Raw genomic sequence first — 115,343 nt, 5'->3', positions numbered from 1 at the left:
CCATGTTTTGGTGCATGCCTTGTTGCTGCTGTTGGTTTTTATTCATCAGCTTCCTGTGAGCGGGGCGTTAATTACGTTTATTGCTGTTTCACACTTGGCGATTGATAGCCTAAAAATTTGGTGGGAAAAGAAATTTCGCAGTAACCCCACTGTATTGTTTGTTATCGACCAGCTTTTACATCTCGGGGTACTGTGGGCTGTGGTATGTTATACCTATAAACTGACCATAGATTGGTCGCAGGTGCTTCTAACAAACCGGATGCTGATTTACAGTATTGCTTTTCTGCTGGTTGCCGCTGTAAGCCCTATATTTCTGCGTTTACTGTTTAGTAAGTGGAGTACCGAGCTAGAGGTTCATACCAAACGAAAAGATAGTTTAATTGATGCCGGCATGTTAATTGGCATAATGGAGCGGTTGATTATTGTTTGGTTTATTCAGGTCGGATTTCTTTCTGGTATTGGTTTTCTGCTGGCAGCGAAGTCAATATTTCGCTTTGGCGATTTAAGCAATGCGAAGGATACCAAATTCACCGAATATATTTTGGTTGGTACCCTGGCAAGTTTTAGTATCGCCATTGGCATAGGCTATGCGTTGCGGTATGTGTTACGGTTGGTGTAGCAGGTTAAAAATGGTATCTTTTACCTATACTACCACTAATATTTGGGTAGCTTTAAGAGGTTGCCAGACTACGCTGGTATAGGCTAGGATAAATTTTAGTGCGGGCGTAGCATACATGTAGTCTTTTTTGTAATTTACATAGAATCATTATAAGGTATAAAGCTATGAGAGGTATTTTTATTATGCTAGGCATCTTACTCCTCAGTGGTAGTAGTGCATTAGCGCAACAGTTAAATCTAACCGATATTCGTCGCGACTTTAATAAGGGCGTTAAAGACGAAAAACTTTGCAAACAGTATTATACTATACTTAAAGAGGAGGCTAAAACTACATTGGAGAAAGGGTATGAAGGTGCTTTTCAGATGTTTATGGCTAAACATACAGGCAATCCGATAAAAAAAATGAGTTTCTTTAATGGGGGCAAAAAAGTCCTGGAGAGTCAAATTAAAGCCGATCCTAATAATGCGGAATTACGCTTTATACGTTTATGTATACAGGCACATATTCCATCGTATTTAGGGTATAAAGAAGAAATCCCGAAGGATAAAGATTTTTTGGTAAAGAATTTGTATAAAATTGAAGACGGAAAAACAAAAACTTTATTGTATAATTACCTGAAAGGAGCGAATATCTTTTCGGCCGATGAATTAAGTTTATTAGGGAGATAAAAAATGAAGAAAACAGTGTTTTTAGTAGCCTTATTTTTTGCGGGTATCACAGCAACATTTGCGCAGTTATCACGCGATTTAATGGCATTTAAGGAGTTGGAGGTAACGGATAAAATCCATGTTCAGTTGCATATGGCCCAGGAAAATAAAATTGTTATCGAGGGCGAGTTAGCCAATCAGATGGAATTGACACAGACAGGGGATATTTTACGTTTAAAAATGGGAGCAGGTTATCCGTTGCAGGGAAATAAAGTACAGGTAACGCTATACAGCACGGATGTTTCGAGTATAGTGGCTCGTAAAGGTGCCGATATAGCCTTAGAAAAGGGCCAGATAAAAATGGATGCTATTAACCTTTCGGCTTATGAAGGCGGGAAGATTGATGTCCATGTAGAGGGTAAAAATCTGGATGTTTTAATCAACACCGGAGGTTATATCGTGACCAAAGGAAGTACTATTGCCCAGAAAATAGAAATCGCTTTGGGGGGGTATTACTATGGAAAAGCACTGAAATCGGACGATGCTACAGCGACCATTAGCGCTGGTGGGCGTGCGGAGGTACATGCCTCTAAGCGTGTAAATATACAAACACGTGCCGGTGGTATAGTGGAGGTGTATGGCAATCCTGCCGACCGTAAACAGAAAAAACTTGCCGGCGGAAAGATTAACTATATAAAATAAGTGGTTATATAGCCTTTAATAGCGTGGAAATCTATTCGGACTGATGGGTTTCCACGATTTTTTTTCGTAAACGTTGTTTCGCTTTTTTAACCCCGTCTAGCGATATGCCCAGTAAATGGGATATACTTTGGTTGCTCAGTCCTAAGAAATTTAAAGTCAATAAACGCAGGTTACTCTCCGAAATATTAGGATATAACTTCCGCTGTTCTGAAAAGAAGCCCGGATGAAGTTTCTCAAATATACTCTTGAAACGCAACCAGCGTTCGTCGGTCATGATATGCGATTCCAGCATTTGATTCAGGCTGAGCTCCAATTGTGTCACATTATCCTGATCCTGAGATTTTGCTTTAACAAGTTTGTTTTGAAGATTCTGTATTAAGTTTTGGTGGTTGTTAATACGCGTAATAAAGTCTTCCATTGTTTTTTTTGCCATAGAAAGTTCCTTATCAACCTGTTGTTTTTCAATAATTAAGTTTAAACGTTCCTTCTCCATTTTTATGGATTTAATTTTAATCTTTTGACGGGAACGGCTTATTATTAGGATAAAAAGTAGAAAGATTAACATCAAAATTAAGCCTATGCTTAGGTCTAAAATACGGTCTTTTTTTCTTTTATCCTCGGCCATTTTAAAGGCGGTATCATAGCGCTCGGCTTCCCATTTCCAGGTAATTTGCTGCAGCCTTTCGGCATCCTTCTGCAGGCTTAGGGAATCGTTAAAAACCATATACTTCTTTAAGTATTCTACCGCGCTGGCGGTGTTTCCTTTTAACAGGGCCATTTCTAGCAGCATTTTATACATGGCCGTTTTATAGGGCAGGTAAAAAGGTTTAGCCTCCATTAACACCTGCGCCTGCAGGATACATTTTTCGGCCTCCGTAAAATTCCGCTGTTGGTAATATACCTGTGCCATATCCATCAAAACGCTCATGGCGCCTGTAAAGTCCTGGTACTTTAAGGAATAATCGGCATTTATTTTAAATAGCTCAAGTGCTTTTGTGGTGTCTTTCTGCAGCAGATAATTTTTAGCGATATATCCTTTAACAATACCTATCCACACCGTATCCCGAATAGCTTGTGCCATGGATAATGCCTTGTCAAAATATGCGTTTGCAGCATTGATATTCGAGTCTCGTAGATAATATACCCCTATGGAGTTGGTAATATCTACTGCTTTGCGATTTGTTTCACGCAGTAAATTAGCGCTATGTTTGTAATAATTTAAGGCTTTTTTCGAGTCGCCAATATAACCGTAAAAATTCGCTATATACTGTAAATGTGTTGCCGCATTTGGAAGATCTTGTATGGAAACGTCGGCTAATAAACGATCGGCTAAAAGAAAATGAGGCAAGGCATGTTGTATGTCTCGATAGGTGAAATAATAGGTTCCTTTGCGTATAGCAACAACAATTTTCCAAAGAATATTATTTTGAGCCTGCGCTATATCTTCTGCTTTTTGAAAATATAAATCGCTGCGGGGGTTAATTCGATCATAGTTAACTGATGCGGCATCTGCCATAAGTAAATGGTAACCAAAAGACAAAGCAGGATTCGTATGCTTCGACAGCGTACTTAAGTCTTTTGCTAAGCTGCTGGTATCTCTTTTTGTAGTTTTAAGCCAGTTTACATTCAATAGGGTATCTAGCTGGGCTTTACTGCTTTTAAGTTGTAAAATCTGTTGCGCAGGGGTTTGCCCGTGTAAAGGCATAGCCAAACAAAAGAAAAGGGGTATTAGTATTAAGTGGTTTAGTATAATTCTCATAAGTCAACTATACAATTATATGGATAATTGTTGTCTTATTAAATTATAAAAAAATATATACTAATAGTTAAATTTTTAACATGGATTCTTTAAGTATTTCTAAATTATTTTTCATCTCTAAGGGTTCCCAATTTCCGAAGCCCAAACGCATCGCTGTGATTTCTTGGTTCTGGTAAAATATATTTCTAGGGATAAAGAGATCTTGTTCCTGCGCATACTTCGCGACTTTTAAAAATTGGATATTCTCCTTAAAACGGACCCAAAATGCCAGTCCGCCTTTAGGTATTGTAAACTGAATAGTATCGTTAAATAACTTCTTCAATGTTACTGCGGTTTCATCTCTTCTATTTTTATAGGCCAAAATGGATTTTTTTAGATGCCTGTGAATATCTCCTTCCTCAATCATTTGTCCTAAAGCGTACTCGGTGACAATATCGCCATGCCGGTCAATAATGCCCAAGTACTTATTCATCTCCTGAATTAAGTTTTTCGGAGCAACAACGAAACTCGTTCGGAAGGTGGGGATTAACGATTTGCCAAAGGTTCCGGTATAGATTACCAAACCGTGGGAATCGGCGCTGGCTAAAGGTAAAATTGCCGTGTTTTCGTAATGAAAATCATAGTCGTAATCGTCTTCCAAGATAAAAAAACCATACTCTTTGGCGAGTTTTAATATTTCAATTCGCCTTTGAGCACTTAGGGTTACGGTGGTGGGGTAGTGGTGATGTGGCGTTAAATACAACATTCTAACCTTTTTTTGCTGCACCAGGTTGGTCAAACTGTGTACACAGATACCCTCTTCATCCATGGCTATAGTAGCTATTTTAGCACCTACCTGGGCAAAGGTCATGTTTATCGAAAAATTACTTAGGTTGCCGACTACAACACAATCTCCCGGACTTAAAACCACGCGTGCTATAAGGTATAAACTCATCTCCGAGCTGCGGCTTACCAATAGATTGTAGGCTGCAATATGCAGCCCTCTTGTAAGGTTGAGGTAATTGCTGAGCTGCTCTTTAAAATATAAACTCCCATGCTCCTGATAATTTGCCATTTTCCTCAAATTACTCTTTCGCTTTAAAGCGGACCCATAATGCTGGGAGAGGGCTTGCAGTTGGGTGATCCTGATGTCTGGTGTTCCATCTGTGAAGTAATAACTGCAGGGGTTTAGCTCAAAAGGACTGTCTAAAATATTGGACTGCGTAAATTCAAATCCCGTCTTTTCAGGGTAGGTTTTAATGGTCTGTAGGGATGTAATATGGCGGCTTTGCAGTTGTTTGATATCCTTTTGGAGGATAAACGTGCCCTTATTGGGAACAATTTCTAACCATCCTTGTGCCTCGAGTTCTTCAAATGCAGCTATTATTGTTTTTCTATGAACTTTTAAATCTTTACTTAATATTCTGGTGCCTGGCATGCGTGCGCCAATACTGAGATAGCCGCGTTGTATGGCATTTACAAACTGCTGGGCTAATTGTATGTAGATGGGGGTGCTGCTACTTTTATCAATGCAAATAAGCGAGGTAAAGGAGATTTCAACCGGACTACTCATATATTGTAAAGTGGACTATTAAAATGTTCCGGAAAGATAGGACTTTTGTGGGGCATAACAAAAAGAAATGATTTTATGATTAAAAATATACAGTATACTTTAGCGCTTATTTCCTTATGCCCTAACTTACTATGGGCTCAACAACGCGATACTACCGCTATTCATGAGGTGATAATCCATGAAAATAGATTACAGATTCCATTCAACAAAGCTACACGTAATGTGCAAATAATCGATAAGGCTGCTATAAGGCAGCTTCCTGTGCGCTCTGTTCCGGAGGTCTTAGCCTACGTGGCTGGTGTGGATATTCGCCAACGTGGTCCTTTTGGTACTCAGGCGGATGTAAGTATCGATGGTGGCTCTTTCGAGCAGACTTTGATCTTATTAAACGGGGTTAAGATTTCGGATGTGCAAACGGGGCATCTTTCGATGAATTTGCCTGTAAGCCTGGATGCCGTAGAGCGTATTGAGGTATTAAGAGGGCCGGCAGCGCGTGTTTATGGTGTCAATGCTTTAACAGGCGCCATAAATATTATTACCCATGCCTCGGATAAAACTTCGGCTACCGTAAGTCTGCAGTCGGGGTCTTCCTTTAAAAAGCGTAGCGACGAGGGCAAGTCGGGGATCTATGGTGGTTACGGTGCACAGGCAGTTTTGAACTTGCCCGCCGGAATCAGCAGGAATTTAATATCCTTGGGCACACAGCGCTCTAATGGTCAGCGTTACAATAGCAGTACCGAAGATTATAAAGCCTTTTATCAAGGTAAAATACAGCCCAACGACAGGCATGGTATAGACCTTATGGCGGGGTTTATACACAATGAATTTGGTGCCAATGGTTTTTATGCTGCTCCGGGCGATAAGGAGTCCTATGAAATTGTTAAAACAGGTTTGTTTTCTATAGGCTCGACCCACAAATTGGGGAATAATTTTCAGTTTAAACCGCGGGCCAGTTATCGGTTAAACAAAGACGACTATAGGTACTACCGCGACGATATTTCTAAGGCGCGCTCACAGCATGAAACACAGGTTTTTGCGCTGGAATTAAATTCGTCGTTACATACATCTATTGGTGATTTTGGATTCGGCTTGGAGACAAGGTCCGAAAAAATTGAAAGTACAAATATTGGCGATCATGATCGGTATAACCATGGTCTGTATGCGGAGTATAAAACGGAGCCTGTTCGTGATTTAGTCGTTAATATTGGTACCTATGTAAATTACAATACCCAATATGGCTGGCAGGTTTTTCCGGGCATAGATGCTGCTTATGCTTTTAACGACCATTGGCGTGCTTCGGTTAATATTGGAAGCAGCCAGCGTATTCCTTCCTTTACAGATTTATTCCTTAAGCAACCGGGAAATATTGGCAATGCAGCTTTAAAAAGTGAAAGGGCATGGCAGCTGGAAGGGGCCTTGAAATATCATCAGCAGGGTTTCTTCGTTCAAGGGGGGTATTTCAGGCGTAATATTACTGATTTTATCGATTGGGTACGACAGGATGTCACACCGGCACCTCCATATCAACCCTTCAATTTGGGGAGTAATCTGATGCAGGGACTTTCATTCTCTGCAGGGCAGGATGTTAAAATCGGATCGCGGTCTACGCTAAGGTATGACCTTAGCTACAACTACCTAAAACCGAAAGCCTTGGAGCTTCAGGAAGGTAAAGATTCGAAATATATATTGGAGAGCTTAAGACACCAGGCTTTAGCACGGGTAGCTTTACGATCGCAGAACTGGAATTTTACCGTCGGAAACCGATGGATTAAGCGGGAGTTGAATAATGCGTACCTTTTGACAGATGTTAAGGCCGAATATAACCTACTAAAAATAGGGATTTTTATCGATGTTAATAATATATTTAATGCGACATATAAAGAGGCTGGTGCGGTTTATTTGCCATCGCGATGGTATACTTTAGGGCTTAGGTATGCTTTTTTATAGACTGTAAACGAGGTTTTTACTAGGCGATAATTAATTTTTAAGCGAGTTTTACTTCGGTTAGGGCCTCCCAAATATGGGGGGCTTTGCCATTCTATGTCCGCTTAGTGGCTAAAATATTGGCTTATTATTTGTACTGTCCAGCTTATAAATCAGCCAAATTTAGAATCGTAATCGGGTATGTTAAAAAAAATTGTATTAAATCTAATAGTACTGTTTAGCATTTTAAGCTTAAGCAGTTGTTTTGAGGTTGTCGAAGATGTTGACCTTAAAAATGATGGCTCTGGAAGTATCAAGGCTACAATAAACCTAAGTAAAAGTAAAACAAAAGTCGCTTCATTAATGAAATTGGAGAAAGTGGAGGGGATGAAGGTACCGTCGCGACGTACCATAGAAACCGAGGTGCAAACTATTGTAAAGTTACTACAACAGACAGCAGGAATATCGAATGTGAAGTATACCTTAGATTTTAATAATTTTATAGGTAGCCTTTCTTGCGATTTTAAAGATATAGCGGCCTTAAATACCTTTACCAAGACTTTATCTACGCATTTTAAGAACAATTTTTATAGCTATTCTAGCTATAGTTATAATACGGCGACAAAAGTGTTATCGCGAAATTATGTGTACGCGGCGGAAGCCAAGAAAGAGTTAGACCGCTTAAAACCAGATAGCCAGAAGGCTTTTCAAGAGGCGGGTTTTACGAGTATTTACCGCTTTCAGGGGGTGGTTGACAAACAGACAAACCCTAATGGAAAGATTTCAGCCAATAAAAAGGCGGTAATGCTGCAGGTAAGTATCCTTGATCTGGTAAAGGGGAACGTTAGTTTAACAAATCAGATATCACTAGTCAAATAATCTTTATTAAATAATATATATGCAAATTAAAAATGTTTTTCTCGTAATGATTATGCTCCTTCAAATTATCGGAGCATACGCACAAGATCTTATCCGTAAGGTTCCTAAGGATGCTAATGTTGTGGTTACACTGAATAATAAGGCGTTGTTAGCACATGTGGGCATTAACGAGTTAAATGCGACTTTTTCTCGCTTGGGTTTTTTCAATAAGTTTAACAAAGAGGCAGAGACGGCAATCCATAAAGTTGAAGATATGGGACTGGACTTGGATGCTAAAGCTTATTTGTTTGTTCGGGGTTCGGATAGTATACAGTATTTTGGTGCTTTGCTCCCTTTGGCGAATAAAAAGCAATTTGAGCTTTTTTTGCCTAAAAATAAAGTGGTACAGTTTGTTAACGGACTTCCTACTTTGTATTCGTACGATAAAACATTGCGCCTAAGTTGGGATGACAAAACGGTTTATGTTTTAGCGGGTACTACAATGGCGAATTACTTTGATCGGGAGGATGTACGTTTGCGTTATAACCTGCAGCAGACTTACGATAGTGCTGCCGACGATGCGGTGGCGGCAGCCAGCGATTGGGAGGCTTATGATTTCGATGCGGATACTGTGGTTACGCCAGATACTACTGAAGCGGAGGAATGGTCGTATGATGCCGACGAGGATTATATCTACCATGACGATGACGATGACGACGACGCTTATGCTGTTGTGGATTCGGTGCTGGCTTTGGATCAATACGCGGATGATTACTACAGTCGTTATGATAGTATTACAAAGCACAACGATTCCATTAAAAATAAATTAGCGGAGTCTTGGATTAACCAGGAAATGGCATTGCTGATTGCCGGCAAGATACCAACGTTGTCGAATGCTGATGTGCCACCTTTATCAAAAAATACCTTAGCACATGTTTTTGCGAAAGATTTGTCGGCTTACTTTTCTTATTTTTATCCAGCAGATATTTTCAAAGCGGCACTAGGCTTACGACCGACTTTTAATTATGGTATTGATGGGATCGATGGTAGTATTGTTGTCGACGGAAATACCTTGAAATTTGTCGGCGCGGCAACCTTTGATAAGGAAATGGGAAGCCTGTATAAGGATATTTACAATAAGAAAATAAACCCTAAATTTTTGCCTTTCTTAGAAAAAGAATCTTTAGGCTTCTTAACGTTTAATTTAAATACCGAGGCGTATATCAAAAATATGCCCAAAATAATTGAGCATGTTTATGCCTCTTCGGAACCGAGGGATAAGGAAATATTTAGCTTGGCAAGCACTATGTTGGATGTAATGCTGGATGAAAAGGCTATAGCTAAGGTTTTTAAAGGCGACAATCTGCTGGTTTTAAATGGCGTATCTGCCGTGGATGTAACTTATACCGACTATGAGTATGATGATTCTTATAACTATACGGAGGTGGAGAAAACTAGGCAGGAAACGATACCTCAATTTTTATGGATGTTTTCTTCCGATGATACCCGGATCTTTCAGCAGTTAATACAAATTGGTATACGTGAAAATAAAGTCGAGGATGAGCAGGGTATCTATAAAATAAAGGAATCTACACGCGCGGGCGTGCAACTGTACATCTTGATGAAGAATGGAATTGTTTTTGTAGGTAATGATAGTAATAAACTGAAGGCTATACAGGGCAATCGCTTTCATGGTAAGGCGTATGGACCGTATGCAAAGCTTGCAAAGAAGAATGCCTTTGCAGCAGTCTTTAATACGGGAAAGGTGCCTGACTTAATGAAAGACCTTAATATTCCGGTTGAAAAGTCGATGGAAGAAACCGTACAGGAATTGGCGGAGTATGGGGATGTATACATGACCTCTTCGGGTGTAAAAAACAATCGTCTAACTGGCGAGTTTGGTATTACTTTCCCGAACAAAAAAGGTAATGCTTTAGCTTTTTTATTGGATGTAATCGACCGGTGGTCAATGAACGTTAACAATTGATGAAAATTTTTAAAAAGATTATATTAACACTTGTAGGGCTTATCGCAGTTATTGCGGTAAGCCTTTACTTATGGATGAAAATCCGTGCCGATGATAGTGAAAAGCTGCTTGTTTACTATGAAACGCCCGCTTTGGTTAAGGTAGATATCGACCGTATTTTGTTACGTATCGGGCTAAATGCTTTGGGTAACCCAGGTGTGTATTGGAAACAAGGGGAGCATGGCGTGAAGGATGAGGGTAGGAAGCTATCGGATTTGCACCTTCCTGCTCATCTGTATTTATTTCGCTTACCTAAAGACACGACTACCTGGTACAGTTATGTAAAGATTAAGGAAAAGAATAGGGACAAGTTATTGGCCGTATTACTGGAAAAATTAAAGCTCGATAGCAGCGCATTGATACAACATGACCAGCAATGGGAAATTGATGCGTCCCATACGCATAGACTCATTGTTAAAGGCAATGATACGGAAGTTTTGCTGTCGTTATCCTTGGATTCGGTGAACAAATCTGAGCGTATTGATGTTTTATGGTCGCTCCGCTCTAAGCTGCTTCAGCCGGTTAAAAATCTTTCCTATTATAACGAGGTTGATGCCGCAAAAGCAGATGTGTTCTTCTATAATTCCGTTAACAAAGACAAGGTCGCATTGGATTTTAAAAATGGTGCTATAGCGATAGATATGACATTGGCGCCGACTTTAGTGGCCTTATCCAGCAATCCGAAGGCAAGACCGTTGGCAGAAAAGAATTTGTTTACCTTTTATTGCAATGGCGATATAAGGCCTTTTTTGCAAAGCTATAGGTCTACACTTGCGGATTATAATATTCCCGTAGACACCTTAATGAAATATTATGGGGGGTATTTGGATATGCAAATGAAAGATGGCCATGTTCAACAGCAGGATACTGTAGTAACATACACGTATGATGAAAATTTTGAGCCTATACCGAAGATGGAGCTTCAAACGCAGAATGTGCCAAACGTAGCGTTTGTCTTTAAAGCATCGCCGCATTTGTTGAGCTATTTGCCAGAGCGGATGTTTTTTAAATTCAATACGTACCATCAGGATGATTTTATTATGATTACTACCGAAGAGGCTGCAGTAAAACAGGAATTTAAACTTCAGGAGAAGCCTAATGCCTTGTTCTTTAGTTATAATTCTTCTAGCACAGATAATGGTTTATTAGATTATATTCCATTTTTTGCTGAAATTGAGGGTATACAACTGGAAGGAAGGCTTGACGATAAGAAAAGAAACCATTATGTGGGCAATATTTCCATGGAGAATAAACGGATACATGCGCTGTACCAGATTCTAAACCTAAGGAATAAAAAGTTTTAGCTTATGTTACTGGGCTTTCCATACGGAATAGCCCATTTTTTAGGGCATATCTTTTTTACGGTTATCCAGCATAATTGGCTATTGGCTACATCAGACTCCCTAAACCTCTATACCCCTAAACCTCTATACCCCTAAACCTCTAAACCTCCAATCCCACAAATTTTCAGTTTCTTAGTTTTTCAGTTTCTCCAGTTTGGATTTTACCAATTTTAGAATCTTCACTTAGGCATGTGCTCTTCCGGCTTGTTCTACAGGTATTTCTGCGGCTGGCTGTAACAAAATTTAAATAAGGTGTACTAATACTGTATATTTATAAAACTGGTATTAATACATGAAATTATGACTTTAAAGATTAACCAATTAACGAAGACTTATAATAATGGCGTAAAGGCATTAGATCAGATAGATTTAGAAATTGGCGTTGGGATGTTTGGTCTGCTTGGTCCAAATGGTGCAGGCAAATCCTCCTTGATGCGTACGATTGCAACATTACAACAACCCGATACAGGAACCGTAATCTTTAATGGGATTAATACTTTCGAAAACCAAATGGACTTCCGTAAGGTGCTGGGATACCTGCCGCAAGAGTTTGGCGTGTACCCGAATCTGTCTGCAGCAGATCTGCTGTCCTACTTCGCCCAGCTCAAGGGAATATCCGCTGCAAATGATCGAAAGAAAATCGTAAACGAGGTTTTGGCCATAACCAACCTTTATGAGGTACGTAACCGAAATGTAAGCGGCTACTCGGGCGGTATGAAGCAGCGTTTCGGCATTGCTCAGCTGTTGTTAAATAACCCGAAACTTATTATTGTCGATGAGCCTACGGCAGGATTAGACCCGGCAGAACGCCATCGTTTTCTTAATGTTTTACGGGAGATTGGTACATCCAATACGGTCATTTTTTCTACACATATAGTCGATGATGTACGCGAGTTATGCCATGAGCTAGCCATTATTAATGGCGGGAGAGTACTTTTCCGCGGTACATCCACCGAAGGTGAGCAGGCCTTAGAAGGAAAAATATGGTCTACGGTGGTGCCTAGAGATAACTATGAAGCGCTATCGCTACAGCATAATGTTATCTTTGCCAACTATAATCCCGACAATACCTTAAATGTGCGGGTATATAGTGAAGCCTTTCCTGGTGAAGGTTTTGTGGCAGCAAAACCCCAATTAGAGGATGTATATTTTGTTTCATTAAAGAAAGACGCGGCCCATGTTTAAAGTAATTTTTAATGTAGAGGTCAAAAGATGGCTCAATACACCCACATTTTACATCTATTGTGTCGTATTTTTTGCGCTGTCATGTTTTACGATGGCCTCCGCCTTGGGGGTATTTGATGGGGTTAAGGCTACCTCATTTTCTCCGATTAAGATGAATTCTGCCATACAGATCAATGCCTTCTTAAACAGCCTGTCTACGTATGTTTATTTCCTCTTGCCGACCATTATTGGCGCTTCGGTATACCGGGATTATAAATACCAAATGCATAATATGCTGTTTTCATATCCCTTAACGAAGCGATCTTACCTGGCGGCAAAGTTTTTGAGTGCACTGAGTATTACCATCGCCATTGTAATAACCATCATTCTGGGTTTTATTGCTGCACAGTTTATTCCTACCATAAACCAGGAATTGTTAGGCCCAACAAAACCATGGGCCTACCTGCAGGCACTTATAATTTTAATTATTCCTAATCTTATTTTATTCGGAGCTATTGTCTTTGCGGTGGTAACCTACGCAAGGAATATTTACGTAGGTTTTATTGTTATTGTTATCCTTTTTGTATTGCAGACTGTCATTGCTTTGTTAACGCAGGATATGGACAATAGGTATTTTGCGGCTTTAGTAGATCCCTTTGGTATGGAGCCTTTAATGTATTACACCAAGTATTGGACTATACAGGAGCAGAATAACCGAAATCTGCCTTTTGAAGGTGTTATACTGTACAATAGGTTGTTATGGCTGGGCGTAGCCTCCCTAATCCTGGGGTATGTGTACAAAACCTTTAGCTTTAGTCAAGCAGGTGCCTCTTTATTCCGCAAAAAAATTGGCGAACGTGTGGTGAAGAATAACTTCGGAAGTATTATTCGCATTAATTTGCCTGCTGTAAAATTTGATTTCTCCTTTCTAGCCAGATTAAAGTTGGCCTGGAATATTTCGAACTATGATTTTAAAGCTATTGTAAGAAACTGGACTTTTATTGTGGTGCTTTTTATTACCGTATTAATGACCCTGCTGGTTACCTCGATAATGGGGCAGGTATATGGTACGGAAACCTACCCACTGACTTGGAAGATGCTCGATACCATTGGTTCTACTTATAGTTTCTTTTTACAGATTTTAATATTCTTATTTTCGGGGATATTGATTCAGCGTGCCCGCATTGACCGGATGAATTTGCTGATAGAAGCCACCTCTGTACCGAATTGGGTAATGTGGTTTTCGAAATTTTTGGCCTTGCTGAAAATGGTGTGTTTTGTGCTTTTTATTAGCATGTTATCGGCCATTGGCTACCAGATATATAAGGGATACTATCATTTTGAAATAGGTCTTTATATTCAGAATCTGTTTGGCTTTGGTTTGCTCCGGTATGTAGTTTTAATTCTATTTGCCCTATTTATACAATCGCTATTTACCAATAATGTTGCCGGCTTTATGCTGTGTTTATTTATTTTAATTGGCATGCCTTTGCTGGGTGAGATTGGCGTGGAGCAGAAAATTTTTAAATTTAATGCCGGTCCGAGCCTGGACTATTCCGATATGAATGGTTTCGGTGCCTTCCGGGATTTTGTGATTTATAAAATCTATTGGATACTATTTACGTTGGTGCTTAGCGTACTGGCACTTCTGTTATGGCGCAGAGGGATTGTATCTTCTGTAAAGGAAAGGTTATTGCTGGCTAAAAAGCGTTTTACACCGGTACTGTATATTCCATTATTTCTATTTTTAGCCGCATTCATATCCCTTGGAGCTGTTATTTATTACCACGATAATGTGTTAAATACCTACGTATCAGCACAACAGCAGGAGCAGCAACGCGTAGACTATGAATTAAAATATAAGCGTTACCAGGATATGGGGCAACCTCGTATTGTTGCTACAAAGGTAGACTTGGATTTGTACCCTACAGCCAGATCTTATCAGGCTTTGGTAGCTTATACCTTAAAAAATAAAACCCATAGCCCTATAGACACCATACTGGTGCAAACGAGTGAGGTGCTTCAGCATATTAAATTCGGTAAAGAGGCCAAACTTGTTGTTAAGGATACGGTTTTACATGTAAGTATTTATGCGTTGGCACAACCGTTGGCACCCGGCGACTCCTTGGCGATGTTAAGCTCCTTAAAGAGTAAAAGCAACACCTTTTTAGTCGATCGATCGGGGGTATTGGAAAATGGTACATTTTTTAACAACAGTATTTTTCCAAGTTTGGGTTACGATGACCGGGGTGAACTCGACAATAATATGATCCGAGCCAAGTATAATCTTCCCGCGAAGGAGCGCATGAAGGACCCTCGGGATAGCAGTGCACTGATGGACAATTATATTTCCAACGATGCGGATTGGATACGCTTTGAGACTACCATCAGCACCGATGAAGACCAGATTGCTATTGCTCCTGGATACCTTATTAAGGAGTGGTCTGAAAAGGGGCGCCGTTATTTCCACTATAAAATGGATCAGAAGATGCTGAATTTCTATTCTTTTATATCGGCACGTTTTGCCGTTAAAAAGGAAAAATGGGAGGGCCTAAACCTGGAGATTTATTACCATAAAGATCACGACTATAATTTAGATCGTATGATGACGGCGATAAAGAAATCCTTTGCCTATTATGGAAAAGAGTTTAGTCCCTATCAATTTTCACAGATCCGTATAATCGAGTTTCCAAAGGTTTACGGTTCCTTTGCGCAGGCTTTTGCGAATACCGTACCTTTTTCGGAAACCATAGGTTTTGTGGCTCAGGTAAATGACGAGGATCCGAATAGTGTGGATTACCCGTTTTCTGTTACCTCACACGAGTTGGCACACCAATGGTGGGCGCACCAAGTGATTGGCGCTAATGTTAAAGGAGCAACAATGCTTTCCGAGTCGTTGGCAGAATACAGCTCCTTGAAGGTGCTAGAAAAGACCTATGGAAAAGGACAGATGCGCAAATTCCTGAAAGAGGCCTTGGATAACTACCTTACTGGTAGAAAAATGGAAGCATTCAAAGAAAACCCATTGATGTACAATGAGAACCAGACGTATATACACTACAATAAAGGGTCTTTGGTTATGTATGCCATGAGCGACCTAATGGGGGAAAAAGAGTTCAATAATTTCCTGAAGGGTTATATACAGCAGGTAGGTTTTCAAGAGCCTCCTTATACGACAGCAATAGCTTTTGTAGATCTCCTAAAACAGCAGGTACCGGATTCTTTGCGATATGCTGTTCAGGATATGTATGAAACCATAACTTTATATGATAATGCGGTAAAAACGGTGTCGTCAAAAAAGATTAACGATAGCAAATACCAGGTAGATATCGAGTTTAATGTCGCGAAATACCGGGCCGATGAAAAGGGGATGAAAAGTTATACCGATGGTGCTGTAGATCCATTACGGTATACGTCAAAGACCGATACCCTGCAATCGCTGCCCCTGGCCGATTATATTGAAATAGGCATATTTGGCGAACCCGAGAAAGTTAAAGGGAAATATACGGTAGACAAGGTGCTGTTCCTTAAAAAGTATAAAGTAGATAAAATACATAATAAAGTAAGCATCTATGTCGATAAAAAACCTTTTGAAGTAGGCGTAGATCCCTACAACAAGTTAATCGATACCAATTCTGAAGATAACAGAAAAAGAATCTAACAACATCATCAACAACGACATCAACAAAAGCGCCTTAGCCATAAATTTTCTAAGGCGCTTTTATATGCTGCTGATGAAGCTTACAAAACCGAAAAATGTTTTAATGCATTCCATATTCCATCACTGTCCACATCATCGGTTACATAATCTGCAATGGCTTTAACCTCAGGGTTGGCATTTCCCATTGCAATGCCAAGGTTTACATGCTGCAACATGGTAATATCGTTGCCACCATCGCCAAAGGCCATGGTATGTGCCAGGTCTATCCCAAAATGTTTACAGAAGATATCGATACCCACCTTTTTACTTTGTCCTGCCGGGTTTACATCCGCAAAAAGGGGTGTCCAGCGTGAGGCGAGCGAGTTGGGCATAATACCAGCCATAAAATCTTTCTCTTCATCGGGACTGATAAAGATATTGGTCTGTAATATAGATGCCGGGTCTACGTTTTCGATATCCACAGGCTTCGGTACAGGAAGATTTAGGTGCGCATACATGCCGGCAATCTCGGGTGTTACATCATGAATGGTTATTTCCTGTTCCGACATTAAGGAAAAGCTTAAAGGCTGCTGTTTAGCATAGTTTAAAAGTGCTTTAATATCGCGCGGATCGATGGTTTTCTTTAACAATATATGTCCTTCCTGCGATACGCAGTAACCACCATTAAATGTTATGTAACCATCAAAATTTAAATATTTCACATGGTCTATACTAGTAATTGCACGGCCTGTGCTGAGGATAGTTTTTATGCCTTTTGCTTGCAGCTGTGCGATGGCTTCCTCGGTAGAGGGCGATACTTCATGGGTTTTAAAACTTAATAAGGTGCCATCAATATCAAAGAAGACAGCTTTAATGGTTGGACTCTGCATGATAATAAACTGTATTGGTGTGTAGCTCAAAAGTAAAAAGATAAACCACAAAAGTCAACTTAGACCTACTATTTCCTATCTTTGCCCCAAAATAATTATTCTACGATGTCGGTATTACCATCTTTTATAACAAAACTTCAGTTAAGTATTGAAAATAATGATTTCATAAAATTATCCTTAGGAAATTATAAAGGTCAGGAAGCTAACCTTAAGAATATATATATTAAACTGGTGCTGTTAAAAAGAGTGCCTAAACTTTCGTTTACTTTTCGGTATAAAACAAGAGATATCACCAAAAATTTTGAAATCGACACTGGAATTGCTCAGGTAACCGAGTATCTGTCTACGGGTTTTGGCGCAGCAACCTTGTTTACGACTGCAGAGAATTTAGTGGCTCAGCTAAATAAAAAAGGTGCTTGGTTTGTAAAATCCGAAAAACCCACAGCTACTAAGCTTGCGGGGCTTAGCCATGACCAGGTGAAGGAGCGTAAGGTGGTCGGTGTTAATAAGCGTTACCTGCAAGATTTACGCTTGATGGACGCTAACGGACAGGTGTATAATGCGGCGCAGGATAAATGGAAACAGATAAACCATTATATCGAACTCCTGAGCACAGCGCTGCAGGCTATTCCGGCAAAGGAGCAGCTGCAAGTTGTAGACATGGGGGCCGGGAAGGGGTATCTTACCTTTGCCCTTTACGATTTTTTAAACAATACCTTGCATAAAAATGCACAGGTGTTGGGTGTAGAGTACCGACAGGATTTGGTTGATCTGTGTAATACTATTGCAGAGAATGCTTCGTTTGCAAACTTAGGTTTTGTGCAGGGCACTATTGAGGACTATAAACCTGCAGGAGACTTGGATATTCTTATTGCCTTACACGCCTGCGATACGGCTACCGATGATGCGCTGTTTAAGGGAATTACCCATAATGCCGACCTTATCGTTGTTGCACCTTGCTGCCATAAGCAGGTTCGTCGCGAACTCGAGCGTATAAAGGCTGTTAATGACTTGGATTTTTTAACCAAACACGGCATTTTTATGGAGCGCCATGCGGAGATGCTTACCGACGGCATACGGTCTTTAATTTTAGAGTATTATGGGTACCAAACTAAGGTTATGCAGTTTGTATCGGATGCACATACGGCGAAAAACGTCATGATTCTGGCCGTTAAAAAACAAGTAGACCCTGTAAAACAGCGCGAAATTTTGGATAAAATTAAAGCGGTAAAAGCGTATTATGGTATAGAGTACCAACATTTGGAGCGTCTGTGTGGACTAGGAGGCTTGGTTTAGGACTCGTATAGCTCTAAGGGTAGGCCGTCGGGATCTTGAAAGAAAGTGAATTTTCTTTCTGTGATCTCGTCGATGCGTATGCCTTCGGTTTTTATGCCTTGATTTTCAAGTTTTACAATCCAGCTTTCGATATCTTCTACGGCAAAGGCAAGGTGTCGTAATCCCAAAGCCTCCGGAAAAGAGGGGCGTGGTACGTAGGCTGGAAAGGAAAATAGCTCGATAACGTAATGGTCGTTTAATGCCAGATCCAATTTATACGAGTCTCGGCCCTCCCGGTACGTTTCCTGAATAACCGATAAACCCAATATTTCGGTATAAAAATGCTTTGATCGTTGATAATCGCTAACAATAATAGCGATATGATGGATGCCCTTTAGTTTCATTTTCTGAGATTTGTAGTTTTAGATATGTATGGATCCGCTGTTTACGGTTTTTTGTGGTATATATATAGTTGAGCCTAAGGCTAGGTTGAGGTTTTCGATAAAATAGGCCGCCAATAAAGGTGTTTCTACATCTATTTTTTGATGGATGAAAAAGTTTAACTGCTGTAATCCTGCTTCTTTCCATTGCACAATCGTAGTAATCCATTCGTCCAAGCGTTTATAGTCGAGCGCATGGTTGGCACTCACAAATCGTACAAATGCTGTGGGGCTTGTAAGACGCATATGCAGCATATCACGACGACCGGGGGTATCTACAATCGTATTCGTCATCTTATTTTCTTCCAACAGTAGGAAGTAAGTTTCCGCAATCTCAGGCGTAAACCATTCTTGGTTACGCACCTCTACCGACAAGGGGTAACCTTTCGGGAATTTACGTAAAAACTCGGCAAGGCGGTCTATGTTTTTGGGTTTAAAGTTTTCTATCATCTGCAGAAAAGCCATTCCCAGTTTATCTTCAAACAGTACCGTAGCGTCTACAAAGGCCTCCACTTTTTCATCGGTACGCAAAAGCCTGCTGTAATGGCTTATCGACTGCGGAATTTTGGGGAAGAACTTAAAATCTGCCGGCGTTTTATCGCGCCAGGTCTCTACTTGCTGTTTCGAAGGGCTGCTATAAAATGTTGCATTGAGTTCGATAGCATTAAACTGCGTAGCATAGTAGGTAAGCTCATCTTTAGTTCCACGGGGGTAAAAACCTTTTAAATCCGCGCGCGTCCATTTGGCACAGCCTATAAAAATCGCTAAAGGCTCATCGTTTTTATACCTTTGCAGCAGTTGAATCGTACGGTCAGGGCTTGGAGGAATGGTAAAATCTATTTGTGATGGGTCTGTAACTTGTCCGAATTTCATGCTGTTAAAATAAAAAATTACTACCTTTTAAACATCCGCGATAGAGCGTCTTTGGAAGGCCCATAGAAATGGCCTTCCAAAGACGCTAATTTCAGCATTACACTAATCTTTTCCTAATGCCTTGTTAAATCTTTTTAATGTTTAATCGTAAGGAGTTGGCGATAACCGAAACAGAGCTTAAGCTCATGGCCGCAGCAGCCAGCATGGGCGACATTAATAGGCCAAAGGCAGGGTAGAGCAAACCCGCTGCAACGGGAATGCCGATAACATTATATAAAAATGCGAAAAGCAGGTTTTCCTTAATGTTACGCATCATCAGGCGACTAAGGTCGATGGCTTTTGATACCCCAGATAACTCGCCCTTAAGTAGGGTGATATCTGCGCTTTGGATGGCAACATCCGTTCCCGAGCCCATCGCAATACCAATATCGGCTTGCGTTAGCGCCGGAGCATCGTTGATACCATCACCAGCCATGGCGACCACCTTACCTTCCTGCTGCATGGCTTGTATAACCGCTAATTTATCCTGCGGTAACAAGCGAGCCTTAAAGCTATCTATACCCGTCTCCTGGGCTACAGCTTCGGCGGTTAGTTCATTATCCCCCGTAAGCATAACGACCTCCATTCCTAAACGCTGCACATGGGAAACGATAGCCTTGGCATTGGTTTTAACCCGATCTTTTATGGCTATATATCCCGCGTAGGCATCATCTACGGCAAGGTAAGACACCGACGACCCGGTCGACTGCAGTTTTTGGATTTCAGAAACGATATGCTCGGGTATATAAATATGGTGGTCTGCTAAGAGCGCTGCATTGCCCAATAACGCCTTCATATGGAAAACATTAGCCGAGACTCCCTTTCCGGTTATATTGGTGAAATTGGTAATATCAATGGTTGCTAAGGCCTCGGTTTTAGCCTGGTTTACCATGGCTTGCGCCAAGGGGTGGGAGCTATGTATGTTGATCGATGCAGCTAGCTGCAGCACATCCGCATCACTAAATTTATCTGTTCCTTTATACGCACTAACGACCGGTTTTCCTTCCGTTATAGTACCAGTTTTGTCGACAACAAGCACATTGGTTTTCTGCAAGGACTCCAACGCTTCTGCCTTTTTAATAAGTATACCATTTTTGGCCCCTTTCCCAATACTTACCATTACCGACATGGGCGTGGCAAGGCCGAGTGCACAAGGGCAGGCTACGATAAGCACGGCCAATGCATTGGTAATTGCGTAGGCCCAGTGGTTGTCGATTCCACTAAAAGCCCATAGTATAAAGGTCAGGGCAGCAATGGCCATTACTACCGGCACAAATATCCGCGATATACGGTCGGTGAGTTTTTGTATAGGGGCTTGGCTACGGCTAGCCTCATTGACAAGCTTTATAATTTGCGCTAGCACAGTTTCTGAACCGATATGCTGCGCCTCCATAACAAAACTTTGATTTCCATTGAGGGTGCCGCCAATTACGGCATCGCCCTGCTTTTTTTCGACAGGAATAGACTCTCCAGTAAGCATGGACTCGTCTATGGCCGAGCTCCCTTCGGTAATAACGCCATCAATCGGAACTTTATCGCCTGGGCGTACACGTAAGGTATAACCTTTCTGGATGTCGGACACAGCGATGCGCTCTTCCGTGCCATCGTGTAGCCAAATTGCCTCTGCCGGTGTCAATTTTATCAGTTCCTTAATGGCCGTATTGGTCTTTGAATGCGCCTTTGCCTCCATTAATTGACCCAGGATTACCAGGGTTATTATTACCACGACAGATTCAAAGTATAACGGTGCATGCCCATGGTCACTCCACATTTCTTCCGGCAATAGATGCGGAAACACTAAGGCTATAACACTGAAAATAAACGCTGCAGCCGTGCCTAACGCAATTAAGCTAAACATATTAAGATTCCAGGTTTTGAACGACGTCCAGCCCCTTTGAAAGAAAGTCCATCCGGTATAGAAAATAACGGGCAGCGTTAAGAGCAGCTGTATCCATCCGTTAATCTGATGCGGTATAAATTTACTCACCGGCTGTCCGGGCAGCATATCACCCATAGCCATAAAAAATATCGGCAAGGTAAAAATAAGACTTATCCTAAATTTATGCTTCCAGTCATTATATGCACTATCTTCCTCTTCGGTCTGCTGATTGGCCTGCAAATCCATACCGCAGATAGAGCATACGCCTGGTTTATCACTTTGTACCTCGGGGTGCATAGGGCAGGAGAATACTACCTTTAACGATGTTTCGGGGATTTTTTCCAGGTTCATACCACAAACGGGGCAGCTCCCAAATACGTCGTAAACTTTATCGCCTTCACACATCATGGGGCAGTAGTATTTTCCGGCATGGTTGGCATTTGCCAACAGCAGACTGCTATCCTGCTGCTGTTGATGCATAGGTTTATGCAGTCCCACTCCCTCCAGGGGGGAAAGGAACATATTACATACAGGGCATCGCCCTTTTGCTGTGTATATTTTATCCTGCCCTTCGCAATACATGGGGCAGATGTATTGATGGCTAGGCGAGTCGACAATATCGTCGACGGTTTTGGCTGCAGGCTGCTGTGGCGCCATTCCCTTTTCATGAACCTGATAATGACCGCCCAATTCATTAAGCTTTTGCTGTAGTATCGCTGTATCGACAGGCGCCTCACTGACAATTTCAGCTTGACCATTTGCGAGTGTAACTTGAGCCTGTAGTCCTTCAATTTCATTTAATTTTTTCTCCACATTTGTTCGGCAGCCGTTGCAGGTCATTCCCGTAACTTCATATATATGTTTATGCATACGATTCATTTATTATAGTATAGTAATGTATATACTACAAATTTCAGCTTTAAATGTTGATGAACGGTTATATAATTTTAAAGAATATTTATGTTTTTTTAACCAACTAAACCCGTAGATTACTATTTTATTTCGAATAAAAATTTATATATTGAGCGCTATAATTCGGGAGTAATGATGAAGGAGAAGTTTTTAAACTATTTGACTTTTGAGCGACGCTATTCGCCGCATACAATTAGGGCTTATAGTCTGGAAATACAGGTTTTCTTGGATTTTGTCCAAGCAGAGGAGATTGCATTTGAGGATATAGATTTTCGGTTTATGCGGTATTATTTCGCTACGGTGAAAGAAGGCGGTAAAGACCCGGCTTCGGTAAATCGCGGAATATCTGCAATACGTTCTTTCTTTAAATTCCTGCAACGTGAGAATTTTGTGGCCTCAAATCCGATGCGCCTTATTCAGGCGCTAAAAACGGGTAAAAAACTTCCTGTGGTCGTCGATAAAGTAAAGATGACAGGTCTCCTGGAACAGATGGAAGAGGTGGAGGATAGTTTTATTGGAAGTCGTGATTTTATTATTATGGAGCTGTTATTCGGCACGGGCATAAGGCTTTCCGAATTATTGCAGATAAAAGAGCGTGATATTGATTTTTACAGTAAAAAAATACGTATATTCGGAAAAAGAGGGAAAGAAAGATTTGTCCCTATACACTCAACCTTAATAGAAGAACTTAAAAAGTATTTAGCGAAAAAAAATTTAACACCCTTAGAAAACATTTCCGAATATTTGGTCGTTACTAAAGAAGGGAAAAAGGCGTATGCAAAATTGATTTATCGTGTAGTGAATAAGTATCTAAGTATGATAACTTCCCAACAGAAAAGAAGCCCTCATATTTTGAGACATAGCTTTGCTACTGCGTTATTGGACAATGGAGCGGATTTAAATGCTATTAAAGAATTATTAGGTCATGCCGGATTGGCGGCTACACAGGTGTACACCCATAATTCGGCTGAACGTTTAAAGTCAATTTATAAACAAGCACATCCAAAAGCTTAAAAAAGGAGGAAAAATGAACATTACAGTGCAATCGATTAAATTTGATGCGGATCAAAAATTGGTAGATTTTATCAAAAGAAAAACGGGCAAGCTTGAGCAGTTTTTAGATAATATTATTGAAGGATTTTGCTATTTGCGCTTGGAAAATGTAGACGATGAATTTAATAAAGTCGTTGAATTAAAATTCAATATTCCGGGAAGTCAACTGTTTGCAAAGTCGCAGGCGAAATCATTTGAAGAAGCCACAGATCTTGCTGTTGAATCGTTAAGGCGACAGATAAACAAGCATAAAACTAAAACACGTAATAACGGTAGTAACCATAAAGAAATCCTATCGACCGAAGGGGAGGATTTTTAAAGGAAATAGATAAGATAGAAAACAGCTTGGCGACAAGCTGTTTTTTTTTGTCTTTAAAAATTAAAGAATTTAAATATTTCAAGGGGTGAAGATGTACCTATTTTTTGTATTTATGGTTTTCAAGGCGATGGCATACCCCCGGTCTTAGCTGGAGGCGAAATATATTTTTTCATTTATTTGGATTAATTCTTAACAAGGTTTATATTTGTTGCATTAAGCATTTACTTTGATTAAGCATAAGTTTTAGCAGATGATTTGTCCATTAGCACAGGTAGAAGAAGTTTTTAAGACAGCCCAAGGATCGGTGTACCAGTGTAGCCGTAAAAACTGTTACTTTTTGGAATTTTTAGGTGGTACCACGGCTTTTAATGTGCGTGATTTCTTTAGGTTGAAAAAACATATCGATGCCATCGATGTGGAGCAAATGATTTGTGATGCATCCCGCACTGCTGATTTTGAAATTGTTATGCCTTTCCGCTCGGACCGTTGCTTTATTTTGGATGTGCAGGATATCCTAAACTTGCGCGAATTGTTGGCCGGAGCCAAATTTATGTTGGAATTGAATGGTCAGATTAATTCCATATTACGCCGTGGTGCTGTAATGGCATAGGGGCTATCTTGCTTTTTAATTATACTGATTCTAAACAGTTTACGTTTTTGTAGTCTAATTTAGACTGAATTTGTATTGCATATTTTTTATGTTTTAACTTAAGTTTCATTGTACCTTTGTTCAACGGCAAATGAGAAAAATAAGTTTGCTTTTGATTTTTTAACAAAGTAAGAAACTTTATAAAACGGCAATATGAAAGATCTATTGAAACTTAAAACATCTTTATCAGAAGATATCGAAAATATATTAAATGCACAGATTAAAGTTGAAGCACATTCTTCAGCATTGTACCTTGCTATGTCGGCTTGGTGTGATGATCAAGGCTTAGATAATGCGGCTTCATTTTTTGCAAAGCAATCGGATGAAGAGCGCGCACATATGTTAAAGATTTTTAACTACGTAAGCAGTCGTGGTGGAAAACCAATCTCCCCCGAGGTTACGAATATTCCGGTAGATTTTGAGTCTTTCCGTGGTGTTTTCGAACAAGCTTTAGTGCAAGAAATGTTCGTTACGGAACAATTTAATTCAATTGCCGACAAATGTATGTTGGCTAAAGATTACGTAACATTTAACTTCTTGGGATGGTTCTTAGAGGAGCAGGTTGAAGAGGAGTATGTTGCAAGACGTATCTTAGAATTGTTCGATGTAATCGGTGAAGAGGGTACTGGACGTTGGGAAATCGACAGACACTTGGTAAAAGTTACTTTCGCTGGCGAATAATTTCAGCGTAGCATTAGATAGAAAGGGGTTGTATTGTATTGTACAGCCCCTTTTTTTGTTTTTACTGCTGCGGGGTAGGCTGCTGTTAACCTGCTCCGACAGACTTATTGTCTCGAGTGGGATACGAAACGTAATAATTTATCGTTTTATAAAATATTGGGGGTAATTTCAAGTTTACCTAATAATAATTTTGTATATTAATCTCGTTGTTTATTTAAGCTAGATTTTGATATTTTTTGAGCATAAAATAAAGTCGATTGTATTGATTTTCGTATTCCAGTTCCTGGTAAATACTGTTTTTGCTCAGACAACTATTTGGGGTGCGGTGCAGGATAGCACTGGAAAGCCGCTAAAATCTGTGAGTATTCGTCTGGTTGTTGACCAGGATACCTTTTATCAAATTACCGATTTACAGGGCAAGTATAAGTTTCATCAAGGCAAAGTTGGTGATAATTCGCTTATATACAGTATGCTTGGGTACAAGACCGAACAGAAATCGGTACGTGTAGCGCAGGAGGAGGTTATAAAGGAGGTTCCGCTGTTGGTCATGGAGCCCTTTTCTACTGCTATTCCTTTTGTCCATGTTTTAAAGGTGGTGCCGATTGTAAAAATCGGGGATACCACGCAATTTAACTTTGATGCCTTTAAGTTTAGACCGAGGTCTTTACTCTGGGAGGCGCTGCGCCAATTGCCTGGATTCCAGGTGACACGGGATGGAACTGTTTCTTATAATGGTCAAGTTATTCGGAAGGTGAAGGTGGATAATAAGGATTTTTTTGGTGGTGATATGCTGACGGCGACACAGAATCTTCCGGCAGATTTTATTAAAAACCTGCAACTGTTGGATTATAAGGATGATGTGACGCAAGAAACGGGGATGTTGTCGACCTCGACTGAAAAGATTATTAATATAAATTTACGGGAGGATAGTAAAAAAATTCACTTCGGACAGGTAACGGGTGGGGGCGGAACAAATGATCGTTATCTGGGTAGCTTTGGTATGAATAGGTACGATAATGGTGCCCAATTGTCGGTTTCAGGCTCTCTGAATAATACGAACACCAACTTATACTCGTATGAAAATCAAGGTGGCGCAGTGCGCGAACGCCGGACGATGGAGTATGGCGATTACCAGGATCCAGTCGATGGTTTGAATACGGTAAGCTCTTTAGGGGCCTCCGTATCGGATAAACTCAGTAAGCGTACTTCATTTAATGCTTCCTATAATTATGTGCGTCGGGATAACCGCACGGATGGTAATTCCCGGTTAACATCCTCCTATATTGGCAATACGATTACCCGAAATGAAACGTATAAAACGCATAATCGGGATCAAGTGCATAAAGCTAAATTTGATACGGAAACACGTTTCAACAATAACGACTTGTTAAAGATAGGTGCCAATTTTACTTTAAGTAAGTCTATATCTTACAACGATAAATCTACGGAGGTAAATAACTACAAAGTAAAAAATAATGGGGGTTACAGGGATAGTATAGATCAATATCTGCCGAATGGTGAGCTGCAGGCGCTCTATTCCAAGCACTTTAATAAGAAGGGCCGTAGGCTGGTGGGCACATTTTGGTTTAGCGGGAATAGTTTGGAACGCGATGAGCGTGTGAAGGAGAAGTATGAAGAATTTAGTGCTTTAGATACGGTTATTGGTCAATTTGAGCAGCGGCAAAAGATTTATCAACGTAACCAAAATACCAGCACCAAAGCTTCGGTAAGTTATGTGGAACCATTCTTTGAAAATAGTTTTTTTGAATTTAGTTATGAGTTTGAACTCAATAAAATTAATTCAGCAAGGGAGGTGTACGAACGGCTTGGCAAGCTTCCGACCAGTGGTTTGGATTCCTTGTTGAATATGGAGTATAACTATATGTTTCGCAGTAATCGAACGTCGTTGACTTATCAATATGAGCCTAATAAGAAATTTAAGATGAATGCCGGTTTTGCCGTGCAGCCGGTGTTGCTACGCGGTAATCAGTTGAATATGGGGGTGGATTATACGTATGATAATATCAATTTGGTGCCAACAGCAAATATCTTGTATAAGTTTAGTAAAGAGATGGACTGGCAGCTGGGGTATAAGGGTAAAAATAACCAGCCTTACTTTAACCAGATTGCCCCGCTAGTCGACAATACAAATTCGAGAAATGTAATCGTTGGAAATCCGGAATTGAAGGCTGAATTTGCCCATTCCTTTACGACTACTTTCCGTAGGGTAATCAGTTCGACAATGCAGAATTTTGAAACGAGTTTTGCATTTAATATGATTGCTAATAAAATTGTGAGCGATAAAAGCTCGGCACCAAATTCTACAACGCAGACTACAACCTTTAAAAATGCCGATGGTTATTTCGATTGGCGCTGGCATTATGGTTTTAATACCCCCTTTATTCACGAGAGTATACAGTTGGACCTGATTGGCGATTTGGATTATTATAATAACCTGTCGTTTATCGATCAACGAAAGCGTACCACGACACAGCTGCTGTTTAACCAGTCGGCACAGTTTAGGTTTCAGCTTGGCGATTATTTAGAGTCTATTTTAAATGCCAACTATGTATTGAATAAAACGGAGTATTCTATTCCTTTCCGTACGAAATTTAATGTTGAAACGTTATTTTTAGGATTGGGAGCCAAGGGCTATGTTTCGGATAATTTTTCCTTAGGCTTTGATATGTCGCAGCGTTATAACAGTGGGTATGCCAATAGTTTTATGAATGTAAACCAGACGATTATGAACGGCTTTTTAGAGCTTACCTGCTTGCCGAATAAATCGTTGTTGCTGCGCTTGCAGGGCTATGATTTATTTAACCAGAATAAGGATATGGGTATCTATTCGGAATATATTGGAAACGATGTTTATGAGGCCCGGAACAATAGGTTAGGGCGTTATTTTATGTTGTCCTTGAATATGCGTTTACAAAATTTTCATAAAAAGAAGTGATGCGAGCTATAGTATTAGAAAAATTCGGTGGCCCCGAGGTATTGACTACGCAAGAGCGGCCGGTTCCTGTAATTACGGCAGGGCAGGTGTTGGTACGCGTTGTTGCGGCAGGTATAAATCGCCCGGATGTGTTACAGCGATTGGGTAAGTATCCTGCCCCTGCAGGTGCGGTACAGGATATTCTGGGTTTGGAGTTGTCGGGGGTTGTGGAGCAGTGTGGCGCTGCGGTGTTGGGTTTAAGACCGGGTGATAGGGTTATGGCGCTTGTAGCCGGAGGCGCCTATGCCGAATATGTAGCCGTAGATTTTGGCTCCTGTATCCTGCTTCCGGACAGCCTTTCTTTTGTCGATGCTGCCGGTATGCCGGAGACAATTTTTACGGTATGGCATAATGTATTCCAGCGGGGGAGGTTGCAGCATGGAGAGACCTTATTGGTACATGGTGGATCAGGAGGAATTGGCAGCACGGCGATACAACTGGCTAAATGTTGGGGCGCACGGGTGGTTACGACAATAGGATCTGCCGAAAAGCGTGATTTTGTATTGGCTTTAGGTGCTGATGTGGCTATAAATTATAAGGAAGAAGACTTCGAAACAGCATTGGAAGCGGAAAAGGTGGATGTTATTCTGGATAGTATTGGGGGGCATTATTTCGCTGGTAATATTCGCATCCTACGCGAGGAGGGGCGTTTGCTGATTATTAATGCTATGGCAGGAGCTACCGTGTCGTTAAATTTAATGCAGGTTATGCAAAAGCGCATTCACATAACGGGAAGTACGTTGCGGAACCGTTCGCTGGAATTTAAAGCGGCTCTTGCGCAAGAAATTGTACAGCATGTTATGCCTTTGCTGCAGTCGGGTCTTTACAAAACGCCAATACATAAGGTGTTTTCGTTTGACGATGTTGTGCAGGCGCATACCATGATGGACAGCCGTGATTTTACCGGTAAATTAATCTTGAAATTTTTATAAACTGTTAATGGTTATTTTTTAACAAGGGGATGCTGTTTCTAAATTGAACCGGTGTAGTTCCGATTTGTTTTTTAAACATCCTGTGAAAGCTTACGAAGTTGTTGAACCCGCAATCGAAACAAACCTCCTTTATGCTCATATCACTATACTTTAACTGTCGGCAGGCATTGCTAATTCGTATTTCGGATACAAATTCTATTAAGGTCTTGCCGGTACGTTGCTTGAAATAGCGGCAGAAGGAATTTTTGGTCATTTTGGCTTGTTTCGCCAGCTTATCCAATTCAATTTTCATTTTATAATTATTGCGGATATACTCCATAATATCATTCATCCGCTGTTCGTCGGTGTTGCTGTTTAGGGCAGAGTAGTTTGCACTGACGAGTTGTTTTACAGCTAAGCTGCTGAAGTTATGTAAGGCTTGTAGCAGGTATAGTAACCTATGGGTAGAATTGCTTGCCAAGAGTTCTTGAAAGAGCATGGCCAGCTTGGCACCCTTATGGTTTTTATGAAACAATCCTTTTTCTGCTTTCTGTATTAGATCCTTAAGCTGCTTAAGTTCTGGAAGAAAAAAGAAATCTTTACCGGCAAAATCTTTTTTAAAATGTATCACAATGCAATCTATAGGCAAGGCATTATCGCTGTTATGGACCTCATCAAACAACCAGTAATGGGGCATATTCGCTCCAATTAAAACGCTGTCGCCAGCCATAAACGGCTGTATACAATCGCCGATAAACAAGGTTCCAGATCCTTTATAGATATAAATAAACTCCAGGTGTTCGTGGCAGTGCCACGAATTATGGTTTAACGGGTATTCGTCTCTACGTACCTGGAAGCTTTGATAAATAGCGTTGTGATTAAGGGTAAGCTGTTTTAATTTCATGCTATACTAAAGTATATATTCTTACAAAAATAAGATATTTCCGCCATTATGTTAATATTGTTTATCTATTTGGTAAATACGTTTAGTTTTTAAAAAGGTAATTTTCTTTACTTAGTGCTTTACCAATTTACACCATTGATGATATGACACAAGGGAAGAAGTATACATTTGCCATTATTTTAATTACCTCCTTATTTTTCTTTTGGGGCTTTATCCATAATTTGGATCCCATTCTGATTAAACATTTACGTAGTGCCTTCAGTTTAAGTCACTTTCAAGCTTCCTTAGTCGATTCATCTGTTTTTGTAGCTTATTTTTTCCTGGCAATTCCTGCCGGATTGATTATGCAGCGTTATGGCTATAAAGCCGGCATTCTTGTGGGGTTAAGTTTATTTGCCTTGGGATGTTTCTTATTTATTCCTGCAGCAAATACCATCAGTTATCCTTTCTTTTTAGGGGCTTTGTTTGTGCTTTCCTGTGGCCTTACGATTTTAGAGACGGCAGCGAATCCTTATATCACTGTTTTGGGTGACCCTGCAAAAGCAACACAGAGGCTTAATTTTGCACAATCTTTCAACGGTTTGGCGGCCACTTTAGCCCCTTATTTAGGTGGATTATTGATATTAGGCGATGAGCCGATGTCGGCAGACCAGGTTGCTGCTTTAACAGAGGAGGCTCGATTAGCCTATATACAAGCCGAAACAGCCTTGGTAAAAGGGCCATATCTGGTGCTAGGGTTTATTATTTTATTTGTTGCCCTTTTATTTTTCTTCACCAAGTTGCCGGAAATTAAGGAAGAGGATGATGCTTCCGAAGCAGGTTCCGGGGGCTTTTTAGCAGCCCTAAAGCGGAAGCGTGTAAGCTGGGGCGTGGTGGCGCAGTTTTTTTATATTGGGGCGCAGATTTATGTGTTTAGCTTTCTGTTGGTCTTTGCCGAGGATGCCCTCCATATGTCGGGCAAAGACAGTAAATATTACGCGACATTGGCCGGGTTTTTATTTATGGCAGGTCGTTTTGTAGGTACATTCTTTATGCGGTATATCGCTCCTGCGCGGCTCTTGCTGCTGTACAGTATTATCGCAGCAATCCTTTGTTTGGTGGTCATCAATGGATCAGGCATGATTACCTTATATGCTTTGGTGGGGATGACATTTTTTATGTCTATTATGTTTCCAACGATATTTGCTTTAGGTATAGAAGGGGCCGGAAAGCATACAAAAACGGCATCATCTTTAATAATTATGTCTATTGTTGGTGGCGCTATTATTCCACCATTAGCAAGTCATATAACCGATTTATCGCATAATATACAGTTGTCATATCTCGTTGTATTGGTATGTTTTATAGTGGTGTTCCTCTTTGCGTGGAACAATAGATCTGTACCTGTGGAAGAAGTCGAAGAAGAAATTAATAATTAATGCATATGAGAAGATATGGTTTAGCCTTGGATTTACAGGATGATCCTGTTCTGATAGCCGAATATGAAGCCTACCACCGTGCGGTATGGCCGGAGATAAAAGCCGCTATCACAGCCTCTGGAATTGAACAAATGGAGATCTATCGTTTTGGAAACCGCTTGTTTATGCTGATGGATGTAAACGATACATTTAGTTTTGAGGCTAAGGCTGCATCGGATGCTAAAAACGACAAGGTGCAGGAGTGGGAGCAGCTGATGTGGAAGTACCAGCAAGCTTTACCGGGCGCTAAACCGGGTGAAAAATGGGTGATAATGGATAAGATTTTTGAGCTAATATAATGATAAGAGAGAAGTTAATGTTCGTGCAGATTCATCCAAAGGATAATGTTTTGGTTGCCTTGCGTGATCTGCCTAAAGGATTTGAAGTAAATTTTGCTGGTAAAACGTTTGCTTTGTTGCAAGATGTGGCTGCCAAACATAAGTTTACCATAGATGCCATGCCTAAAGATGCGGAAGTATTTATGTATGGTGTTCTGGTTGGAAAGGTGAATTTTGACCTACAGCAGGGGGCACTTATTGATGTGGATAATTTAAGACATGCTTCGGATGATTTTAAGCTGGGTACCCGTAAGCTGGCTTGGGAAAAACCTGATGTCTCGGCGTTTGCCGATAAAACATTTAATGGTTTTCACCGTTCCAATGGCGCTGTGGGTACGGCAAATCATTGGTTGGTGATACCCTTGGTATTCTGTGAAAATAGAAATGTGCTGACCTTAAAAGCAGCCTTGGAAGATAAGCTGGGTTATCAGGTGGAAAGTAAGGATTACTCGGATGAGGTAGATGAGCTGATTGCCAAATACCAATCCGGTGCTTCTATTGACGAGTTATTGTCTGTTGATCTTTCTTCGGCTAAAGCGAATAAAGCCAAACATCGTTTGTTCCCAAATGTCGACGGGGTAAAATTTTTAAACCACGATATGGGCTGCGGTGGTACACGTATGGACTCTGACGCCTTATGTGGTTTATTGGCGGGTTATATTACACACCCTAATGTGGCGGGTGCTACCATTTTAAGCTTGGGCTGCCAGCATGCACAGGCCTCCATATTGAAGGCTGAAATTGCAAAAAGAGATCCTAATTTTGATAAACCGTTGTATGTCTTTGAACAGCAGTTTGAAGGTACGGAACAGGAGTTGATGCAAAAGGCTATTAAGGCTACCTTTGCCGGTCTCGCTATTGCGAACAAACAGGAGCGTAAACCTGCGGGTTTAGCTAAACTGTGTATCGGTTTAGAGTGTGGTGGTTCGGACGGTTTTTCGGGTATTTCTGCGAACCCTGCCTTGGGTTATCTGTCTGATATTTTGGTAACCTTAGGTGGGTCCGTAATTTTGGCGGAGTTCCCCGAATTATGTGGTGTAGAACAGGAGATGAGTGATCGCTGTATCGATGAAGATACCGCCGAAAAGTTTATGCACCTCATGAAAATCTATAATGCCAAGGCCGAAGCGGATGGCTCTGGTTTTTATATGAACCCTTCTCCAGGAAATATTCGTGATGGGTTAATTACCGATGCGATAAAATCTGCGGGAGCAGCAAAAAAAGGAGGTACATCGCCGGTTGTGGCGGTTATCGATTATCCAGAGCTGGCAAATGGCCCTGGTCTAAATCTGTTATGTACGCCGGGCAATGATGTGGAAAGTACTACTGCGGAGGTTGCTGCCGGCGCTAATATTGTGTTGTTTACAACAGGCCTTGGAACGCCAACAGGAAATCCGATTACGCCGGTAATAAAGATCGCTACAAACACCAAAACATTCGAGAAAATGCCGGATATTATTGATATCAACTGCGGTACTATTATCGATGGTGAGGAGACGATTGAGGAGTCGGCACACCGCATTTTGGATTATGTATTGAAGGTGGCTAGTGGTGAAGAATTACCTAAAGCGGTAAAATTAGGTCAGGATGATTTTATCCCTTGGCGTAGAGGTGTATCTTTATAACAGTATAAATTAAAACTTAAACATTATATAAAATGGCTAAATTAGCTGGTAAAGTAGCGATTATAACAGGTGGAGGTAGCGGTATTGGAAAAGCTATGTCTGAATTGTTTGCCCAAGAAGGGGCTTTTGTTCATATCTTGGATCTTAATGCCGAAGGTGCTGAGGCTGTAGTAAAGGGTATTCAGGAAAATGGTGGCCGTGCGGCTGTTCATAGTTGCAGTGTAGCCGATCAGGCGCAGGTCGATCAGGTGGTGCAACAAATTGGAACAGTGGATATCTTAGTGAATAATGCCGGTATTGCGCATGTTGGTAACTTGGAAAACTGTACAACCGAAGATTTTGAGCGTGTTTTTAATGTTAATGTTAAAGGGGCTTATAATGTATTGCATGCTGTTGTTCCGGTAATGAAGGATAACGGTGGCGGTGCAATTTTAAACCTGGCTTCTATTGCTGCATTGGTGGGTATTACCGACCGGTTTGCCTATTCCATGAGTAAAGGTGCTATCTATGCCATGAGCCTTTCTGTTGCTCGTGATTACCTGAAAGATAATATCCGTTGTAATTCCATTTCACCCGCGCGCGTACATACTCCGTTTGTGGATGGTTTCATTGCTAAAAACTACCCTGGAAAGGAAACTGAAATGTTCGAGAAGCTTTCCAATTCGCAGCCTATAGGTAGAATGGCAAATCCATTAGAAATTGCTAAATTAGCCTTGTTCTTATGTTCAGACGATGCTGCTTTTATCACAGGGAACGATTACCCTATTGATGGTGGTTTTGTTAAATTAAATAACTAGATTTTTAGATAAACCAGAGAAGATAGGATTACGGATTCTATCTTTTTGAAGGTTTACTTTGTACTTTTTTTAATTAGTATTCATGAAATTAATACGTTTTGGTGACGCTGGAAAAGAAAAAATCGGTGTTCAGATCGAAGGAAAAAATTATGATGTTTCTGCCTTTGGTGGCGACTATAATGAGCAGTTTTTTGAAAATGATGGCTTAGCGCGCTTAGCAGACTTTGTAAAAGCGAATCGCGATAGCCTGCAAGAGGTACCTGCCGGAACACGCTTTGGCGCTCCTTTTACGCGCCCTTCGAAAATTGTATGTATTGGTTTAAATTATAAAGACCATGCCGAAGAGACGGGAGCGGCGACACCGACAGAGCCTGTAATTTTTATGAAGGCTACAACGGCATTGGTAGGGCCTAACGATACGGTTGTTATTCCTAAAAATTCTGTTAAAACAGACTGGGAGGTGGAGTTTGGTGTGGTTATCGGTAAGAAGGCTTCTTATGTTGACGAAGCAGATGCCTTAGATTATGTTGCGGGTTATGTTTTGCACAATGATGTTTCAGAACGTGAATTTCAAATCGAACGCGGTGGTACCTGGGATAAGGGTAAAGGTTGTGATACCTTCGCGCCTATGGGGCCTGTTTTAACGACCAAAGACGAGGTTGCTGATGTCAACAATGTAAGGTTATGGTTAAAGGTTAATGGGAAAACGTACCAGGATGGTAATACTAAAAACCTGATTTTCTCCATTCCTCATATTGTATCGTATGTGTCGCAGTTTATGACATTACTGCCTGGAGATGTGATATCTACAGGTACGCCTGCTGGGGTAGGTTTAGGCTTTAACCCGCCAATTTACTTGAAAGCTGGTGATGTTATTGAGTTAGGGGCCGACTTCTTAGGCGAGCAACGTCAGGAGGTTGTAGCCTATAAAAAATAGAAAATTATGCGTATAGATGCCCATCAACACTTCTGGTTATATGAGCCTGTAAAAGACGCCTGGATTACCGACGATATGCAGGTAATACAGCGTAACTTTTTGCCTAACGATATTTCAGGAACCTTGAAAAAGAACCATATCGATGGTGCTGTCGTGGTGCAAGCCGATCAGTCGGTGCAAGAAACGTCTTTTCTGGTCGAAATGGCGGAGGCCTATAAAATGGTGAAAGCGGTAGTGGGCTGGGTAGATTTACGTGCCGAAAATATAAACGAGCAGCTTGCAGAATTCGCTAAGCATCCAATTATAAAAGGTTTCAGGCATATAATTGAGGCGGAGACTGATGCCGATTTTTTAATCCGCCCTGATTTTCAGCGTGGCCTGGAAGCGTTGACCCAGTACAACTATACCTTCGACCTGTTGGTAAAACCTATACATTATGCCAGTACACTGGCCTGTGTAGCGGCAAATCCGAACCAGCAGTTTATGCTGGATCATATGGCGAAGCCTAACATTAAAACGCAAGATTTTAACGATTGGGCTTCCTTTATACGAGAGTTGGCGCGTTACCCGAATGTATACTGTAAAGTTTCGGGCTTGGTAACGGAAGCGGATTGGGAGAATTGGTCGGTAGCGGATTTTAAACCATACATCGATCATGCTGTATCTGCCTTTGGTTTAGACCGCGTTTGTTATGGCTCGGATTGGCCGGTAAGTTTATTGGCTGCGTCCTATGAAGATGTTTTGCATGTGGTAGCCCATAGTTTGCAAAACTATAGTCCTATAGCACTGGAAGGCTTTTGGGGTAATAATGCCGTACGTTTTTATCAAATTAAGTAGTAGAAGAGAGTGTAATGAATTTAAATTTAAAAGATAAAGTTGTTATCGTTACGGGTGCTGCTAAAGGTATCGGTAAGGCTATCGCAGTTGAACTTGCTAAAGAAGGGGCAATCCCGGTTATTGTCGGTAGAAAGCAGACGGATAACAAAATTGTGGAAGATGAAATTATTGCTTTAGGTGGCAAGGCATTTTCTGTTGAAGCCGAGCTTTCCAATCCAGCGGATTGCAAAAATGCTGTTGCTGAAACGTTAAAGGCTTTTGGCCGTATAGACGGCTTGGTGAACAATGCTGGGCACAACGATGGCGTTGGCCTTGCTTCGGGTAATTATGAGGCTTTTGTGGCCTCCTTGCACAAAAACTTAATACACTATTACCTGATGGCGCACCATGCCTTGGATGCCCTTAAGCTGGCCAAAGGGAGTATTGTAAATATCAGCTCTAAAACTGCTGAAACTGGACAGGGAAATACTTCGGCCTACGCGGCTTCCAACGGCGGTAGAAATGCGCTAACACGGGAGTGGGCCGTAGAATTACTGCCTTTTGGTATTCGTGTAAACGCGATTATCGTCGCCGAGTGTGCTACACCGCAGTACGATTCGTGGATTAGTACCTTGGATAATCCAGAGGAGACACTACGAAAAATTACGGATCGTATTCCGCTGGAGCATCGGATGACCACAGCTGAGGAGATAGCAAATACAACACTATTCTTGTTATCCAATAAGTCAAGCCATACCACAGGGCAGTTAATTCACGTGGATGGGGGCTATGTTCATCTCGATAGATCTCTTATTAAGGAGTAACTTAGTTTATCTCTGGGGGTAAGAAATGGGTAATTTGAGCCAGTAGGTAAACGAAGGCTTGGGTTACCCATTTTTTGGCTAAGCCGAAAAAGAATAGGAGAGTAAAGGCAATTTCATTTAATTACATTACCGTGTTATCGGTTGTATTAAATTTCAAAAGCCGTATGTATCTTTGCATATGGAAAAAATTCAAGAAACGAATGCTTTCATTCGTGAAGAGCGCGCAGCTTTATTACATCACGCTTTATATAAAAGAATAAATAGTATTTCTGACCTTAAAATATTTACTGAGGGGCATGTTTATGCCGTATGGGATTTTATGTCTTTATTAAAGGCATTGCAGATAAACCTAACCTGTACCCAGGTGCCATGGTTTGCGAGTCCGAACCCCGATGTAAGGTACTTAATAAACGAAATTGTTCTTGCCGAAGAGTCGGATGAATATTTCGATGGGCGCCGCTTAAGTCATTTCGAGATGTATTTGGATGCCATGCAACATATGGGTGCCGATGTGTCCGAGGTTTTAGGTTTTTTAAAAGAGGTGTCTGCAGGAAATTCAATTTTCGAGGTTATTGAAAAAAGTAGCTTAGATTACCGTATTAAAGACTTTTTAAGTTTTAGTTTTTCAGTTATTGCTACGGGAGAATTGCATAAAATTGCTTCTGCCTTTACCTTTGGCCGTGAAGATTTAATTCCAGATATGTTTACCTCCATCTTAACCGAGCTTAAAGCGAACTTTCCTGAAGCTGATTTGGATCGGTTTATCTACTACTTCCAGCGGCATATTGATCTTGATGGCGATGAGCATGGACCGCTGGCGATGAAAATGATCCATTATTTGGGTGGCGATGATGCTAAAAAGTGGCAGGAAATTCAGGAGGTTGCCAAAGAAGCTTTAGTCAAAAGAATAGCCCTTTGGGATGCCATTGAAGCACGTATAACCGGCAAATAAACATAAAAAAGCTGTAGACCTATTTACATTCTACAGCTTTTTTATATTTTTTACTTCTTAGTTCTTACTTTTTATTAAAATTTATAAACAACTCTTTTCCTGCCCTTGCCGGTATGCTGTTGAAACAAGGTGCCAGCGTTTGAAACGTAAAAAAAGGCGCGAATAGAGCGCTATACTCCGCTATCCCTCCAGCAAAAGGGGGGCCAGGCATATCGAAGTTTCTATTAAACAACAAACCTACAAGCTTACCGTTAGGAGCCAGCAGGTTGGCTGCCTGTTGCACATAATCCACTCTTTTTTCCGTCGGTATGGCGCAAAAGAAGGTCTGTTCCAAAAGCAAGTCATAGTGGGCATTATGCGTAAAGAAGTCTTCGCAAATAACCTTTATTTCCTTTATATGCTGATATTTATGCCGAATTTTTTCGGTTGCTGTCTCTGCAATATCAAGAACGGTAATATCGGTAAATCCCAGTGCAGCCAAAGCAGCAGCTTCATGCGCGTGGCCACATCCAGCGATTAGAATACGCGCTGCTTTATGTGGATATTGCTCCATATAGGAAACAATAGCGGGAGATGGTTTTCCAATATCCCACCCCGTGTTGTCCGACTGCCAGCGGTCTTCCCAATAATAACGGTCAAGTTGTTCCATGTCTCTTATGTTTATGCGCCTAGGGTCTTACTTTGGCAAACAAAGTCGGTGCGCGGAGCGCCCGCCTCTAACAACGCCTTATACCCGCCAGCAACTTCTGAAAAATTCCTATACCCGCGGGCCTGTAATATACTGGCTGCAATCATACTGCGGTACCCTCCGGCACAGTGTATATAAAAATGCTCCTTCGGGTCGATATCTGTTATCCAACTATTTATATAGGCTAATGGCTTGCTAAAAGCCTCTGCCACATGTTCCGCTTCATATTCGCCCTCCTTACGGACATCTATTACCTTGGGTGTGTTGCTCAGCTGGTCAACCAGCGTTGTTGCGGTAATTCGGTTTACCGTATCCATCTCTTTCCCTGCAAGAAGCCAACTTTCAAAACCTCCTTTCAGGTAACCTAAGACATGGTCAAAACCGACGCGACTTAACCGTGTTATCACCTCCTCCTCCTGGCCCGGATCGGTAACCAATAGAATGGGCTGATTTACATCGGCAATTAAGTTACCTACCCAGGGTGCAAAATCACCCTTAATACCGATGTTTATAGATTGCGGAATAAAGCCCTTCGCAAAATCCCCTGCATCGCGGGTGTCTAACAGTAAGGCATTTGTGCTTTCCGCACGTTGCGCAAAGGTTTCCGGATCGAGGCCAACAAGGCTTTGGTTTAACACCTTATCCAAGCTTTCGTAACCTTTTTTATTAAGCGCTACATTCATGCCAAAGTAGGCAGGTGGCGGCAGGAGGCCTTCGGTTACAGCTTGTATAAAGGCTTGTTTATTGGGCTGCTTTAAGGCATAATTAACTTGTTTTTGATTGCCCAAAGTATCCACCGTCTGCTGCATCATATTTTTTCCGCATGCCGAGCCGGCGCCATGTGCCGGATAAATGGTAAGGCTATCGGGTAGCGGAAGGATCTTGCCGTAAATACTATCGTACAAGAGGCCCGCTAAATCGTCCTGGCTCATGTTAGCCGCCTTTTGCGCCAAATCAGGCCTGCCCACATCACCTAAAAATAACGTGTCGCCGCTAAAGAGTGCCAGTTCCTTTCCTGCAGCATCGAAGAGCAAGTAGCAGCTGCTTTCCATGGTGTGCCCCGGCGTATGCAAGACTTTTAGCGTTACATCGCCTACTGTAAAGACTTGATGATCCTCCGCGATAATAGCAGCAAAGGCGGGTTGTGCTGTAGGTCCAAACACAATAGGAGCACCCGTTTTTTGACTTAAATCCAGATGCCCGCTCACAAAATCGGCGTGGAAATGGGTTTCAAAAATATACTTCAGCGTAACCTTATCCTGGTTTAAGCGATCGAGATAAGGTTTAGTTTCCCGGAGTGGGTCTATAATAGCAGCCTCTCCGTTTGAGCTTATATAATAGGCACCTTGCGCCAGACAACCTGTATAAATTTGTTCTATTTTCATCCTAATCCCTTCTTTTTAAACGAAATACCTTTGCTGTTGTTTATTATGTCGTATAACAAGAGCCCTTGTCAATGCTTGTTGCAGCAAATATACAAAGGTAAACAAAGGTATAAAGTAACTAAAGTTACACATAGCCTGGCACTAGTCCTAATTTCAGATTATCCTATAAAAGTAAAATTCGATAGATCTGAACTTGAAAAGCTGCGTATACACTTGAAAAGCTATTATATTTACAGCTAAAATAAACCATATGGAAAAGTTCAAGATAGAAGTGTGGAGCGATGTGATGTGCCCGTTTTGTTATATCGGGAAGCGTAAACTGGAAAAATCTTTAGCCCGTTTACCAAATAAAGATCAGATTGAGGTCGTTTGGAAAAGCTACCAGCTAAATCCGGAGTTGGTAACGAATCCGGATATTACTATCGACGATTATCTGGCCGAGCATAAAGGCATGCCTAAAGCGCAGGCAGCACAGCTAAGTGCGCAGGTTGGCGAGATGGCCAAAGAGGAGGGACTGACCTATAATATGGATAAAGCCGTTGTGGCGAACTCCTTCCGAGCGCATGTTTTTGCCCATTTAGCAAAACGCTATGGTAAACAGGATGAAGCGGAGGAGATTTTATTTAAAAGTTATTTTACCGATGGCTTAAACATCGATGATATAGCGGTATTAAGACAACTGGCCGTAACGATAGGTATAGATGCGGTGCAATTGGAGGAGGTGTTATTATCGGGAGAGCTCGATGATGAGGTGAAGATGGATATGCACGAAGCCCGACAGATCGGTGTTCGTGGTGTCCCATTTTTTGTGTACATTAGAAAATATGCCGTATCGGGTGCGCAACCTCAGGAGCTGTTTGAGCAAACGATACAGCAGGCCTTGGAAGATTGGTCGAAGGGAAACACCCTGCAGGAACTTAAAACAGATACGGACGCCGCATCCTGCGGGATCGAAGGTTGCGATTAGGCAGGTATTTAAATGTAGTACGCCATTGTCCTGCATTGGTTTTTAGTCTTTTAAATAGCCTAAACAAGCATCGCGTACAATTTCGGGATAAAAATCAATACAGCGATTAGTAACGCTGTTAGGGCAGCGATCAATACGCCCGCAGCAGCGAGGTCTTTGACCTTTTTAATCCCTGTATTGTGTTCCGGGCATGTATAATCGGCCAAAGCTTCGATGGCGCTGTTTAAAGCCTCGGCAGCAGATACAAAGCCAATACTCAGGATAATGGCGATCCACTCGTTTTGGCTTAGCTGTAGCATATAGCCAAGTGCCAGCACCACACAGGCGGCTACTGCGTGTATACGGGCATTATGTTCTTCGCGTAGCAGTATTTTGAGGCCATTAAAAGCATAAACTAAACTTTGCAGGCGCGCGGTTAAATTAAATCTTCTGGAACGCATGGTTTCATATTTAAGGGTAAGGCTTCTTACGTTTTATGTCCTATAAAACTATGGATTATTTTATTTTTGTAAAGCAGGCTTTCGATTTTACGCTACAGTGCAATTCAAATTCTATATTTATTGCAAATTAATTAAACAAAAACGCATTTCAGTAGTTTAATCTTTTAAACGATATTATTAACATTATTACCATGCATAAATTTTTAACCTTACCTTTTTATGTCAAGTTTGCGTGTACGCTAATAAGTATTATTGCATTAGTTTATATCGCTAAAATTGGGCAGACGATTATTGCTCCTTTAATACTAGGAAGTTTAATCGCTCTACTCTTACTCCCATTTGCACGTTTTATGGAAAACAAGTTACGTTTTCCGCGCACCTTGGCGGCAATTGTCGCTTTGCTGCTGTTTACCACATTAGTGATAGGCGTCTTTACCTTAATAGGATCGCAGTTAACGCACATGAAAGAAGATTGGCCTGCTTTTGAACAGCAGATCGTAAATGGCATTAAGCAGCTACAAAAATGGGTGGAAACGACCTTTCATATCAATTACAGTGAGCAGATGAATTATATTACCGATACAGCAACCAAATCCATAGGGCAGGGCACCGCCATATTAGGTATAGCGCTGTTGTCGGTATCATCGTTGTTTGTACTCTTGGTATTCACATTTTTGTATACATTTTTTATACTTATCTATCGCTCCCACATTGTGCGTTTTTTTCTGCTACTAAATAATCAGTCGCATCATAACGTAGTAATGGATATTGTGATGCAGATACAATATGTCGTTAAGCGTTACCTAATAGGTCTGGTTATACAAATGTTTATTGTCGCAGCATTAACTTTTATTGCTTTAAGTATTATAGGAATAAAATACAGCTTAATGCTAGCGATTATTACTGGGGTATTAAATGTGCTACCCTATATTGGTATTTTCACATCAATGCTGATTGTATCGATTATCGCATTTGCCACATCCTCGTTGACTCATGTATTATTTGTGGTCCTGGCCATGGTTTTAGTACACGTTGTCGATGGAAATTTTGTTGTACCTAAAATTGTAGGTTCTAAAGTGCAGATAAATTCGTTGTTTGCTATGCTGGCCATCATTGTGGGCGAGATGTTGTGGGGTATATCGGGGATGTTTTTGGCAATTCCAGTATTAGCGATCTGTAAAATAATCTTCGACCGAATTAAAGATCTTAAACCTTGGGGATACCTGTTGGGCGAAGAAGAGCAGGATAAAAAACAATTTATTTCGATATTGGAGATCCATAATGAAGACAAAAAATAGATCTATTTTCCTTACCTTGGCGCCATAAAATTATAGATTTTGCGACATGATTAAAAATTGTATTGTAGCCCTATTTTTGTTTTCTACAAGCATGAGCAGCAAGGCTCAGGAGCTTAAAGTTAGAGTTTTTCAAGATAATAAGGAGGTGGTAGCAGAAAATGATACCTATACATTAAGTAAAAAAACATTTGCCTTCCAAATTGAGAGCAAAGGTGCAGAAGGTTTTCTTGTCGGCGCTACAACAGATGAGGATGTATACAAATCCGCTCTTGGCGAAGCTGATTTAGAGGTAGCTTGGTTTGAAAATACGGGGATGGCCGAAAGCCTATTCAATGCGGAGAAGCGGATGTTTATTTGCAATGATGCCCCCAGCTATTGGTATTTTAGCTCCGCAAAAGATCACCGTATGGACCCAAATCCAAAAGGAGATGCCACAAATTGGGTAGGCCGACGTAGCATTCAAGGTTTTGATATTATTGAAGAAGATAGAGCCATCTCCGTAAAAGATCTTAGGAAGCCTCTGTTTCTGCTGTTTTATGCGCCAACATATGACGCGGACTACAACCTCATCGATAAGAAAATTCTATTTAAAGCGGTGTTAAACTGGAAATAAAAAAAATGAGGTGTCCAAAAAAGACACCTCATTTTTTTCTTAAAAGCTCCATACAGGATAGTAGCCTATTCCTTTATTCTTTGACCTTTGGTATCAATCTGATAGATATTTTCCATTTCCTCGTCTTCCGTTACGGTCGATTGGCCGTCTGCAAAAGAGCTGGCGAATGTAAATTTAAAAGGAATGACAGTTTTTCCTTTCTCGTCGATAAAGCCATATTTACCATCTTTATGCGCTAAAATTAGGTTACTATCATTCGATAAAGACAGCAACTCGAAACCACCGGCAACACGTTTGTTATCCGCTATGGTATACAAATCGTAGGTTATCCCATCTACCACGGTAAAGGAAAGCTTGTTATGTTCCGAGATCATTTCATACTGCGCTGGTACCACCACCTTTTGTTTGGTATCAATAATACCATACTTTCCGGCCTTAGAAAAAATAGCATAACCCTGGTTAAAGAAATTTAAGGACTCATATTTTGCGGGGATAAAAACTTTACCTTGCGCATCCAATAAACCATAATTTTCATTATCCGAGTATAAGTATTGTTTCGAGTTTTCGTCATAGCTTAAGAATTCAAACTTAAAAGGAATAACGACCTTCCCACTTTTATTTATAGCACCATACATTTGGTTCGTGTCGATGGCGACAGAAATATCATCGCTAAAATAGCCGATATGCGAATAGATTGGCAGCGTTAAGGCATTACCCTCTTCATCCTGCAAGCCATAAAGCTGACCACTGTCATCGCTGTATAAACTGCGGTCTTCGGCAACATTTAAATCGCCATAATCATCGTCGAATGTTGTTTCGGTATAGTCCGCCGGAATTTCGAAGGCACTATCCGGAAGATTGTCTTGTACAACCTTACTCGCAACAATACCATTACCATCTGTAGTGAGCTCCAATGCAGCCCCTGGAATACGCTTTAAAAATGAAAACTCTCCCCAATACAAGTTGGGCACCTCGGTAGTATACCAAATATGGATTTCCCGATCTGCCTCCACAGCGGCTGCATCCTCGTCGGTATCCTCGTCGCTTGGTATACTAATTTTGGCAAGTTTACACGTATACCCTGCGATTTTTTTGCTGCTGTTGGGTACAAAATCAACGGTTAAATTAGCCCATTCATCCTCCTCCGTACCATCGTATACCGTAGCATAGGTTTCGTCTGTAGGCATTAAAACATGGGCTGTTTGTTGGGCTCTATTTGCGATATAAATACCGTTAGACTCCTCTAAAGGTACCACACGAAACGCATTTTTATTGGTCCAAGCTTTTAAGAAAACAGCATTGTCTTTTGTGTTGGACGATAAAACCTGATATTCAATACGAAAGGTTTTCGTTGTTTGCGCATTTACAGTGGCACATAGCATCAGCAGGGCCACAAAAAAGAGTGCTAATTTATTCATCTTAGTAGTTTAATTATCTTTCACAAAGATGTGAATAGTTTCGTTACAATTACTCAATATTTTTGGCTATTTTTTTGGATTTTGTAGCCAAGAATTACTTGGGTAGAAACTTTAGTATTTTTATTAATAATTCGTATTCATCTATTAAAAGACGGTTAAAATATTTAAATAAATTTCTATTTTAGTTTCAAATAAACTCAACGATACGATGGCTTCAGGGATATTTACTATTTTGGATGATATTGCCGCATTAATGGATGATGTAGCAGTAGCCAGTAAAATAGCGACACAGAAAACAGCAGGCATACTGGGCGATGATCTCGCTGTAAATGCCGAAAAGGCAACAGGCTTTGTTTCCTCCCGGGAGCTCCCGGTTTTATGGGCTATAACCAAAGGATCCTTGCTGAATAAGGTTATTATAGTGCCGATAGCCCTATTTTTGAATATATTTTTCCCTGTAGCCATTAAGGTAATTTTGGTATTGGGAGGCGCCTATTTAGCCTACGAAGGCGTAGAAAAAATTGTAGAATACGTTTTCCATAGGAAGGAAAAAAAAACTACCGAGGTCACCGAAACATCAGCGCCACTTACCGCCGAGCTCGAAAAGAAAAAAGTGCAATCTGCTATTGCTACCGACTTTATTCTTTCCATAGAAATTGTAATAATCGCCTTGGGAACTGTTTTAAACAGTAGCCTCACCGTGCAGGTGCTCACCGTATCTATCGTTGCATTGCTGGCAACAATTGGGGTATATGGTATTGTAGCGCTTATTGTGCGAATGGATGATGCGGGTTTTAACTTAATAAAACACAGTAAAAATAAGGGCCCCTTAGCAAGTTTAGGACACCTGCTGGTAAAAGCCCTACCCCTCATTATACGGATTTTGGCTGTCGTAGGTACGGTAGCCCTAATACTCGTATCAGGCGATATTTTTGCACATAAGATTGATTTTCTGCATCATTACCTGGTATCCTGGCCCGAGACCTTACGACAAATAACCTTTGGATTGCTGGCAGGTACAATCTTAGTTGCGGCTATGGCTGTAGTAAAAAAAATAATACTGTGGTTTAAAAGAAAATAACGACGAAGATTGGAGAGTATAGGTTGTACTGATAATCTGATAATAGCGAGAGGAATACAACCGAAATATAGTATCTATTCGCGGCGGAAATGTAGGGGAGAATACGGCATTTTTCGGAGCCAATAACTTTTCCTGAACGGCAGATATGCGGTTTTTTACCGAATTCCCTTAGGGGGCTATCCCTGCCATGGGGTAAATTTTTTATCCGTTTAAACAGTAGGGTATGCAGGCCTGAAAATACACCCTGCATACCCTAATGGAAACTTAAAACTTAAAATTTAAAACTTAAAGCCTAAAACCCAAAGATTTTCGTAGAACCAGATAAACTGCGACGCTTTGTCAACACCTCTTCTGCCGGTAGTACGAATACTACTAAGGTCGGTAAAACCCGTTTTAAAACTACCTTGAATATACATCCACTTTAAGAAGTGGTATTGAACGCCCGCTTTTGCGGCAAAACCATACCCTGCAATATTCCAGAAGTGGTTCCGTCCAAGACCAAATAAGCGCACATCCGAACGAGGGATCAAAAGACCACCTTCCAAGCCAGTTTCCATGTTCACATAAGACTTACCGGTACGTGAGACCCAGATATCATCGTAACGTTCGATACCCACAGCTGCGAAATTATAACCGTCGGTATGTTCAAAAGAAAGGTTGCTTTCGTCCAAAGTTACATAATCACCATCTTTAAGCTGGCCGAAGACGCCCGAAGAAACTTGTGGGTCAGAAACCAACTCATTGGCATGGCCACGGAAGCGTACGGTCTGTGGTCTGTCGACTACATATTTCATATGATCCCAACCCAAGGAGATACTGTAATTATCTTTTATAAAATAACCAAAGTGGAAATTAAACTGTGGAATAGTGATTTCAGCAGGGTTAATATACGTCCATCCCAATTTAGTAGGTCTGTCCGAAGCTTTAACCTTTTCTAGGGTAAAATCATATCCCGGTCCTTGAAAACGGATATCACTTTTGGCATAGCTGGAGAAGTTATAACCCCAGTGTGCGAAGAACTTCCCTTTATTGCTCTGTAGGCGGTTATAGCGCGGGTTAAAAATACTCTTGGCCACACCATTGTTGCCGGCTGTTTCTGGTACGGCCGTTTCCTGAGCAAACAATGTGGTGCTCAAAGCCATTGCTCCTAAAAAGAGCGCAGATAGTTTACTGAACATATATACTTATAATGAAGAGAAAATAGTATGCACAACCAAATACATGCATAACAGAATTTGTGAAAATATTAATCTTTATTGTGTAGCTACGGTCTTAAAGCCTTGGGGCTACTGGCGTATAGCTAATGTATAAAGGAGCTGTCTTTTAACGAGACAGCTCCTTTAATAAATTATTGGATTTACAAATATTATTTAGCTTGATTTGCACGGATAATATTTAAGGCACCACCCGCTTTAAACCATTCGATTTGCTGCGCGTTGTAAGTGTGGTTCACCGTAATTTGCTCTTCCGTACCATCCGCATGGTGTATTACCAATGTCAAAGGAACGTTAGGCGAAAATTCGGTTAAACCTAAAATATCAAACGTATCATCTTCTAAGATCTTGTCGTAATCTTCCTTATTCGCAAACGTCAAGCCCAACATACCTTGTTTTTTCAAGTTTGTTTCGTGAATACGAGCGAAAGATTTTACCAACACAGCGCGAACACCTAAATGACGAGGCTCCATGGCAGCATGCTCACGAGAAGATCCTTCACCATAATTTTCGTCGCCAACAACGATTGTACCGATATTGGCCGCTTTATAATTACGTTGTGTTGCTGGAACAGCACCATATTCACCTGTAAGTTGGTTTTTAACGGTATCTGTTTTATCGTTGAAGTAGTTAACAGCACCAATCAGTAAGTTGTTGGAAATATTGTCCAAGTGACCACGGTATTTCAACCAAGGGCCAGCCATAGAAATATGATCTGTCGTACACTTACCTTTAGCTTTGATTAACAACTTCAAACCTTTAAGGTCTGTACCTTCCCAAGGTGTAAATGGATCTAACAACTGAAGACGATCTGAAGAAGGAGATACCTCTACTACCACCGAAGAACCATCTTCTGCAGGAGCCTGGTAACCAGAATCTTCAACATCAAAACCTTTCGATGGCAATTCATCACCAGTAGGAGGGTCTAATTTAACCTGCTCTCCGTTTTTGTTGGTTAACGTATCCGTAACCGGGTTAAAACCTAAATCACCAGAGATTGCAATGGCAGCAACCATTTCCGGAGAAGTTACAAATGCAAAGGTATTCGGGTTACCATCGGCACGTTTCGCGAAGTTACGGTTGAACGAGTGCACGATTGTATTTTTCTCTCCTTTATCCGCACCTGCACGGTCCCACATACCAATACATGGACCACAAGCATTGGTAAAGATTGTAGCGTTAAGGTCTACGAAAGTTTTCAATAAACCATCGCGATCTGCAGTATAACGCACCTGCTCTGACCCCGGGTTAATACCAAACTCGGCCTTCGTTACCAAACCTTTTTCAATAGCTTGACGCGCGATCGATGCAGCACGAGCCAAATCTTCGTACGAAGAGTTGGTACAAGAACCGATTAATCCCCATTCTACTTTTGTAGGCCAGCCATTTTTCTCAGCCTCCTCACGCATACGGGATGCTGGAGTATATAAATCTGGAGTAAAAGGGCCGTTTAATGAAGGCTCTAACTCCGATAAATTGATTTCAATTAATTGGTCGAAGTATGCCTCAGGGTTAGCGTACACCTCAGGGTCTGCCGTTAAGTGTTCTTTAATTGCGTTGGCAGCATCAGCAACTTCTTCACGACCTGTAGCACGTAAGTAACGCTCCATAGATTCGTCGTAACCGAAAGTTGATGTTGTCGCACCAATCTCCGCACCCATATTACAAATAGTACCTTTACCTGTACAGGATAACGATTCAGCACCTTCGCCAAAGTATTCAACGATAGCACCTGTACCACCTTTTACAGTAAGAATACCAGCAACTTTCAATATAACATCTTTCGGCGCTGCCCAACCCGACAATTTACCGGTTAGTTTTACACCGATTAATTTAGGGAATTTAAGCTCCCATGGAAGGCCTGCCATAACATCACAAGCATCAGCACCACCAACACCGATGGCAACCATGCCTAAACCACCTGCATTTACGGTATGCGAGTCTGTACCGATCATCATACCACCTGGGAAAGCGTAGTTTTCTAAAACTACTTGGTGAATAATACCCGCACCTGGTTTCCAGAAACCAATACCATATTTATTTGAAACAGAACTTAAGAAGTTAAAAACCTCTGAACTTTCATTTTTCGCACGTGTTAAATCCTGCTCCGCGCCATCACGTGCTTGGATCAAGTGGTCACAGTGAACCGTTGAAGGCACGGCTGCTTTAGCACGGCCAGCTTGCATAAATTGCAATAAAGCCATCTGTGCAGTAGCATCCTGCATCGCTACGCGATCCGGTGCAAAGTCAACATACGACTTACCACGCTCATACGCTTGTGTAGCGTTGCCATTCCACAAGTGCGTGTACAAAATTTTCTCAGAAAGTGTCAATGGTTTATTTTCAATTTTACGAGCCGCATTTACACGCTCCTCGAATTGAGAATAAACTTTTTTGATCATGTCTATATCAAATGCCATTTATTTAAATGTTTTAATGTTCTACGTTTGAAATAACCTATAATGATCCCAGGTCATTTTTTATTATCCCGCACAAAAATACTAAAAATCAAATTTTAAATACAATTTAAGCGCCTTTAAGCACAATTTGGAATTATTCTAAACTGATGGGCATCACATTCTTTACCTGTGCTGTTTTACGGTAGAGCTGATCATTCTTTCCGAGGTTTCAGCCTGAATAAAGCACAAAAATGGAGGGCAGGGCAGGTGCCCTTATCTATTTCATCGCTACGAAGCCGTGTAAAAATAACACAGCGATGGAATTTGGGAAGTATAAGTGCTGCAGCGCAACTAAATGCGCTGCTGACTTATGTCGATATTTTTTAAGTCACGTATGGTGCTTGTCGGGTTTTCTGCATTAAAAACAAACGATCCAGCCACTAAAGCATCTGCGCCGGCTTTCAACAATTTTCCGGCATTAGCAAGGTTTACGCCGCCATCAACCTCGATAATTAAATTTGGGTTTCTATCGGCAGCAAGGGCGCGAAGTGTGGCTATTTTCGTATAGCTGTGCTCAATAAACTGTTGTCCGCCAAAGCCTGGGTTCACTGACATAATCAATACCAGATCCAAATCATGAATAATATCAGTCAATACCTGCACAGGTGTATGAGGGTTCAGAGCCACACCAGCCTTACAGCCCAGCTCCTTAATAGCCGATATCGTGCGGTGCAGGTGCCTGCATGCCTCGTAATGAACGGTAATAATATGAGCGCCGTTATCTTTACAAGCCTGCAAATATCGGTCTGGGTCTATAAGCATTAAATGTACATCTAAAGGCTTCTTGGCATGTTTAGCAATAGCCTGCATAACGGGGAAGCCAAAAGAAATATTGGGTACGAATACCCCGTCCATAATATCGATATGAAACCAATCGGCTGCACTTTCGTTTACCATTTCAATATCCTGGGATAGATGAGCAAAATCTGCGGCCAAAATAGATGGGGCTATAATATGTTGCGCTGCTGACATATGTTGAGTTCTTAGATTTAAGGGGTAAATATACAATTTAAGATCTTATCTAAGGCTACAATTTTTTGTGGTTGCAGGTCGGCAGTAGCAATAAATGGTGAATATTAACTACTTTTGCTTTAAACAGTAATCTTTTTCCGTGGCAAAACTCAAAATAAATTACGTAGACGCAAAACTGCAGAATAACTCACCGATTTTTAAATTCGGGATGGTAATCTTTACCGTGGTATTGATATGTATCTTTTTACCCAAGCAGCCTCGTTTTGAATATGAATTTCAAAAAGGGAAAGCGTGGAACCATGAGAATTTGGTATCGCCCTATAACTTCGCGATATTAAAAACAAAGGAGGAGATGGATAAAGATCGGCAGCAGATTTTAAAAACGGTACAGCCAATTTATAACCTAAGTCTAACCGTAAGCAAGGAGCAGATTGACCAGTTTACAACAGATATTGCTGAAAAATGGCAGAGTAGCCAGATGGATACGGTGCCATCCTTAAAGCTGGATCTGTATAAAGGTAAAGGGGTGGAGCTCTTAAATGCGGTGTATAATCGTGGCGTAATGTCGTTGAATAATAGGTACCAAACGAAGGGGGCCGACAATGACAAGGTTAGTGCTACCGATGCGAATTATAATTTTACGCTGCTAAATAATAATGTGGCCATACAGAAAAATACGGTAGATTGTTTTAGCATTGACGAGGCTAACGATTTTATGCAGCGCAATTTGGATAACGATAGTCGTATTGTCAAGAAAAAATGGCTTGCCGAAGTGCTTAAAAATTATGTCACCGTAAACTTTATTTTTAATGAAAACCTTACCGAAAAGGTGGAGCAAACGGCTTTAGCGAATATTTCCACCACCCGCGGCATGGTTCAAAAAGGGGAGCTGATAGCTGAAAAGGATAAAATTATTAATAACGAAACCTACCAGAAGCTGGAATCGCTACGTAAAGTTTTTGAGGATGAAGCCAAAATTACGGGTAATAAAAATTATGTCGCCCTGGGGCAGTTTATGTTGGTCGGTCTTGCTATGACTTTATTAATGGTGTTTTTCTTCTTTTTTAGAAGGGAGATATTTAATAACAATAGGCTGCTGGCCATTGTTTTTATCGTCATATTGTGTATGTTGGGTGTGTTGTCTTGGGCTATAAAAATGCAGATCTCCAGTTTGTATTTTATTCCCTATTGTGGGGTGCCTATTATTTTTAGAATTCTTTTCGATACCCGTGTGTCCTTAAATATTCACCTGCTGATGGTGCTCATATCGGCCTTGTTTGTGCCCAATAGTTACGATTTTGTCTTTTTGCAATTTATGTCGGGGCTGGTGGCAATCTATAGCATCCGTACACTCGTGAAGCGGGAGCAGTTTTTAATTTCAAGTTTATTAATATTGGCGACGTATTTTGTAGGTTATATCGGGCTTACCATTACCAGGAATGGGTCTTTGAATAATATTTACTGGACCGATCTTACACCTTTTGTGGTAAGTGTGGGTTTAACCTTATTGGCGTATCCATTAATTTATGCCTTCGAGCGTCTTTTTGGTATTGTGTCAGACCTAACACTGATGGAGCTGACAAATAGTAACTCGAAGCTGCTAAGAGAGCTGTCCATTAAGGCGCCAGGAACGTTTCAGCATTCGCTGCAGGTGGCCAACCTTGCGGAAGCTGCTATTTATAAAATTGGCGGTAGTCCGTTGCTGGTGCGTGCCGGTGCTTTATACCATGATATCGGGAAGATGATCAATCCGCTTTACTTTATCGAAAATCAGAAAAATGGAATTAATCCTCACCAGGAGCTTACCTCCGAGCAGAGTGCCCAAATTATTATTTCCCATGTTTTAAAGGGTGTGGAGATTGCGCGGCGGCATCAGCTACCCGAGGTGGTGATTGATTTTATACGTACACACCACGGTACAACGCGGGTGGATTATTTTTACAACGAGTTTATACTTAATAACCCCGATAAATTGGTGGATGAGACAATATTTCACTACCCAGGGCCGATTCCTATCTCTAAAGAAACCGCGGTGCTGATGATGGCCGACTCGGTAGAAGCGGCTTCACGTGCATTAAAAGAGCCTACCCAAAAGTCTATTTCTAATTTAGTGGATAAGATTATCGACCATAAATTGCTGCAGAAACAGTTCCAAAATGCGAATATTACTATGCGTGATATCAATGATGCAGCGCTAATTTTTAAAAATATGCTGATGAGTATTCATCATGTGCGTATAGATTACGACTTAAGCAAAAAGAAAGATTAATTTTTTTTATAAAAAAGGAATTGACTCTCAGTTGGTTATTTTAAAATGTTGATTTTTTGCAAAAAAAAGGCGTTTTGGGCTTTGAGGATTGATTTTTTTGCCTTATGTTTGCATTGTCAAAACACGGAGAGGTGCCTGAGTGGCCGAAAGGAACAGTTTGCTAAACTGTCGTACTGGAAACGGTACCGCGGGTTCGAATCCCGCCCTCTCCGCCAAGACACACTAAAGCCCACTATTAACAGTGGGCTTTCTTATTTTATACGCTTAAGGAAAACGATTAGGGCTCCCTACAAGATTCCCTTAAGAAAATCCAACTTCATATTAAACTGTCCCATCGTAAAGAACCTATGAAAGGTGTAAGATGATGTAGGTGTAACCTTTCTGATTTAACCAACTAATAATTTAGCTGGCCACATAAAAAACAGTAAGTTTGTCGGTCGGTTCGCCTGTAATTTAGAGCAGTAGTTGCAGGTCGACTTAAATACCGTTATATCCGTTCCTGTAGTTTGGGTATAATAATTTACTTTCAGGAAATACAGGTCAGGATAACACCAACGGCTTAAAAAGATACAGTAATGCAGACCGGAAAATGATCGGAAGGCATGCGTGCCGAATAGTTTTTGAATGACAATTCGGTTGGAAAATCTCCCTTTTTTATTTCTTTAGCCTCCTCTTTAGGACTTCGGTAGCTGTCTGTTAAGACCGCGTACTTATGCACCCTTACATTTGAGGTTACAAAAATATGATCGATTCTGGAATCAGTCATTAAGTCGCTGTCAAATGCATTAAAGGTGCCATTTAAAGCATAGGTGAGTGTGCTAAGCGAATAAGCATCCCGAAGTAAGCCAGAATCGTTTATTATGCCATAAATAGGGTTGTGCTGGTCCACATTAAAGTCGCCCATTAACAAAGCCGTTTCCCTACCTGCCAGCGCTTTAATTTTTTCCAATACCAGGAGACAGCTATTTTGTCGCGCTAACACGCCTACATGATCTAAGTGTAAATTAAAAACCCAGAATGTTTTACCATTCAAGTTAGATTTGAACTTGGCATAGGTACAGATTCTCGGAAGCGCAGCATCCCAGCCTTTCGTTGGTTTGTTGGTAATTTCACCTAACCAAAAGTTACCCTGCGCGACTAGGGTGTACCTATCCTTTCGATAGAATATGGGTGCGTACTCACCTTTTGTCTCCCCATCATCTCTGCCTACGCCCACATAATTGTACTCTGGTACACGATTAAGCAAGTCAGTTAACTGGTTATGTAAAACCTCCTGTGCGCCAAATATATCAAATTCGTTGTAACGGATAAGTTGAGCAATCACCGGAAGGCGCTGCTGCCAACCATTACCACGTTCAACATCTCCTTGGTTATCATTTCGAATATTGTACGTTGCAATTTTTAAATGTGCTGTCTGGGCAATAGCCTGCGACAGTATACATCCCAATACAATAAGTAACCAGAAGGGTTTAATATATTTTATCATCATCATTGGTTTTAAGTTGATGTAGGTTAGGTCTAAAAATACCACACTGTTTTTAGAAAAAGAAGTTTTCGGTGTAAAGCCACAGTATTTTTACGTTGCTCCGATTAACACTTTTAAAAACAGCCAATAGTTAAACCTCTGTTTCAAGTCAATAAAAATTAGTCGGATGAAAAACAGATAACAACCGATGCCTGTGCCGAGGCATCCCCTAACCAATATTGCTCGTTACATCAAGATCTGTTTGACAAAAGAAGTTGTAGCTGCAAGTATGTCTTTCGTCAAAAAGCATTCGGCCAGCCGGGATGGATATATTAATCAACAACAATTTTTGCTATTAGCAACCATGCATTGCCGTATTTTTCGATTTCCATTTGGAGAAGCATCTCCATAAATCCGCTAGGAGCCTCCAAATCTGGTGGTAGGTAGGCCTGTGTAAGCGGCTGAGAAATACACAATTTCTTGCTGTATTTAATATTGATTTTGTAAGTTCGTACTGTTTTAATTAGTGCAGTATCCTTTGGAAAATCAAAATACAGTAACCAAATCCACCCTATGGCTAATGACGATAGCTTCGGGGATTGTTGTTGGCAATATCTACTATAATCAGCCATTATTGTCTTTAATCGCTAGCGAGTTTAAGGTTGGCGAGGCTGCGGTAAGTAAGATTTCGGTGCTCACACAAGTCGGTTATGCCTTAGGTTTACTGTTGATAGTACCGCTTGGTGATAAATTTTTCCGAAAGCGTTTAATTTTGGTAGACTTAGCTGTTGTGCTGCTATCCTTGATATGGATGTGTTTTGCAAGTTCGGTATGGATGTTATACGTTTCCAGTCTTCTTATAGGTATAACCTCTGTTGTGCCGCAACTTTTTGTTCCTATGGCGGCAGAATTATCTGCACCCGAAAAAAAATCCGGAAATATAGGTATGGTGATGTCTGGTTTACTAATCGGTATATTAATGTCGCGCACCTTAAGTGGTATTGTCGGCGACCTGTGGGGCTGGCGTGCGATGTTTGGTATAGCAGCGGTACTAATGGTTTTAACCTGGTTTGCCCTGTTGAAAAAGCTTCCCGATGTTAAGCCAAATTTTGTCGGCAGTTATGCCTCTTTAATGAAGTCTGTATGGCAATTGGCAGCCACACAACCGGTATTGCGGTTGGCCTCCTTTCGTGGTGCCATGGGTTTTGCTGGTATGTCGGCCGTTTTTACCACACTTGTATTCCACCTGGAGCAGCCCCCCTTTATGGTCGGCCCGTCGGTCGTAGGAAGCTTCGGTTTAGTGGGCGCTGTAGGTGCGCTGGCGGCAGCATTTGTGGGGCGTTTTACAAAGCGCTATTCTAGGTTTGCGATATTACAGCGCGCCTTGCTGTTGCTTTTAAGCAGCTGGCTGTTTATGTATTTCGGGGGCAATACCTATATCGGTTTAATAATCGGTATTGTCATACTCGATTTAGGTCTGCAATCGACACATATTATGAATCAAACGGATTTCTTTTCAATTAAAACCAAGGCTACCAACCGCCTGAATACCGTATATATGGTTTCTTATTTTATTGGCGGTTCGTTAGGTACCTGGAGTGCATCACTGGCATGGCAACACTATGGATGGACAGGGGTATGTGTTATCGGTTTTGGATGTAACGTTTTAGCCTTTGTCGCACATCAGCTACTCGCCAGTAGGGCAGAATAGCTGATGTAGCCTATTATTATTATTATTATTATTATTATTATTATTATTATTCCCCAATTCCTCACATCAAAGGATTATTTTATACGCCCCACCCTAAAGAATATGGGGAAGTTAACCTTACGGATTTCAGTCGTTCCCCAAGCATGAATTAAATCGTCTTTAATTTCATTGATAGGGTTAACGCCATTTTTCTCCTCATAATTCTTCACGGCCGACCAGGTATTTAAGTAGCCTAACAGGTGATCTAACTTCCACAGCTTAATATTGGTAACCGCTGGGGTTTCCAGCTCCCGAAATGGAAAGGGTAGGGTTTGATAATGCTGCTGTACGTAGTGCTTATCAAATTCCCAATATGCGTCTACAACGGTATTGTAAAATCGATTTATAATTTCGTCAATCTCCGGTGTTATCATACTCATTTCGTAGCCAATGACAGCAATTAAGCTATTTTCTTTTCCAACACGTTTTACTTCATGGTAAAACTTATCAAGATCAAACCATTGAATTGCCTGGCCTACAGTAATCAAATCGAAGCTATTGTCCTTAAAAGATGTTTTTTCGGCCGGTTGGACGGAATAATTAATATTAACGGACTGCTGCGCATTATCCAGTTGAGCTTGACTGATATCAGTGGCTTCGACAGTTAAAAAATCATGCGCTAACTCCTGTGCTATTTGTCCGTTACCGGTTGCACAATCCCAGGCAGCATCTTTGTCCTGTATTAAGGGATATATAAAATCATAGATCGATTGAGGGTAGGTAGGACGATAAATCGCATACTTATCTGATATTGAGGAAAAATTATCTTTCATAGTAATATGATTTTGTTATAAAATTAAAGAATTAGTACTACAAAAGATAACTCTTTTTTTAAAATTAATCTTCCTCTAACACATCGGCAATCAAATACTTGCCATTTTGGTGGGTTACAAAAATTTTTCTATGGTATTCCTGGTGGAGGCCTTTATCCATTAATGTTGTCTTGAAGACTATTGTATCCACGCGGTTATGCTTTGCTGGTAAGGCTTCACAATCCTTAACCAGAATCTGGTCATAATCTTGCCCTGAAATTAAAAAAGCAATATTATTAATGTGGGTGGCAGTATCAAACTTAGCGGCCCACTTTGTGTTGAATTCCTCCTCACTGAGGCTATTATCGACCTGCATATCAACGTTCATTGCATCAATTTTATAGGCATTATAAGTTTCAGTGGTCATAGTTGCCATATCCGTGTCGAGCTTAAAATGATCTTCAATAGCGGCTATAAGCCATTTTTTAGCTTCCTCTGTTTGGAGTTGATTTTTTCCTGTATCCACCTGCTGCAGCGCCGCTGTTGCGGAGCTTCCTGTTGTGCCCGAGACTTTTGATGTGTTGTTTGTGCAGGAACTAATACATAAGTTCGTAATAAATAATGCGCTTAAAGCAAAATATACCTTCATATCTATTATTTTAAATTAGAATTTAACCACTCCTCTTTTAGGATCGAGAAAACCTGTAAGTCCAGGTACCTGTTGCCGATTTTCTCCACCTGTCGTAAAACCCCTTCCTTCGTGAAACCTAAACGTTTAGGAATGGCGGCGCTACGCGTGTTTTCCGTTGCGCACAATATCTCTACCCGGTTGAGGTTTAATCTGGTAAAGGCCAGCTCCAGAAGTTTGGTGCATCCTTTGGTAATTATACCCTCTCCTTGCGCATCCTCAATCAACCAATAGCCAATAGCAGTATGGTTGTTATTGTTATCTATAGCATTAAATCCGATACGGCCAACAAGCCTACCATGGCGAAATATATTGTAGCTTAATTCCTTGCCATCCACCCGGTCAAGCACGCAGTTTCGTAAGTAATTGGTGTAGTCGTTTACACTTTCCATTTTTGCCACCCAAGGTAAAAATTGGGCTAAATGATTGTGGTTATCCATGACGGCATGAAAAAGATCTTCAGCATGATCCGCATGGCTCAGGCACAACAGGATGCCATCTGCCAGTGGTATATCCTTACTTTCTATTTCCATTTTATTCTTGATTTTAAAGTAAAATGTCGAGATGCTTGAATCTGTAGATGCATAGCATTCTAGAAGACACGATTTAAATATAAAGGAAGCAAATTAAAAATGAAAAACTTTTTTGTGTAGTTTTGAGTATGGCATGGATTGAGATACCCTCCGAATACCTAAATGAAAAAGGCAAAGTACAATTGGTCGAATTGCCGGAAGGTTCATTCTGTTTAGTTTACGATAAGGATAAATGGGTAGCATTTTCCAAAAAATGCCCCCATGCCGGTGCTCCATTGGTTGCAGGCTGGTGCGAGGCTGGCGACATTGTTTGTGCCTACCACAGACATCGCTTTAGTTTAGCTACAGGGCGAGGTGCAGCAGGGCAGGGGAATTATATAAGCCTATATCCTTTACGTTGGGAAGGCGATACCTTATATATAGCACTTAAAGATTCTTTTTTCAAGCGTTTGCTGCGGTAATTTTATTTATTTAGCTCAAAAGCACTCTTTTTTTTATCCTTTCGCTCTACTAATCTAGAAAAAAGCTGTGTTTTCTTGTTTTTTTGTGTGTGTTGTGCTTCTTTTTTAGCTTTATTTATTAGTTATTTCATGTTTTTATTGTGTTTAAATTGTTTTTAAGACTTAATTATCCTTAAAAATCAATATTAAATCATAAAAAAAATTAAAAAAATCAATTTTTATTTGGAAATAATTGATTTTTATTCTTCTTTTGTTGTAAATAAATCAACCAAATCTAGTTTATATGGAATTTACAAACAAAAAATCTTATCTGCCAATAATAATTATGGCTTTATTGGTTTTGATGTCGGTGTTTTTATCAAAAACACCAGAAAACATAGATGAATCTAGCTATAACGGTGCAGATATTGCCTGGATGTTGGCGTCAACGGCCTTAGTTTTGATTATGACGCCCGGTTTAGCCTATTTTTATGGCGGTATGGTTAAGAAAAAGAATGTTATTTCTACCATGTTGCAGAGTTTTATATGCATGGCCGTTGTTGCCGTTCTGTGGGTAGTATTTGGGTTTTCCTTAGTTTTTGGAGATTCCGTAGGCGGGGTGATTGGTAACCCAATGACGTATTTTATGTTTAATGGCGTAGTCGATGGAAAGCCTTGGTCCGGTGCGCCTACCATCCCATTTGTATTATTTGCCATGTATCAGCTGAAGTTCGCGATTATCACGCCAGCCCTGATTACGGGCGCTGTAGCAGAGCGCATCAAATTCACCTCTTATGTTTTATTTATCTGTTTATTTTTTGTCTTTATATATGCGCCATTAGCACATGCTACTTGGCACCCAGATGGGTTGCTATTTAAGCTAGGGGTGCTAGATTTTGCCGGTGGTACAGTAGTACATATGTCGGCAGGACTTACAGCCTTAGCTGCAGCCATCTATTTGAAGCAAGGGAAGAATTTTAAATCCCACGAACCCGCACGTATTACATACGTGATTTTAGGTACTGGAATGCTTTTTTTTGGTTGGTTTGGGTTTAATGCAGGCTCTGCTTTTGGGGCGTCGCAGTTGGCAGCCACAGCACTGGCTACAACATCAACAGCTTCGGGGGCAGCTGCATTAACCTATATCTTCTTCGATGCTGCTCGCGGTATAAAGCCCTCTGCGATGGGGGTGTGTATCGGTTTGGTAATCGGTTTGGTGGCGATAACACCTGCTGCAGGCTTCGTAACCATACCGCACTCCTTAGTCATTGGTGCTGTTGCAGCGGTCGTGTCGCGGTTAATGATTGAGTGGCGTACAAAATCGCAATTAGACGATACCTTAGATGTTTTTCCTTCACATGGTGTCGGTGGTATGGTGGGTATGTTGCTTACCGGCGTGTTTGCCCATAAATCCATCAATGCTGCCGTAGAATCAAACGGTCTGTTTTACGGCGAGAGTGCACTGTTTATCGCCCATCTTATCGGCTTGGTCGGTGCTACAGCGTTTACATTAGTTATGGCATTTGCCCTGTTGAAAATTACAAGTATGATCACGCCGTTGCGGGTATCTGAGGCAGAGGAAGAAGAGGGGCTGGATAGGTCGCAACATGGAGAAACTTTATAAATGATATTTCCCTTCCCAATTTAATATCTAAATAATGGATGAACGCCCTCACTCGAGGGCGTTTTTTTAGGTGCTGCTATTCTAATCTGAGCGTCAAAAATAAAGGGGTACAGGTTCTCTTTGTAGGGCAGTTGCAATTTAAGTCCTTTCGTTGCATTTCTGCGGTGTAAAAACTGCTATGCCGTAACAGATTTTTCAAATCTCTTTTGTACCTTTGCAGCATCAATTCAAGCTATGAGTGACGCTATAAAACACGAGTGTGGTATTGCACTTATTCGACTATTAAAACCCCTTTCATATTATCAAGAAAAATATGGCACCCCTTACTACGGGATTAATAAGCTGTATCTCCTTATGGAGAAGCAACATAACCGTGGTCAGGATGGGGCAGGTATTGCAACGATAAAATTCGATGTTAAACCTGGAAATCGGTATATCAGCCGTTATAGAGCTATGGGCTCTACCGCTGTAGCCGATATTTTTGAATATGTCCAAAAGAAATTTGCTGCCGTTAGCAAAGCCTATCCAAATGAATCCAAGGATACGCAATGGTTAAAGGATAATGTAAGTTTCACTGGAGAAGTATTATTGGGCCACCTGCGTTACGGTACGCATGGTAAAAACAGTATTGAAAGCTGTCACCCTTTCTTACGGCAAAATAACTGGATGACCAGAAATCTTGTGGTAGCAGGGAATTTCAATATGACCAATGTGGACGAGCTGTTACAGCAGCTCTATGACTTAGGTCAGCACCCTAAAGAGCAAGCCGATACAGTTACCGTATTAGAGAAAATAGGTCACTTTTTGGACGATGAAAACCAGATTCTTTTCGATCAATTTAAAAAAGAAGGACTTTCTAATATTGAAATTTCAGCACAGATAGGCAAAAATCTTGATGTTGCTAAAATTCTAACACGTTCTGCAAAAACCTGGGATGGGGGATATACCATTGCGGGTATTTTGGGCCATGGCGATGCTTTTGTGATGCGCGATCCGGCGGGTATACGTCCGGCATTCTATTACCAAGATGATGAGGTATTGGTTGTTGCTTCGGAAAGACCGGTTATACAGACGGCATTTAATATTCCGTTGGGGGCAGTAAAAGAAATTCGTCCGGGACATGCCTTGATTGCCAAAAAAGATGGTACGATTACCGAAGAAATGTTTAGACAGCCTGTAGAACAGAAATCCTGTTCTTTCGAGCGTATTTACTTCTCCAGAGGGTCTGACGCAGATATTTACCAAGAGCGTAAATCTTTGGGTAAGCTATTGTGCAAGCAGGTATTGGCTTCCATAAATAACGATATAAAAAATACGGTGTTTTCTTTTATCCCGAATACTGCAGAGGTTTCCTATTACGGTATGATGGAGGGCATGAACACCTATGTGCGCGATTACCAAAAAAATGTGTTGTTGAACCGCGACGAGAAGATTTCTGACGTAGAGATGGATGAAATCTTAAGTTTACATCCACGTTTTGAAAAGCTGAATGTTAAGGATGCCAAATTGCGCACCTTTATTACACAAGATGCTGACCGTCAGGACATGGTGCAGCATGTTTACGATACAACATATGGTATTGTACGTGATCATGAAGATACAATTGTCGCAATCGACGATTCTATCGTGCGTGGAACAACATTGAAACAATCTATTTTAACTATTCTGGATCGTTTACATCCGAAAAAAATTGTTATTGTTTCTTCTGCTCCTCAAATTCGTTATCCAGATTGTTACGGCATTGATATGTCGCGAATGGGCGAGTTTGTGGCATTTGAGGCGGCAATTAACCTGCTGAAGCGTAGAGGTTTGTCGCATATTATCGACGAAGTGTACCAAAAGTGTTTGGCATCGATTACCAAACCTAGGGAGGAAGCGGAGAACTATGTGAAAGCTATTTATGAGCCTTTTACAGACGATGAGATTTCGGAAGAAATTGCGCGCATTGTTCGTCCGCATGACTTGAACGCAGAATTAGAGGTTATCTTTCAGACCCTAGACAACCTACACGTTGCATGTCCGAACCATAAGGGCGACTGGTACTTCTCTGGCGACTACCCAACACCGGGTGGAAACCGGGTTGTAAACAAGGCGTATATGAACTGGGTAGAAGGTAAAAATGTACGTGCCTATTTTAGCAACTAAAAAAGTATATACACCTGTATAGAAATAGGACGCTTCCGTTGGAGCGTCCTATTTTATTTTTATGAAGTATCAAAATTGTTTTAAGAACCCAATAAACCGTCTTTTAAACGGTCTTTTGCAGGCTATGGGTATTTTGCCGTATATGTTCAAATTAAATACCTAAACCAGGTTTAAGTATACGTACCCCGCTTTAGTCTTCCAAAGCTACCAGGTCGTCTCCATCATAAAGCCATTCTGAAGGCTCGATGTAGGCTTCTAAGTCTGTGATTTCTAGATCTTTTATCATTGCCATATGTATTAACTAGTACAAAAGTATGGTCTACGAATTAGGTAGTGATAAAAAAGATGTTAATTTTTTATTAAGTCCTCCGGGACCTATACATTATATACCTTACAGGATAATGCCATCCAAGTAAAACCAGCGCCCATGCAGTTGTTTAAAGGTAGACTTTTCGTGATGTATTTGCGTGTTCAAGTCGGGGTCTAAGTAATGAGCTTCAAACTCTACCGTCGTAGCGGTGGTTTTCAGTACCGCTAGCTGCATCCATTTGTTTTCTTTAGCCCACTGTTCTATAGCATTCTTTTGCTGGAAACGTCTGGTGCTGGGGTGGAAGCTGTTGTAAATAAAATCAATGTTGTGCATTGAGAATGCGGCATATCGGGCACGCATTAACTGTTCGGCTGTTTGGGCATCTTTACTGCCCGTATGTATGGGTTGGCAGCAGGCTGTAAAATCTAAATCTGATCCGCAAGGACAAAGCATATATGGTTAAATTATAAGTTGTGGTTCTGTATATATTTCTGGAGTGTACGTTGACTATTTCTATAGGCTTGCTGCTGTTTTTTGTCTACCCATTTCTTTTTAAAGAGTTTACGCAATATTTTGTCGGTATTGCGCAGGATAAATACCTCCTTAAGCATTCGTAACAAACGCAGGGCAGAGTTGGGAAAGGAGCGCAGTGTTACCGAGAACCCAGCTTCTAGATAGCGGTTGAAATGCCAGTATCCGGAGGGCATAAACAAAGCGTCGCCATGTTCCATAAACACTTCGAAGCCCTTGGCGTATGCCAATGCGGGAAACTGCTGATAATCGGGGTTTTCATAATCGACCGTATAAACGGTGTGTACCGACAGCGGAACTTTGTACAGGAAGTCGCTTTGATCTGGCGCAAAAAGCAGTACCCGTTTTTTTCCTTCAAACTGAAAATGAAGTAAATCCGCGAGGTCCACATCATAATGCATAAGAACACGGGCTTCACTGCCACCAAAAAATAGGGTAGGTATACGTTTAAAGTATTTAAAGCCTAAATCAGGGTAGGTGAAATTTTTTAATAAGGCCGGTAGATGGTCTGTTATGATATAGAAAAATATGCGATAGTCAGTAGGCTGACTTCTTATCAGTGTTATATAATCACGAAAGCGCATTTTCGTTACGGCCTCGCTTGTGGCTTTATTCGGATCCGCAGGTTTGTTGTCGTACAAGCCGACCTCCTGCTCGCCAACCTGCTCGTAAATATAATCTAAATTCCATTTGTCAAAGTCTTGCCATCGACGGGCGTAGCCTTTTATAAGTACCGGTTTCTGCGGTTTATAGTATTTCCGAAGAAAATCTTCTTTTGTAATGCTTTCAACAGTATCTACAGCTGATAAAATCATAATTCGCTCAAAGTTTTATCTAAAATACAAGTTAATTTGCACAATTGCTTATGTAAGTACAGGATTCCTGTGTTAATCCTTCACCCCTGCGTGAAATTAAATGCATGAAATTTTGATTTTTATGTATTGTATTAATAATGTGACAGAATATTTCTGCTTTTATAGCGTTTTAAACAAAACAAGTTTGACATATGACATCACTAAAAAATGAAATAGAAGGAACCTGGAAACTTTTGTCTTATATAGAACTTCCAGTCGGCGGATCGGATTCTTGTTTTCCTATGGGTAAATCTCCTAAAGGCCTATTGTTATTTACTCCAGATGGCTATATGGCCGTGCAGATTGCGCCCTCGGAGGATGCTTCCTTTAAATCCGGTGATAAATTGCAGGCAACCGATGAGGAGTATATTCATCGGGGTAAAACCTTTATTGCTTTCTCGGGAAAGTATCAGGTAAATAATATTACAGCCTGTGTAGAGTATCAAATTCAAACCTCCTTATATCCCAATTGGGAAGGCACGACACAGGTGAGAAAATTAGACTTCGAGGGCGATGTGCTGTATCAAAAATCTTTAGAACCTATATTGTCCAACGGACAACAGGTTTATGCATACATGACCTGGCAAAGGGTTACAGCGCTGAGCGATGCTGGCGAGTACGAGGAGGTGTTGAATAATACCTATTAAGGTTTAGCAATACTACGATAGTACGCCATTAAAAAAGAGCCTGTTCATGTGAACAGGCTCTTTTTATTACTTTTTAACGATATATTTTTGTTCCCCATCAACAATAATGTGGATCAAATCCTTTTGTCGTAAGCTTTTACTTGCCGTATCCCATTTTTTACCCGACAGGCCCGACTTCTCTTTCACCTCTGCTAGCGATTGTTGCTCGTCGGATAGAAGATTTAAAACTGCCTTTTCATCGTCGTTAAGCTCGATTACAGGCTCATTTTTCTCCGGTCGCATCTGTGGGAAGAATAATACCTCCTGGATGGAAGGGTTGTTTGTTAAAAACATAATTAAACGATCCATACCAATACCTAAACCAGATGTAGGTGGCATACCGTACTCCAATGCCCGTAAGAAATCCTGATCGATAAACATGGCCTCGTCGTCACCTTTTTCCGATAAGCGCAACTGCTCTTCAAAACGCTCCCGTTGATCGATAGGGTCGTTAAGCTCGGAGTAGGCATTGGCAATCTCTTTACCACATACCATCAGTTCAAATCTTTCGGTAAGCTCCGGGTTATCCCGATGTTTTTTCGTTAGGGGCGACATTTCGATAGGGTAATCGGTAATGAAGGTAGGTTGTATAAAGTTGCCTTCACATTTCTCACCAAATATCTCATCGATAAGTTTTCCTTTACCCATGCTGTCGTTCACCTCAATACCCATACCCTTTGCGGCAGCTCTTAGTTCATCTTCCGTTTTTCCGTTGATGTCAAAACCTGTAAACTTTTTAATTGCATCGGCCATCGTAACACGTGGGTATGGCGCTTTAAAGTCAATTTTATGCTCGCCAAAAGTAGCTGTTGTTTTGCCGTTTACCGCCTGAGCACAGTGCTCCAAAAGTTGCTCTGTAAAGGTCATCATCCAGTTGTAATCTTTATAGGCCACATAAATCTCCATTGCCGTGAATTCCGGATTGTGTGTACGATCCATACCTTCGTTACGGAAGTTTTTGGAGAATTCGTATACACCGTCGAAGCCACCAACAATAAGGCGCTTTAAGTATAATTCGTTTGCTATACGTAAGTACAACGGAATATCTAAAGCATTGTGGTGTGTAATAAAGGGGCGTGCAGAAGCACCACCAGGTATAGCTTGTAGTACAGGGGTTTCAACCTCCATATAACCTGCGTCATTGAAAAATTGACGCATTGCATTAAACAATTTCGTACGTTTAACAAAAATGTCCTTATTCTGGGTATTTACAATTAAGTCCACATAACGCATTCTATAACGTTGTTCAGGATCTGTAAAAGCATCATAAGTTTTGCCATCAGCCTCTTTTACCACCGGCAGAGGTCGTAAAGATTTGGTTAAAACCGTTAATTTCTCGGCATGTACAGATATCTCGCCAGTCTGTGTTGTAAAAACATAACCCTCGATACCGATAATATCCCCAATATCCAACAGTTTTTTGAATACAGTATTATAAAAAGTTTTGTCTTCATCTGGACAAAGATCATCTCGCTTTACATACACCTGAATTCTGCCTGTAGCATCTTGGATTTCTATAAAGGAGGCATTACCCATAATACGACGGCTCATAATACGACCCGCAATCTGGATATGTTTATAATTAATTTTGTCTCTTTCGTAGTTTTCTAATATATCATCAGCAGTGACATTTACCTTAAATTCATCGGCCGGATAAGGGTTGATACCTAAATCGATCATAGCCTGAAGGTTGTGTCTTCTTTGTAGTTCCTGTTCGGATAGTGAAATACTCATGTTTATTGACATTTTTCAAATAGAGAGCAAAAATAATAAAAAAACGCAGATAATAGGGGTTTAAACTGCTATAATATTCAAATATAATGTCTACTTTTGTGTGGCCTAGGAAAAGTAACGTTCTAAGCAAAAGGAATTAATCAGGTATGGAGAAATATTATTTTGCAATTGTTGTATTAATAAATTATCTTTGCACCTCAATTGTTGAATATATAGTAATCAAAAGATAAAATGAAAAAAGATTTGCATCCGTCAAACTACAGATTAGTTGTTTTCAAAGATATGTCTAATGACTATGCTTTTGTAACAAAATCATGTGTAGATACTAAAGAATCAATCACTTGGGAAGATGGTAACGAATATCCATTAGTGAAATTGGAGATTTCTCATACTTCACACCCATTCTATACTGGTAAAATGAAATTGGTTGATACAGCTGGACGTATCGATAAATTCCGTAGCCGTTACAACAAAAAATAAGCTATATTTATATATAGTTAGGAATCCCGATAATTTTTTATCGGGATTTTTGTATTTTTAAAGATATGTCTTTATCTGTTGTATTATTCGATAATTTCTCCGAGCGGCAGCATCTTTTGCCCTTGGTTGCTACCCGTCCTATAGGTAATTTGAGGGTTGGCATCTGGACATTAGCTGATAAATGGGCTAAACTATTTCAAACAGATGTCTCTTATCTTACCGTAGATTATCTGCAACAGCGCTTTCCGTTCCATCCGCAAACAGCACATCATCTATTATTAAATGCTGCAGTGCTACCCGATAAGGTAGGGCTGGAATGGCTGTATTCGCTGAACGCAGGGGAGCTGCTGCTGGACGAAGAGGGGCAGTGGCTGGCGGCGAAAGGGCATTTTACCTTGGATTTTACAGTTGCAGATTTAACCTCTTTTGTGCCTGTTGTGGCGCCCTATAAAGCCAAACGGCTGCAATACCCGGAGGATATTTTTCGCTACAATGGCGAGCAGTTAAATTTTGACTTCGACAGGCTGCTACCGCAGGGTGATGGGCAGCTGAACACTGCTGCCGCTGCGTCTGCTACTAAGCTGTATTGTGCTGCTACAGCATCTTATATGGGTGCTATATTGGACGACGCTAAGGGGCCTATATATATCGGAGAGGAGGTGGTTATCGAGCCTGGTGCTTTACTTATAGGGCCTGTTGCTATAGGCGATTACAGCCGGGTGAAGGCGGGAGCGGTACTCTACTCGAATGTAAGTGTAGGGCCAGGCTGTACAGTGGGGGGCGAGTTGAGTAATACTGTAATTTGGGGCAACAGCAACAAAGGGCATTATGGTTATTTGGGCTGCGCTGTCATTGGCGAGGGCTGTAATTTGGGGGCAGGAACCAGCAATTCGAATTTAAGGAACGATTGGGGTACGGTAAAATTATACGATTATGTACGACAAGAGTTGCGCGATACCGGACTTTTAAAGTGTGGTGTGGTACTGGGCGACCAAGTTATGTTGGCTATAAATAGCAAGATTAACACGGGAACCGTAATTGGTGTGGGTGCACAGGTTGCAATGTCAAATTTTATTCCCAAATTTGTGCCAGATTTCAGCTGGATTACCGAACAGGTATCCCAGGTATATATCTATGTTAAATTTATACAGATGATGCGCAGAAAGGCGCTGGCAAAGCAAGAGGATTTTTCCGATGAGGAAGAGCGTATTTTGAATGCCATATTTTTGCAAACTAGGACAGAACGAGAATTGTTTATTAATCAACACTAAAATAAAAAAAAACATGCGTAAAAACATTGTAGCCGGAAATTGGAAAATGAATTTGAATTTCGAAGAGGGGGTAAGTCTATTTTCGGAAATCGTTAATATGGTAAAAGATGAGGTTATCGGCGATCAGGAAGTTGTGGTTTGTGCACCTTTTATTCATTTGTCGACTTTAGGAAAACTAGCAGCTACAGCGGCAAACGTTCATATTGGGGCGCAGAATGTACATCAGGCAGAAGCCGGTGCTTATACAGGGGAGGTATCTGCCGCTCAGGTAAAATCGGTAGGTGTAAACTATGTAATTTTGGGTCACTCTGAGCGTAGAGCTTATTTTGGTGAAACGGATGCGCTTTTGGCGGATAAAACGAATGCGGTATTGAAGCAAGGGTTAAGACCTATTTTCTGTATTGGTGAAACCAAGGAGGAGCGGGAATCAAATAATTTCTTTGCAGTCATTAAAACGCAATTGGAAGGAGGGGTATTTCACCTATCTGCGACCGAATTTGCAGAGGTTGTATTGGCCTACGAACCGGTATGGGCTATTGGCACAGGCTTAACAGCTTCACCAGAGCAAGCGCAAGAAGTTCATGCTTTTATTCGGGAGACGGTAGCGGCAAAATATGGTGCAGAAATTGCTGATCAAACCACTATTTTATATGGAGGTAGTGCAAACCCTTCAAATGCATCAACATTATTTGCGCAGCCTGATATTGATGGCGGGTTAATTGGTGGTGCTTCTTTGAAATCTAGAGATTTCTTAGAAATTGTGAAGGTTTTTAACAAATAGAATGAAATATACAGCAGTAAATTTTATAAGTCCTGATATTCAGGAATGGCAGAAGGATTTGTTGGTAGCCGAGCTGGCAGAAATTGGTTTTGATACGTTTGAAGATAATGAAGACGGTTTTGCGGGGTATGTGCCCACAGCAAATCTGGATGTACAGGCCTTAGAGACCTTGTTGCTAGCAGCGGTGGATGGATATCAGTTGGCCTATAAAATTGTAGATATTGAAGAGCAGAATTGGAACCTTCTTTGGGAGCGTAATTTTAATCCAATTGTGGTCGACGATACGTGTTATGTTCGGGCTACCTTTCATGAATATAAACCCGAATATCCCTACGAGATCGTTATTGATCCGAAGATGTCTTTTGGTACCGGCCATCACCAGACCACCTCGATGATGCTTTCGTTTATCCTTCAGAACGATTTTGACGGAAAAACGGTGTTGGATATGGGCTGTGGAACCGGTATTTTGGGGATTTTAGCAGCGATGCGTGGTGCTATCTCGGTTGTCGCGATAGATTATGATCCGACTTGTGTAGACAGCGTCAAGGAAAACAAAGCCTTGAACCATGTGCATAATATCGAAGAGCGTCTTGGCTCTAAAGAGGCTATAGGAAACGGTACCTTCGATACGATTCTGGCAAATATTAACCGAAATATTCTCCTGGATCAGATGGACACCTACGCTCAGGTATTAAAGGACAATGGAGAATTGTATTTAAGTGGTTTTTATCGGGAGCAAGATTTAGCTGTATTGAAGGAAAAGTGTGAACGTTTAAACTTATTCTTTGAAGAAAGTAAGGAGTTAGACGGCTGGTGTGCGGCTAAGTTTGTGAAAAAATAATATATGCGCGTACATTTTATTGCCATAGGAGGAAGTGTGATGCACAACTTAGCTATAAATATGGCTAAGTTGGGGCATCAAGTTACAGGGTCCGACGACCAGATCGTGGAGCCTTCGAAGTCGCGTTTGCAGCAGGAGGGCCTTCTACCCGAGCAATTAGGTTGGAATGCAGAACGCATAACGCCGGATATGGATGCGGTTATATTGGGTAAACATGCGCTCGCAGATAACCCTGAGTTGCGTAAGGCACAGGAATTAAATATTAAAATCTATTCCTTCCCCGAGTTTATTTATGAGCAGAGTATTGATAAAATTCGTGTTGTTATTGCCGGAACGTATGGCAAAACCACGATTATCAGTATGATCATGCATGTACTTAAAAAATTAGGTAAGGAGTTTGACTATTTGGTAGGGGCTAAGCTTGAAGGTTTTGATGCGCAGATAAAGTTAACATCCACCGCAAATATTATGCTTATCGAAGGGGATGAGTTTTATGCCTCTTCTATAGATATGCACGCTAAGTTTCACTACTACCATCCTAATATTGCCCTAATCAGTAATATCCATTGGGATAATTTTAAAACGGTCATGTCTGAGGAGGAGTATTTGCTGCAGTTTGAAACTTTTGTAGATACCATTGTGCCGAAAGGAACATTAATTTATAATAAAGACGACAGTAGGGTGCAAAAGATTGTAGGGGAAACGCGCGACTGTCGGATAAACCGCCATGGTTATAAACTGCCGGAATACACGATCAATAAAGGGGTTACCTATTTGCATGTGGGCGAAGAGGAAATTCCTTTAAAGATTAATGGTAAGCAAAATCTTTCGAATGTTGCCGGAGCCTATACCGTTTGTGAGTGGTTGGGTATTAAAAGAGATGAGTTTTACGAGGCGATTAAAGATTTTACCAGTTCCATTCGATACTTGGAGTTTGTTGCCAGTAATGCAGGCAGAGTGGTATACCAAGATTTTGCACATACACCCCTCAAGTTAAAAACAAGTATACATGCTATAAAAGAACAGTTTCCGGCTTCCAAATTGCTTACTGTGATTGAGTTAAACCCATATGACGTTACGGAGGGTGATCAATTAATTCAATATACTAATAGTATGGATGAGTCGGATGTGGCTGTTGTTTTTGTTAATAAAAATAGCATTAAAGAAAAAAATATAATTATTGGGAATATTTTACATAAAATTGACAAAGTGTTTCAGCATACAAATCTTGTTATTTTAACCGAATCTGAGTCTTTAGTAGCGTATATAGAATCGTTTGACAGCCAAGGTTTTAACATGTTGTTTATGAGCTCTGAAAGCTATTCGGGAATAAATATGTTAAACTTTGCCGATAGGTTTTTTATTTAATTTTTGACTAAAGGTGTAATTGTTTTTTTAAATTTTACTAATTTATTTTTATTTTTGGATAAATATAACATTTACCAAATGAATACTTTAGGAAAAAAAATCAGATTACTTAGACATCAGCGTGGCTGGAGTCAGGAAGATGTTGCAAACCGGTTAAGCATATCTATCCCAGCATTTTCGAAAATTGAAACGGGAATTACCGATGTAAACCTTTCCAGATTGAACCAAATTTCAAAATTATTTGGCTTATCTCTTGTGCAATTGTTATCCACTTCGGAGTCCAATGAAGATAATGACAATAAAATTAGTGAAATTGAAGAGTTAAATAAGAAGTTAATACTTCGCAATACTGAAGTAATCGATTTACAAAAGAAAGTAATCGATTTGTATGAAGAACTACATAAAAAATAAAGTTCTACAACCTAAAAAATAAGGGTGTTCTGTTACGTATAGAACACCTTTTTTTGTGCCCTGATGTTGCAGGGTGTTCAACCGTCCATATTCGGTATTTGTGCACTATTCCATGGCCAGAGGCAGGAAGGTGTAGGCTGGCATAACTATATATGCTATAGCCGCATACCTACTGCGGTAGCGCGCTACGACAAGGAATAGGGCAGCGCCTCCCCGAATTTTAAACGGCTCAGGAAGCAAAAAGAGGTTTACTCCGTACGTACGAAGTAAACCTCTTTTCTAATCAGGTAGATTTTGCTTTCTATATATTAGTTAGAAATCTTCATCTTCCTCATCAAAGTCAAACCCCCCGCCAATCGTATCGATTTCTAAATCAAAATCATCATTGTCAAAATCATCCTCATCGTCCTCAGGGCCGTTAAAACCGACTAATACCTCGTCAATTTCAATTTTTTCGACTGTTTCGTTCATCATGTTAACTAAATTTTCCGTTATAAATTCTATCGTAAAATTAGACAAGAAAATGAAAACATAAAATTTTTTTTTAAAATTATAACACTGGTAATCAGGTTGATAATATGTGCGTTATTTATTTAAAAATAAGTTATTCAATAATCTCACCGATGCTATTTTCTTCGTTTACTATATCCTTTAACTGTGGCAAGTCTTTTACCGAATTTATACCGAAATGGTTCATAAATTGATCACTGGTAGCATACAATAAGGGTTTACCTAGGGTCTCTGCTTTTCCGACAATTTTAATCATATCCTTTTCCAGCAAGCGTTGGATGGAATAATCACAGTTTACGCCCCGAATCTGCTCGACTTCAAGTTTTGTAATCGGCTGTCGGTAAGCAATAATCGACAAAGTTTCGAGTCCGGCCTGACTCAGTTTTTTACGATCGCGGTGTGCCTGCAACTGATTAATAACATCATGGTACGCTTCCTTAGTAAGAAATTGGTATTTATTATTAATTACAGAAAGTGAAAATACGGAGTCTTCACCCTCATATTTAACTTTAATTTTATCGATAAAAGAAAGTACCTCGTCTTTGTTAATAGTAATTAATAAACCCTCTTGTAAAATCGATTTAATTTCATTTGCCGAAACGCCCTCTTCCGATGCAAAAATCAGCGCTTCAATATTTAAAAGTATGTCTTTCACCCTAGTAATTTATAACTTGTTCCACCATAGATTCAGGTAACTCTCTAAACTGATAAGTCTGCGTACGCAATTGCGGTTCAAATCCAGCCTCGCTAATCGCATCCTGAATAGATTTCGATGTAAAACGGTGTGGAGCTCCCGCTGCAGAAACCACATTCTCCTCAATCATAATAGAGCCGAAATCGTTGGCACCGCTATGCAAGCATACCTGTGCAATAGGTTTGCCCACTGTTAACCAGGAAGCCTGAATATTTTTAATATTAGGGAGCATAATACGGCTTAAAGCAATCATACGAATATACTCGTCGCCGGTTACCTCATTCGAAATGCCGCGTAAGCGTTTCAGTAAAGTGCCGTCATCCTGAAAAGGCCAAGGTATAAAAGCAATAAAGCCATGATGCCCTTCGGGTTTTTCGCTCTGCACCTGACGAATCCATACCAAGTGTTCAAAGCGTTCTTCTAAAGTTTCGATATGGCCAAACATCATGGTTGCAGACGTTGGCAAGTTAATTTTATGCGCTGCACGCATAACATCCAACCATTCCTGTCCGCCACATTTACCTTTAGAAATTAAGCGTCGCACCCGATCGTTTAAAATCTCAGCACCAGCACCCGGCAGCGAATCCAGGCCGGCATCTTTTAACGCCGACAGCACCTCGATATGACTTAAGCCTTCAAGTTTAGCCACATGGGCTATTTCTGGTGGGCCTAAGGCGTGTAGTTTTAAGGTAGGGTATAACTCCTTCAGCTGTTTAAACAGATCCACATAAAAAGCCAAACCAAGGTCAGGGTGATGGCCACCTTGCAACAACAGCTGATCGCCCCCATATTTAAATGTTTCTTCAATCTTTTGTTTGTAGCTTTCGATATCGGTTATATAGCTATCCACGTGTCCCGGTCTACGAAAGAAGTTACAGAACTTACAATTGGCAATACAAACATTGGTGGTGTTTACATTACGGTCAATCTGCCAAGTAACTTTACCATGTGGCACCTGTATTTTTCGAAGTTCGTTCGCCACATACGCCAAATCCGCCGTTTTAGCTTCCTTATATAGAAAAATTCCTTCTTCTTTGGTTAAGAAGTCGAAATTTAATGCGCGTTGTAATAAATTATTGATATCCATCAAAACAAAGATACAGCAAATGCTGGAAATAAGATAGTAAGGAAATCCGATAATTTAGAAATTATGACCTCCTACGGAGATTTTGAAATTCCCCATAAATCCGCTTTGCTATTAACGGATCATAGCCACACAAGACAACAGCACTAAGATCATGATAATGATTTTGAATACTTTTTCGGGCAAGATTTTAACCAGTTGAATACCGATAATTCCGCCAATCACGATAAAAGGAAAAGCCATTAGATTAAGTTTTACACCCTCCCAAGTTACATTGTGCCAAACAAATACCTGTAGCGGAATTTTAATATAATTCAACAGCATAATAAACCAGGCGCCCGTAGCGACAAAAGTAAATTTGTCCATCTTACGCGATAGCAGGTAAACCGAAAGTGCAGGTCCTGCAGCATTTCCAATCATCGTAGAAAAACCCATAATAAATCCAAATACAGGAGCATACCAGCGTTTTTGCGTGAGTTGGCTTTGTTTATCCGGATGCACACGTTCCAGCCAAATCATAATGCCTATCCCTACGAGCAAGCAAATAGCCATCAGAATTTTAAAAGTTTTATCGGAAATATAATTTCCCATGATCAACCCCGTCAGTAAGCCTATTAATGCCATAGGAAGGAGCTTAAGGACCTCCTTCCACAGCAGCCTTTTACGGTAGTATACTACGGCCAAAAGATCAGCCATCGCCAATAAGAGCAGCACCATACCGGTAGAAGCCTTCGCACCAAACAGAAAAACAAACAATGGCACCGCCAGAGTACCGATGTTCTGTATTCCTGTTTTCGACATACCAATTAACAAGGCGCAGGTAAAATACAATACCCATTGTTCAGGCCCATTTAACAAACTAGAGAGGCTGTCTACGTACAACATTACCCTTTAAGGATCTGTAAGTCTCCGAAAGTTGGCATATACAAACCCCTATAATCGTCTATATAAAAGTCGCAAGGAGGCAGCTCGGTCCTGCTGTGCGAAGAGAGTACACCCACCACCTTCATTTCTGCATTTTTGGCGGCCATCACACCCGAGAAAGAATCTTCAAATACGATGCAATTATCGGTCGGTATGCCCAATACATGAGCAGATTTTAGGTACACCTCCGGGTCAGGTTTATGTTTTGTTACATTTTCACTACACAAGAGGGAAGACATATACTTCCGGATATCCAAAGCATCGACAATAAGATCCATATTCGCCTTGGGCGCAGCAGTAGCCACAGCCAGTTTGTATCCATTCGTGTGCAGCTGCTCCAGAAATGCTATTAAACCTGTAATCGGTTTTACCTGTGTTTTATAAATCTCCCGAAATAAACCCTCTTTCTCATTTTCCAGATCTTCCAATTCCTTACCATGTATGGGGCGATTAAAGAAATGGCTCATAATATAAGAGTTATGTTTGCCATACATATGCTGCTCAAAGTCGGCCTGCGTATAAGGCACCTGATATTTATCGAAGAAATGCTCAAAAGCTTGGGAATGATAGGGGTTAGTATTTGCGATAACCCCATCCATATCAAATAATACGGCGTAGTTGTTCATACCACAAATATAAGGCTATCTGCGACAAATATCAGGTTAGGCAATAATTAACTTTTACCTAGCATAATATAGGCCTGTTCTATAAACTGGTAAAACGAGGATTCAGGGTCCTTAACAGACCTTTTATCCTTGCTATGCCCTAAGCGCACTATAATTAGATTGTCCTCCGGAATAGTAATTACATACTGCCCCAAATGCCCATTCATAGTAGCCGTATTTTTACCCTTATAGGTACCCAACCACCAGCCATAACCATAATCCGGCGAATTTTCTGCAGCAGGTTTAATGGATTGCTCCACATAGTCCTGCGGTAGCAACTGTTTCCCATTCCAGTTCCCAAGATGGAGGTACAGTTTGCCGAAGCGGGCAAAGTCACGTGCATTGCTGGCTATACAGCAATAAGCTTTCTCCACCTTATCGGTTTTATTAAACTGCCATAATGCCGGATGCTCTGCACCCATAGGCTGCCAAAAATACGTCGACATAAAATGCGTTAATGAAACAGGGAGCACGCTACTCATTAGTATTGCCAACAACTGCGTATCGCCACTTTTGTAGTTAAACGCTTGCCCAGGTTTGGTATCTATAGACAAGTTGAGCATAATCTCGCTCAGGTTAGGATCAAAATACGCCCTGGTGGTAATGTTAAATGGCACATAGTAGTTTTCATTCCAACTTAGTCCCGAGCGCATACTCACTAAATGGCGTATCGTCAGTTCTTTGGCATACTTACCTTTAAGCTCTGGCAAGTAATGGACAACCAGGTCATCCAAACTTTCAATATAACCAAGTTCAATAGCTTTACCTAAGCAGGCAGAAACTATACTCTTTGCCATGGAGAAGCTATTTGTTTTGGAGCTATCTGAATAACCGTCGTAATATTTTTCATACCAAATGCTATCATTTTTGATGATTAAATAGGCTATTGTCCCTGTATTTTTATGTATAGCATCTAATTTTTCGGTACTCTTCACGCTGTTATAGTCGGCGCTGCGCGGCCACGGCTGTGGCGTGCCAATATTAATTTTCCGATTATCAAAATACATATAGTCGTCTATAAATGCAGTTTTATGCCCCGTTAAGTAGGTTACCTGTATGGCCTTCAAAATATAGGCATTGTTCGTGAAATAAAGCCCGGCAACAAGGATAATGGAAAGGCAAGCAAGGATCAGTATTAAATATTTTAGAATTTTTAGAAACATAGTAATAAATATGAATTAATAAGGTTAATAAGAAATAAACAAATGACCCTAAAAGATGTTTCCAAATTCTACCTAATAATTTTATTATATGCTTTTATTTTGATATATTAGTGATATCAAAATGATATCAATTAATAATTTAAAAAATGGAAAAAATTGTAAAACCAACCTCGGGATACCTGGCCATTGCTGTCGCTATTATCCTTTTATTATTATCGGTTGTTGTCCTGTTAGGAGGAGCTCGTTTATCAAACCCCTGGTTAATGTTTCTAGCAATCCTCATGTTTTTGACGGCGCTATTTATTTTTAAAGGTATTTCTATTGTACAACCCAATCACTCCCGAATATTAAATTTTTTCGGAAAATATGTAGGCACCATTAAAGAGAACGGTCTATTTTTTATAAATCCGCTATATTCAGCGACGAAAATGTCCTTACGATCCGAAAACCTACAAAGTCAAACGTTAAAAGTAAACGATAAACAGGGTAATCCCATTGAAATATCGGCTGTTATAGTGTGGAAAATCGGCGATACCTATAAAGCAGCCTATGATGTAGAGCGCATCCTGGATTATGTGCGTGCACAGAGTGAGGCCGCAGTACGCCATTTGGCTGTAAGCTTCTCCTACGATAACCTGGAAGATGATACCGCCGAAATAACGCTACGCAACGGCGGTGAAGAGGTTAACCATATTCTAGAGAACGAATTGACAGAGCGCCTGTCTAAAGCCGGTATTATTGTGCAGGAGGCCCGTATCAACCACCTGGCCTATGCTTCAGAGATTGCCGGTGCCATGTTGCAACGCCAACAAGCCGCAGCCATTGTCGCTGCGCGTGCCAAGATTGTCGACGGGGCGGTAGGTATGGTAGACCTGGCTTTGAAAAAACTATCCCGTGAAAATATTGTAGAATTGGATGATGAGCGTAAAGCAGCGATGGTAAGTAACCTAATGGTGGTATTATGTGGTGAGAAAGCTGCACAGCCTATCGTGAATACAGGAACGCTCTATTAATAGCATGCGGGCACAGGATTGGAGTTTGATGTGCCTTATAAAAAACAGATATTATGAAGAAAAGCTTTGTGGTAAGGATTGATGAGGAGACCTATAAATTGCTTGAAAAATGGGCACAGGATGAGTTTCGTAGTGTAAACGGACAAATTGAATATGTACTGAATGAAGCCCTTACAAAAGCGAAAAGAAAGAAGAATAAATAAGTGAAGCCGTCTGAAGACGGCTTTTCTATAATTTTAAGAATTCGCTATCCTCATCAGAAAGTTGTTTTGTGGCATAGGGAGCGTTTACTTCCCCCTTTTGCTGCGTATGTTGCGCTGTCTCTGTTAGGGTAGGGTTGGGGTTGGGATTAGAAAGGCCATACTCCTTTGGGTGTTTTTTACGTCGCCTAAACAAGATGCCCCCCGTAACAACGCCTAACACAAAGAAAACCCCTAAAATTATAAGTTTAGATGTTTTTATCTCCCCAAATAACCAAAAGCTACTCTCTTCGGTATTGTTAAATAAAATGATGGCCACTAGGGCAAGTAATAAGGAAATAATAATTGTTTTTGGTCTCATAGAGCTAGGATATTACGGTTTAAACGAAACTTTAGTACCTATAAATAGCAACGTTTTTCTATTTACGATTTATCGATTAATTATCGTAAATCTAACTAATTATAGTCCCTAAAGCAAATAAGGTGCCCCAAAAGGCACCTTATTTGTAATATGTGAAGCTAAATAAAAATTATTCAGCGATAACCTCGAAAGGAACTTGAACTTTCACTTCTTTGTGTAAGTTTAAGTTTGCAACGTATTCACCTAAGTTTTTAGGCTCTACTTCGAATGTAATGCGACGACGGTCAACATCATATCCTTGTGCTTTCAAAGCTTCAGCAATTTGAATGCTGTTTACTTTACCAAAAATCTTACCAGACTCACCAGCTTTAGCACCAATAGAAAGTTTTACATTTTCTAATTTTGCCGCTAATTCTGTAGCGTCTTTTTTGATTTTATCTTGTTTGAACTGTGCTTGTTTGATGTTCTCAGCTAAAACTTTTTTAGCTGACGTAGTTGCTAAAATAGCAAATCCTTGAGGAATTAAGTAGTTACGGCCGTAACCTGGTTTTACTACTACGATATCGTCTTTCTCTCCAAGGTGTTTAACATCTTGTTTTAATATAATTTCCATTATCGTCTATCCTCCTTATTTTAATGAATCAGCTACATAAGGTAATAAACCGATGATACGCGCGCGTTTCACAGCTTGAGCTACTTTACGTTGGAATTTCAATGATGTACCTGTTAAACGACGTGGTAAGATTTTACCTTGATCGTTAATAAACTTCATTAAGAAGTTAGCATCTTTGTAATCGATATATTTAATACCGTTCTTTTTGAAACGGCAATATTTTTTACGGTTGTCCTCTACTTTAGGGGCTGTTACGTACTGAATATTCTCGTTTGCCATTAGTTTGCTACCTCCTCAGTTTTAGTTTCCGCTTTTTTGTTGAATGCTCCGCTGCGTTTTTTCTCGCTGTAAGCTACGGCATGTTTGTCAAGCGCAATGGTTAAGAAACGCATCACACGCTCATCACGTTTGTATTCAACCTCTAATTTTTTAATTAATTCACCTGGAGCCTTGAATTCAGTTAAGTGATAAAATCCAGTTGTTTTTTTCTGGATTGGATACGCTAATTTTTTCAAACCCCAATTATCTTCTGCGATAATTTCGGCTCCGCCTTCAGTAAGGATGCTTTTGAATTTTGCGATTACTTCTTTCGCAGCATCATCAGAAAGCAACGGGGTAAGAATGATTACAGATTCGTACTGTTGCATTTTTTAAATAGTTATGTTAATTTAAATTTTTCCGTATTTACGGAAGTGCAAAGGTAATTAATAAAAGTATAAGTTAAAAGGAAATATTTAAATTAATCGCTACTGCTGTAACTCCTGCAGCAGGATTTCGAGCATATTGGCCGACAGCTCATTGTTGATAACCTCGTATCGGGCATGTATAACCTGGTTTTTAGCAATTTTATACAGCGAAATATCGACCGTTCCATATTCCAGCTTCAGTAGGGTGGTCGTCAACGATTTTTCGGCATAGGACAAGGCCTCCAGCAGTAGCGGCGTTAACTGATGATACTGCTGCCAGTTTCTGTAATACTTCTGGTTTAGGTTATGCTGTTGTAAAACCGTATTTTCGATCTGTACTTCCTGCTGTTTTATTTCTATCTTTTTCGCCATTCGCAGGCGTCTGGCATCACCACGACTACTTATCGGTACCCGAAGGTTGAGCCCTAAGAACTGACTTTTGTTGTTATTCAATTGCTGCCCGAAGCTAAAGGAAGTATTCCATATATTATCGACCTGTTTCGAGAAAAAAGAACCGTAGGCATAGCCCAACGACAAAGTGGGTAAGTAAGCCGAAAGCAGCTGCTGCTGTTGCCGCTGCAGTTTTTCATATTTTTGCTGTTCGGCATAGACCTTTAAACTCGTTTTAGCATCCCAAAGTTGCTGTGGTGGGGCTACCTCCGCAGGCTTGAGCAGGGCAAGTGTTTCCGCATCCACCGTTTGCAGGTTTATCCATTGCAACAATTCCATTTTCTTATTCAACTCGGATTGTTGCTGTAGTAAAAGCTGCTTTTTCTCCTGCGTAAAAACGACCTGTATATCATAAATATCACTCTCCGGGCGAGCGCCATCGTTCAGCTCCTTCTGTATACGGTCTACCTGCTCCGCAGTCTGTTGTAGCTGCTCCCCAAGCGTTGCTGTCCAGTACTGCGCAGCTAAGGCGGCGAAATATTTTTCGATCAACACGGTCAAGTATTCCTGCCGGATTAATTGCTGTTGTGCCAGTTGAATGTTAACCTCGCCAAGCGCTATTTTTGATTCCCAAAGCTGCCCAAAATTAAAGATGTCCAGCTGTGCCTGAAGAGCAAACCTATCAAACTGAAAGTTTGCCGCTACCCGATTATTGGTATTCGGATCGATGGATGAACCGAAATCATATTGATGGTCGGCACTAAGGTATACCGAGGGTAGAAAACGCGAAGGCAAGCTTCGCTGTTTATTTACCGCCTGTTTTACCGCTAAGGTTTGGATTTGAAAGGAGAGGTCATTCTTTAAGCCCAGTTCTCTACACTGATCCAAAGAAAGGTACAACTCGGCCCCTGCAGTATAGCAGGAAAAAAGTACGAGCAGTACAGCGCTATAAAAGCGACGATGGTAAAGGCTATTCATATTTTATATACGTCAAGGCATTGATGCGTGTTGCTTTAAGGGCTTTAGAAACAACAACGGCAAGCGTTAAAACAAACATTAAACCGAAGGCCGTAAAAAATGCTAAAAGGGGCAACTCTATGCGGTATGCAAACGTATCCAACCAACGCTGCATCAGGTAATAGCTGGGCGGTAAGGCCAGGATAAAACCAACGACTAAAAGCAGAATATACTGCTTAGTCAAATCAAAAACCAAGGATTCGCTTGTAATACCGAGAACCTTCTTAACGGCAATCTCCTGGTACCGACGTTCGATAGTGTAAGCAGAGAGCGCAAAAAGACCAAATAAAGCTATGCTGATCACAACGATATTTAAGATCGCAAACAAATTCCGTTGGTTCACATAGTCTGCATACGTACGCGCGAATATTTTATCCACGAAATCGTAGTTAAAAGGACGCTTTGTATCCACTTTTTTTGTCCAATAATGCTCAATCTGCCGAATGGTATGCTCCATGTTTTCCGGTTTTATTTTCACCGATATACTACTGATATTTCCTTTCATCCAATCGATGGTTTTGATATGGAAAAATGTCATGGGCGGAATTTTTTGATTAATGCCATACAGGTGAAAGTCGTCTACGACCCCAACAATTTTCAACTGTTTACCGTTCCATAGTATTTCTTTACCTACAGGGTCATTTTCACCCATCATCTCCATGGCAGTTTTATTGATTAATATATTGCTTACCGAATCGGAGGCAAGGTTAGGATCCAGGTCGCGGCCCTGACTAATTTTTATGCCATAGAAAGGCAGAAAGCCAAAATCTGTCGCCATATTCTGGCCCTGGATATTCCTCTCTTTATAGCTATAGCTTGAGGAAGACGATGATCCTTTGCCGACGGTAAAAACACTTGTATTGACATCCATAACACCAGGGATTTTTGTTAACTCCTGTTTTATACGCTGATAGTCCGCAAACTTATCCAGCACATTTTGATCCCAGCCAATACTTATAATCTGATCGGCATGAAAACCTAAGTCCTTATTCATGGCATAGTTTACCTGGCTGTTAATGATGATTCCCGATATAATAAAAAACGTAGCAATACAAAATTGTAAAACAAGCATTGTATTACGGATCCATATACCCGAGCTGCTGCGTGAAAAGTTTCCTTTTAAGACCTTTAATGTTGCGAAGTTGGCCACATAGACGGCAGGGAATACACCTGCCAGCAAGATAACAACGGCAAGCAACGCTAAAAAAGGACCGATATAATCCAATAAGTTTAAACTAAGCTGCTTGTTTAGCAGGGTATTGTAATATGGCAGTAGCACCTCTGTAAAGGCCAACGTTAGGAGTAAGGCTACAAAGCTTGTCATGGCGGTCTCCAGAATCTGCTGGCCGATTATTTCCAGCTTTGTAGCACCAATAACCTTTCTAATGCCAATCTCTTTGGCCCTTTTTATGGCATAGGCTGTCGATAAGTTTATGTAGTTGAAAATAGATATAACAAGTATTAAAAGCGACAGCCCTACATTTATGGACAGGAACGTTAAATTTCCCTTTCCCTCAGGAAGGCCTGTAGTTTTGGTATGCGCATTTAATCGCGCCTTACTTAAAGGGACAAATGCAAAAGAAAAGCTGCCATAGCGATTGATATATTGCTCCTCGCTGATACCATTTTCTTTGGCTAAAACAGCAACACGACGCTTAAAAAACGTATCGGTAAAGGTTTTTCTTACCGCATCAAAATCCGAAGCCTCCTTAACTTTAACCAAAAGTGAAAAGTTAAAATCGCTCCAGTTATTTTGCTCAATCCCATTTTTTACGGCATTATTTACTGTGGTAATAACAAAATTAGGAACGACAGAGCTATTCGAATTACCCTTAAAAACCGTCGTTACAATAAAGTCATTCCCATAAGGATCTACCATGATTTTATCGATAGGGTCAATATCACCAAAAATAGCTTCTACTTGCTTTTTTTCTACAGCAATAGCATTGGGGGTATTTTTAAATTTAGCCGTACTTCCGCTTTCAATCTCATGCGGAAAGAAATCAAAAAAGGAAGCCTGCGCATTAAAAATGCCGGTTAAATAGTGGTGCTTCCCCTGATACCGATACGGATTGGAACTGTAGCCCTGGTAGTAATACAGGAGATCTTCAATTTTATCCGTATCCTCCAGCGCATACTTGCCTAAAGGGGCAACCTGCCAGGCCCAGGAAGTTTCGCCCATATTTATCAACAACTCCGCAATCCTATCCCGATCGGGGTTATCCTTATTGTAAGAAATTTCATTATTCCAATATAAAGACGACAAGATTACCCCTGTTAAACCTATCGCTAAGCCAAACACAGTAAGCAGGAAATACAGCTTATTATGCAGGGAGTTGTACAGGAATATTTTAAACCAATTTTTAAACATAATGGATGTTTTGATGTATTTACATAGCTTTTACGCTACCGCTAGACGATTCTTTAACCTGGATTAACTTAGCCTTAGCAGTATTAATAACGGTTGCCGATGACGAAACCTTCCCCGTTAACTCGCCTGTTACCTGCACGAGAATAGTACTCGACGAACTTGCCGATACAACAGCATGGTTAGCTTTAACATCTTTGAGGTTGGCCGTACTCGAAGAACTGGTGTTGATGTCGGCCGTGTTTGTCGATCCGGTAAGAATAACCGTCGAGGAACTACTGCTATTAACCGCTAGGTCATGTACGGCGATTTCACCTTTAGCCTCGGACGACGACGAGGTTTGCAGTGTTAACTTATCGGCTCTAAGGGATTTAAACAATAAGGTTCCTGAGGAAGAAACACGCGCATCTATATTGCTGCTTTTTACAGGGGCACTAATATTTAACAACGCCGCAGAGCTTACCTGTATAGCGGAGACATTCGGTGAAGCATATATTTTCACTTCTGACGGTCGTTTGGATTGGATATTGGAATTCGGCTTGTACCGAATAAACAAAGTTCCATTTTTTACGACCGTCTCTAAAAGTGCCAGATGGGCCTGGTTTTCACAGTCTACGACCACTTCATTGCGTACAGAGCCAATAATTTCGGCTTTAATACCTTGAGAAACGGAAATTTCGTTGAAATCAGAGATTTTACGTGTTTCTTTGTTTTGAGCAAAAGCGCAGCTTACCAGCGCGACAAATGCTAAGGTTATTAATTTTTTCATTTGTTTTAATAATTAAGATTTAAAAACATCCACTGTTTTTTGATTTTTACGTTCGGTAAGAATTTCACCATCTTTCATGGTAATAATTTTTTGGGAAAAGCCAGCGTCGTGCATAGAATGCGTTACCATCAGAATGGTTGTTCCCTGCGCATGTAAGGTTGTCAAAAGCTCCATAACATCATTCCCATTGCTGCTATCCAGGTTTCCTGTAGGTTCGTCGGCCAGTATAATTTTAGGGTTATTTATTAAAGCCCTAGCGACAGCGACCCTTTGCTGCTGCCCTCCGGAGAGCTGCTGCGGATAATGCTGTAAGCGGTGGGAAATACTGAGCTTTTCGGCCATTTTCTGAATCCGCACCTTACGTTCCCCTGGCGGAATGCGGTTGTAAATTAAAGGCAGTTCAATATTATCGTATACATTTAATTCGTCTATAAGATTAAAGTTTTGGAAAATAAAGCCAATATTCGCTTTCCGTATTCTCGCTCTTTCCTTTTCATTAAGCCCAAAAATCTCCTGACCGAGGAGGGCATAGCTACCTTCAGAAATATCATCCAGTAAACCGATAATATGTAATAACGTAGATTTACCACAGCCTGAAGGCCCCATTATAGAAATAAAGTCGCCTTCGTTAATCTGTAGATTGACCCTACTAAGGGCACGCGTCTGCACCTCGGTAGACGTAAATATTCTAGATAAGTTTTTTATTGTAATCATAACATTCAGATTTTTGTTTCGTACAAACCGACACTTTGGCTAAGGCTGTGCCCAAAAAATAGCCGGATTGTTGGTCAGGAAATTGGTAAAACTAACCTTAGTATTCGGGTTTGTTTGCACCTTCTTTTTCGGACTTTGATTTATGGCATCCATAGGGACAAGCTGCACATACTGTACCTCCTGCTGTGTGGCCCAAGTTTCCGCGTTATACTGGCTGTAAACAGGCGCCTCTATCCGGTAAAGATTTTTGGCCATATACTGGTCCAAGTAATCGGCTTTTGTCAGGCTATACTTGCGGTTCCAGTTGGCATCTGGGTTTAAGATCAACGTTTTATCGTTTATCAAGCGCTCCCGTACTTCAGCGACACTTAATAGCATGCCCGTTTCATCCATCACATAGGCATTATTGGTAGGATCCATCCAGAGCCATTTTTTCAGGGTTTCGCTGTAAACCATATTGATAACATGGCAATCATCAAATTTAAGCTCTTTGGGCATACAGGTAATATACCGCGACTTAAATCCCATTGCTAGATAGCATTCATTCAAAATCATGGCCAACATTCTGCAATTTACACCTCGGTTTTCATCTAGGCAAATTTGAAACAAAGCATTTGTGTTTTTGATTGTGGGGTTTTCACTATGGCCATCATGCCTTATTTGATGGTGAACCCAGTTCATAAGGTGGATAAACTGCGATACCTCACTGCCACTGCCAGCGATAGAATCCAGCTTATACGTTTCGCGTAAGGCCACTAATTCAGGGCTACTTTTATCCTGATAGGTGAACGCCGGTATAGGCTGCTTATCTTCGGCATCGTAGGCTGCAGCATGTTTAAGCTGCGCTAATCTACTGGGCTCATACAGCACCTGGGTCCAAGCATTTCTACCATTAAGGACGATATTAAAATCCACCGGATTATTGGGGTCTACACGCAGGCTAATAGAGTCTATATCGGTATAGAACACAACCTCCTTGGCGCTGGTTTTAAAAACGTCGGGTTGGATTTGTGGCTCAATATTCCAACGTGCTTCCCATAATTTACCATCAATTTTTACCGATACTTTAGGGCTGTTTGCCTTTATACTAGGCCGATTAACCTGCGCCATAGCCTGTTGCTGTACCCCTGTTGCGGCGATAAATAATAGCAGTGCAATTTTTAAAGTTTTCATATAATGTAGTCTATAAAATTAACGATTAGGTATAGTAAGAATCTCTATATGCTTAAAATCATCGTAGTTGGAAACGACAACCTCATCCTCTGCAGCTAGCCCATCCAGCACTTCATAATAGTATGCATTCTCGCGGCCCAAGGCAATATTTCTGCGTATGGCCTTCTCTTTTTTAAGGACAAAAATCCATTTGCCTTGGGTGTGGGTATAAAAACTTCCCTTCGGTAACAGCAGTTTCTGCTGGGTGTCAGAAAGCTGTAGGTTAACACCAAAGGATAAACCCACCTGTAAATCCATAGGCATGCCTTCCATAAACTCCAGCTCCACTTTAAATTTGCCTTCCTTTACTTCAGGGAGTATTTTCGTGACCTGTACAGGCTGCGTACGTTCTTTAATTAGAACAGAGCCTGTTAGGCCTGGTGTCAATTTTTCCAGGTAATACTCATCGACCTGCGCTGTCAGCTTGTAGCCCATCATTTTATCAATTTTCCCGATAGCAGTACCAGCGGCAATATTTTGCCCTAGCGTCACATCAAAAGCGCTAAGGCGACCACTGCTAGGCGCTAATACCAAAAAATTCTTTTTATTGTTGCGTAGGGTTTCCAGGCTCTTTTCCATAATAGAAAGTGCTTGGTTAATCTGTTGAATTTGCAGGGTATTGTTTTCCTTTTCTTTAGTTATACTTTTTTGAATAATTTCTTTACGTTCCATTTGATAGCGTAGCTTTTCAGCGCTAGCATCATAGATGTTTTTGGCGAGAATTTTCTTCTCATACAGGGTATTATTTAACTTGTTCTCCATGCTGGCGGCGTTAAAATCGTGCTCGATTAATACCTGTTCTTTGGATAGCTGAAATTCCTGGTTGCGGATGTTTAGCTTGGCAACATTTAACTGATTTATTTGTTCGATTATTCCGGTCTCCTGGGCAAGGAAGTTAAATTCGGTAATGGGGTTGTACAGCCGTGCCAGTGGCATACCGGCAATAATATCCGCTCCATTTTCTACATATAATTCTTGAATTGCTCCACCCTCAATAATATTGATAAGCTGTGCATGTAGCGGTTCTACCTGTGCTTGGAAGATAATAAAGTCTTCAAAGGCGCCATTTTTCACTTTTTTTAGTAAGACCTCACTGCGTTTTATGGTCAGCTCCTGCGGTCTGCTTCTCAGGTAAACGACGAGGCCCATGCAAGTCAATAACAGCGCTGCAACTAGCAAAGTATTGCGTTTTTTTTTATTTTTGGTCTGAAGTTTTATGTCCATATAACGTTTGTATATATCTGCATTTCAGGGCTTAATAAATGTGCCAATTTGCTTAAAATATATAAGTGGCTGATAGTAAGCAGACGGACGGTCTTCAAAAAATTACGCTTGTCCGATAGCGGACAAGCCGGTGTCCGAAAATGGATTAGTAACACGAACGTATGAAAAAGATAAATTGCCGTATTTTAATTGCTGACGACCAAGATGAGGTATTGATTGCGGCCCGATTATTTTTAAAACGACAGGTAGAAACTGTTGTAACCTTAAATAATCCAAAGGATATATTAAGTAGTATTGCCCAGCACCAAATTGAATTGGTGCTGTTGGATATGAATTTTAGACTGGGTTATGAGGATGGACGTGAAGGGATTTACTGGTTCAAGGAGATTCGAGAGCAATTTCCAGATGTGCATATTCTGTTAATGACCTCGTATGGGCAGGTCGAGCGCGCCGTGGAGGGGATGAAGTTGGGGGCTATAGATTATATATTGAAGCCCTGGGATAATGACAAGCTGCTAGACAGCGTGAAGCAGACGGTAAAGAAAATCCGTAAAAATAAAACCAGCACTAAGGAGCAGTCTCCAGTGATGAACCAGCTTTATGCCGGCATATCCGAGCCTATACAAAAGCTGTATAAAATGGCACAGCGTATTGCGTGCACCGATGCCAACGTTTTATTATTAGGAGAAAATGGAACCGGAAAGTATGTGCTGGCCTCGTTTATACACCAACAATCGTTACGCGCACAAGGCCCTTTTGTACATGTAGATCTGGGTGCTTTACACGAAAATTTATTTGAAAGTGACCTCTTTGGGTATGTGCGTGGTGCATTTACCGATGCCAAGCAGGATACGGCAGGGCGTTTTGAAGCTGCAGCAGGGGGAACGATATTTTTGGATGAAATTGGGAATATACCGCTGCGGTTACAGACCAAGTTGCTGCAGGTTATACAGAGTAAAACGGTCGTTCGTCTGGGGGAGAATAAGGCACGTACCGTGGATGTCCGGATTATTGTCGCAACAAATACAGATTTGAAGATAGCTGTGGAGCAGCGGACTTTCCGGGAGGATCTTTATTACCGTATAAATACCATAGAACTGCTGTTGCCAGCCTTGCGCGACCGGGGGCCGGATATACCCTTACTGGTGAACCATTTTTTAAATTTTTATAGCGAGAAATATCAGCAGGAAGATCTGCGCCTAGCGGATGGTGTTTTAGAAAAAGTAGCGCACTACGCCTGGCCGGGGAATATTCGCGAATTGCAAAATAGAATAGAACGTGGTGTTATCTTGGCAGAGGATAACCGGGTTACCTGGGAGGGGCTGGGTTTTTCGGAACTTCCCGTATTGGAAAAGCCTAAAAATGAACCGTCTTTGGCAGCAATAGAAAAATTTACCATCGAGCAGACTTTGGTGAAACATAAATACAATGTAAGCCGTTGTGCAGAAGCATTGGGGCTCTCCAGGCAGGCATTGTATAGAAAAATGGAAAAATATAATATTCACCAGCCTTAAACTATGGAAAACAAAACGCGTCTTTTTTTAGGCTTACACTTGCTGCTAATTATCGCAGTGGCCTTCTGTACCCTGCAGTTCGCTGTTATGAGCATGTACTATGTTGCTGTATTGTTTTTTATACTGCTGCTGGCCTTATTTTTAGCGTTGAATGTAGCCCTGATGAAGCCGTTTAAGCAAATGCAAAAAATTGCGCTTGCTTTAATCCATGGCGACTACTCCATAGACTTTTCCACAGATCTTCGCGATAGTCCGATTAAGGATTTACATGTATTGTATACACATATTCAGAAAAAAGAACAGGATAGAGCCTCCGAAAAATTTCTTTACGATCAGCTCTTAAACAGTATGGAGTCGGGTTTAGTTATGCTCCAGTTGCCGGAAGGGGAGGGCGACAAGAAGCTGTTTTTTATGAACCAGTACTTTAAGGATTTCTTTGCTATACCGGCGGTTTCATCCTGGAATTTTTTGCAGCAGAAGCTGCCAAATTTCTGCGCCATTTTTGCGGATAAAAATTTTGCCGAGTTTAAGGAGGCCTGGGAAATTCAGCTGGATAAAGGAGAAAAGCAGACTTTTTTAATTCAAACCGCAATCGCGAATGTCGGCGGAACGATGTACTATACCATTATCATGGATTCCATCCAAAGGCTGATCAACAGGAAGCAGGATGAGGCCTGGATGGATGTGATGAAGGTTATGTCGCATGAGCTTATGAACTCTCTAACCCCAATTCATACCCTTGCGGCAACGATGGAAGAGATACTACAGCAAGATAGGCTATCGGAGGAGGATAAGGATGACCTCCGTATCGGGATAAAAACTATCCGCAACAGCAGCAACCATCTGCAAGATTTCGTAACACGCTACCGCCAACTGACCATGCTCCCTAGTCCGCAGAAGTCTACGCTGGATATTATACCCTTAATACAGGATGTGCTGTATTCCTATCAAGCAGTTTTTGAAAAGGAGGGAATCCAGGTAACGTTTGTCAATGATCGGCAGAGCCTACCCATACAGGGGGATGTGGGGCAGCTAAGTCAGGTTTTTATAAACCTCCTTTCAAACAGCATCTATGCCTTAAAAACCGAGGATAAGAAATCTATACAGGTTAGGGTAAAGGCCGAAAATCAGCGCTACACCTTGGCCTTTGTAGACTCGGCAAAACGTATAGATCCGCAAATTGTCGCCAAAATATTTCTACCCTTTTATACCACAAGAAAGGAAGGTGCAGGCATTGGACTTGCGTTATCTAAAGCGATAATGGAGGGCCATGGCGGTTACCTGTACTACCAAGAAAGTGACGAAAGCAACTGTTTTATGGTTGTTTTTGTTCTATAGTATACGGATATTAAATCTTTTCACCTTTAATATTAGAATTATTAGGTCTATTTTTTAAAATCACCTATATTTGTTGTTCCAGTTATAAAGTTTTAACAGCAGAGCAAGGTTATGGGTAATTTCGTTGTGAACTACGTGAAATGGTCAGATGAGGAATTGTTTCTCGGCATACAAGCTGGAGACTATCGCGCCTTTACCGAAGTTTACAACCGCTTCGTCGAGCCCTTATTTTCCTACTCCTTACGCATAAAAATAGACACCGAAGATCGGGAAGATGCTATTCAGGAAGTTTTCTCCTCCTTATGGCGGCGTAGGGAAGAATTAAAAATCGATAATCTTGGCGCCTGGTTACATATGTCCATCCGTAAACAGGCTCTTTACCAAATAAGAAAGAAAAAATACAGCAACCAATATACCCAAAGTATTATAGATTTTGTATCGCCCTATTATGACCCTATTCTGGGGGCTATACAAGAAAAAGAATTGCAAGCCTATATTGATCAGCAGCTCAACTTACTGCCGCCACGTGCGCAGGAGGTTTTCCGTTTGAGCCGTCAGGATCATTTATCGCACAAGGAAATAGGCGAGAAGTTGGCCATCTCCGAAAAGACGGTACGTAAACAAATTCAGAATGTTCTGAAAGTTTTTCGTTATAAGTTAGGTCGAAACACCGTAGAAATCCTTGTTTTATTGGCTTTTTTCAAGTAAAAACATCTTTTATACGCCCAGCGAAAAAAAATAAAAATTCTATACTCCCTAGGGGGCATTCGTGCAACATGTATATAGATTAGCGAGAAAAATAACCAATTTTATGACCAGCAAAAGATTAAAAATATTACTCCATAAATATGCCAATGGCACCTGTACAGCAACAGAAAAGGAGCTGCTGGAGTTGTGGTTGGAAAAGCAGCAGGTAAAAATGCCTGCAGATTTTACCGATCAGGATAAGCAGAAAATCTGGCAGAAGATTGAAGCTAACCTTGCGGTTGACCTTGGTGTGCCGAAACCTAAAAGGCGTTTGCACTTTGTCTGGTATGCGGCCGCAGCCGCCGTAGCGTTATGGATTGGTTTTGTTTTAATCTCACGGCTATACCTGGATAATAAACCCCATACATCGGCATTGGCCGCCGTCGATACTGTTATACATCCGGGGGAGGATAAGGCGGTTTTAACCCTATCCAATGGACAGAAGATATACTTAACGGGCGAGGGTTCTGAAACGACAAACGACCAAGGGTTAACGATATCCAAAACAGAAAGTGGGCTGCTAAAGTATAGCATTGATCCCACTAAAAATACCGGTACAGGGTATAACACCATTAGCACGCCTCGTGGAGGTCAGTTTGAAGTGGTATTGCCCGATGGTTCTATAGTTACGCTAAATGCTGCCTCGTCTTTGCGTTTTGCTACCGATATGCATCGGCAAGAGAAACGTACGGTAACCCTTCATGGGGAGGGTTATTTTGACGTGGCAAAAAACAAAAATAAACCTTTTATTGTGGAAACCGATCAGCAGCAGATTGAGGTTTTGGGAACCATTTTTAATGTCAACAGTTACAATACGCAGAAGAGTGTTACGACACTGCTGGAAGGCGCAGTATTAATTAATAATAGACAAAAATTACGGCCCGGACAACAAGCGCAGGTGGAGCCGAATAAGCTTAACATCAGCACAGTTGATGTGCAAGATTTTGTAGACTGGAAAAAGAATGTCTTTGTCTTTCGCCAGGAAAACTTGCAGTCGATTATGGAGCGGATATCGCGCTGGTATGATATTGAATATACGTTTCAAAACCCTGCGGCAAAATCGGTGGCTTTCAATGGCGAAATATCCAGATATGCTCATGTAGAGCAGGTTTTAGACCTCCTAAGAATGACCAGTAACGTGCGCTTTCAAATTCAAGGCCGTGCTATTGTCATACAGTAACATAACTGTACAGGCTATGCTTAATTATATACCTTTATAAACCCAGGGAAAACAATATAATAATAAAACAATAGAATAATAAAACAAAGTAAGTCACAGGTAAATTATTAAATTATAGTATAATACAAACACTAACAAACAATTCAATTTATTAATTATAAAGTTGCCAATGAAATAATGCGATAAGTACTAAATAACAATATAGAAACTAAAAATAACCAAAAATAAGTATCCCCAAGGGGTGATAGAAGTATTATAAACTAAACAATTCATTAAAATCCAAGGTAAAACTATGTGGTTTAAATCATTTAAGATGATACGAACTATAGGCATATCTATGCTTATGCTTCAGATTTCCATATCAGCTGCCGGACAAGGGCATGTTACGTTGCGAAAACAACGTATCAAGGCGGCAGATCTTATTCGGGAAATCAAAAAACAAACGGGGTACAATGTATTATACTCCACACAACTACTAAACGATGAACGTTTGTTGCAGGTGGAATTTAAACAGGCCAGCCTAGCGGAGGTAATGCGGGTCTTATTAAATGGGCAGCCATTATCCTACAACGAAAAAGATCGCACCTTATTAATTGTGGCATCGCCAGAGGCTGCTACGGCGGAGCAACCCAAGCCGTCGCTCAACACCGAAACAAAGGCCGTGCAACAGGAGGTACGAGGTGTCGTCGTGGATGAAAAGGGCAATCCATTACCTGGCGTTACCGTTACGGTGAAAGGGACAACAAAAGGGGCACGTAGCCATACAGATGGTAGTTTTACACTTAGCGATGTTAAAAACGGGGATGTACTTTCCTTTCGTTATATAGGTTATCGCTCCCAGGAGCTTACCCTAGGCAATACGGCAACAGCGCTACGTGTGCAACTGAATCCTTCGGACGAAGCGATTGAGGATGTGGTGGTTACGGCGCTGGGTATCAAGCGTTCTGAAAGGGCATTAAATTACAATGTACAGCAGGTTAAAGGCGACGACCTAACACAGATTAGAGATGCGAATGTGATAAACTCTTTAACGGGGAAAGTCGCAGGAGCAACGATAAATACGAGCTCTGCTGGTGTTGGTGCTGCGGTAAAGGTGGTAATGCGTGGTTCTAAAACCATTGAACAAGAAAATAATGTAATTTATGTAATCGATGGTATTCCGATGAGCAACAAAAGATCCAGTGAAGGGTCAGAATTTGCATCTACAGGAACATCGGAAGGGATAGCCGATTTAAACCCCGAGGATATTGAGTCTATGACAGTGCTATCGGGAGCGGCGGCAGCAGCATTATACGGTTCAGATGCCGCTAATGGAGCTATTGTTATTAATACCCGTAAAGGCACGGCAGGGAAAACTACCTTAACATTAACGCAAAACACGCAGTTTTTAAATCCACTGCAGCTGCCACGTTTTCAAAATCGCTACGGCACAGGTTCTGGCATTGCTGCAGATGTAAACGATAAAAGCTGGGGTGATAAGCTTAATGCTGCAACAAATTATAACTATTCTCCATCGAAAGACTACTTTCAAACGGGTATAGTGGCTACCGAGGGAATAGCGCTATCAACAGGAACAGATAAGAACCAAACCTACGCTTCGGCGGGAGCGGTAAATTCTGCAGGTATAGTGCCCAACAATAAGTATGACCGCTACAACTTCACCGTAAGGAATACAGCGAAATTTCTAGACGACAGGTTGACCTTCGATGCCGGTTTAAACTATATTAAACAGCGGGATCTGAATATGACCAACCAGGGTATTTATTCAAATCCATTAACGACAGCCTACCTGTTTCCACGTGGGGATGATTGGGAGGCGATTCGTATGTTCGAGCGCTACAATGTGCAGCGTAAAATCTACGAGCAATATTGGCCACAGGGGTTAAATGAGGTCGTAGGTCAAAATCCGTACTGGGTGAATTACAGAAACCTTCGTGAGACGAAGAAAGACCGTTACATGCTGAATGCAAGTTTAAGTTACCGGGTAAACGATTGGTTAACCATAACTTCCAGGGGGCGCTTAGACAATACGGTATCCACATTTACCGAGAAACTGTATGCCAGCACAAATACAACCATAACTGATGGGTCTAACAATGGATTTTTTGGTATCGATGACCGAAAATACAACCAGTTTTATGGAGATGTTATGGCTAATATCAATAAATCATTTAATGACTTCTCCCTACAAGCTAATGTCGGTGGTATTATCCAACATGAAAATGAAAAGTCGTTCCCGTTACGTGGACCGATATTAGAGAGCGGCTTAACGAATAAGTTTGATATAAACCAAATCGATAGCCGTAAAAAAATGCCGCTATTAAATCATACCTACCAGATGCAATCAGTTTTTGCAAGTATAGAGGCGGGGTATAAAAATACATATTTCATTACGGCAACGGGTAGAAACGACTGGATATCGAATCTGGCCGGCCCAAAATCAAGTCAGCCTTCTTTCTTTTACCCTTCCATAGGTGCATCCGCCGTATTATCGCAGGCAATGGATCTATCTTCGGTATTTCAATTCCTGAAGGTGCGTTCGTCGTATGCTTCGGTGGGTAGGCCTTTCGTACGTTATATCGCTAACCCGGTATACGAATGGGATGTGGCTACACAGCAATATAAGGCCTTGTCCAATTACCCCATAAGTGATCTGAAACCCGAACTTACAAATTCTGCGGAGGTGGGCTTTAATGCGAAGTTTTTAAATGGTTTTACGTTAGATTTCACCTTGTACCATGCTACCACATTAAATCAAACGTTTAATCCACAATTGTCTGTATCGTCGGGCTACAATCGTCTGTATGTGCAAACCGGGAAAGTGGTAAACCGTGGTATAGAACTCGGCTTTGGTTATGAGAAAAAATGGAATGCTTTACAGTGGAATGCCAACTACACCTTTTCTTTAAATAGAAATAAAATTAAGGAGCTGGTACGTAATTACGTGCATCCGGAAACGGGCGCTGTAATCAACAAAAACCGACTGGATGTCGGTGGTCTCTCTCAGGCTAAATTTATCCTGAAGGAAGGCGGAACTTTAGGCGACCTGTACTCCCTATCGGATTTATTACGCGACGCTAACGGCAAGGTTTATGTATCGCCGGAGGGCAATGTGGTGAATAACAATAATGTGGGCGATATCTACCTGGGCAGTATTTTTCCGAAGTCTAATATGGCTTTACGGAATAATTTTCAATATAAAAACTGGATGGTAGATTTTACAGTGGCAGCACGCTTCGGTGGGGTGGTGTATTCCGCGACGCAGGCTTTTATGGACTATTATGGTGTGTCGGAGGCCTCCGCTATGGCTCGCGATCAGGGAGGCGTATTTGTAAATGGTACAGACAGGGTAAATCCGGAGTCGTATTATAATGTAGTCGGACAGAATAGCGGTATTCCGCAGTTCTATACCTATAGTGCTACCAACGTGCGGCTGCAGGAGGCTACAGTAGGGTACACCTTCCCTAAATCCTTTCTGGGGAATAAGGGGGTTTTAAGTGTCAATGTAGTCGGCCGTAACCTATGGATGATTTATAACAAAGCCCCATTTGACCCGGAGGCTACCGCAACAACGGGCAACTACTACCAAGGTATCGATTATTTTATGATGCCAAGTACACGGAATCTAGGTTTTAATATTCGTCTTAAATTTTAAATCAATTATGAAACGCTATAAAATTTTATTTCTGGGTGCACTGTTGTCTGCAGCAGCGCAGCTCTCCTGCACAAAAAATTACGAGGCTTACAATACGGATTCCAGTGGCGCTACGCCAGAGGAGGTAGAGCGCGATGCGTATGTTCTATCGTCGGCTATGATAGGTCTGCAAGCTTGGGTTGTCCCTTTAGATATTAATTCGCACCAGTTTATCGAGTGTCTACTGGGGGGCACTATGGGCGGTTATTTGGCCGATGCAAATAATGGCTTTAATGGCAAAAACTTCGCTACCTATAACCCTGAGAATGGTTGGTTGCGCGTTCCTTTTAATGAGGTGCTGCCCAAACTTTTTGTCCAGACAAAAACTATAAAACAGGTAAGCTCTGATGTGTCGGTGCATGCCGTTGCGGATATTGTTAAGGTAATGGCAGCTTCGCGTGTTACGGATATTTATGGCCCAATACCCTACTCTAAGGTGGGCGAAAATGGCGCTTTGGTGGCGCCGTATGATGCTCAGGAGCAGGTATATGCGCTGATGTTTTCGCAACTGGATTCGGCTATACATACCCTCACAGCACGCAAAACGCAGAACTTCTCGAGTAAGGCTGATTTGGTGTACGACGGGAATGTGTTGCAGTGGATCAAACTTGCTAACGCATTGAAGCTGCGGTTAGCGATACACATATCGGATGTCAGTCCAGTCAAAGCGCGACAAATGGGAGAAGAGGCCGTAAACCATGAGATTGGCGTAATCCGTAGCAACGCCGATAATGCGTTTGTAAAACCCATCAATAGAAATCCTTTTCGGGTTATTATGTACGAGTACAACAATGGCGACTCGCGTGTTTCGGCAGATATTACGTCGTATATGAATGGTTATGGCGATCCACGTCGGGAGAAATACTTTACCGCATCGACGTTTAGCAATGGGCCCAGCAATGGTTTCTTTGGCTTACGCTCGGGGATACAGATTCCTAGTGGCAATACGGCCAAGGAATACGCCAATATGAATGTGGGCGAGAGCGATAAATTGCTGTGGTTTAATGCTGCTGAAGTTGCCTTCCTTCAGGCCGAGGGGGCGTTAAAGGGCTGGAATATGGGCGGCAGCGCTGCCAGCTTATACAACCAGGGTATACGCCTTTCTTTCGAGCAGTGGAATGTAAATGGTGCCGATGCGTATTTAAATAATAGCAGCAGCCGGCCAGCCGCTTATGTAGATCCTTTAGGCTCGTTTTCATATGCGGGGCTACCAAGTACCATAACAATAAAATGGGTGGAGGAAGGTACTGCTGCGCAGAAGTTGGAACGCATCATTACCCAAAAATGGATTGCTAATTTCCCCTTAGGTATTGAGGCATGGACCGAATACCGCCGTACTGGCTACCCCAAATTAATGGAGGTAATGGTCAACAACAGTGGCGGTAGGGTGGATAGCAGACGTATGGCCCGTCGACTGCCTTATCCGCAGGAGGAGTATACCGAGAATAACAAAAATGTTAACGATGCGGTAAGCAACCTATTGAAAGGTGCTGATAATATGGGTACAGATCTTTGGTGGGTAAAAAAATAATTCGGTAGTTATGAAATTTCAAGCTTTAAATATAAAGAGATATATGCTGGTCCTGCTATGCGGCGGACTGTTGCTAAATGGTGCTGCCTGTAAAAAATGGACAGAGCCTAAGCCATTAGATATCGCCAGTCCGGATCTGGAGCAACAAAATCCTGAAATATATGGCAAGTATCTAGAAGATCTTAGGGCCTTCAAAAATAACCCCCATAAAATAAATTTAGGTTGGTTTAACAACAGCAAAAAAAATCCGACAAGTCAAGGCGATCATTTTGCTGTGGTGCCCGATAGTCTGGATTATCTGGTGCTGGAGTCGCCGTTAGCCTTGGTAGACCGCGAGGTTGAAGCCATGCAGGCGCTACTTGAAAAGAAGCAAACTAAGGTGCTTTTCGAAATTGATTTCAATACAATTAAAAGCAGCTATTTAATGCAGGATACTTTGGATATTCCTTTTGCTAGTTTCTTGAAGGATACGGTAACGGCAATATTATCGGCGACAGCAAAATATCCGTATCAGGGTTTGGTGGTATCCTATAACGGAAAAGATGTGAATCATTTATCGGAGGATGAGACGAAGCAAGTGCAGGCAGAGGAAGACCTTTTCTTTGATTTGATAAAACCTGCACACAGCACCTACGCGGGTAAAACCCTGGCATTTAAGGGTACTCCACAGTATTTGTTTCGCAAGGATATGCTGACAGATTATGCGTTTATAATTCTCCCTACCGATGCGGTGCTCGATTTGGGTGGCTTAAGTTATGCTGTTTTATCAGCCAGCGTAGCGCAGGTGCCGACGCATAGATTTGTTGTTTTAGCGAGTATGACATCCTACAAAGCAGATGAAGCCAAGTTAGGCTACTTCGCGAATGGGGCACGTGCCGCTCTGGCTACGGCACAATGGGCAGCAGCAGTGCAGCAGGGGATAAAAATCCACGGTGTAGGGTATAAAAATCTTTCTTACGACTATTACAATGTACTGAAAAGCTATCAGTACAGTAGGGAAGCAATACAAATTATTAATCCGGCAATGAAACAAAAATAAGCGCTATGAGAAAGCAATATTTTTATTCCTTAGGGGTTGTGTTATGCCTTTTAACCCTCCTGATATCCTGTAAAAACGACGAGTCTTTTACAAATAAATTGTTTATTTCTACAGGTAAAATCGAACGTATTATCAATAAGCCATCGAACGTTACGGCCGAATATACCTTAAAGGTTGCCATGGCTAATCTGGAAAGCCAACCGGTTACGGTAGGTCTTAACGCCGACCCATCGAAGGTTTCGGCATACACGGAAATTTATAAAGAACAAGCCGAAGTTTTGCCCGCTACGTATTACCATATTTCCAATACTACGGCCGAAATAAGTCCAGGCTCGGTAGAGTCGGCACCGGTTACGGTAACCTTTGACCAGATTAATACCTTGGATCGCGAAAAAGTATTCGTGTTGCCTATATCCTTGTCAAAAGGTAGTCTGGACATTTTAGCTAGTCAGCAAACGGTGTTTTATGTTGTCAAAGGGGGGGCGCTGATTGATGTTGTTGCCGATATGGAGGATAATTACCTGCATATCGACCAATGGAAAACAGCTGCTCCTGTTAATAATTTAGAGCAGCTAACATTAGAGGCCCTTATTCGGGTGCGCAATTTCGACCGTATGATCAGCACCGTAATGGGTATTGAAAATCAATTTTTAATCCGTTTGGGGGATGCCAACTTTCCTCCGAATCAGATTCAGGTGGCGACATCGGCTGGAAATATGCCCGGTGCGGATGCCGCATTGAAGGGCTTGCCAGCAAATAAATGGATTCACGTGGCTGTAACATTCAATAATCAGACCCGCAAAATCCGCATTTATGTCGATGGTAAGTTGCAGTCGGAAGGCAATAGTAACCTGTCGCGGGTAAGTTTTGGTGTCAATGGGAGTAATGGTTTCTACATCGGTAGGTCTTATGCCGACGACCGTTTCCTTGCTGGCGAATTTGCGGAATGTAGAATTTGGAATATTGAACGTTCAGCAGAAGAGATTGCCGCGAATCCATATGAGGTAAGCCCTACGTCGGAGGGTTTGGTGGCTTACTGGAAATGTAATGAGGGCGTTGGCAGTGTGGTCAAAGATTATACCGCTAATGGCAATGATTTAACGGCGAAAAAAGCGATTAAGTGGAATGCTGTTTCGCTTCCTGCAAAGTAATAGGTTGTTTTTTAAAAGATAGGATATGCATATGAAATATTTAACAAAGAAATATAGCCTACGGGCTTTGGGACTGGCTGTTGGTCTCTTGATGTTTTCTTTACATGGCTGTAAAGATCATGCCATACAGGTGAAAACTATCGATGAATCGAACTATGGAGTGAGTAATGAATCAATTGGTTTTCTGGCCGGAGCGGATGGCAAGCTTGATCTTTCGAATATGGAATTCCGTAAGGAGGGTAGTTATGATGTGCTGCTACAGCTTTCAAAACCCAATTCACAAGGGGTAAAAGGTGCTGTAATTTATAACAAGGATATTCTGCAGGCGTATAACAGTAAAAATGGAACCACCTTTAAGGCTTTCCCAAAGACTTTGGTAAGCTTCTCTGGCAATGGGCAGGTGGAGGTGAAGGCACATGCTGTGGCTTCTGATCCGGTAAAGGTGTCGGTGAAAACGAGCCCCGAGATTGATGGTAAAGAGACTTATGTTATTCCATTGAGTACAACCCTGACATCGGGGGCTGTACCTTCCTCTTCTACCGACCTCTTGCTTTTTGTCAATGATTTATCGTCGGTGCCTTCTACGGCAAAAAGTACAGGTATTCAGATTGTTAGTTGCATGGAGGTTAACGACACAAATCCATTGAATAACTTGAGTTTGAAGCTTAAAAATAGTGATAAATATTTGGTGGATATGGTGATTTTGTTCTCTTCTAATATTAACTATGATGCCGCGACGGCCAAAGTGAAGGTGACGCATAACCCGAATGTTACGCATTTGTTGGCCAATAGCGCCAAGTACCTTAAGCCTTTGCAGGATAAGGGGATGAAGGTGATTTTAAGTATTCTTGGTAACCACGACCGCGCTGGGGTGGCCAATCTTTCTGATGCTGCAGCTAAGGCTTTTGCACAGGAACTAAAAGCGGTATGTGAGGCTTACAATTTAGATGGGGTATTCTTTGATGATGAGTATTCGGCCTATCAGAATCCTGTTCCTCCAGGTTTTGTGTCGCCCTCTTACCGGGCTGCGGCGCGGTTGGTGTATGAGACTAAAATGGCAATGCCTAATAAATTGACCATGGTTTATGTGTACTCCCGTACGGGCCATTTTGGTGGTAATAATGCTATTGCTGAGGCGGAGGCCGGACAGTATGTGGATTATGCTCTACACGATTATGGCGGTGGATATGATTTATCATCCAATTACCCTGGATTACCGAAATCGCGCTGGGGAATGTATTCGGGTGAGTATAGTTTAAACCGGTACCCTTCCGTTAGCAGCTTAAATGCTTTACGCAATGGTAACTATGGGGCTCACATGATTTTTGCCTTTGACCCTAAGCGCCCTAATTTTGATTCGCGCCAGAAGCCGGCATTACAGAATTTGGCCAAAATCCTTTTTGATGATGATCTGCTGCTGGATGAAAGCCAGGTTTATAGTAAAGATTGGTAGTATAAAAATTTTACATGTTGTTGTTTATTGGTTGGTTAGGCTGTCATTTTTCGGAATGGCAGCCTTTTTTGCTGTTGATGTTTGCATGCATGGGCTTATCTATGAATTGACCTTAGCCCGACAAACGGCATCTTGCTTTTCCCTATATTTATGCATGTTTATATACATGTAAATAACTAAAAACAATAATGTTATGGGATTATTAGACAATAAAGTTGCATTTGTTACTGGCGCAGGTTCAGGAATTGGAAAAGCTATTGCCATTCAGTATGCGGTTGAAGGTGCTAAAGTGGTCGTGTCGGATATCAATGAGGCGCAGGGTAATGCTGTGGTGAATGAAATTGACGCCTTAGGTGGGGATGCTATTTTTGTTAAGGCAAATGCTAGCGTAGCAGAAGATATTGAGCATTTGGTCGGTAAAACCGTGGATACCTATGGCCGGTTGGATATTGCATGTAATAATGCAGGGGTAACAGGTACCATGGCTAAAACGGCTGATCTCCGTATTGAGGACTGGCATAAGGCTTTAGATATTAACCTGCATGGCGTTTTTTATGGTGTTAAGTATGCCATCAATCAGATGCTGAAAAATGATGGCGGCGTAATTGTGAATATGGGCTCCATACATAGTATTACGGCGGTACCTAATAGTATTGCCTATGCAGCGAGTAAACATGCCGTGTTGGGTATAACCCGAAATGTTGCCGTAGAATATGGCACCTCAAATATTCGCTGCCATGCGGTGGGCCCCGGATATATTGATACCCCTTTATTGGCAAATTTAAGTGCGGAAGCGAAACAGGGTTTAATTGCTAAGCACCCTATTGGGCGTTTAGGTACAGCCGAAGAGGTCGCGAATCTGGTGGTATACCTTAGCTCGGAAAAATCCTCTTTTATGACGGGGGGCTATTATGCTATCGATGGTGGTTATACTGCAATCTAGTGCACTACAGGTTTTACACTTTATAGTATATAGGCTTTAGGTATTTATAGCCTATATGCTTTTATCGCTACAATATTCAACATATCTTAAAAGATTTTAATATCTTCGGGGTTAAATGCTAACTTAAATATAGGTATTATGAGGATTAATCTCTTACTAGTCGGTGCTACCGTATTTGCGCTGTCGACGATGGGCTGTACAAATACGGGAACTAAGACGGAGACAAAAGAGCCAACAGAAACAGCAGATACAGCGGTTGAAGACGCCCTGCAGGATACGGTATCGGTAGTTAATCCGACAGCTGATGTATCGTTTAAAGATGGTGCCGGGAAGCAACTTAAATTAAGTGAACTCAAAGGCAAGGTAGTTTTTGTTAATTTTTGGGCTACTTGGTGTCCGCCTTGTATTGAGGAGTTACCTTCGATTGCAAAATTGAGTAAACATTTTGCAAATAATGAAGATATCGCCTTTCTCCTCGTTGATGTTGATGGCGAGTATGATCAGTCTGCTGATTTTCTTAAAACACGCAATATTAAGTTAGCAAACTATATTCCCGATAGTGTTATACCGAGTAGTTTTTTAGAAAATGCTATTCCGAGTACGGTTATTATAGATAAGAAAGGCAAACTGGTGCAACGGTTTCAGGGGGCACGCGATTACGACAACCCTGATATGATTAAAGCCATAGAGTCGCTTGTACAGGAAAACTAAAAAGCGATATTTAAATAATTACACCAATACTAAAAAGGTATAGCTCTAGACAGGGCTGTGCCTTTTTTCATGGCTATATTATCCACTTTCATTTTAGATTTTTGTTGTTTCATGCGTTTTCGTGTAGGCGATTCGAATGCTTATCTTTAGCTTTACAAGTTTAATAACTTGGAAGGGGTATCGCAGGATACCCAAATTGTAACAACGCTATGGGCAACAGTGCAAAGAAAATACCATTTAACCGCAAATTTATATCGGCTACAAAGCGTAGGGTCATGCTTTGGTTGGTGGCTTTATTTTTCTTTTACCTATTTTCTTACCTGGTAGACCCTTTTCATCCCATGTGGAAAAGCTATTTTCATGAGCCTTTCGGAAGAGCACTAGAGGATTTTTTGTGGACCTTCGGCTTTAGTATTGTTATCTCCGAACTGTGCATCTTTATCAATAGCGAACTAGACAAGCCCTTGCCGTGGATTTCGGCGCTACGCAAACGACTTATTGTGCAAACGATACTGCAGGTACTGGGCTCGGTATTGCTGATGCTGTTTGTCAATATATTTGTGATGGTTGTTTACGAAGATTTTCCGGGCACAAATTATTATAGCCAATTGACTTGGCTGGCTCAGTGTATGGCGGCAACAATTGCAGTATCGCTGTTGTTGAGCGTAATAAATACCGGAGAACTATTATTAAACAAGTGGAAGCAGAGTACCATACAGGCTGCGCAGCAGCAGGTGAAGGTCTCTGAGCTTAAGCAGAGCGCTATGGCTGCCGAGCTGCAGGCGCTGAAGCTGCAGATCGATCCGCATTTTATCTTTAATAACCTTAGTGTTTTGTCTGAGGTGATATTGGAAGACCAACAAAGTGGTTATGAGTATGCTGAAAGCCTGGCTAGGGTGTACCGCTACCTGCTGGTAAATTCCAAAAAAGATCTTATAGGCTTAGAGGAGGAGCTCAAGTTTTTGGATGCTTATATTTTTATGATTAAAAAGCGTCTCGGTGATGGTGTTCATTTTGATTTGCAGATTAAGGAGGACTGGAAGAGTAAGCTTATCCCACCCATGACGTTACAGTTTTTGGTGGAAAATGCTATAAAGCATAACCAAACCTCGAAAAGTATGCCCCTGGAGATTCGTATTTCCTGTTTGCCTACCGGCGAACTTTTGGTGTCTAATACGTTAAAACCTTTGTTAAATAAAATAGAATCGTCGGGTGTCGGTATGCTAAATATTAAATACCGATTTGAGCTTCTGGGCGCACCCAAACCTACAATCGAATGTTCGTTAACGGAATTTAAGGTTAAACTTCCTTTATTATGAAAATTTCTACCCTGTTAATTATTGAAGATGAGAAGCCTAATGCAGACCGCTTAAAGCGTTTACTGAAACAGATACGTCCGCAGCTGCAAATTGTGGGCGTGGAAGACTCCATCTACTCCGCTGTCGAGTGGTTGCGCAGCCATGCACATCCTGATATTATTATGATGGATGTACGTCTGTCGGATGGGTTAAGTTTTGAGATCTTTAACTGGATAGCGGTAGAATCACCGATTATTTTTACGACAGCGTACGATGAGTATGCCGTTAAGGCCTTTAAATTTAATAGCATAGATTACTTGTTAAAACCCATCGAGGAGGAGGAGCTGGAGGCTGCTTTTGAGCGCTATGAATCGTTGTTGCCGGGCGAACCTGCTGTGCAGACTAATGTGCAGGAGCTATTAGCCTTTATGCAGCCGCAGGTTTATCGGAAGCGCTTTCTTATTCCATTCCGTGATGGTTATAAAAATCTGCTTATTGAGGATATTGTGTACTTCTATTCTGAAAATGGTTTAAGCCATGCACGCCTGGCCGACGGAAATACCGAGATTGTGCCTCAAACGTTGGAAGAGCTTGAAAAGCAACTCGATCCATCGCTGTACTTTCGTGCGAACAGACAGTTTATTATACATATAGATGCCATCCGACAGGTGCTTAATTATTTTAATGGTAAACTGAAGCTGGAACTTAAAATAACACCACACCTGGAGCTTATTGTAAGCCGTGAGAAAGCGCCGAATTTAAAAATGTGGTTGGATTTTTAAGCCCTGTAAACTTCATATTTACAATCCTACGTTTCATATTGAATTCTATCAATTTCACTTTTTTTTTCAAATCAAAAGCACTTTTTATGTAGTTATTTTGCTGCTATAAATAATATTATAAACTATGCAGAATAAGTTTTGGACAAGAATGTTTGTATTTACCGTACTCGCAATCACTGTGGCATGCGGTTCAGAAAGTAACACCGATGGGGGCACTGCACAGGCCTTGGAAACTGACTTTGTTGCGCTTGAGGAGGGTGATGCGCAGACCTATGTGGGGTATCCTGCGCGGGTGGAGGGTACGGATAATGTAGAAATCAAAGCTCAGGTATCGGGTTACTTGCAAGAGGTGTTGGTAAAAGAGGGTCAGTTTGTTCAGAAGGGACAGCTGCTGTTTAAAATTAACCCTGCCATTTTTGAAGAGCAGGTAAACACCAACCAGGCTGCTCTAAAAACTGCTCTTGCAAATCAAGCTAATGCTTTACTGGAGGTGGAAAAGATAAGGCCTTTGGTAGAAGGGGGCGTGGTTTCCGACTTACAGCTTCGTACAGCACAGGCGGCCTACGATGCGGCCTCGGCGCAGGTGGCGCAAGCGCGTGCCGCTGTCGGCTCTTCGCGTTTAAATGCTGATTTTACGCATATCAAAGCCCCAGTTAGTGGTTTTATTGGCCGCATACCGAATCGGATCGGAAATTTGGTAACCCCAGCAGATGTTGTTCCACTGACAAACCTTTCGGATATCACGCGGATTAACGCGTATTTCGCGATGAACGAGGCCGAGTTTATAACCTATCAACGTGCCGGAATGGATACGACGCATGTGTTGAATAGCGTGGAGTTTATTTTGGCTGATGGTTCTACTTACCCTATAACTGGGACTTTAGAAAATGCATCTGGAATTATGGAGCGTAATCTAGGTAGTATGGCGATGAAGGCGGTGTTCGCCAATCCTGATAAACTTATACGTGCAGGTGCTACAGGAAAGGTACGGTTAAACTATACCTTACACCATGTACTTACCATCCCGAAAACTGCTGTTAAGGATATTCAGGATATGCTTTTTGTGTTTAAGCTGACGGATGGAGGTGTGGTAAACATGGTGCCAATCCGCATTTCTGGAGGTAATGCCACGCAATATTTCGTGTCGTCAGGCTTGCGTGCGGGGGATAAAATCGCGATTAATAGAATGGATGTGCTTACCGAGAATATGCCTGTAAAAGCAACAATCGCTGCTGCAGGAAAGTAATATTTTGCCCTAAATAATAGCTGAAAATTCATGTTAAAGAAAATTATAGATAGGCCAGTTATGGCTACGGTAATCTCTGTGGTTATCGTTATCCTGGGGATTATCGGGTTAATGGAGCTTCCGGTAACGCGCTTTCCGGATATTTCGCCACCTACGATTATGGTGAGCGGCACTTACCCCGGAGGAAATAGTGAGACCGTAATCCGTTCTGTTGTTACGCCATTGGAGGAGCAGATAAATGGGGTTGAAGATATGGAGTACATCCGATCTACGGCGAGTAATGACGGTACATTCTCTATTTACATCATATTTAAGCAGGGGGTAAACGCCGATCAAGCGGCTGTAAATGTGCAAAATAGGGTGCAGCAGGCTACCCCAATATTGCCACAGGAGGTGTTGCGCTTGGGCTTAACAACCTCCAAACAGCAGAATAGCATGATTATGCTCTTCAATCTGTATACCGATGATAATGAAAAGTATGACGAGAAATTTCTGCAAAACTATGCCAATATTAATCTTATACCCCAGATAAAACGCGTTAAGGGTGTAGGGCAGGCCATGGTTTTTGGAGTGAAGGATTATTCGATGCGGATATGGTTGAACCCGCAAAAGATGGCCAACTATGGTTTGGTGCCGGCTGATATTTCCAATGTGTTGAGCGATCAGAGTTTGGAGTCTGCACCTGGAAAACTCGGCGAGGAGTCTACTGCGGCCTTGGAGTATGTGATCCGTTATAAGGGGAAGAAAAATAAACCCGAAGAGTTTGAAAGTATGATCGTGAAAAATGATGGTACAAATATTATACGGTTGAAAGATGTAGCACGTTTGGAATTTGGTTCCATATACTACAGTAGCGATAATTTCTCGAACAGTAGAAATGCGGTGACCATTGGTATTTTGCAAACGTCGGGTTCGAACGCTAATGCAATTGAAATTGGCGTAGACCATGCTATTGAGTCTTTAAGGTCTTCGTTTCCTCCGGGGATACATTTTTCGAAGGTTATCAGTACCAAGGAGCGTTTAGATGAGGCTATTGGTCAGGTGAAAATGACTTTATTGGAAGCCTTCTTGTTGGTGTTTGTGGTTGTTTTTATCTTTTTACAGGATTTTAAATCTACCTTAATTCCGGCTATCGCTGTTCCTGTATCTATTGTAGGTACGTTTTTCTTCCTGTTGTTGTTGGGCTTTACCATCAATGTGTTAACACTTTTTGCCTTAGTTCTAGCCATAGGTATTGTCGTCGATGATGCTATAGTTGTGGTCGAGGCGGTACACAGTAAGTTGGAGGGGTCTACATTAACGGCACGCGAGGCCACACGGCAGGCGATGACTGAGATAACAGGGGCCGTTATTTCTATTACTTTGGTGATGTCGGCGGTATTTATTCCGATTGGATTTATGTCGGGTTCTGCAGGGATATTCTATAAGCAGTTTGCCTATACGCTGGCTATTGCTATTATAATTTCGGCCGTAAATGCGCTAACCCTAACACCGGCATTATGTGCTGTATTGTTGAAAAACCACCATCACGGGAAGGCGGGTAGCAGCAAAAGGCTTGGCTTTGGCAAACGCTTTGCCCTTGCCTTTAATGCGGCATTTGGTCGTATGACGGATCGCTATGTGTCTGGACTGGCTTTTATGGTGAAGCGTAAGTGGTTTACTGCGGGTTTTATTGTCGCTATTATCGCAGGTGCACTGTGGTTGCTGAATAGCACACCGAAGAGTTTTGTGCCGATGGAAGACGACAACTTATTTGCCTATTCTTTGGCTATGCCTCCAGGAACGGGATTAACCGTAACCAGCGAGGTGGCGACACGTATTAACACGATATTGGCGGAGTTTGATGCGGTAGAGGATAACACTTCTTTTACGGGCTACAATCTCTTGGGCAATAGTACAACAGCGTCGTATGCTGCGGGTTTTGTGAAATTGAAACCTAAAGCGGAGCGGGGCGAGATAAAGGATATCGATGCGTTGGTGGCCGCTATTGATGCCAAACTTGCTACCATAAAGGAGGGAAGTATTATGACCTTTAGAATGCCTCCAGTAGAGGGGTATGGTTTAACCAATGAAGCGGAGATTGTTCTTCAGGATAGAATGGGTAGAGATCCACAGGCGCTGAAGGCTAAAGCGGATGAGGTTATAGCGCAGTTGTTGCAATTGCCTGAGGTGGCCTCGGCTTATACCATGTTTCGCGCCGATTATCCGCAGCTGGAACTTGAGGTGGATGAGGATAAAGCGAAGCTGCTAGGCGTTAATGTATCCGATGTTTTAATGACCATTCAGACGTATATGTCGGGCGACCAAACGCATAACTTCTCGCGTTTTGGTAAGTTTTATCGCGTAAATATTAAGGCTGATGGTATCTATAGAATGGACGAACAGGCTTTTAACGATATTTTTGTGCGCAGCACGACCGGCGATATGATCCCGGTTAATACGCTGGTGACTTTAAGTAAAGTGTATGGACCAGAAACGGTAAACCGCTATAACTTGTACAATGCGTTGAATATCAATGTGAGCCCAAAGCCGGGGGTTAGTAACGGTCAATTGATGGCTATTATGGAGGGTGTTTTGGATAAATTGCCGTCGGACTATAGCTATGAATGGACTGGTTTGAGTTTGGAGGAGCGCTCTTCGGGAAACCAAACGCTAGTCATACTTGGCCTTTGTTTGCTGTTTGTATATTTATTATTGTCGGCGCAGTACGAGAGTTATATGCTACCATTGGCGGTTTTGCTTTCTATTCCTACCGGTGTGGTGGGTGCCTATTTGGGTATTAGAAGTATTGGCCTAGACAATAATATTTATGTGCAAGTGGGCTTAATTATGCTGATAGGATTGCTGGCCAAAAATGCCATCTTAATTGTGGAGTTTGCCGTTCAGCGTCGTCAACAGGGCTTACCAATAGTAGAGGCTGCCTTTGAGGGCGCGAAAGCCCGCCTTCGTCCTATTATTATGACCTCACTGGCCTTTATTGCGGGCATGATACCGCTGATGTTGTCTGCTGGAGGTATGGCTACGGGAAATAAATCCATTTCCGTTAGTGCCGCCATGGGGATGTTGAGTGGTGTGGTTTTGGGGGTCTTTATTATCCCATTGTTATACATCTTGTTTCAATATTTGGAGGAAACATGGTTTGGAAAAAAATCTGAAAATGTAGTGCATGTAACGAAAGGAACAGAAAATGAAAACTAGGTTATTGGGGTTGCTGTGGATGGCTGCTGCCGTGCTAGCAGCAGCATGCTCGGTGTCGAGCAAATATGTACGTACAGAGTTGAAGGTGCCAGAGGTTTACCGTGAGGCGCTGCCGCTTACGGGCGACTCGCTACAGTTGTCGTACAAGAATTTTTTTACCGATCCGCATTTATTGGCTTTAATAGATAGCGCATTGGCACAAAATCTGGACGTTGGCCGTGCCTTGAAAACTATGGAGCAACTGGACTTGATGTTTAAGGAGGCCAAGCATAGTTTAATGCCTACGGTAGATTTAAATATGGGGGCAAACCGCAATTGGGTGTCTAAGCGTAGTTTAAATGGCTCCTTAACAGAGCAGTTTACGGGCAATCCGTACCTGGACGATTATAATATTGCTTTACAGATTTCCTGGGAAGCGGATATATGGGGGAAAGCTAAGCTGCAGAAGGATGTGGCCCTGCACGATTATTTTTCGCAGCGTGAAAATTTGGTAGCCCTGAAAACACGTATTGTGGCGCAGGTAGCTCAGGCTTACTATAACCTGCTGGGTTTAGACCAGCAGCTGCGTATTACACAGGAAAACATAGCCCTTAGCCGTCATACGGTGCAGCTGTTAAGGTTGCAGTTTACCTCGGGGCAGGTCAATGCCTTGGCGGTGCAGCAGGCGGAGGCGCAGCTTAAAACGGCCGAGCTGCTGCTGCCTTTAACGCAGCAGCAGATCAGTGTGCAGGAAAATGCCTTAACTATTTTAATGGGCGATTATCCGAAGGCGATAACACGTAGTACAGCGATGGTCTATGCCTTAGGAATGGATACATTTTCCCGCGGTGTGCCAGCAGATCTGCTCAGTCGTAGAGCCGACCTTAAAGCAGCAGAATATGCGGTTATCAGCTTAAATGCTAAAACTGGCCTTGCGAAGATAGCGATGTATCCAGCGCTAAGTATTACGCCGCAGCTGGGCTTAAATTCGTATACCTTTAATCATTGGTTCGACCTGCCGGGGTCGCTGACCAAAACCTTAGCGGCAAATTTAACCCAGCCTATCCTGCAGAAGCGCCGCCTAAAAACGGCCTACCAATCGGCGTTATTGGATCAGGAAAAAGCTGCCTTAAATTTTAAGCAGGTATTTTTACAAGCGGTGGCTGAGGTGTCAGATGCCTTGGCAAAGAGTAAGGGTGCGGAGGAGCGACTGAAGCTTGTACAGGCACGTACGGAAAGTCTGGATCAGTCTACAATTGATGCTATTAAATTATTTAAAAGTGGTATGGCTACGTATCTGGAGGTTATTGTGGCGCAGAGTAATAAGCTGCAGAATGATTTGGAATATCAAGGCATCGTATTAGACAAATTGAATGCCGAGTTGGAGCTTTATAGAGCTCTGGGTGGAGGTATAGATTAAATCAGCCGCGCGATTACGAAAACGGGTAAGAAAAAGAAGGTGTATGATACAATGCACCTTCTTTTTTTTTGGAGGTTATTTAAGGGTTTATTTTTTCTTCTTTTTTCTTTTCTTGCCCCACCAAATGTAAAACCCCGTTATGGGTAAGCTAGCACAAATCAAACTGGCCGAGAAGTACAGGATCTTCGTCGGCATACCGCCAATAAATCCCGTATGTAAGGCATAGTTAGATCTTGCTATCCATTCGGCTGTATTGGTATCCTTAATCGACTTTTGTGTCCGTGGCAACAGGGCCAAACTATTACGGTCGAAGCTTAAGTCGCGCCAACGCCCGTTGTGCATATCTGTGCAGGCATAAACGGTTTCTTCATCCGGCTCGGGGTAGTGAATAATAATCGCTTCCGTGTTGAACTGCGCAATTTCATGGCGCACCTTATACCATATCTTATCCGCCGTAAGAAGGGCATCCTGTAGGATAGGATCGGGAGCATCGGCAGGTTTAAGCACCTTTTCAATTTTAGGGCGTGGCGGTATGCCACCACTAAGCCACATCACCGATTTGCGCATCCAGGGGAATGCCATAATCAATCCGGTAAGCGCCATCAGCAGCGCTAAGGTTAGCGAATAGAAACCAAGGACATTATGCAGGTCGTAATTAATTCTTTTTAAGGAGGCTTTCCAGTTTAGTGTAAAGCTTTGTTTTACCATGCGTTTGTTCCATTTTTTTGGCCACCACATAATAATCCCTGAAACGGTGACTATAAAAAATACAAGTGTTCCCCAGCCGACCACCTGTCGGCCTACCTTACGCGGCATCCATAAGCGGCGATGCCCTTCATCCATAAAATGGAAGATATCATCGTGATCTACGGCAGCCAATACCTCACCAGAATAAGGGTTTACATACAAGATGCTATCAAAATCTTCCAATCCTGCTTTCACAGATTTGTCAAGGCCATAGTACCACACACTCTCCACTTCCTTATCCGGATAGACGGCCTTGATTTTTTTATACAATTCAGAAGGGGGCAGCTGCTTATCGGCAGATTGCTCTTCCACATGAATATAGTTGTATACAAGCGCCTTAAAGTCGTGCTCAAAAACGAGAACACAACCCGTTACCGAAAGAATAATAACAATAATACCCGATACCAAACCTAACCATAGGTGCAACCAGGCATTAATTTTTAAAAAGAATTTTTTCATTTTTACGGTTTATACAAAGTAGCATCAGGCCGTAAGTGATAGCCGCCCGCAGTAAAGGCAACCACTACTTACGGCCTGATGGCTGTGGTACTATTATTTATTTAGGTTAAATAAGATAGGGGTATCATTATCGCCGCCTAAAACCTTAGCACCCTTGGTAAGTTTATCCGTCGCCGGATCGTATTCCCAAATATAAATAGCATCTGCTTTCGGGTCATTTACAGCAATATAAGCCTTGCCATTATGCAGTACGGCAGATCTAGAGTTTGATACCAATGGAAAGTCCAGTTTTTTCACTACCTTCTGTGTGGTAACATCAACGATCAGGTACTCCCACATCGCCGCATACCACCAATCGTCGAACACTTTAACATTGTTCGCCACATCATGGGCAGATATTAATAAGGCCTTGCCATGACCAAGGTACGTAACACCAAGCTGATTGTCGCCGGCGCGTAATGCCGAAACATTAAAGAAATAGTTTTTATCCAGGCTATATTCACCATCCTTAATACGGAAAAATCCCGTAGGCATATTCGGCTTGTTACCGCCTAACACCGGCATAGTATAGGTCTGCAAGTACGTATAGCCATTTTCTTTAAACTGACCAAAGTAACCATTACGCGTAGGCCCTATAGGATTAGAACGTAAGTCTTTGCCCGTAATCGCGAAGTTTTTAAACCCAGGGTAGTCAACAACTGCCGTGTAGGTAGTATCGTAGGTAACTTTTGTCACTTGATTGTATAAGCTATAGCCGAGCACGATTTTGTTGCCCTGTGGTACCATAGCATACAAACGGATGTTATGGTCTTTAGGGATATTTTTGCCGGTTTCAAATGTTCCTGATCCAGTAATTACCATTTTGTCGATATCCACCACCGTATACTCGTTGCTACCACGTGGACCAAAAGCGAGTTCACTATCGCTAAGCCAAGTATGCCAGCCTAAATAGAGGTTTGACAGGGTAGACAAAGGAATAACACTTACGGTTTTAATAAGCCCATTGTCGGCTACATACTTACCGAATTTCTTAGCCGTAGGATCCAGGTGGTAGAAATACTTACCCTTCTGGATTCGATTTTCCTCCCAGGTAAAAATATTAGTTACATCTGTACCTTTTCCTACCGGACTGATGGTGCCATTCATAAGGTCTTGAATGCCAACCATAAAGGTGCCTTCTTTTGTGCTATAAGAGATCATAAAGTTAGGGTCCTCTTTCACTGGCCCCGTAGTGCTGTCGTCCGACGATTTCGAGCAGGAGGCCGTACATATAGCCCCGATTGCTAATGTTGCCATTAGACTTTTTCTTACTGTTTTATACATGCTATTGTTATTAATTAATTAATTAGAAGTCAATACGTAACGTAGTTTTATGGATACAGACCTACCCGGTTTTTGAAGTTTAAACATATCGTAGGTAATCTGATTGCTCAAGTTTCTGCCATCCAGTGTAATGTTGTATTTGTTCCCAGCAAAGGAATAGGTTAGCGCAACGTTATGCGAATACTGGGCAGGAATATAATCTTTAGTACCTTTTTCGGCGAGTTTTGACCAGGTGGTGGAGTAGCTATTTACATACTGTAGGTAATAGTTAATGCGCATATGGCTGTCTTTTCGTCCCCAGGGGTTGTGTATCCCCGTGCTAATATCAAAGTTTCCATACAGCCAAGGCTCATTTGAAGTACGATTTTTATAGGTTATTTTCACCCTATCCGTACCTTTTTCATATTTCTCCCTATCGGTAGCGTTATAATAACTTAAGTTGAAAACCGAACGTATTAAACCTCCCTTATACGTATAGCGGGCTTCAAAATCGGCGCCCTGCACTTTAATACCTCCCTGGTTGTACGCCCTTCTACGTGGGCCTTCCGTAGTTTCAAACTGCCGGTTTAAGATATAATCCTTGGCATTACGGTAGAAAACGCCCATATCCATATTAAAGCGATGATCTTCCTTTCCAAATGCGGTATAAAAATTAAGGTTGTAGTTATCGCTGTTCACCGGTTTCAATTCCGGTGCTGCAACCACAGAAAGGCCATCGCCAAATAACTCCGTAAAATCGGGTAAGCGGTACGCATGTTCATAAGAAACCTTGACGCCGAAATTTGGCGTAAACGCATAATTCGATGCCGCGCCGTAGCCCAGGTAGCTCTTCGTCGCATTACTGGCTGCAGCAGATTTCTCTTGTACCTTACCGATAATGGTATAGTGTTTTACAAAGAAGGTATTATTCAAACGTCGCTTTAAAAAGAACTGTTGGTAGTTCAAGCCCTTAATATGCTGTTGAATGCGGTTGGTTTTAAAGAAGAAATCATTATAAGGGTCAATTTCATTATACTGCTTGCGCTGGTTGCTGCTCAGGTTATAATTGAAATTTACCAGGTGGTGGGTATGTATTACATAATTTAAATTCCCCTGCAAAAAATAATTGTCAAATTTCTGGTGGGCGATAGATTTACGTGCCGAAAGCTCCCCTGCATTGGGAAAATAATCGTCGGTATGCGTACCCAACCAAGTATAGGTCGTATACGAACTGGTATCGATAATCCGAGTTTTGCTGTTCGCCATATTCCCGTATGCAGAAAGGGAAAGGCCATCGATCCACAAGCGGTCCTTACGGTAGCGGAAATTCGGTGTGAAACCCGAGGTATTACTTTCCACTTTCCCCAACACCTGCTCTTGGTGGGCACCCGTTTGAATCTGTTTATCCACCCGGCTGTAGGTAAGTCCGACGACGGCAATATCAGCCCATTTTTTGCCATCTACGCCCAATTCCAGCTGCGTCATATACGACTTATAATCGTCGTGAAAGCGGCGTGCTGAGGCAATGGTATCAAATTTAGTCTTCTGCGGTACAGTAATATAGATGGCAGCATCGGGATTGCTGCGCATTAAATAATTGTTGTTCGAAAAATTATAATACGCATTTAAGTTGACACGGATTCCAGTTTTAGCATCCTTATATCCCGTACTAAGAGCCGATCTATGGGTATTAAAGGACCCATAGCTATAACTCGCATCGACAAATTTAGCCTTATCTTTTTGGGTAACAATATTTACGGCACCCCCTAAGGCATCCGAGCCCAAATAAGCCGGTACCACACCCTTGTACACCTCAATGCGCTCAGCGATATTTACCGGTATATTGTTGAGCGTCATGCCGCTGCCGAGCGACTCCATCGGGATACCATCGAGGAAAAATTTAATGTTATTACCCGAAAGGCCATTTAAAGAAAAATTGTAATTCGATCCTAAGCCCCCTTGCTCGCGGATGTTGACGCCACTGGATCGGTTTAATACCTGATTGATATCCGAATTTGTGTTGGCAAAGTCCTTCGTTTCAATAACGTTAACATTGAAACCCGTTTCTTTAATTTTTTTTGCCTTAGATTTTCCCTCCACATAAACCTGATCGATGTTTTTTTGCGCTTCCACTAATATAAAGTCTAGTGTTATCGCACTACTGGTATTCCGCTGAATCGTCTTCTGTTGGGTAATATACCCCATATGCGAAACAATAACGGTTACATCTTGCTGCGGTAACGTTTTTAGGCGGTACGCGCCAGTGGTATTTGTCTGTGTGCTTTTATTAAGCTCTTTAAGGGTAATTTTCGCCCCCGGTAAAGGCGTATTGCTTTGGTTTTTTACTACTCCATGTAATTCTATCTCCTGACCGTAAACCAAACTTAGGGTTAATAAGAATAGAAATCCTAGCCTACATCTTAAATCAAACATCTTTATTTAGATTAATTATATATAAAGAAGTTGCTTATATATCCTTAATCCGAAGGTCGGGAATGAAATAAAATGAAAATTATTTTAAATAGTCCATCCGCAGAAGGTAATCTGTTGATTTATTGATAGAAAGGATTTCAGTTATTTTTTCGTCCGCCAGCGAATATTGCCAAATACGGTGTTTATCGTCGCTGTCATCGATAGAAATATAAACCATATTGTTATGAACCAATACATTTTCCTTCCGGGTACCTTTATCCAAGGGGAGCGCAAGTTTATGCAGCTTTCCCGAATGCAGGTCCAG

The 115,343-nt window shown here is 41.4% G+C and carries 99 protein-coding genes and 1 tRNA gene (2 of these 100 only partly in view); 59 read left to right on the top strand and 41 right to left on the bottom strand.

Features of this window, described 5'->3' with window-relative positions; translation table 11 throughout:
• From ACL9RF_RS06805 to ACL9RF_RS06795, 3 genes are all read left to right on the top strand, one after another.
• Positions 1–619, top strand: partial view of a DUF3307 domain-containing protein gene (locus ACL9RF_RS06805; RefSeq protein WP_422799850.1) — the 3' portion only. Its footprint begins 110 nt before the window's first position; the window shows 619 of its 729 coding nt (coding positions 111–729); the start codon falls outside the window, past its left edge; it ends in the stop codon at positions 617–619.
• Positions 620–783: 164 nt separating this feature from the next.
• Positions 784–1,287, top strand: a complete 504-nt coding sequence (locus ACL9RF_RS06800; protein WP_422799849.1) for a hypothetical protein — start codon at positions 784–786, stop codon at positions 1,285–1,287.
• Between the two features lie 3 nt (positions 1,288–1,290).
• Positions 1,291–1,968, top strand: coding sequence for a head GIN domain-containing protein (locus ACL9RF_RS06795; protein ID WP_422799848.1), 678 nt, complete (start codon positions 1,291–1,293; stop codon positions 1,966–1,968).
• Positions 1,969–1,999: 31 nt separating this feature from the next.
• Here ACL9RF_RS06795 and ACL9RF_RS06790 read toward each other — a convergent pair whose 3' ends face one another.
• The gene (locus ACL9RF_RS06790) at positions 2,000–3,727 is read right to left on the bottom strand and encodes a tetratricopeptide repeat protein (protein WP_422799847.1); all 1,728 of its coding nucleotides are present in this window, start codon (positions 3,725–3,727) and stop codon (positions 2,000–2,002) included.
• Positions 3,728–3,794: 67 nt separating this feature from the next.
• Positions 3,795–5,279 carry a PLP-dependent aminotransferase family protein gene (locus ACL9RF_RS06785; protein ID WP_422799846.1) on the bottom strand — a complete coding sequence of 495 codons (1,485 nt, stop codon included), beginning with the start codon at positions 5,277–5,279 and terminating at the stop codon, positions 3,795–3,797.
• A gap of 75 nt (positions 5,280–5,354) precedes the next feature.
• On the opposite strand from ACL9RF_RS06785, the gene ACL9RF_RS06780 reads away from it, so the two are divergent.
• The 6 genes from ACL9RF_RS06780 (at position 5,355) to ACL9RF_RS06755 (ending at position 16,254) form a co-directional block, all read left to right on the top strand.
• Positions 5,355–7,226, top strand: a complete 1,872-nt coding sequence (locus ACL9RF_RS06780; protein WP_422799845.1) for a TonB-dependent receptor plug domain-containing protein — start codon at positions 5,355–5,357, stop codon at positions 7,224–7,226.
• Between the two features lie 177 nt (positions 7,227–7,403).
• Positions 7,404–8,081, top strand: a complete 678-nt coding sequence (locus tag ACL9RF_RS06775) for a hypothetical protein (RefSeq protein ID WP_422799844.1) — start codon at positions 7,404–7,406, stop codon at positions 8,079–8,081.
• 19 nt (positions 8,082–8,100) lie between these two features.
• Positions 8,101–10,047 (top strand): hypothetical protein, encoded by a 1,947-nt coding sequence (locus tag ACL9RF_RS06770; protein ID WP_422799843.1) that lies wholly within the window; start codon positions 8,101–8,103, stop codon positions 10,045–10,047.
• Positions 10,047–11,390, top strand: a complete 1,344-nt coding sequence (locus ACL9RF_RS06765) for a hypothetical protein (protein ID WP_422799842.1) — start codon at positions 10,047–10,049, stop codon at positions 11,388–11,390. The genes ACL9RF_RS06770 and ACL9RF_RS06765 overlap by 1 nt, the downstream gene beginning before the upstream one ends.
• 339 nt (positions 11,391–11,729) lie before the next feature.
• Positions 11,730–12,614 carry an ABC transporter ATP-binding protein gene (locus tag ACL9RF_RS06760; protein WP_422799841.1) on the top strand — a complete coding sequence of 295 codons (885 nt, stop codon included), beginning with the start codon at positions 11,730–11,732 and terminating at the stop codon, positions 12,612–12,614.
• Positions 12,607–16,254 (top strand): ABC transporter permease/M1 family aminopeptidase, encoded by a 3,648-nt coding sequence (locus tag ACL9RF_RS06755; protein ID WP_422799840.1) that lies wholly within the window; start codon positions 12,607–12,609, stop codon positions 16,252–16,254. The genes ACL9RF_RS06760 and ACL9RF_RS06755 overlap by 8 nt, the downstream gene beginning before the upstream one ends.
• A gap of 80 nt (positions 16,255–16,334) precedes the next feature.
• On the opposite strand, the gene ACL9RF_RS06750 is transcribed toward ACL9RF_RS06755, so the two are convergent.
• Positions 16,335–17,123 (bottom strand): Cof-type HAD-IIB family hydrolase, encoded by a 789-nt coding sequence (locus tag ACL9RF_RS06750; RefSeq protein WP_422799839.1) that lies wholly within the window; start codon positions 17,121–17,123, stop codon positions 16,335–16,337.
• A gap of 105 nt (positions 17,124–17,228) precedes the next feature.
• On the opposite strand from ACL9RF_RS06750, the gene ACL9RF_RS06745 reads away from it, so the two are divergent.
• Positions 17,229–18,419, top strand: coding sequence for a class I SAM-dependent methyltransferase (locus tag ACL9RF_RS06745; RefSeq protein WP_422799838.1), 1,191 nt, complete (start codon positions 17,229–17,231; stop codon positions 18,417–18,419).
• On the opposite strand, the gene ACL9RF_RS06740 is transcribed toward ACL9RF_RS06745, so the two are convergent.
• The 3 genes from ACL9RF_RS06740 to ACL9RF_RS06730 form a co-directional block, all read right to left on the bottom strand.
• Complete coding sequence (locus ACL9RF_RS06740) at positions 18,416–18,802, bottom strand: VOC family protein (protein WP_422799837.1); 387 nt, start codon at positions 18,800–18,802, stop codon at positions 18,416–18,418. The genes ACL9RF_RS06745 and ACL9RF_RS06740 overlap by 4 nt on opposite strands.
• A gap of 18 nt (positions 18,803–18,820) precedes the next feature.
• Entirely contained in the window at positions 18,821–19,711 is an 891-nt protein-coding gene (locus ACL9RF_RS06735) for a DUF72 domain-containing protein (protein ID WP_422799836.1), read from the bottom strand.
• A 124-nt stretch (positions 19,712–19,835) separates the two neighbouring features.
• Positions 19,836–22,499, bottom strand: a complete 2,664-nt coding sequence (locus tag ACL9RF_RS06730; RefSeq protein WP_422799835.1) for a heavy metal translocating P-type ATPase — start codon at positions 22,497–22,499, stop codon at positions 19,836–19,838.
• A 174-nt stretch (positions 22,500–22,673) separates the two neighbouring features.
• On the opposite strand from ACL9RF_RS06730, the gene ACL9RF_RS06725 reads away from it, so the two are divergent.
• The 6 genes from ACL9RF_RS06725 (at position 22,674) to ACL9RF_RS06700 (ending at position 29,170) form a co-directional block, all read left to right on the top strand.
• Positions 22,674–23,555, top strand: coding sequence for a tyrosine-type recombinase/integrase (locus tag ACL9RF_RS06725; protein WP_422799834.1), 882 nt, complete (start codon positions 22,674–22,676; stop codon positions 23,553–23,555).
• A 13-nt stretch (positions 23,556–23,568) separates the two neighbouring features.
• Positions 23,569–23,913 carry a ribosome hibernation-promoting factor, HPF/YfiA family gene (gene hpf / locus ACL9RF_RS06720; protein WP_422799833.1) on the top strand — a complete coding sequence of 115 codons (345 nt, stop codon included), beginning with the start codon at positions 23,569–23,571 and terminating at the stop codon, positions 23,911–23,913.
• 250 nt (positions 23,914–24,163) lie between these two features.
• Entirely contained in the window at positions 24,164–24,523 is a 360-nt protein-coding gene (locus ACL9RF_RS06715; protein ID WP_422799832.1) for a DUF6686 family protein, read from the top strand.
• Positions 24,524–24,715: 192 nt separating this feature from the next.
• Entirely contained in the window at positions 24,716–25,243 is a 528-nt protein-coding gene (locus ACL9RF_RS06710; protein WP_422799831.1) for a ferritin, read from the top strand.
• Between the two features lie 262 nt (positions 25,244–25,505).
• The gene (locus tag ACL9RF_RS06705) at positions 25,506–28,199 is read left to right on the top strand and encodes an outer membrane beta-barrel protein (protein ID WP_422799830.1); all 2,694 of its coding nucleotides are present in this window, start codon (positions 25,506–25,508) and stop codon (positions 28,197–28,199) included.
• A complete protein-coding gene (locus tag ACL9RF_RS06700) occupies positions 28,199–29,170 on the top strand; it encodes an NAD(P)H-quinone oxidoreductase (RefSeq protein WP_422799829.1) in 972 nt (323 codons plus the stop codon). Before ACL9RF_RS06705 ends, ACL9RF_RS06700 begins: the two co-directional genes overlap by 1 nt.
• Before the next feature lie 4 nt (positions 29,171–29,174).
• Here ACL9RF_RS06700 and ACL9RF_RS06695 read toward each other — a convergent pair whose 3' ends face one another.
• Positions 29,175–30,053: an AraC family transcriptional regulator gene (locus tag ACL9RF_RS06695; RefSeq protein ID WP_422799828.1), complete on the bottom strand. Its 879-nt coding sequence runs from the start codon at positions 30,051–30,053 to the stop codon at positions 29,175–29,177.
• Between the two features lie 143 nt (positions 30,054–30,196).
• Here ACL9RF_RS06695 and fucP point away from each other — a divergent pair, with 143 nt between their 5' ends.
• The 8 genes from fucP (at position 30,197) to ACL9RF_RS06655 (ending at position 37,799) form a co-directional block, all read left to right on the top strand.
• A complete protein-coding gene (gene fucP / locus ACL9RF_RS06690; RefSeq protein WP_422799827.1) occupies positions 30,197–31,471 on the top strand; it encodes an L-fucose:H+ symporter permease in 1,275 nt (424 codons plus the stop codon).
• A 5-nt stretch (positions 31,472–31,476) separates the two neighbouring features.
• Positions 31,477–31,809, top strand: coding sequence for an L-rhamnose mutarotase (locus tag ACL9RF_RS06685; protein ID WP_422799826.1), 333 nt, complete (start codon positions 31,477–31,479; stop codon positions 31,807–31,809).
• A complete protein-coding gene (locus ACL9RF_RS06680; RefSeq protein ID WP_422799825.1) occupies positions 31,809–33,473 on the top strand; it encodes a UxaA family hydrolase in 1,665 nt (554 codons plus the stop codon). The genes ACL9RF_RS06685 and ACL9RF_RS06680 overlap by 1 nt, the downstream gene beginning before the upstream one ends.
• A gap of 32 nt (positions 33,474–33,505) precedes the next feature.
• Complete coding sequence (locus ACL9RF_RS06675) at positions 33,506–34,270, top strand: SDR family NAD(P)-dependent oxidoreductase (RefSeq protein ID WP_422799824.1); 765 nt, start codon at positions 33,506–33,508, stop codon at positions 34,268–34,270.
• An 82-nt stretch (positions 34,271–34,352) separates the two neighbouring features.
• On the top strand, positions 34,353–35,207 hold the full coding sequence (locus tag ACL9RF_RS06670; protein ID WP_422799823.1) for a fumarylacetoacetate hydrolase family protein: 855 nt from the start codon (positions 34,353–34,355) through the stop codon (positions 35,205–35,207).
• Between the two features lie 6 nt (positions 35,208–35,213).
• On the top strand, positions 35,214–36,044 hold the full coding sequence (locus ACL9RF_RS06665; RefSeq protein WP_422799822.1) for an amidohydrolase family protein: 831 nt from the start codon (positions 35,214–35,216) through the stop codon (positions 36,042–36,044).
• Positions 36,045–36,058: 14 nt separating this feature from the next.
• On the top strand, positions 36,059–36,847 hold the full coding sequence (locus tag ACL9RF_RS06660; protein ID WP_422799821.1) for an SDR family oxidoreductase: 789 nt from the start codon (positions 36,059–36,061) through the stop codon (positions 36,845–36,847).
• Between the two features lie 178 nt (positions 36,848–37,025).
• Entirely contained in the window at positions 37,026–37,799 is a 774-nt protein-coding gene (locus ACL9RF_RS06655; protein WP_422799820.1) for a DUF3050 domain-containing protein, read from the top strand.
• A 64-nt stretch (positions 37,800–37,863) separates the two neighbouring features.
• Here ACL9RF_RS06655 and ACL9RF_RS06650 read toward each other — a convergent pair whose 3' ends face one another.
• Together ACL9RF_RS06650 and ACL9RF_RS06645 are read right to left on the bottom strand one after the other, a co-directional pair.
• Positions 37,864–38,448 (bottom strand): methyltransferase domain-containing protein, encoded by a 585-nt coding sequence (locus ACL9RF_RS06650; protein WP_422799819.1) that lies wholly within the window; start codon positions 38,446–38,448, stop codon positions 37,864–37,866.
• 11 nt (positions 38,449–38,459) lie between these two features.
• Positions 38,460–39,872, bottom strand: a complete 1,413-nt coding sequence (locus ACL9RF_RS06645) for an MBL fold metallo-hydrolase (protein WP_422799818.1) — start codon at positions 39,870–39,872, stop codon at positions 38,460–38,462.
• Between the two features lie 250 nt (positions 39,873–40,122).
• Here ACL9RF_RS06645 and ACL9RF_RS06640 point away from each other — a divergent pair, with 250 nt between their 5' ends.
• Positions 40,123–40,839: a DsbA family oxidoreductase gene (locus ACL9RF_RS06640; protein ID WP_422799817.1), complete on the top strand. Its 717-nt coding sequence runs from the start codon at positions 40,123–40,125 to the stop codon at positions 40,837–40,839.
• A gap of 59 nt (positions 40,840–40,898) precedes the next feature.
• Here the strand turns inward: ACL9RF_RS06640 and ACL9RF_RS06635 are convergent, their stop codons facing one another.
• A complete protein-coding gene (locus ACL9RF_RS06635) occupies positions 40,899–41,279 on the bottom strand; it encodes a diacylglycerol kinase family protein (RefSeq protein ID WP_422799816.1) in 381 nt (126 codons plus the stop codon).
• A 191-nt stretch (positions 41,280–41,470) separates the two neighbouring features.
• Here ACL9RF_RS06635 and ACL9RF_RS06630 point away from each other — a divergent pair, with 191 nt between their 5' ends.
• Both ACL9RF_RS06630 and ACL9RF_RS06625 read left to right on the top strand, forming a co-directional pair.
• Positions 41,471–42,577: an AI-2E family transporter gene (locus tag ACL9RF_RS06630; protein ID WP_422799815.1), complete on the top strand. Its 1,107-nt coding sequence runs from the start codon at positions 41,471–41,473 to the stop codon at positions 42,575–42,577.
• A 46-nt stretch (positions 42,578–42,623) separates the two neighbouring features.
• Complete coding sequence (locus ACL9RF_RS06625; protein ID WP_422799814.1) at positions 42,624–43,190, top strand: hypothetical protein; 567 nt, start codon at positions 42,624–42,626, stop codon at positions 43,188–43,190.
• A gap of 65 nt (positions 43,191–43,255) precedes the next feature.
• On the opposite strand, the gene ACL9RF_RS06620 is transcribed toward ACL9RF_RS06625, so the two are convergent.
• The gene (locus tag ACL9RF_RS06620) at positions 43,256–44,608 is read right to left on the bottom strand and encodes a WG repeat-containing protein (protein WP_422799813.1); all 1,353 of its coding nucleotides are present in this window, start codon (positions 44,606–44,608) and stop codon (positions 43,256–43,258) included.
• A 208-nt stretch (positions 44,609–44,816) separates the two neighbouring features.
• Between ACL9RF_RS06620 and ACL9RF_RS06615 the strand changes: the two genes are divergently transcribed.
• The gene (locus ACL9RF_RS06615) at positions 44,817–45,689 is read left to right on the top strand and encodes a DUF808 domain-containing protein (RefSeq protein WP_422799812.1); all 873 of its coding nucleotides are present in this window, start codon (positions 44,817–44,819) and stop codon (positions 45,687–45,689) included.
• 278 nt (positions 45,690–45,967) lie between these two features.
• Here ACL9RF_RS06615 and ACL9RF_RS06610 read toward each other — a convergent pair whose 3' ends face one another.
• From ACL9RF_RS06610 to rpe, 3 genes are all read right to left on the bottom strand, one after another.
• Entirely contained in the window at positions 45,968–46,867 is a 900-nt protein-coding gene (locus tag ACL9RF_RS06610; protein ID WP_422799811.1) for a hypothetical protein, read from the bottom strand.
• A gap of 188 nt (positions 46,868–47,055) precedes the next feature.
• Positions 47,056–49,323 carry an aconitate hydratase gene (locus ACL9RF_RS06605; protein ID WP_422799810.1) on the bottom strand — a complete coding sequence of 756 codons (2,268 nt, stop codon included), beginning with the start codon at positions 49,321–49,323 and terminating at the stop codon, positions 47,056–47,058.
• 330 nt (positions 49,324–49,653) lie between these two features.
• On the bottom strand, positions 49,654–50,334 hold the full coding sequence (rpe, locus tag ACL9RF_RS06600; protein ID WP_422799809.1) for a ribulose-phosphate 3-epimerase: 681 nt from the start codon (positions 50,332–50,334) through the stop codon (positions 49,654–49,656).
• Between the two features lie 139 nt (positions 50,335–50,473).
• On the opposite strand from rpe, the gene ACL9RF_RS06595 reads away from it, so the two are divergent.
• Positions 50,474–52,603, top strand: coding sequence for an HD family phosphohydrolase (locus ACL9RF_RS06595; protein ID WP_422799808.1), 2,130 nt, complete (start codon positions 50,474–50,476; stop codon positions 52,601–52,603).
• A 125-nt stretch (positions 52,604–52,728) separates the two neighbouring features.
• Positions 52,729–52,818, top strand: a tRNA-Ser gene (locus ACL9RF_RS06590).
• Between the two features lie 344 nt (positions 52,819–53,162).
• On the opposite strand, the gene ACL9RF_RS06585 is transcribed toward ACL9RF_RS06590, so the two are convergent.
• Positions 53,163–54,095 carry an endonuclease/exonuclease/phosphatase family protein gene (locus tag ACL9RF_RS06585; protein ID WP_422799807.1) on the bottom strand — a complete coding sequence of 311 codons (933 nt, stop codon included), beginning with the start codon at positions 54,093–54,095 and terminating at the stop codon, positions 53,163–53,165.
• Between the two features lie 511 nt (positions 54,096–54,606).
• Between ACL9RF_RS06585 and ACL9RF_RS06580 the strand changes: the two genes are divergently transcribed.
• On the top strand, positions 54,607–55,779 hold the full coding sequence (locus ACL9RF_RS06580) for an MFS transporter (protein ID WP_422799806.1): 1,173 nt from the start codon (positions 54,607–54,609) through the stop codon (positions 55,777–55,779).
• Between the two features lie 74 nt (positions 55,780–55,853).
• Here ACL9RF_RS06580 and ACL9RF_RS06575 read toward each other — a convergent pair whose 3' ends face one another.
• The 3 genes from ACL9RF_RS06575 to ACL9RF_RS06565 all read right to left on the bottom strand — a co-directional run bounded on the left by ACL9RF_RS06575 (position 55,854) and on the right by ACL9RF_RS06565 (position 57,791).
• The gene (locus tag ACL9RF_RS06575; protein ID WP_422799805.1) at positions 55,854–56,591 is read right to left on the bottom strand and encodes a class I SAM-dependent methyltransferase; all 738 of its coding nucleotides are present in this window, start codon (positions 56,589–56,591) and stop codon (positions 55,854–55,856) included.
• A 64-nt stretch (positions 56,592–56,655) separates the two neighbouring features.
• Positions 56,656–57,219: a hypothetical protein gene (locus tag ACL9RF_RS06570; protein ID WP_422799804.1), complete on the bottom strand. Its 564-nt coding sequence runs from the start codon at positions 57,217–57,219 to the stop codon at positions 56,656–56,658.
• Between the two features lie 5 nt (positions 57,220–57,224).
• Positions 57,225–57,791 carry a GNAT family N-acetyltransferase gene (locus tag ACL9RF_RS06565; RefSeq protein ID WP_422799803.1) on the bottom strand — a complete coding sequence of 189 codons (567 nt, stop codon included), beginning with the start codon at positions 57,789–57,791 and terminating at the stop codon, positions 57,225–57,227.
• Between the two features lie 128 nt (positions 57,792–57,919).
• Between ACL9RF_RS06565 and ACL9RF_RS06560 the strand changes: the two genes are divergently transcribed.
• The 3 genes from ACL9RF_RS06560 to ACL9RF_RS06550 all read left to right on the top strand — a co-directional run bounded on the left by ACL9RF_RS06560 (position 57,920) and on the right by ACL9RF_RS06550 (position 62,000).
• Positions 57,920–58,252, top strand: a complete 333-nt coding sequence (locus ACL9RF_RS06560; RefSeq protein WP_422799802.1) for a Rieske (2Fe-2S) protein — start codon at positions 57,920–57,922, stop codon at positions 58,250–58,252.
• A 325-nt stretch (positions 58,253–58,577) separates the two neighbouring features.
• Positions 58,578–59,855 (top strand): ammonium transporter, encoded by a 1,278-nt coding sequence (locus ACL9RF_RS06555; protein ID WP_422799801.1) that lies wholly within the window; start codon positions 58,578–58,580, stop codon positions 59,853–59,855.
• 234 nt (positions 59,856–60,089) lie between these two features.
• On the top strand, positions 60,090–62,000 hold the full coding sequence (locus ACL9RF_RS06550) for an amidophosphoribosyltransferase (RefSeq protein WP_422799800.1): 1,911 nt from the start codon (positions 60,090–60,092) through the stop codon (positions 61,998–62,000).
• A gap of 391 nt (positions 62,001–62,391) precedes the next feature.
• Here the strand turns inward: ACL9RF_RS06550 and ACL9RF_RS06545 are convergent, their stop codons facing one another.
• Entirely contained in the window at positions 62,392–62,763 is a 372-nt protein-coding gene (locus ACL9RF_RS06545; RefSeq protein ID WP_422799799.1) for a YchJ family protein, read from the bottom strand.
• A gap of 11 nt (positions 62,764–62,774) precedes the next feature.
• Positions 62,775–63,656 carry a cupin-like domain-containing protein gene (locus tag ACL9RF_RS06540; protein WP_422799798.1) on the bottom strand — a complete coding sequence of 294 codons (882 nt, stop codon included), beginning with the start codon at positions 63,654–63,656 and terminating at the stop codon, positions 62,775–62,777.
• A gap of 191 nt (positions 63,657–63,847) precedes the next feature.
• On the opposite strand from ACL9RF_RS06540, the gene ACL9RF_RS06535 reads away from it, so the two are divergent.
• The gene (locus tag ACL9RF_RS06535) at positions 63,848–64,342 is read left to right on the top strand and encodes a lipocalin-like domain-containing protein (protein WP_422799797.1); all 495 of its coding nucleotides are present in this window, start codon (positions 63,848–63,850) and stop codon (positions 64,340–64,342) included.
• A 66-nt stretch (positions 64,343–64,408) separates the two neighbouring features.
• On the opposite strand, the gene lysS is transcribed toward ACL9RF_RS06535, so the two are convergent.
• Positions 64,409–66,115, bottom strand: coding sequence for a lysine--tRNA ligase (gene lysS, locus ACL9RF_RS06530; protein WP_422799796.1), 1,707 nt, complete (start codon positions 66,113–66,115; stop codon positions 64,409–64,411).
• A 231-nt stretch (positions 66,116–66,346) separates the two neighbouring features.
• Here lysS and ACL9RF_RS06525 point away from each other — a divergent pair, with 231 nt between their 5' ends.
• From ACL9RF_RS06525 to ACL9RF_RS06500, 6 genes are all read left to right on the top strand, one after another.
• A complete protein-coding gene (locus tag ACL9RF_RS06525) occupies positions 66,347–66,595 on the top strand; it encodes a type B 50S ribosomal protein L31 (RefSeq protein ID WP_086949673.1) in 249 nt (82 codons plus the stop codon).
• A 65-nt stretch (positions 66,596–66,660) separates the two neighbouring features.
• Positions 66,661–67,866, top strand: coding sequence for a putative sugar nucleotidyl transferase (locus ACL9RF_RS06520; RefSeq protein ID WP_422799795.1), 1,206 nt, complete (start codon positions 66,661–66,663; stop codon positions 67,864–67,866).
• Between the two features lie 13 nt (positions 67,867–67,879).
• Positions 67,880–68,647 carry a triose-phosphate isomerase gene (gene tpiA / locus ACL9RF_RS06515; RefSeq protein ID WP_422799794.1) on the top strand — a complete coding sequence of 256 codons (768 nt, stop codon included), beginning with the start codon at positions 67,880–67,882 and terminating at the stop codon, positions 68,645–68,647.
• Position 68,648: 1 nt separating this feature from the next.
• Positions 68,649–69,488, top strand: coding sequence for a 50S ribosomal protein L11 methyltransferase (prmA, locus tag ACL9RF_RS06510; RefSeq protein WP_422799793.1), 840 nt, complete (start codon positions 68,649–68,651; stop codon positions 69,486–69,488).
• Between the two features lie 39 nt (positions 69,489–69,527).
• Entirely contained in the window at positions 69,528–70,856 is a 1,329-nt protein-coding gene (locus tag ACL9RF_RS06505; RefSeq protein WP_422799792.1) for a Mur ligase family protein, read from the top strand.
• Positions 70,857–70,934: 78 nt separating this feature from the next.
• Positions 70,935–71,267: a helix-turn-helix domain-containing protein gene (locus ACL9RF_RS06500; RefSeq protein WP_422799791.1), complete on the top strand. Its 333-nt coding sequence runs from the start codon at positions 70,935–70,937 to the stop codon at positions 71,265–71,267.
• Between the two features lie 312 nt (positions 71,268–71,579).
• On the opposite strand, the gene ACL9RF_RS06495 is transcribed toward ACL9RF_RS06500, so the two are convergent.
• From ACL9RF_RS06495 to ACL9RF_RS06470, 6 genes are all read right to left on the bottom strand, one after another.
• On the bottom strand, positions 71,580–71,741 hold the full coding sequence (locus tag ACL9RF_RS06495) for a hypothetical protein (protein ID WP_422799790.1): 162 nt from the start codon (positions 71,739–71,741) through the stop codon (positions 71,580–71,582).
• 130 nt (positions 71,742–71,871) lie between these two features.
• Positions 71,872–72,432: an SMC-Scp complex subunit ScpB gene (scpB, locus tag ACL9RF_RS06490; RefSeq protein WP_422799789.1), complete on the bottom strand. Its 561-nt coding sequence runs from the start codon at positions 72,430–72,432 to the stop codon at positions 71,872–71,874.
• Position 72,433: 1 nt separating this feature from the next.
• On the bottom strand, positions 72,434–73,558 hold the full coding sequence (gene mqnC / locus ACL9RF_RS06485) for a cyclic dehypoxanthinyl futalosine synthase (protein ID WP_422799788.1): 1,125 nt from the start codon (positions 73,556–73,558) through the stop codon (positions 72,434–72,436).
• A gap of 111 nt (positions 73,559–73,669) precedes the next feature.
• The gene (locus ACL9RF_RS06480; RefSeq protein WP_422799787.1) at positions 73,670–74,440 is read right to left on the bottom strand and encodes a sulfite exporter TauE/SafE family protein; all 771 of its coding nucleotides are present in this window, start codon (positions 74,438–74,440) and stop codon (positions 73,670–73,672) included.
• A complete protein-coding gene (locus ACL9RF_RS06475; RefSeq protein WP_422799786.1) occupies positions 74,440–75,105 on the bottom strand; it encodes an HAD family hydrolase in 666 nt (221 codons plus the stop codon). Before ACL9RF_RS06475 ends, ACL9RF_RS06480 begins: the two co-directional genes overlap by 1 nt.
• Positions 75,106–75,152: 47 nt before the next feature.
• Complete coding sequence (locus ACL9RF_RS06470) at positions 75,153–76,307, bottom strand: serine hydrolase domain-containing protein (RefSeq protein ID WP_422799785.1); 1,155 nt, start codon at positions 76,305–76,307, stop codon at positions 75,153–75,155.
• A gap of 146 nt (positions 76,308–76,453) precedes the next feature.
• On the opposite strand from ACL9RF_RS06470, the gene ACL9RF_RS06465 reads away from it, so the two are divergent.
• Together ACL9RF_RS06465 and ACL9RF_RS06460 are read left to right on the top strand one after the other, a co-directional pair.
• The gene (locus ACL9RF_RS06465) at positions 76,454–77,320 is read left to right on the top strand and encodes an SPFH domain-containing protein (protein ID WP_422799784.1); all 867 of its coding nucleotides are present in this window, start codon (positions 76,454–76,456) and stop codon (positions 77,318–77,320) included.
• A gap of 53 nt (positions 77,321–77,373) precedes the next feature.
• A complete protein-coding gene (locus ACL9RF_RS06460; RefSeq protein WP_422799783.1) occupies positions 77,374–77,523 on the top strand; it encodes an Arc family DNA-binding protein in 150 nt (49 codons plus the stop codon).
• A 25-nt stretch (positions 77,524–77,548) separates the two neighbouring features.
• On the opposite strand, the gene ACL9RF_RS06455 is transcribed toward ACL9RF_RS06460, so the two are convergent.
• The 10 genes from ACL9RF_RS06455 to ACL9RF_RS06410 form a co-directional block, all read right to left on the bottom strand.
• Positions 77,549–77,881, bottom strand: a complete 333-nt coding sequence (locus ACL9RF_RS06455) for an LPXTG cell wall anchor domain-containing protein (protein WP_422799782.1) — start codon at positions 77,879–77,881, stop codon at positions 77,549–77,551.
• 169 nt (positions 77,882–78,050) lie between these two features.
• Positions 78,051–78,494, bottom strand: coding sequence for a 50S ribosomal protein L9 (gene rplI, locus ACL9RF_RS06450; protein WP_422799781.1), 444 nt, complete (start codon positions 78,492–78,494; stop codon positions 78,051–78,053).
• A 15-nt stretch (positions 78,495–78,509) separates the two neighbouring features.
• Positions 78,510–78,773 (bottom strand): 30S ribosomal protein S18, encoded by a 264-nt coding sequence (gene rpsR, locus ACL9RF_RS06445; protein ID WP_422799780.1) that lies wholly within the window; start codon positions 78,771–78,773, stop codon positions 78,510–78,512.
• Positions 78,773–79,141 carry a 30S ribosomal protein S6 gene (gene rpsF / locus ACL9RF_RS06440; protein ID WP_422799779.1) on the bottom strand — a complete coding sequence of 123 codons (369 nt, stop codon included), beginning with the start codon at positions 79,139–79,141 and terminating at the stop codon, positions 78,773–78,775. The genes rpsR and rpsF overlap by 1 nt, the downstream gene beginning before the upstream one ends.
• Before the next feature lie 99 nt (positions 79,142–79,240).
• The gene (locus ACL9RF_RS06435) at positions 79,241–80,548 is read right to left on the bottom strand and encodes a TolC family protein (protein WP_422799778.1); all 1,308 of its coding nucleotides are present in this window, start codon (positions 80,546–80,548) and stop codon (positions 79,241–79,243) included.
• Positions 80,541–82,958: an ABC transporter permease gene (locus tag ACL9RF_RS06430; RefSeq protein ID WP_422799777.1), complete on the bottom strand. Its 2,418-nt coding sequence runs from the start codon at positions 82,956–82,958 to the stop codon at positions 80,541–80,543. The genes ACL9RF_RS06435 and ACL9RF_RS06430 overlap by 8 nt, the downstream gene beginning before the upstream one ends.
• A gap of 19 nt (positions 82,959–82,977) precedes the next feature.
• Positions 82,978–83,724 (bottom strand): GIN domain-containing protein, encoded by a 747-nt coding sequence (locus ACL9RF_RS06425; RefSeq protein ID WP_422799776.1) that lies wholly within the window; start codon positions 83,722–83,724, stop codon positions 82,978–82,980.
• Between the two features lie 12 nt (positions 83,725–83,736).
• Positions 83,737–84,438, bottom strand: coding sequence for an ABC transporter ATP-binding protein (locus tag ACL9RF_RS06420; RefSeq protein ID WP_422799775.1), 702 nt, complete (start codon positions 84,436–84,438; stop codon positions 83,737–83,739).
• Positions 84,439–84,477: 39 nt separating this feature from the next.
• Complete coding sequence (locus tag ACL9RF_RS06415) at positions 84,478–85,611, bottom strand: transglutaminase domain-containing protein (protein ID WP_422799774.1); 1,134 nt, start codon at positions 85,609–85,611, stop codon at positions 84,478–84,480.
• An 18-nt stretch (positions 85,612–85,629) separates the two neighbouring features.
• On the bottom strand, positions 85,630–86,874 hold the full coding sequence (locus ACL9RF_RS06410) for an efflux RND transporter periplasmic adaptor subunit (RefSeq protein ID WP_422799773.1): 1,245 nt from the start codon (positions 86,872–86,874) through the stop codon (positions 85,630–85,632).
• Between the two features lie 161 nt (positions 86,875–87,035).
• Between ACL9RF_RS06410 and ACL9RF_RS06405 the strand changes: the two genes are divergently transcribed.
• From ACL9RF_RS06405 to ACL9RF_RS06330, 16 genes are all read left to right on the top strand, one after another.
• The gene (locus ACL9RF_RS06405) at positions 87,036–88,388 is read left to right on the top strand and encodes a sigma-54-dependent transcriptional regulator (RefSeq protein WP_422799772.1); all 1,353 of its coding nucleotides are present in this window, start codon (positions 87,036–87,038) and stop codon (positions 88,386–88,388) included.
• Between the two features lie 3 nt (positions 88,389–88,391).
• The gene (locus ACL9RF_RS06400; protein WP_422799771.1) at positions 88,392–89,726 is read left to right on the top strand and encodes a sensor histidine kinase; all 1,335 of its coding nucleotides are present in this window, start codon (positions 88,392–88,394) and stop codon (positions 89,724–89,726) included.
• Between the two features lie 111 nt (positions 89,727–89,837).
• Positions 89,838–90,434 (top strand): RNA polymerase sigma factor, encoded by a 597-nt coding sequence (locus tag ACL9RF_RS06395; protein WP_422799770.1) that lies wholly within the window; start codon positions 89,838–89,840, stop codon positions 90,432–90,434.
• 103 nt (positions 90,435–90,537) lie between these two features.
• Positions 90,538–91,653 (top strand): FecR family protein, encoded by a 1,116-nt coding sequence (locus ACL9RF_RS06390; RefSeq protein WP_422799769.1) that lies wholly within the window; start codon positions 90,538–90,540, stop codon positions 91,651–91,653.
• A 313-nt stretch (positions 91,654–91,966) separates the two neighbouring features.
• Positions 91,967–95,308 carry a SusC/RagA family TonB-linked outer membrane protein gene (locus ACL9RF_RS06385; RefSeq protein WP_422799768.1) on the top strand — a complete coding sequence of 1,114 codons (3,342 nt, stop codon included), beginning with the start codon at positions 91,967–91,969 and terminating at the stop codon, positions 95,306–95,308.
• A gap of 7 nt (positions 95,309–95,315) precedes the next feature.
• Positions 95,316–96,878, top strand: a complete 1,563-nt coding sequence (locus tag ACL9RF_RS06380; protein WP_422799767.1) for a RagB/SusD family nutrient uptake outer membrane protein — start codon at positions 95,316–95,318, stop codon at positions 96,876–96,878.
• A gap of 10 nt (positions 96,879–96,888) precedes the next feature.
• Entirely contained in the window at positions 96,889–97,917 is a 1,029-nt protein-coding gene (locus ACL9RF_RS06375; protein ID WP_422799766.1) for a glycoside hydrolase family 18, read from the top strand.
• Between the two features lie 5 nt (positions 97,918–97,922).
• Positions 97,923–99,068 (top strand): DUF1735 and LamG domain-containing protein, encoded by a 1,146-nt coding sequence (locus ACL9RF_RS06370; protein WP_422799765.1) that lies wholly within the window; start codon positions 97,923–97,925, stop codon positions 99,066–99,068.
• Between the two features lie 31 nt (positions 99,069–99,099).
• Positions 99,100–100,521, top strand: a complete 1,422-nt coding sequence (locus tag ACL9RF_RS06365) for a BT_3987 domain-containing protein (protein WP_422799764.1) — start codon at positions 99,100–99,102, stop codon at positions 100,519–100,521.
• Positions 100,522–100,714: 193 nt separating this feature from the next.
• Positions 100,715–101,464, top strand: coding sequence for an SDR family NAD(P)-dependent oxidoreductase (locus ACL9RF_RS06360; protein WP_422799763.1), 750 nt, complete (start codon positions 100,715–100,717; stop codon positions 101,462–101,464).
• A 138-nt stretch (positions 101,465–101,602) separates the two neighbouring features.
• Positions 101,603–102,175 (top strand): TlpA family protein disulfide reductase, encoded by a 573-nt coding sequence (locus ACL9RF_RS06355; RefSeq protein ID WP_422799762.1) that lies wholly within the window; start codon positions 101,603–101,605, stop codon positions 102,173–102,175.
• Positions 102,176–102,384: 209 nt separating this feature from the next.
• Positions 102,385–103,494, top strand: coding sequence for a sensor histidine kinase (locus ACL9RF_RS06350; protein WP_422799761.1), 1,110 nt, complete (start codon positions 102,385–102,387; stop codon positions 103,492–103,494).
• Positions 103,491–104,255, top strand: a complete 765-nt coding sequence (locus ACL9RF_RS06345) for a LytR/AlgR family response regulator transcription factor (protein WP_422799760.1) — start codon at positions 103,491–103,493, stop codon at positions 104,253–104,255. The genes ACL9RF_RS06350 and ACL9RF_RS06345 overlap by 4 nt, the downstream gene beginning before the upstream one ends.
• Positions 104,256–104,379: 124 nt before the next feature.
• Positions 104,380–105,501 carry an efflux RND transporter periplasmic adaptor subunit gene (locus tag ACL9RF_RS06340; protein WP_422799759.1) on the top strand — a complete coding sequence of 374 codons (1,122 nt, stop codon included), beginning with the start codon at positions 104,380–104,382 and terminating at the stop codon, positions 105,499–105,501.
• A 30-nt stretch (positions 105,502–105,531) separates the two neighbouring features.
• The gene (locus tag ACL9RF_RS06335) at positions 105,532–108,699 is read left to right on the top strand and encodes an efflux RND transporter permease subunit (RefSeq protein ID WP_422799758.1); all 3,168 of its coding nucleotides are present in this window, start codon (positions 105,532–105,534) and stop codon (positions 108,697–108,699) included.
• Complete coding sequence (locus ACL9RF_RS06330) at positions 108,689–110,098, top strand: efflux transporter outer membrane subunit (RefSeq protein WP_422799757.1); 1,410 nt, start codon at positions 108,689–108,691, stop codon at positions 110,096–110,098. The genes ACL9RF_RS06335 and ACL9RF_RS06330 overlap by 11 nt, the downstream gene beginning before the upstream one ends.
• Positions 110,099–110,185: 87 nt before the next feature.
• Here ACL9RF_RS06330 and ACL9RF_RS06325 read toward each other — a convergent pair whose 3' ends face one another.
• From ACL9RF_RS06325 to ACL9RF_RS06310, 4 genes are all read right to left on the bottom strand, one after another.
• Positions 110,186–111,304 carry a PepSY-associated TM helix domain-containing protein gene (locus tag ACL9RF_RS06325; protein WP_422799756.1) on the bottom strand — a complete coding sequence of 373 codons (1,119 nt, stop codon included), beginning with the start codon at positions 111,302–111,304 and terminating at the stop codon, positions 110,186–110,188.
• A 93-nt stretch (positions 111,305–111,397) separates the two neighbouring features.
• Entirely contained in the window at positions 111,398–112,600 is a 1,203-nt protein-coding gene (locus tag ACL9RF_RS06320) for a hypothetical protein (protein ID WP_422799755.1), read from the bottom strand.
• Between the two features lie 45 nt (positions 112,601–112,645).
• Positions 112,646–115,039: a TonB-dependent receptor gene (locus tag ACL9RF_RS06315; protein ID WP_422799754.1), complete on the bottom strand. Its 2,394-nt coding sequence runs from the start codon at positions 115,037–115,039 to the stop codon at positions 112,646–112,648.
• Between the two features lie 79 nt (positions 115,040–115,118).
• Positions 115,119–115,343, bottom strand: partial view of a hypothetical protein gene (locus tag ACL9RF_RS06310; protein WP_422799753.1) — the final stretch only. 999 nt of this gene lie beyond the right edge of the window; 225 of the gene's 1,224 nt are visible here — the last part of the coding sequence; the start codon falls outside the window, past its right edge; the stop codon is at positions 115,119–115,121.

Source organism: Sphingobacterium sp. Mn56C, assembly GCF_049319645.1.
Lineage (GTDB): Bacteria > Bacteroidota > Bacteroidia > Sphingobacteriales > Sphingobacteriaceae > Sphingobacterium.
This window is presented reverse-complemented; position numbering and strand designations above follow the sequence as displayed.

Excerpts from the sequence above, each read along its gene's own strand:
- ACL9RF_RS06615 (WP_422799812.1), top strand. The coding sequence starts at position 44,817 with ATGGCTTCAGGGATATTTACTATTTTGGATGATATTGCCGCATTAATG.
- ACL9RF_RS06405 (WP_422799772.1), top strand. The coding sequence starts at position 87,036 with ATGAAAAAGATAAATTGCCGTATTTTAATTGCTGACGACCAAGATGAG.
- ACL9RF_RS06470 (WP_422799785.1), bottom strand. The coding sequence starts at position 76,307 with ATGTTTCTAAAAATTCTAAAATATTTAATACTGATCCTTGCTTGCCTT.
- ACL9RF_RS06650 (WP_422799819.1), bottom strand. The coding sequence starts at position 38,448 with ATGGAACAACTTGACCGTTATTATTGGGAAGACCGCTGGCAGTCGGAC.
- ACL9RF_RS06665 (WP_422799822.1), top strand. The coding sequence starts at position 35,214 with ATGCGTATAGATGCCCATCAACACTTCTGGTTATATGAGCCTGTAAAA.
- ACL9RF_RS06575 (WP_422799805.1), bottom strand. The coding sequence starts at position 56,591 with ATGAAAGATAATTTTTCCTCAATATCAGATAAGTATGCGATTTATCGT.
- ACL9RF_RS06495 (WP_422799790.1), bottom strand. The coding sequence starts at position 71,741 with ATGATGAACGAAACAGTCGAAAAAATTGAAATTGACGAGGTATTAGTC.
- ACL9RF_RS06420 (WP_422799775.1), bottom strand. The coding sequence starts at position 84,438 with ATGATTACAATAAAAAACTTATCTAGAATATTTACGTCTACCGAGGTG.
- ACL9RF_RS06540 (WP_422799798.1), bottom strand. The coding sequence starts at position 63,656 with ATGATTTTATCAGCTGTAGATACTGTTGAAAGCATTACAAAAGAAGAT.
- ACL9RF_RS06370 (WP_422799765.1), top strand. The coding sequence starts at position 97,923 with ATGAGAAAGCAATATTTTTATTCCTTAGGGGTTGTGTTATGCCTTTTA.
- ACL9RF_RS06395 (WP_422799770.1), top strand. The coding sequence starts at position 89,838 with ATGGGTAATTTCGTTGTGAACTACGTGAAATGGTCAGATGAGGAATTG.
- ACL9RF_RS06435 (WP_422799778.1), bottom strand. The coding sequence starts at position 80,548 with ATGAATAGCCTTTACCATCGTCGCTTTTATAGCGCTGTACTGCTCGTA.
- rpsR (WP_422799780.1), bottom strand. The coding sequence starts at position 78,773 with ATGGCAAACGAGAATATTCAGTACGTAACAGCCCCTAAAGTAGAGGAC.
- ACL9RF_RS06755 (WP_422799840.1), top strand. The coding sequence starts at position 12,607 with ATGTTTAAAGTAATTTTTAATGTAGAGGTCAAAAGATGGCTCAATACA.
- ACL9RF_RS06315 (WP_422799754.1), bottom strand. The coding sequence starts at position 115,039 with ATGTTTGATTTAAGATGTAGGCTAGGATTTCTATTCTTATTAACCCTA.
- ACL9RF_RS06765 (WP_422799842.1), top strand. The coding sequence starts at position 10,047 with ATGAAAATTTTTAAAAAGATTATATTAACACTTGTAGGGCTTATCGCA.
- ACL9RF_RS06390 (WP_422799769.1), top strand. The coding sequence starts at position 90,538 with ATGACCAGCAAAAGATTAAAAATATTACTCCATAAATATGCCAATGGC.
- fucP (WP_422799827.1), top strand. The coding sequence starts at position 30,197 with ATGACACAAGGGAAGAAGTATACATTTGCCATTATTTTAATTACCTCC.
- ACL9RF_RS06375 (WP_422799766.1), top strand. The coding sequence starts at position 96,889 with ATGAAATTTCAAGCTTTAAATATAAAGAGATATATGCTGGTCCTGCTA.
- ACL9RF_RS06555 (WP_422799801.1), top strand. The coding sequence starts at position 58,578 with ATGGCTTTATTGGTTTTGATGTCGGTGTTTTTATCAAAAACACCAGAA.
- ACL9RF_RS06780 (WP_422799845.1), top strand. The coding sequence starts at position 5,355 with ATGATTAAAAATATACAGTATACTTTAGCGCTTATTTCCTTATGCCCT.
- ACL9RF_RS06645 (WP_422799818.1), bottom strand. The coding sequence starts at position 39,872 with ATGAAAATAGAACAAATTTATACAGGTTGTCTGGCGCAAGGTGCCTAT.
- rpe (WP_422799809.1), bottom strand. The coding sequence starts at position 50,334 with ATGTCAGCAGCGCAACATATTATAGCCCCATCTATTTTGGCCGCAGAT.
- ACL9RF_RS06340 (WP_422799759.1), top strand. The coding sequence starts at position 104,380 with ATGCAGAATAAGTTTTGGACAAGAATGTTTGTATTTACCGTACTCGCA.
- ACL9RF_RS06425 (WP_422799776.1), bottom strand. The coding sequence starts at position 83,724 with ATGAAAAAATTAATAACCTTAGCATTTGTCGCGCTGGTAAGCTGCGCT.
- ACL9RF_RS06320 (WP_422799755.1), bottom strand. The coding sequence starts at position 112,600 with ATGGCAACATTAGCAATCGGGGCTATATGTACGGCCTCCTGCTCGAAA.
- ACL9RF_RS06695 (WP_422799828.1), bottom strand. The coding sequence starts at position 30,053 with ATGAAATTAAAACAGCTTACCCTTAATCACAACGCTATTTATCAAAGC.
- ACL9RF_RS06655 (WP_422799820.1), top strand. The coding sequence starts at position 37,026 with ATGGAAAAAATTCAAGAAACGAATGCTTTCATTCGTGAAGAGCGCGCA.
- ACL9RF_RS06620 (WP_422799813.1), bottom strand. The coding sequence starts at position 44,608 with ATGAATAAATTAGCACTCTTTTTTGTGGCCCTGCTGATGCTATGTGCC.
- lysS (WP_422799796.1), bottom strand. The coding sequence starts at position 66,115 with ATGAGTATTTCACTATCCGAACAGGAACTACAAAGAAGACACAACCTT.
- ACL9RF_RS06730 (WP_422799835.1), bottom strand. The coding sequence starts at position 22,499 with ATGCATAAACATATATATGAAGTTACGGGAATGACCTGCAACGGCTGC.
- ACL9RF_RS06410 (WP_422799773.1), bottom strand. The coding sequence starts at position 86,874 with ATGGACATAAAACTTCAGACCAAAAATAAAAAAAAACGCAATACTTTG.
- ACL9RF_RS06715 (WP_422799832.1), top strand. The coding sequence starts at position 24,164 with ATGATTTGTCCATTAGCACAGGTAGAAGAAGTTTTTAAGACAGCCCAA.
- tpiA (WP_422799794.1), top strand. The coding sequence starts at position 67,880 with ATGCGTAAAAACATTGTAGCCGGAAATTGGAAAATGAATTTGAATTTC.
- ACL9RF_RS06360 (WP_422799763.1), top strand. The coding sequence starts at position 100,715 with ATGGGATTATTAGACAATAAAGTTGCATTTGTTACTGGCGCAGGTTCA.
- ACL9RF_RS06535 (WP_422799797.1), top strand. The coding sequence starts at position 63,848 with ATGACATCACTAAAAAATGAAATAGAAGGAACCTGGAAACTTTTGTCT.
- ACL9RF_RS06700 (WP_422799829.1), top strand. The coding sequence starts at position 28,199 with ATGCGAGCTATAGTATTAGAAAAATTCGGTGGCCCCGAGGTATTGACT.
- prmA (WP_422799793.1), top strand. The coding sequence starts at position 68,649 with ATGAAATATACAGCAGTAAATTTTATAAGTCCTGATATTCAGGAATGG.
- ACL9RF_RS06725 (WP_422799834.1), top strand. The coding sequence starts at position 22,674 with ATGATGAAGGAGAAGTTTTTAAACTATTTGACTTTTGAGCGACGCTAT.
- ACL9RF_RS06770 (WP_422799843.1), top strand. The coding sequence starts at position 8,101 with ATGCAAATTAAAAATGTTTTTCTCGTAATGATTATGCTCCTTCAAATT.
- ACL9RF_RS06500 (WP_422799791.1), top strand. The coding sequence starts at position 70,935 with ATGAATACTTTAGGAAAAAAAATCAGATTACTTAGACATCAGCGTGGC.
- ACL9RF_RS06345 (WP_422799760.1), top strand. The coding sequence starts at position 103,491 with ATGAAAATTTCTACCCTGTTAATTATTGAAGATGAGAAGCCTAATGCA.
- hpf (WP_422799833.1), top strand. The coding sequence starts at position 23,569 with ATGAACATTACAGTGCAATCGATTAAATTTGATGCGGATCAAAAATTG.
- ACL9RF_RS06605 (WP_422799810.1), bottom strand. The coding sequence starts at position 49,323 with ATGGCATTTGATATAGACATGATCAAAAAAGTTTATTCTCAATTCGAG.
- ACL9RF_RS06460 (WP_422799783.1), top strand. The coding sequence starts at position 77,374 with ATGAAGAAAAGCTTTGTGGTAAGGATTGATGAGGAGACCTATAAATTG.
- ACL9RF_RS06365 (WP_422799764.1), top strand. The coding sequence starts at position 99,100 with ATGAAATATTTAACAAAGAAATATAGCCTACGGGCTTTGGGACTGGCT.
- ACL9RF_RS06545 (WP_422799799.1), bottom strand. The coding sequence starts at position 62,763 with ATGCTTTGTCCTTGCGGATCAGATTTAGATTTTACAGCCTGCTGCCAA.
- ACL9RF_RS06505 (WP_422799792.1), top strand. The coding sequence starts at position 69,528 with ATGCACAACTTAGCTATAAATATGGCTAAGTTGGGGCATCAAGTTACA.
- ACL9RF_RS06355 (WP_422799762.1), top strand. The coding sequence starts at position 101,603 with ATGAGGATTAATCTCTTACTAGTCGGTGCTACCGTATTTGCGCTGTCG.
- ACL9RF_RS06480 (WP_422799787.1), bottom strand. The coding sequence starts at position 74,440 with ATGTTGTACGTAGACAGCCTCTCTAGTTTGTTAAATGGGCCTGAACAA.
- mqnC (WP_422799788.1), bottom strand. The coding sequence starts at position 73,558 with ATGGATATCAATAATTTATTACAACGCGCATTAAATTTCGACTTCTTA.
- ACL9RF_RS06800 (WP_422799849.1), top strand. The coding sequence starts at position 784 with ATGAGAGGTATTTTTATTATGCTAGGCATCTTACTCCTCAGTGGTAGT.
- rpsF (WP_422799779.1), bottom strand. The coding sequence starts at position 79,141 with ATGCAACAGTACGAATCTGTAATCATTCTTACCCCGTTGCTTTCTGAT.
- ACL9RF_RS06400 (WP_422799771.1), top strand. The coding sequence starts at position 88,392 with ATGGAAAACAAAACGCGTCTTTTTTTAGGCTTACACTTGCTGCTAATT.
- ACL9RF_RS06670 (WP_422799823.1), top strand. The coding sequence starts at position 34,353 with ATGAAATTAATACGTTTTGGTGACGCTGGAAAAGAAAAAATCGGTGTT.
- ACL9RF_RS06560 (WP_422799802.1), top strand. The coding sequence starts at position 57,920 with ATGGCATGGATTGAGATACCCTCCGAATACCTAAATGAAAAAGGCAAA.
- ACL9RF_RS06330 (WP_422799757.1), top strand. The coding sequence starts at position 108,689 with ATGAAAACTAGGTTATTGGGGTTGCTGTGGATGGCTGCTGCCGTGCTA.
- ACL9RF_RS06775 (WP_422799844.1), top strand. The coding sequence starts at position 7,404 with ATGTTAAAAAAAATTGTATTAAATCTAATAGTACTGTTTAGCATTTTA.
- ACL9RF_RS06325 (WP_422799756.1), bottom strand. The coding sequence starts at position 111,304 with ATGAAAAAATTCTTTTTAAAAATTAATGCCTGGTTGCACCTATGGTTA.
- ACL9RF_RS06735 (WP_422799836.1), bottom strand. The coding sequence starts at position 19,711 with ATGAAATTCGGACAAGTTACAGACCCATCACAAATAGATTTTACCATT.
- ACL9RF_RS06795 (WP_422799848.1), top strand. The coding sequence starts at position 1,291 with ATGAAGAAAACAGTGTTTTTAGTAGCCTTATTTTTTGCGGGTATCACA.
- ACL9RF_RS06610 (WP_422799811.1), bottom strand. The coding sequence starts at position 46,867 with ATGTTCAGTAAACTATCTGCGCTCTTTTTAGGAGCAATGGCTTTGAGC.
- ACL9RF_RS06635 (WP_422799816.1), bottom strand. The coding sequence starts at position 41,279 with ATGCGTTCCAGAAGATTTAATTTAACCGCGCGCCTGCAAAGTTTAGTT.
- ACL9RF_RS06675 (WP_422799824.1), top strand. The coding sequence starts at position 33,506 with ATGGCTAAATTAGCTGGTAAAGTAGCGATTATAACAGGTGGAGGTAGC.
- ACL9RF_RS06740 (WP_422799837.1), bottom strand. The coding sequence starts at position 18,802 with ATGAAACTAAAGGGCATCCATCATATCGCTATTATTGTTAGCGATTAT.
- ACL9RF_RS06550 (WP_422799800.1), top strand. The coding sequence starts at position 60,090 with ATGAGTGACGCTATAAAACACGAGTGTGGTATTGCACTTATTCGACTA.
- ACL9RF_RS06415 (WP_422799774.1), bottom strand. The coding sequence starts at position 85,611 with ATGAAAACTTTAAAAATTGCACTGCTATTATTTATCGCCGCAACAGGG.
- ACL9RF_RS06745 (WP_422799838.1), top strand. The coding sequence starts at position 17,229 with ATGTCGGTATTACCATCTTTTATAACAAAACTTCAGTTAAGTATTGAA.
- ACL9RF_RS06385 (WP_422799768.1), top strand. The coding sequence starts at position 91,967 with ATGATACGAACTATAGGCATATCTATGCTTATGCTTCAGATTTCCATA.
- ACL9RF_RS06380 (WP_422799767.1), top strand. The coding sequence starts at position 95,316 with ATGAAACGCTATAAAATTTTATTTCTGGGTGCACTGTTGTCTGCAGCA.
- rplI (WP_422799781.1), bottom strand. The coding sequence starts at position 78,494 with ATGGAAATTATATTAAAACAAGATGTTAAACACCTTGGAGAGAAAGAC.
- ACL9RF_RS06660 (WP_422799821.1), top strand. The coding sequence starts at position 36,059 with ATGAATTTAAATTTAAAAGATAAAGTTGTTATCGTTACGGGTGCTGCT.
- ACL9RF_RS06350 (WP_422799761.1), top strand. The coding sequence starts at position 102,385 with ATGGGCAACAGTGCAAAGAAAATACCATTTAACCGCAAATTTATATCG.
- ACL9RF_RS06585 (WP_422799807.1), bottom strand. The coding sequence starts at position 54,095 with ATGATGATGATAAAATATATTAAACCCTTCTGGTTACTTATTGTATTG.
- ACL9RF_RS06455 (WP_422799782.1), bottom strand. The coding sequence starts at position 77,881 with ATGAGACCAAAAACAATTATTATTTCCTTATTACTTGCCCTAGTGGCC.
- ACL9RF_RS06710 (WP_422799831.1), top strand. The coding sequence starts at position 24,716 with ATGAAAGATCTATTGAAACTTAAAACATCTTTATCAGAAGATATCGAA.
- ACL9RF_RS06685 (WP_422799826.1), top strand. The coding sequence starts at position 31,477 with ATGAGAAGATATGGTTTAGCCTTGGATTTACAGGATGATCCTGTTCTG.
- ACL9RF_RS06760 (WP_422799841.1), top strand. The coding sequence starts at position 11,730 with ATGACTTTAAAGATTAACCAATTAACGAAGACTTATAATAATGGCGTA.
- ACL9RF_RS06790 (WP_422799847.1), bottom strand. The coding sequence starts at position 3,727 with ATGAGAATTATACTAAACCACTTAATACTAATACCCCTTTTCTTTTGT.
- ACL9RF_RS06630 (WP_422799815.1), top strand. The coding sequence starts at position 41,471 with ATGCATAAATTTTTAACCTTACCTTTTTATGTCAAGTTTGCGTGTACG.
- ACL9RF_RS06680 (WP_422799825.1), top strand. The coding sequence starts at position 31,809 with ATGATAAGAGAGAAGTTAATGTTCGTGCAGATTCATCCAAAGGATAAT.
- ACL9RF_RS06625 (WP_422799814.1), top strand. The coding sequence starts at position 42,624 with ATGATTAAAAATTGTATTGTAGCCCTATTTTTGTTTTCTACAAGCATG.
- ACL9RF_RS06465 (WP_422799784.1), top strand. The coding sequence starts at position 76,454 with ATGGAAAAAATTGTAAAACCAACCTCGGGATACCTGGCCATTGCTGTC.
- ACL9RF_RS06335 (WP_422799758.1), top strand. The coding sequence starts at position 105,532 with ATGTTAAAGAAAATTATAGATAGGCCAGTTATGGCTACGGTAATCTCT.
- ACL9RF_RS06475 (WP_422799786.1), bottom strand. The coding sequence starts at position 75,105 with ATGAACAACTACGCCGTATTATTTGATATGGATGGGGTTATCGCAAAT.
- ACL9RF_RS06640 (WP_422799817.1), top strand. The coding sequence starts at position 40,123 with ATGGAAAAGTTCAAGATAGAAGTGTGGAGCGATGTGATGTGCCCGTTT.
- ACL9RF_RS06570 (WP_422799804.1), bottom strand. The coding sequence starts at position 57,219 with ATGAAGGTATATTTTGCTTTAAGCGCATTATTTATTACGAACTTATGT.
- ACL9RF_RS06785 (WP_422799846.1), bottom strand. The coding sequence starts at position 5,279 with ATGAGTAGTCCGGTTGAAATCTCCTTTACCTCGCTTATTTGCATTGAT.
- ACL9RF_RS06520 (WP_422799795.1), top strand. The coding sequence starts at position 66,661 with ATGTCTTTATCTGTTGTATTATTCGATAATTTCTCCGAGCGGCAGCAT.
- ACL9RF_RS06565 (WP_422799803.1), bottom strand. The coding sequence starts at position 57,791 with ATGGAAATAGAAAGTAAGGATATACCACTGGCAGATGGCATCCTGTTG.
- ACL9RF_RS06525 (WP_086949673.1), top strand. The coding sequence starts at position 66,347 with ATGAAAAAAGATTTGCATCCGTCAAACTACAGATTAGTTGTTTTCAAA.
- ACL9RF_RS06750 (WP_422799839.1), bottom strand. The coding sequence starts at position 17,123 with ATGCAGAGTCCAACCATTAAAGCTGTCTTCTTTGATATTGATGGCACC.
- ACL9RF_RS06430 (WP_422799777.1), bottom strand. The coding sequence starts at position 82,958 with ATGTTTAAAAATTGGTTTAAAATATTCCTGTACAACTCCCTGCATAAT.